Genomic DNA, 114,138 nt, shown 5'->3' with positions numbered 1-114,138 from the left:
CGACCAGGGCCTCGATGTCCCGGTCGGCCCGCACGTTCGCGACGAACTCGGTGGCCACCGCGCCGGGCTCGATCACGCTCACCGCGACACCGAGCTTGCCGACGACCGGGGCGAGACTCTCCATCCAGCCCTCGACCGCGAACTTGGCCGCGCAATAAGCCTCGTTGAACGGCTGGCCGACCACGCCTCCGACACTGGTGACCGTGATCAGGCGCCCTTTGGCCGCGCGCAGGTGCGGCAGCGCGGCCTTGGTGGTCTGGACGACTCCGAAGAAGTTGACCTCCATGACGTCGCGGACGTCGTCGACACGCTCCAGCTCGATGGTGCCGAGGTGCCCGGCCCCGGCGTTGTTGATCAGCGCGTCCAGCCGGCCGTGGTCGGCGATCACACCGTCGACGCAGGCCCTGACGGAGTTCGGATCCGTCACGTCGAGCTGTCGGACGTCGGCGTCGGGCAGCCGCTCGAGCAGCGCTCCGGCCTTGTCGGTGTTCCGCATGGTCGCGACGACCTCATAGCCCGCCTCCGCGGCGAGTACGGCGGTTTCCAGACCGATCCCGGTCGACGTGCCGGTGACAAGGGCGATCTTCATGACGAGCCTCCATCGTTGCGTGTACACGCACATACTAAAGTTGCGTGTATGTGCACGCAAATTGGTAGACTCGGCTTGTGACCGACATCAAGCTGAAGCAGGCCGAACTGCCTGTCGAGGACCAGGCGTACTACCGCCTCGTAGGGGTGAGCAGCGACCTCACCTCACGCGCGAGCGCCCGACTGGAGCGGGACTTCCACCTGCCGGCCTCCTGGTTCGAGGTACTGCTCTGGCTCTACCACCAGGCCGGGCCGCTGTCGGCCACCGATCTCGGTTCCTGCGCGTTGATCAGCCGCAGTCAGGTCTCCCGGGTGATCGACGCCCTCCAGGCCCGCGAACTGGTCACCCGCGCCCCTTCGGCCCTCGACGCCAGGTCCGTCGAGGTGACCATCACGCCCAAAGGTCGCGACCTCTTCGAGCGCGCGGACGCCGCCCGCCGCGAAATCCTGGCGCCCGTCCTGACGGACAGGCTGGACCCGGCCGAACTCGATGAACTGGCCCGGATCCTCCTCAAACTCAAGAACTGACGGCGGTCACGGCTAGAGAATGAGGGCGATCGCGGCGGCCATGCCGCCCAGGAACAGGGCGACGGCCGCTTCGGCCCAGCCGCCTTTGTCCCAAGGGAATAGGCTGTCCAAGGTCGGCTTTCCCGGACCGATGGGCGCGAGGGCGAGCGCGACGACGGCGATACACACGCTGTACTCCACGCCGCCTTGGGATTCCCGCAATCCATGTGCCCCGGTCACGGTCGCCATGGCATTGATCATCACGCCGATCACGGCGGCCGCCGCCAGGGGCGTGAACAGCCCCAGGAGCCAATCCGATGCCGCCCAGGAATTCGGAGCCGCCGCCTATGGCGGCGTAGACCTTTCCGGGACGGTAGCCCGGCGCGGCGAATCCCCGCTGGGCTCCCGGCGGTCAACGCGCACCGAGCCGATGCTCCATCAAAGCTCAATGCCCGCTTCGACCGATATGATGCATTTTGTGATCATGTCCGGACGGCTGCGGCGCCGTCGTTCCCTCGGCGGTGGCTGGTGGGAAGCTGCCCCGTTGTCCCCGGTGGTCCTTACCCTCCTCATCACTTGCCTGGCGTTCTCCACACCGAGGGAGATCGCCGTCAGCCGACTCCTGCCGGCCGCTCCCGCCCTTGCCGCGGCGATGTGGCCCGTGCTCCCCACGATCCTGCTGGGGACGTTCTGCCTGCTGGTCATGATCGGCCTCAGCTTCGTCTACACCGACCTGGGGACGCAGTACACGGCCGCGGCGATCGTCGCGGTCACTCTGGCGGCCGCGTACGCGAGCCATGTCCGACTCCAGCGGGAGGAGGCTCTCTTCCACATCCGCCTCGTGGCCGACGCGGCCCAGAAGGTGCTGCTGCGCCCCCTGCCACGCCGCATGGACGACGTCGAGATCGAGTCGCTGTATCTGGCGGCCCAACAACAGGCGAGGATCGGCGGTGACTTTTATGAAGCGGCCGCTACACGGTACGGGGTCCGGCTGCTCATCGGCGACGTACGCGGCAAGGGTCTGTCCGCGGTGGGGGCGGCCTCGGCGGTGACCAGCTGCTTCAGGGAGGCCGCGTACGACGAGCCCGACCTGAGAGGCGTCGTCCATCGTCTGGAGATCAGCATCAACCGCCACAGCGCCGCGTATCCGGCCCAAGACATGCCGGAGCGCTTTGCCACCGCTCTCATCGCCGAGATCCCGCACGGCGGCGGCCACGTCCGACTCCTCAACTGTGGGCACCCCCCGCCGCTGCTTGCGCACCACGGGAAGATCCGCGTCCTGGACCCCACCACTCCCTCGCCGCCTCTCCATCTCGCGGCGCTCATGGGAGACCACTACTTCGTCGACACCGTCGCCTTCACCCCGGGCGACCAGCTGCTGCTCTACACCGACGGCGTATCGGAGACCCGGGACCGCACCGGCGAGTTCTTCCCGCTGACGGACTGGATGCGGCGGCAGGGCGCGAAGCCGCCCCGCGAGCTGCTCGACCGGCTTCACCGGGATCTGCTCCACCACAGTGGCGGAAGGCTCGGCGACGACATCGCGGCCCTCGCGGTGAGGTGCCCGAATACCCAGGCCCCGGGCCCAGCGACTTGATCCGCCGGACAGGCCCTAGCCGACCCGATGCCGCGGACGGGGCCTGCCGGTCGCGCAGCTGCCCGCCAGGTGGAAGGCAAACGCCACCCTGGTGCGCGGACATCGGCGCCCATGAAGTGACAGCGCGCCGGCGCGCCCCTCCCCGGTCGGCGCCCCCAGCCAGGCTTCAGGTAGTTGCTGTCGACGCCCAGCCCGGGCATCTCTGCGCAATTCTCGGGCCGCGGCCCGGTCTTCCAGCTACGTGTCGTCGGGGTCGGCAACGTCGGTGAGTCGATCGCCTCGGCAACGAAGTCGGCCAACGCTCGTTGATCACGGCATGAACAACGTCATCTTGCGGCGGCAGTCCCGCATCCTGGCCACGGTCGCCGCCCTGACGCTGGGAGTCGCGGGCGCGGGCAGCGCACAGGCAAGCCCGCCGGCCCAGGGGTGCCCCACTGCCGAGATCTTCGCCACCGACAACACCGCGATCATCACGGATCCGGCGGACTCCCGGCTCAAGACCCGCCTGACGCGCTTCGATCACGAGGTGCGCGAGATCATGCGGGCCAACGACGCAAGGCCCGGCCCCTCGACCCTCCTGGACGGCGTCTTCTGGTCCGGCGACCTGAAGAAGGCCACCTACGAGCGTTCACGCGAGTTCGACGTCAACGAGGTCGGCCGCGACGGACTCCACCACATCGCCGACGTCATCACCAAGCAGTACCACCAGGATTCGGTGCTCACGTTCCGCTGTCTGCCGCGCACCTCGCCGGACACCGACGCGGTCGAGATCCAGGCCCCCGGCGTCAGCCGGACCCGGTTGCACGACGCCCTGCTCGCGGACGCGGAGGCCCGCGACCGGCTCGGCGGCGGCTCGGTCACCCTGGACGGGCGGCTTGTCCTCATCGCCCCGCTCGCCGACCTGCCGGTGGCCCAGAGGTTCACGGCCGAACTCGGCGTCGACTGGAACAGAGCCGAGGTGCGCTACGGGGACGAAGAGTTCGTGAGCTGACGCTGTGCCCCGGTCCCGTACCGGCCGAGTCGAAATCCCCGACGGGGGAAGTCCACACAGTCGATGAGACCTGTGTGAGAGCGCGTGAGATGACGAAAACCCGCCGGAAGGCCCTGGCGGGATCTCTGCACGCATCGGGTTATGGCCGCGTGCTGCGTCCGAAGTGGGCACCGTCGCACTCCGGCTCTCCGGTTTCGAGCACGTGGAGAGTTCATTGAGCCCTTCCTGCCGAGCGGCAGATTCGGCCCGTATCCCGAACGCCTGCGGGAGAAGTTCAAGGGGGTGATCTGGCGGTCTTCGCGCAGCGATCATCTGGATCCGAAGCCTTCAAGCCACCAGACGACCAAGGCCCAGCTCACTCCCTAACGGGCGGCCGGCGCACCGGGCGGAGCGGTGAAGTCCGCGAGACTGCGGAGATATGACAGACCGGGGCGACCGGAGAGCTACCTCTCGCCTACGACGGCGAACCCTGATCGAGCCAGCACGGCCCGCGATGCCGCGTTGTCGAGTGTGGTCGCGGCACGAAGGACGGTCAGTCCGTAGCTGTTGGCGGCGAGGCCGCACAGTTCCCGCACGGCCCAGGTGGCCAGCCCCCGGCCCGCGCCACGCTCCGCGATCCGATAGCCGAGTTCGGCGCCGCCATCCGCCACATCCACGAGGTTGACCCGCCCCAGCACCTCGCCTTCGGCGCCGACCAACACGTGGAAGTAACAGACATCAGCCTCCTGCTCCGCAAGCAGGGCACGGTGCCGCTCGTCGAACCGAGCGAAGTAGTCATCGCCTCGGTCAGGGATGGACGCGGCGAAATAGGCCCGGTTCTCCTGCTCGAAGGCAAGTAGCGCGGGGGCGTGGCCTGGACGGAGCAGCTGGATCTCGGGCACGAACAGGAATAAGGCAACCCGACCGCCGCCCGGTCCCTATTTTCTGACAGCGGCCTCACTCTGCCACTCCGCGGCGTGATCACGGCCGGCGACGCGCGCGAGGGCTTGTCCGGAGTCGTGATCAACGCGGTCTGTCCCGGACCCGAGGGCCACGTCGAGCTGGTAGAACGCTCCGGTCACCCGCGGGGGAGGCGGCACGTTCCGACATCGGCGGATTTCTCGTTTCCCATGTCCCCATGTCGCTCGAACGGGCGGCCCAGGCCCGGGGTCCCGTACCGAACGCGGACGCCGGTACGGGGCATGGGTCGGCGGCGTTCCGTGATTCCTTGTGTCAGCTGGCGCGCAGCGGAGCGAGGGCGTTGCTCCAGGCGACGACCTGGTCGAGGGTGGAGGTGACGGCGTCGCGGTGGCTGTCGGCGGGCTTGCAGACGCTGAAGTTCTCGAAGTCGGTGAAAAGGGAGAGCGCCACCTGGGAGCGGACGTCCGCCGTCTGCAGCTCACCGGCGATCAGGCGCAGGTGCTCCACGGCACGGGTGCCGCCGGTGGAGCCGTAGCTGACGAAGCCGACGGACTTGTTGGCCCACTCGGCGGCCAGGAAGTCGATGGCGTTCTTCAGCGCGCCGGGCACCGAGTGGTTGTACTCGGGGGTCACGATGACGAAGCCGTCGAACGAGGCGATCTTCGCGGCCCACTCCCGCGTGTGCGGCTGGCCGTACTGGCCCATCGCCGGCGGGTAGGCCTCATCCAGTAGCGGCAGCTTGTAGTCCAGCAGGTCGACGAGCTCGTACTGCGCGTCGGTGCGGCGCGTGGCCAGCTCGTGCACCCCCTTGGACCGGACCGAGGAAACGCTCGTGCGCGCCCTGGGACATGTCATGACGGCGCTGCCACGACTGGTGGACGCGGACATGGTCGGTGACTGAGTACTGCCCCACTCCGAGTACACCCCCCTCATGTTCCTGTCCGAGGCGCCCCACCGACGGATGCGGATGAACGAACTCGCCGCTGCCTGCAACCTCTCGCTCAGTGGAATGACCCGCGTCGTCAACCGCCTCGAAAAGCAGGGACTCGTCCAACGGGCCAAGTGTCAGGAAGACTTGCGTGGATGGAACGCCGTCCTCACCGACGACGGCCTCGCCCGCCTCCAGGAGGCCTGGCCCGCCCATCTGGCCAGCATCCGATGGCACGTTCTGGACAACCCGACCGGTCACAACCTCGGCTCGCTGGCCGCCGCACTCGAACGCGTGGCGATCACACCTTGACCCTATGAACGGACGCTCCTGGCCGTTCGGGCAGCGCAGCGATTGGTGCGACGTCGCCGAGCGGCGACCTCGGATCGCCGGACGTGTGGCGATCCCTGCGGTAGGCCGCGCAGGGGCCTTGACCACCTGACCACGCTCACCCGGCACTCAGGACCCGCGGCCGCCAGCCGCACCAGAAGTGGTGGCAGCAGTGGTCGGAGGCCGACGAGCGGGCCGTCACCGAGGCGCTGGAACACACCGACACCGCCGACCGGCCGGTGGACGAGCTCTCCGGCGGTCAGCGGCAGCGGGTGTGGATCGCCATGGCCCTGGCCCAGGACACGGACCTGCTGTTGCTCGACGAGCCGACTACGTACCTGGACATCGCACACCAGGTGGAGGTCCTGAACCTCGTCCGCCGGCTCAACCACGAGCGCGGCCGCACCGTCGTCGCCGTTCTCCACGACCTCAACCAGGCCGCCCGCTACGCCGACCACCTCGTCGCCATGAAGGCCGGTCGCATCGTCGCCCAGGGGCCGCCGGACGAGGTCGTCACCGCCGATCTGGTCCAGGACGTCTTCGGGCTCTCCTCCGTCGTCGTCCCCGACCCAGTCACCGGCGGCCCATTGGTAGTCCCCGCCCACGCCTGGCAGCCCTCACCCCCGCAGGAGGCGCAGACACACTGACCGCCCAGCCCACGGACACGGTGCGGCCACGGCGCCTGCCTTGATCGTCGCGCCGCCGGCTGCGATGCGGGGCCCGTAGAGGCTGACCACCGCGCCGCCGGTGGCGGGAGTACGCGGACATAGTGCACCAGGACATACACCCGGCGAAGGAGGAATCCAGCGCCAGGAACTCCTAGCAGAAACTCCTCCGACCACCTTCTGCTTGCTCACGACTCGGTCCGGCCGCATAGGCCAGCGGAGGTGCGATGGCCTGGACATCCGCTTCCTCTCCGACCCACAGCGCTATGAACAGCGCGGCGGTCGCCTCCAGGAGTCCCGCCCGTTCGAGACCGCCGCCGACTACGGGCTCGCAGCCCACGTCCCGCACCAACTCGCGTACGCGCGCGAGGGCCGCATGGTCGTCCCCGCAGACCGGAACGGCCAGTGGCCGCCCCTCGAAGACGGGTGGCCGCATGCGCCACACGTTCTCGTGGCAGAGATTGAACGCCTTGACCACATGGGCTCCCGGTGCCGCCGGGGCCAGCTGCTGCGCGGCCGAAGGGCCTCCTTCCGTCAGCAGCCGGAAGCCCGGCCCTACAGGATTGGAACAGTCGAGCAGCACCTTGCCGTCCAGGGCCGCCCGCAGCTCCTGTGCCACGCTCACCCCTGCGGCAAAGGGCAGCGCGGCCAGCACCACCTGACCGAACTCGGCCGCCGCACGCAGACTTGAAGGCTTCACGCTGCCCCCGATGCGCGTCGCGAGCCGCTCCGCCTCGACTGCGTTCCGTCCCCCGAGGGTCACCTCGTGCCCGGCCCGCGCCCAGTGGGTGGCGAGTGCGTCCGCCATGTTGCCCGTTCCCAGTACGCCGATTCTCATCACGCGTTCCCTCTCCCTGTTCGCTTCGACCGTTCGGGACGACGCTAGGTGGCCCGTGGGGCACCATTTGGTACGTGACGACTGACGCTTTCCTTGCCGACTGCCGCGCCCGCCTTGCCTTCGACCTTCTCTCCAACACCTGGAACGCCGTGGTGCTTTGGGCATTGCGCGACGGCCCCAAGCGCCCGGTCGAACTGCGGGAACGGATCGGAGGCATCAGCCCCAAGGTCCTCAACGAGACGCTGCGACGCCTGCAGTTCAACGGACTGGTGGATCGACACGCACATCCCGGAGTTCCACCACGGGTCGAGTACCAACTCACAGCCCTGGGGCGGACTTTGTTGGCACCCATCGACGCCGTCGGAGCATGGGCCTTCGAGCACGGTGATGAGGTCATGGCCGCCCAGGAAGCCGAACGTCGAGGGGCGCGGACACGTTCGAGGACTGCGATCATCTGACGGGAGTTCGCCCCGTTGACCAGGTGCGTTCAGCAGGCCGAGGGGGCGCCGACTGCCGTCACCGGACGGGTGGATTTTGCAGGTCAGGCCGTCCGGTGAGCGTCCATCCGTGCCGCACGGATCCAGGCTGCGCCCGCATGACCCACATGTACCCGACCAGACCAAGTGATCCGCGCACCATGGCGACAGCCCACGCTGGCAGGATGCTGCCCCAACTGTTCCATCCCAGGCCCCAGAAGAGGAGCAAACTCAGTGCGCTTGCCACCGCGACCGCGCTCCCGTACCTGACCAGTGTCGTGCGGCTTCTGCCCAGCCAGTCTCCCAAAAATCCAGCTGGGATCTGCACCAGCACATGGAAGCTTGCGCATGCCAGCGGCACAGTGAAGAGGAGGACGAACGGCGTATCCGCGGTGGGATCGCCTGGCGGGGTCGCGTAGGCGGCGTCGAGCATCCACAACGGCGGTACCAAGAACGTGAGCAGGAGTATGGCTCCGCTCAGATGCATGGCACCAAGGTGCCGCAGTGCGGAAGGTGAAGCGCTGACGATTCCCGCCCTGGCCGTCGGACCATCAGTTCCCTCGCCCATGTTTCCTCTCCCGCCGCTGTATACAGGCGCAAGTCATGATAATCAGGCGATTGCCCCGTCCTCGCACGGCCTGGCACGTCCTGCATGGGAGTCATCATGATCCGCCGGACACGCCCTGACCAGCGCGTGCGGTGTTCTTGGCGAACCGTTTGCGGGGCTGGAGCGCGAGCACCGGCCCGAGGTGATCGATGATGCGGTCCGCCGCCGATCTGGACACCCCGAACGGCGGTGCGAGCCGGCGCATCGTCAAGTTTGTTCGCCAGTACGCTGTGAACGGACGTTCGAACGCAATGTGAGGAGGATACGGACTGTGCTGCCTGCTTACGCGGTCGAGGTTGGAACCGAACCGCTGGTCCGCCCGGCGCGGAACTCGGTGGGAGGCTGGCCCTTCCTCGACCAGGCCCAGGACTGGCCCGAGTGCTTCTGTGGTGAGCGGATGGCTCTGTTCTTCCAGTTCGACATCCCCTGGGACCTGGAGCCTTTCGGCGGAGACCACCTCCTTGTCTTTCACTGTCGTGCGCACAACGACGCGTCCGACCCCCAGCTTGCTGATGGTCGGCTCGTGCCGAAGTACTGGGACGCTCCGCAGCCGCCCTATCCGGCGCCGTTCTGGCGTGTACTGATTCAGAGCCGCGCGGCGCTGCCGGACCCGGAAGCCGAACCGTCCTTGTGCGCGCTGCCGCTGGCTCTGCGACCTTTCGTGGATACCCCCGACGGGGAGGACATCGGGGCCCAGATTTTCAAGGTGGGCGGTACCCCGTCCTGGGCGCAGTATCCCGAGTACTACAGGTGCGCGTGCGGCGCGGACTTGGTGTATGTCTGCCAGGTTCCTGAGGGTATGGACTTCGCCGTCCACCCCGGCCGGCCAGAACAGCCCTACAGCGTCAGGGCCGACACCTACTTGCTGTTCCTGGGTAACGAGGTCTACCTGCTGGCGTGCCCGGCCCGTTGCGATCCGGCGGCCATCTGGCCGGTCAACCAGCACTGACGCGTCAGCATCACCACCCCTGCCCTGCCCTGGCGGTGCCCGGTAACCACCACCGCGAGCAGGCATCCACCGCTCCGGAGATCATTTACGGGACAGTCCTCAGGGGCGGAATTTCAACAGCCATCATGCCTCCCTAAGCCTTGATCCACCGGCCGGCGTCTTGTGGATAGCGGCTAGAAAAACGAGGAAGTGCCTTGTGACCTGCGATGATGGGAGTTCTTCAGGCTTCCAGCACGCACGATCGGCAAGGCACTTCCGAGATGAAAGTTTCCCATACATCGGCGGCGGTCTCCGCTGCGTTCGATGACCCGAATCTGATCGCGTATGCCGGGCTGGTCCCGGTGATGCGCCTGGCCGAGCGGGGCGGTCTTTCGCGTCTGGTGGCCGAGAACGTGAAGCTGACCGGCGCGAGCAACAGCGCGGGGGCGGCGGCGGACGCCAAGGTCACCAGCATCGTCGCGGGCATGGCCGCAGGTGCGGACAGCATCGACGACCTGAACGTTCTGCGCCATGGTGCGATGACGGCCGTGTTCGCGGGCATTCGTGCCCCGTCCACGCTGGGCACGTTCCTGCGCTCGTTCACCCACGGTCACGCTCTCCAACTGCACGCCGTTCACCGCCGGTTCCTTGGCGCGCTGGCCGCGCATACCCCGCTGCTGCCCGGCGCCGACGCGATGGCATTCATTGATGTCGACTCCACCCATAAACGGGTCTACGGCCGGGCCAAACAGGGTGCCGAGTACGGCCGGTTCAAGGGCATCCGCACCCTCCACCCCCTGCTCGCCACCATCTGCACGCCCGGCTCCCGCCCGGTGATCGCCGGAGTCCGCATGCGCCGCGGCAAGGCAGCCGACTCCCGCGGCGCCCCGAAGTTCGTCAGCGAAGCCCTGGCCACCGCCCGGGAGGCCGGCTGCACCGGCACCCGCATCCTGCGCGCCGATTCGCAGTTCTACAACGCCGGTGTGATCGCCGCCTGCCGCCGGGCCGGAGCCCACTTCTCGATCACCACCGGCATGAACCCCTCCATCAAACGGGCCGTCCTCGCCATTCCCACCGAAGCATGGCAGCAGATCACCTACCCGACCGCGGTGCCAGACCCCGAGACCGGCGAACTCATTTCGGACGCCGAAGTCGCCGAGATGCCCGCCTACACCGCCTTCGCGAGCCGCAAGAAGAGCGAGCAAGTCACCGCCCGGCTGATCGTCCGCCGGGTCCGTGACCTCGCCAAACCCGCCGTCGTAGGTGAGCAGGGCGAACTGTTCCCCGTCTGGCGTTACCACCCGTTCTTCACCGACAACCCCGCCCCCACCCTCCAGGCCGAGCGGGAACACCGCCACCACGCGGTGGTCGAACAGGTCATCGCCGACAGCAAAGCCTCCGCACTGACCCACCTGCCTTCCGGACACTTCCACGCCAACGCCGCCTGGCTCACCCTGTGGGCCATGACCTACAACCTGCTGCGGGCCACCGGCGCGCTCACCTCCGCCTTCCACGCCAAGGCCACCACCGCCACTCTCCGTGCCCACCTGGTCCAGATTCCGGCCCGGATCGCCCGCTCCGCACGGCGTATCACCCTGCACCTGCCACACAACTGGCCCTGGCAGCACGCCTGGACACATCTTTTCGACACCGCCCACGACCCACCCGGACCCGCCTGACGACCCTGCCCACCCCGCCCGCCAAGGCCCAACCGGAACCGAACAACGTGGAAATGCTGGGCAGACCAGCGGGTGCCACCTGCCCGCCCACAATCACCGCCCCGAAACCGGCTCAGGATCAGTCAGAAGATCATTTTCAGACCACGTCGGTGGATCAAGGCTAAGGGACTGGTCCGACCAGTGGTGAGTACGGTGTGTACGCGCGGGGAGCCGTAGACACCATCCGAGTCCGTGTGGATATGCCGGATCCACAGGGTGGGGCAGTTGTCCACTCCCCGTCGGTGCCGGAGCGGCATTGGGCATCCGTCTGGTCCTTGAACTCGGCCTCCGGTCGCTGCGTGGCGAGGTTGACGAAGTGTTTGATGTCCCTGATCGGCTGCAAGCCGAAGGAGGCAATGCGGGACGCGAACTCGTCGATGAAGCCGTCGCGCTCCTTGCCGGAGAAGGCCCGGTTCACATATCCGTACTGTTCGGCGGGCGCTCCGTCGAGGTCGAGGCCGCCGTAACACCCCCCTGGCCAGATGTGCTGTTCCAGTGCTGAGTCACTGGTCAAAGCCGCTCGAACCTGAATGGGGCCAGGGCTTCGCCCCGATCTTCGCCGAGCACCTCGGCTGCGACCAGGTCGCCGGCGTGCACGCTCAGCGTCGCACCGCTGTGTGAGACGGCGAAATGGAAGTTGGGCAGGTCGACCGCCCGGCCCAGGACGGGTAGGCCGTCGGCGGGGATGGGTCGTTCACCCACCCGAACGCTTTCCACGGTCGCGGCTCGGATCCCTGGATACAGTGCACGACCCGCCTCAAGCACTCTTACCACTGACGATCGCTCAACTCTGACCTCACCGGCGTCGGACACGTACGCGGCACTGTCGATCTCGGGGGTGTGCAGAAGGAGCCGTCCGGCGCCGTCCGGGCGTAGGTGGACGTGCGGGGCGTGGATGACGCGCGACACCGAGACCGCGACCGGCGAGGTGTAGATGAGTACACCGCGTGTGTTGCGCATCGGCAGAACCAGACCGGCGAGCTCGGCGATCCTGGCAGCCTGCGGCCCCGCACAGTTGACGACCGCATCTGTCGAGAGCCGCCGCCCCGATGCGAGCCGGACGGCGCGCACCAGACCGGCGGTCGACTCCAGGCGGGTCACGGGGTCGTCGCGTACCAGCTCGGCACCAGGGGAGACCGCGCTCGAGAGCAGGTGGCCGATGAGGCGGGTGGGTTCGATCCAGCCCTCACGTGGGAAGTAGGCGATCCCGTCGGCGGGCAGTCCGGCAGGGTCGATGTCCGGTTCGAGGCGCAGTGTCTCCGCCCGGCTGAGCCAACGTGCCTCGTATCCGTAGTTCAGGACGCCGTCGACCTTCTCGCGCAGTTCCTCGAGTTCGGGGTCATCGGCGGCCCACTCCAGGTTGCCACCCTCGTGGTACCAGTCGCTGTAAGGCACTTCGGTTGCCAGTTGCCGGTGGGCTTGCATGCCGGCGACGCTGAGATCGTGGTAGGGCCGAGGCTTCTTGCCGCAGGAGTTGGTCCACGAGAACGTCGCACCGGAGGTGCCGCCCGCCGGCGCACCGGCGTCCACGACGGTGACGCGAGCACCCCTCCGCGTCAGTGAGGCAGTCACCGCCGCGCCGTAGAGGCCGGCACCGATGACAACTACGTGCTCGACCACGCCGAGCCGCCTCCCTTTTCTCTCGCGGGGTTGGTGGCGCAGATACGACTGGTTACAAGCCGAGCATGCGCGGTCGCGTGTAGTCAACAGGTCCGGACCGGGTTGGCTGCGTGCGCGAGAACGGGTTCTGGCTCAGGCTTTGGATGCTGTTGGTGATCTTCACCCCACCGAGTGAAGATCACCAACAGCATCCGGAACTCCGGCCAGAGCCAAGGGGGTCGGTCTCACTACGCCTGGAGATCTACCTGTTGTGATCGCCAAGGCCTCTACGCCGGATATCCGATCTGGGCGATGTGAGCGTGAAGGTCGGCAAGGCGGCGCTCGCCATTCAGCAGCCCGACGACGGCTTGAGCCAGCGGCTTATGGTCCAGGACGTGCTGGATCGCCTTCAGATCTGGCGCCATCTCGTAGTACTCCTCGGCGAACTCCCGATACGCCTCGGCGGTCCCCGTCACGAGGACGTCGAACAGCCAGCTCGCGCCGTCCGCGTCTCCGTTGTTCTCATCTGGAAGGTCCACGACCCCGCTCTTCCAGCCGGCATCCGAGGCCTCGCGCCAGAAGCACACGGTTGCCCTCAGGGTCCCGTCATGCTCGCAGAAGGCCGGCTCGCTCAGGAGCGGGCGGAACACCTCGGGGACCGAGTCCACCAGACCAGGCCACAGACGGAGCGGGTCCTCAGCCCAAGGCGTCATCGGCGACTCGTGGTCGAAGCCGCGTGCGAACGCTCCAGCCGACGAGAACACCACCGAGTAGTCGTTGCCCGAGCCGTCGGCCATCGACGCCACACTCTCCGTCTCGGACCAGACGGGATCGAAGGAGTAGTAGCGCAGCGAGGGCTCTCTGCACATGATCACATCCAGCATGGCCATTGCTTGCGCTCGTTCTTGAACGACCGCGATCTCCGGCAGTTGGGCGGTCACCTCATAGACAGTCATGGGCGCATTCAAACGCCTGCTACTGACACTGACGGATGAGTGGCCCGTCACGGGGGTCGACCATCGCCACAGCGAAGACGAAGGGCGACACGCACTCCGTCACCGCTCGCGAAGCCGCCGATGCCACCAAGGTCCGGCAGGAGACAACGGATCCGGCAGTGTCCGGCGCAGAAACCGGGCATCCAACTCTTCGACGATCACACGCAGATCAGCACGCGCCCGAGGCGGTAGCCCGGTCAAAGCGGCTTGGAGCGTGTCACGCGCCGATACCACGTCGCAGCACGGGCAGTCCGCCCAGGAGACATAGAGCAGTCTTCCTGGTTGCTTCAGGAACTCGACAACTACGGCAAACGCATCGAAGACGGCCCCAGGCCACAAGGCCTCGGCCTCCAGTCGAGCCACGGCTGCCTGCGAGCTCCGCGCAAGGCCGGGAATCTGCTTGGCCCTTCGAACCCCGCCGCGGGGATGCCGGCCGGCGCGCACGGCGCTGGGTGACCTACGCGGCATCGTCCCTTTGGATCGTCATGTCGGCAGTCTGCCACGCGTCAGTACGACGGTGGGGCCAATATTTCCGGTCACAGCAAGCCGCTGTGACCGCGCGTCCGTGATGGCTATGCCGTCTGACGGAGCGTCGGCGCGTCGCAGTGCGCGGTCGTCTTCGCCAAATCCCGTTGCGATGCTGTCGTGCGTTGGGGAGAGTCTCTGAGCATGGAGTTCTTCTGTTATCACCGCGATCGGCCGGGCTCGGCCACGTTACGCGACGAACTGCTCGAAGAGCACTGGTCGTACATGGACCGGTACGCGAAGGAGATGATCGCCCGCGGTCCGACCTTCACCAGCGATGGCGAAACGCCCAGCGGTAGCGTGCACATCATCGACTTGCCGGATCCCTCTGCTGCCCGCGCGTTCGCCTTCGACGAGCCCAACTATCAGGCCGGCGCGTACCGGGACGTGTTGCTGCGCAGGTGGCGCAACATGCTGGGGCGCACGATGTGGGATTTCCCCGGTGGTCGGACCGGTGGCAACCGGTACCTGGTGCTGGGCCTCGGCGCGGGGCAGGCCGTCGACCTCATCGTGCCGCCCGACCGTGACGGGCTGATCGCATACGGGCCGCTGCTGTCCGACGACGGCGCCACCTGGCTGGGTACGGCGGTGCTGCTCCGGGCCTCGAACCCGGACACGGCACGCGCCGTCCTGACCCAGGAGGCGTATGCCGACATCGAGGTCCATGACTGGCAGTTCGGCGGGCGGCCGTCATGAACCAAGGATGAGCCACGCCGAGGGCACCTGGCGGTTGACCGCAGGAGCGTTCCGCCGGCCAGGTGTCCCCAGTGCGAGCATCCTGCCACCCGGGTTCACAGCCGGTATCGGCGTCACGATGGGCGTACCGTCATGACGCTCGCGGAGCGGCCCCGGATCATCAACAGCAGCGTCTGCCAGCGCCTGGAGGCCCATGCCCAGTTGGCACAGGCCCCACGTGACCCTGGGCATCGCGACCGAATCCGGCCAGTTGCCGAGCGTCGACGATGCCGGCTTGCCGACCCTCGATGCTGAGGCAACCGGGCCGGCCGACAAATGGTGGAGCCACGACGGATCCACCGTTCATCTCGAGCTCCACGAGTGGTCGGGCGACGAGGACATCTGGGTCGCGTGCTGGATGCGGGGCTTTGGCCCATCACCGATCCCGCGTTCGCTACCGTGTCGGTCCATGACGGTCCTGATCATCGGTGGCAGCGGATTCCTGGGCACCGAACTGGTCCGTCAGGCCACCCTGGCGGGGCATGAGACGGCCGCGACGTTCGCGTCCCGGCCCGGCAGGGACTCAGGTGTCGTCTGGCATCAGCTCGACGTCCGGGACCCCGCGCGTGTCGCCAGGGTGATTGCCGACGTGGCCCCCTCGGTCGTGGTCAACGCGTCGAGCGGCAATTCCGACTGGGCGGTCACCGCTGATGGCGCGGTCCGCGTGGCGCTGGCCGCCGTCGAGCAAGGCTGCCGCCTGGTCCATGTCTCCAGCGACGCGGTGTTCTCCGTCGTTATCTCGGGTTTGTGTGGCGTCGTTGCAGCTCAGAGCTTCGCTGCTGTGTGAGGGACGTTAGCCACGGTCCCGCTTCAAATAGGGTGACGGGGTGTCTCAGAGTCCTGATCAGCCGCTTCTGCCGTCTCGTCATCAAGTTGGCAGCCTTCGTGACTTCCTCCATGGAAGGACGTACTCGGCTGCCTCAGTCACCATCCGGCTCGACGGTGCACCGTCTCATGCTGCGGGCTCGCCTCTGGATGACGTGAGCAAGGTCTCCGATGCCCTGTATGAGGTTGTCGACGGTCTCGCTAGGCAGGTGCTGGACGCGGTTTTCTCCGGGCAGCCGAACGCTGAGGCGCGTGGCGCGTGGGTCGCGCTCTTGCTGATCGCCCAGAACTGGCGGGACTCACCTGATCTGCCGGCAGAGTTGAAGACCTTGGTTAATGAGGCCCTTCCACTCTGATGGGCGGCAACGCTGGATCGTCACCAGTCGAGCTCCGTCAGGTCATCGCTCCTGGTCTCCAGCTGCGCGGAGTCTGGCAGCGGCTTCAGCGGGTGTGTCGTAGTAGCCGGGGCGAGCCAGGAGGACCGAGCTGAAGTAGTAGCCCTGTTCTTCGTCGGGTTTGTCGTCCGCTTCGAAGGGGCGCCAAAAGCTGAGAAGAAGGTCTGGTGCGATGAAGGAGGCCGGGTCGTCCTCGGCCTCGGTGATCGTGGCGAGCCCTCGCAGCTGGGTGACCACCTCGGCAGCGGGCAGACCGAAGACATCGATGCCGCGGAACCGGACGATGTCTTGGCCGCTGGCGGGTCGGCCCAGCTCGATTGCTTCCAGCTTGCCGCGCGAGCAGTGAATGCTGACCATCAGGCCGCTTGGCCGGAAGACGAACCTGCCCAATTGGTCTGATTCCGAGATCGCTGAGGAATCGCGGAACGAGGCGAGCGCTTGGTCTGCCGCCTCGCGGGGCATGCCGATGACCAGGGCGCCGAGACCGGTGGGCGGCGTGAGTTCGAATTCCATGAGCGAATGATTCCAGAACCGATGATCGGCGGGATTCAGCGCTCTGGTGGCAACCGATTCTCGTTGCGGATCATGCGGCGGAGGCTTGTGCGGGCAGCTGCCAGGTCGTCCTCGAGCTCGGTGACTCGTTGCCGGAGCTGTGTGTTCTCTGTGGTCGCCTGCCGTTCCGCCGTGGAGAGTCGTAGGTTCTCCTCGGTGAGCTCGCTGATGCGGTTGACCAGGTCGTGGTTGCCTAGCTGTTCGACCTGTTGGCCCAGATGAATGCGGGCTTGTTGCCGTAGCTGTCCGTTCTCGGTTCGGAGCTGTTTGATCTCCTGTCGGGCGAGAAGCAGGTCGGTCTGCTCGCTGGCGGTGGAGACCTTCCGCCCGCTCCGCTGGTCCTGGTGGCCTTGGGCAGCCTGTCGGGCTCGTGCCTGATCGATGCGTTCGCGCAGGCCAGGAGCATAGACGAGCCAGCTGGAGACGCCGGCTTCGCGGGCGACCGCGGCGAAGGTGATCCGGCGGTTGTCGCGGAGCATGTCCTGGACGGCCTTGAGGACGCGTCCCCGTTTGTCGGCACTGTCCCGTTGACGTGCGGCCTTGAGGATGTCTGCGGGTGTCCTGGAGGGCTTCTCGGATGTCTCAGCAGGCATCCGGGGCGTCCTTGCGGATCACGGTCAGCGGCAGCAGCTTGTGGTCCCGGGTCGCGCGAACCTTCCGCAGGACCGCGCTGGCCTCCTCGATCTCCTCGCGCTCGTCCTGGGGGAGCTTGCTGAGCCGGTCACGCATGGTGTCGGCGACGGTCGTGAAGGCGGTGATCTGGTCGGCGAGGTTGCGGACGACGAAGTCGTCGGCGTCCATGGCCTTGGCAGTCTCGCGGTCGGCCCGCAGGTCGTTGACGTGCTCTTCGATCGCGGGCAGGTAGGACGGGTCGGGGCGATAGAAGCCGCAGCCGGCGCACTGAAAGCGAATCGCGCAGGCTTTGCCGCCCGCCTTGACGTTGCTGGGCTCGCGACAGTTGCCGAACGGGACGGCGACCGATTGCGCCTCGTAGTCGGCGGTGCTGGTGAACGGTGCCGGCCGTCCGGAACGGTCGATGGTGTGCTGCCGCATGGTCGTGATCGCTTCGCGTTTCCGCTTCAGGGACACCTGGTAGTACGACATCGTGGTGACGATCGACCGGTGGTCCATGAGCTCTTTGAGCACGTCAACGGGGACGCCGGCGTCGGCGTAACGCTGGGCATAGGCGTGCCGGAACGCGTAGAGGAAGATCAGCGAGCGGTCGAACGGCAGCCTGTTGCCGTGCTCGTCCAGTTCGTCGCTCAGCAGCACCGGGATGGCCGCGACCCAGTCCCGCATCGCGTTGGCCAGGTTGGACCCCATGTGCGCGATCCCGCTGCGGCCAGTGATCGACGGGAACAGGTACTTCCGGCTGCGGGAGGGAACCTCCAGCTGACGTCGACGGGACTGCCAGGTCCTGATCACCGCGGCGGTCTCGCGGGTGATCGGCAGCTTGCGGCCGTAGCGGCGCTTCTTGACGTTGTCCCAGATCAGGGTGTCTTCGACTCCGTGGGTCTCCACGCACTCGAGCCGCAGGCTGGCGATCTCGACGGGACGGCGGCCGGTATCACGTAGGACCAAGTAGGCCGTCTGCATCATCAGCTCGACGTCGGCCGGCTCCATCTCGCCGTAGCGGAAGCCGGCTCCCATCAGGGCAAGGTGGGCATCGAGCTGGGCGATGACGGGCTCAGGGACGGCCCGGCCGGCGGCGTCCTCGCTCGTCTCCTCGGGCGGCAGGACCAGTGTTTTGTCCCGGTCGAAGCTGCCGGGCATGCCGGTCAGCATGTCCGTCTTGCGGCCGAAGTCGACGATTTCCATGAAGTAGCCGAACGACTGCTGGCGATGGTTTCGGCTGGCGAGTTCGTCATCGGTGGTGCGTCGGATGCGGCTCATCGCGGTGAAGACCGCCTGCATGTCGGCGAACCGCAGCTTCGTGTAGTCCTGGCCCCCGCCGGGCCGTGCATGCAGTGCATCGGAAGCGACGACGCAAGCAGCGAACACCTGCTTGAACTTGCCACTGTCCAAGCTGACCGTGGTGGCCCATGTCTTGATCACCTCTCGGAGCCACGGCTGGCGGATGGCGGAAGCGTCGACCTGCCCCGGGCGGCTGCGGCGCCCGCCCAGCGCCGGGGACCGCAGATTCATCCAGCCCAGGTCCCACGTGTCGGCATCGGTGGGCGTCAGGCCGCGGAACGACAGAGAGGCTCGGCGCAGGCCTCGAACGGTCTCCCGGATCAAGGCCGCGAGGTTGTGGTGCTGGTAGATCCCCTCGATGAAGGCCGCGACGTCCACCGTCAGCAGGCTCGGGACGCCCTCCAGCCGGCGGGTCAGATGGCGGGTGGCCATCGGCTCGATGATGCCGCCGCGGGCATCCCGTTGCTGCAGTGCGTAGAGAAGCTCCCAGCGGACAGGGTCCTCCAGGTCCCGCAGGGTGAACTGGTGGGTGAGCAGACGTGTGGCCACTTGCCGGGCCCATTGCTCGGGGTCGCGGGTCGCGCCCGCCCTCTTGTCACGGTCCCACCGCTGGACGTGCGTGCCGCAGAGTCCCGCGACCACTCGCTGGTTGAAGCAGCCCCGGACGATGCAGGTCGGCCTTGCTTCCAGCGGCTCCGCAGTGGTGACAGCCAGCCATTCCTCGACTGTGGTTTCCGGATTCCGGCGCCGGCGCCAACGCGAGTAGTGGGTGCGGCAGATCTTGCCGCTGTAGGCCGGCCGTTCGCATCTGCCGGAGAGACCTTCCAGAGCGCATGGCTCGCGTTCGGACCCCCATTTCGTGCGGATCCGTCGGGGCCGCTGGTAGGTGGCGACGAACTCTTCCCGGCTCAGCGTGCTGATCCTGTGAGCATCCAGGCAGTGCCGGCAGAGCAGGTTGCGGGAGGGCATCACGGTCCAGCACGAGGTGGTGGCGCACTTCGAGGCCGAGGTGCGCGGGTTGTCCACGTCGCCGTCGAAGAACCATGCCTGCTGGGACCACTCGCCCGGCCGCCAGAGAGGATCGACCTGGTCCTGCAGCCAGCTCGTCCAGGCCGTCAGGTCGAGGGGAACGACGTCGGAGTGCGGCTCCGCTGTGATCGGGGCGGGACTGGTCACGAGCGCCTCCCTGCTGCCACCAGCTCGACTGCCGCCCGCTTGTCCGCGTCACTGGCGTGCAAGTAGGGAGTCAGCGAGGACCGGGAGACGTGCCCCATCAGGTCCTGGACCACGTCCTCGTCGACGCCGGCGCGGACCCAGGCCGTGGCCGCCCCGTGCCGCAGCATGTGCGGACGTGCGGTGAGCTGGGTCTTCTTCGCCAGCCGGTCGAAGAGCTCCTTCGCCGTGCCGTAGCGCATCGGTCGCCCGAGCGGGACGTGGAAGAGGTTCACGAAGACCATGTCGCAATCGGCCGCCTCGGGGACCTCGTCCCGTTCGAGCTGGTAGTCCGCATAGAGCCCGGCGAGGTCCTCGGTCACCGGGATAACCCGGGCGAAGCGGGACTTGGCCAGGGCTCCGTTGGCGTTGTTCGCCCGCCGCCGGACGTGAATGTGCGGGCCCTCGACCCGGCATCCGAGCATCCGTGAGTCGCTGAGCAGGTGCATGTCCTGACGGCGTAGTCCCAGTGCCTCGCTGATCCGCTCTCCAGTGCAGCCGAGCAGGGCGATCAGGAACCGGTCGCGGGCCCGCGTGGCGACCTGGAACAGCTGGTCAGCCTCCTCCGGAGGCAGATACTCCACGGCCTCTTCGGACGGCTCCGGCAGCTTGAGGATCTTCGTCCTCACGGTGCGGAACTGGCCGTCCTCGCCCGCATCCTTGCCCGGGGGAAGCCAGCTCAGGTACTTCGGTTCCGACAGCCGGCCCACAAGCTCCGCGTCCACCCACTCATTGCGCGAGCAGAACCGCAAGAACTCGCAGACCCCGGTCATCACCGCGTTCGCGGACTTCTCCATCCGGAAGCGCGGCGGGGACGACAACCGCGGGCTGCGTGGAGGTAGCGGCTCGTCCACCAGCCAACGCAGGAACCGGGCCAGGTCGAGCAGCGTGATCGACTTCCAATCGAGGCCACGTTCGGAGCACCAGGTCAGCAGCAGAGCGGAACGGATGCCGTACGCCTTCTCGGTGTTGAACGACCGACCCATGTCCCGCAACGAAGCCAGGAACAGGCAGGACTCATGGTGAAGCCGGTACGACTCATCGACCACGACCCACAGCGGGCCCCCGTCGACCGGGGACTCGGCGCATGCAGCACGGAACTTCATGACACCGATGACTGACCGTCAAGACGTGCCTCACAACCAACAGATATCTCACAGTCACACGGACTGATGAGCCCATGTGCCTCACACAACAAGGGCAAGATCAGGACCGCAGATAACTGGCGCACGCATCCGTTACGACGAGAGCTGCCTGCCCGATCCGGTCACCCCGTACGGCGCCGCAAAGGCCGCCGCCGAGACGGCCGTGCGCCTCTTGGTGCCGGGCGCCGCCGTCGCACGCACCTCGCTGATCATCGGGCACGGCCGATCCGGGCACGAGCTTATGGTGCGCGCCCTGGCTGTGGGTACGCGCAATGGGGTCTTGTTCACCGACGACATCCGCTGCCCGGTACATGTCGAAGATCTGGCCGCAGCCTTGTGGGAGGTCGTGCTGTCCGACGTGGCCGGGGTGTTCCACCTTGCCGGGCCGGACGCCCTGAGCCGTCACGACCTCGGTGTGCTCATCGCCCGGCGCGAAGGACTTGGCGGCGTGCGACTGCCCGCCGGGCGACGCGCCGACTCCTGCCTGCCCGGAGCCCTCGACGTACGCCTCGACAGCCGCGCAACGCAGCAGCGGTTGCGGACCAGACTCCGCGGCGCCCGAGAGTTCCTCGGCGGAGACGGCTGCGCCGACAGCGGGGCCGCGGCGGCCAACCATTGAGGATCTGATCCGGAAAGGGTGAGGGGTCGGGTCGCCTACGTCGTTGGCCAGTTGGGACTGCAGATGTCGTGGTCCCGCGTACTTCGGCGCCGGTCAACCGCCACCTCATCACGTGCGTGGTGGCGGTATAACGCGGGGCGTTCGCGGGTGGTGCCGGACGGATCTCGCCGAGGCCACACTGGGCGAGTTCAATTGGTCGTTGCAACACCGGGCTGTTGCAGCGAGCGTAGCTGCTCTTCGAAGACCTCGGTCGGCGTCCGCCAACCGAGGATCTTGCGGGGCCGGTTGTTGATCGCCATGGCGACGGCTTCGAGGTCCGTGGACGACCACCGGGAGAGATCGGTGCCCTTCGGGAAGTACTGACGCAGCAGCCCGTTCGTGTTCTCGTTCGTCGGTCGTTGCCAGGGCGAGTGCGGATCGGCGAAGAACACCTTCGTCCCGGTGTCGAGAGCGAACTGGGCATGGCCGGAGAGTTCCTTCCCACGGTCCCAGGTGAGGGTCTTGCGTAGCTGCTCGGGCAGCCGCGTCATTGATGTCGTGAGCGCCGCGTTCATCGCGATCGCGCCATAGCCCCCGAGTGAGGTGCCGTTCTTCACGGGCGGAATCTCGCCCCAGCCCTCGAGCCGAGGCAGGTGCACGAGGAGCGTGGAGCGGCTGCTGCGCTCGACGAGCGTGCCGATTGCGGATCGGCCCGTTCCGATGATCAGTCGGGTAGCGGGGACGCATTACTGCGTCCCCGCCCCCTCAGAACCGTGCAAGCAGCTATTCACCGCACACGGCTCAAGCAAGTCCCGGAGGCTCGCTGGCAGGCAAAAGTGCTGGTCTCGTCATCGCAGCGGCTCCATTCCGCCGTTGACAATGGGTGTGGAGGAGACGGAGTCGTTGACCGTCCGGCGTGCTCCAGTTCCGGAAGGCGATGTATTGCTTGGAGATCGCCTTCCGGATGACAACCCGCCACGCTTCCCATTCTCCTGGGCTTTGCGGCGGGTGGTCGGCGTGCAGCAGGAGCCCTCCGCAGATCGAGCAACGGCCGTGCTGTGCCTGTAGTAGACGCACGGTCATAGCATCGACTGGTAAAGGGGTTCCTTTGCGGCGACGCTGAGCCCAATAGGATTCCAGAGCAGGGTCGTCCGGGGACGCCTTCCCCTTGACTAACTGGTGCCGGACTATCTTCGTCCAGGAGAACTTGAGCAGGTAGGCGCCGCTGTCGCGGTCACCGAACACCCACCGGTCGTTCCTGGACTTGTTGAACCGGCCGAAGTACTTGTCGGATATCCAGTGCTTCGGCTTGTTCGGATGGCTGTGTTTGGCCCACTTGTAGGCGAGCTTCCACATGTGATTGTCCAGCGCCGTGAAGATCTCGCTGGACACCACCGTCCGGTAATAGGCTGACCAACCCCGCACGATCGGGTTGATCTTCTTGAGTACCGCACCGGCGTTGGCCCCTCGCAGGGCCACCATTTCGGTGCTGAGCCGTTCCCGGATCCGTCTCTGAGCCGCTCTGCTCGGCTTGATCAGCAGTTTGCCGTGATAGCGGCGGACGTTGAACCCCAGGAAGTCGAACCCGCTCTCCGCGTGGACGATTCGTGTCTTGTCCTCGTGGAAGGCGAGTCCCCTGGGCGTCAGCCATGCAGCCAGCCGTTCCTTGACCTGTTCGGCCTGTTCACGACTGGTGCACATCGCGACAAAATCATCTGCGTACCGCACCAGCACGGGGCTGCCGCTCTGTGCACTCCCGACATCTCTGCCGGTGGTGTAATAGCGGACCCCTGCGGCTTCCTCCATCCCGTGCAGGGCCACGTTGAAGAGCAACGGGCTGATCACCCCACCCTGCGGAGTTCCCTCCTCGGTCGGGGCGAACCGACCGCGATTCACAACCCCGGCCTTCAGCCACTGACGGACCAGTCCCCGGGCGGGGAAGGTGCCGAGAGCGGCCATGAGCCGATCATGGTCGATGCGGTCGAACGCCGCCGTCAGGTCTGCGTCGAGTACCCACGCACGCTGCGGGTTCTTCCCGTTGAGCGTGGAGTAGATGGCCCCGATCGCGTCGTGACAGCCGCGGCCGGGCCGAAAGCCGTACGACTTCGGCTCGAACCGCGCTTCCCACTCGGGCTCCAATGCTCCCAATGCCACAGTTTGCAGACACCGGTCAACAATCACGGGAATTCCGAGTCCGCGCTTCTTCATGGTCCCCGGTTTGGGGATAAACACCCGCTTGACGGGCTTGGGAATCCACGGTCGGGCGCGATGCTGGACCCATTTGACCAATGCGGCCTTGGACTGGGAAAGCAACACGACTTTTCCGTCGACTCCCGCCGTCGCGCGTCCAGCATTGATCTCCGTGACCCGTCGCACGCTCAGGAGCGTGTTCGAGCGGGACCGGAGCATCAGCTTCTGCAAATTGCGGACCTTCTTCAGGTCCCCTGCCTGCGATGCCGTGAAGATTCTCTGCCGCAGACGCCGTACGTCCTCCTCGACCCGCCGCCAGTCAATCGACGCCCAGTCCAAGTCTTCGCCCTCGGGTCCGTTCACCGGCACAGAAGCAGTCGGAAGGGCCGAGGCCGGTTCGTCCGCTATCTGCATTGTGTCCAACTTGCCCCTCGGTTCCGTCGTCGTCGTTCAGTGATTCTCCACAGGCTCACCCGGCCCACGTCAGCACCCTTTCGGGTCCGGGCAGTTCACCCGTATCCGGACGGTTGTGCGGGGCGACCGGCGGAGAGTCCGATCGTCCGCCCCGGGTTCCCGATTCCTTTCGGCTTCCGGCATTGGCTTCTTGGGCCGTCCTGTTCCCGCTGGGGAGTTGAGCCTTCCTTACGGTCGGCTGACCAAGCCAAAAAAAAAGGCCCGGACCCCAACGGGGTTTCCACGTTCCACACGAATGAGATACGACCGGGGTGGGTGCTCCCTTTACCCCGAGGCGACGGTGTCTACCTGGCCGGAGTGACCTCTACCGGCCAGCGCCTGCCGCTTCTCAACGGCTAGCCATACACCCCACTCACACATTCCATCGGCAGGGCTTGGGATCACGAGGCATCATCGGGAGTTCATGTACTTCACCCGTCCGGTCTTCCCCTTGCCGGTAACTCCCGGATGGAACGGAAGTCCTTGGGCTTTCCCCTGAGCTTCGCACCACGCCGTTACCGGCATCGCACGTCAAGGGTGGGGACGGGTCATACGGACACGGACCCGTGACTGCACCTACAGCTTCATCAACTGCCTCTCCAATCGGTCAGTCCACTCAAATTCGTGCAACTTCGTGTCGCACAATCGCCTTCCCAGTGTCCGGGGACCGCGCGGTCCCCAGCCTCGGCGGGGCGTTCGCTGAGGACGACGTCCGCGGTGACATGCCCCTGCGGCTTGTTCTGTGACCGTGCACGGGGAGTCCGCAGCGCCTGGCCGGTACGCAGACATGTGACCAGCTCCCGCTTGAGCGCGCCACGGCCCTCGATGAACAGCGCCTGGTAGATGGCTTCGTGGCTGATGCGCATGGACTCATCATCGGGGAAGTCGGCATGGAGACGGTGGGAGATCTGCTCCGGGCTCCATGCCGTCGCCCATCGTCTGTCCTGCCGATGCGGCTTGTTCAGCCCCTTCCACGCGGGCGTCTTGGGACCGGTGACGATCGTGCCGTCGGGACGACGGACACTGCCGGCGAGCCGATCCTGCACGTACTCACGCAACCTGTCGTTGCCTGCGAGCTTCGCAGTCTTCGGGCGCTTCGTGGCCTGCTGCGCCTTCCACTGCGCGACCAGAGCCCGGTAGACCGGCTTGCCGCGGCGGGTCGCCGCGTTGCGGCGCAGCTCGCGTGAGATCGTGCCCGCGTCGCGGCCGATCCTGCGGGCGATCTCGCGCACGCCGATCTCCTGGGCGCGCAGCAGCGCGATCTCCTCGCGCTCGGCGAACGACAGGTAGCGGCCGGTGGGCTCGTCCAGGCTGATGGGCGGCATGCCGCCAGCGTGACGGAACCACCGGGATCCGACCGGCCATGAAACGCCAACAGCCGCCGCGGCCTCTGCCGTCGTCACTCCCGACGCGATCCGCCGCCAGAAGTCCCGCTGCACCGCACTAGACGGCTCCGGCCGACCCGGTGAACGCATCGGCGGTCGCATCGCCCGATCGGCGGCCCACTGGCGTCGCGCATCCGCAGGCGCCTCCGGCACCTTCTGCTGCTTACCTCGTCCCATCGCGCACCTCCGGATTCTCAAGGTGTTGCGACGACCGGTTGAATCCGCCCTGCGACCCGCGGTCACTGTTTGCCGAGATTCCGCTCGGCTTCGGGTCAGGTCGGACGGGCGCAGGCGCTGACGCCTACGGACCGAGTTCGGTCCGGCGTTCCGCCCGACTGGCGTTCAGCGGACCGGTCATGTCGTGAGGCCACTGCATGGGCCGCCCAGCGGTCGCGCGGGGCGGTCGTGTCAACGCCGGGGCCGCCACAGGTAAAGGCAGGGGCAAGAATCGCCTCCGTGGCCCGCCACTCGCGGCGCGATGACCCTCTGGCAACGCACCGTTCACTCAGGGGCCGCCAGGGCGCGCCAGGGTGCGGTCGTTGTCAGCTCAACTGCTGGCCAGAGAGGGCACCATGACCACACACGCAGGGACTCGGACGGCTCGACGAAGTCTTCCGAGGGGGTCAGCCGTCGCCACGCGCTGGGCCTCCTCGGTACGGCCGGAGCCGGCGCGGCCGTCACCCCGTTGCTGGGAGCAGGTACGGCGGAGGCCGCTTCGCTCGCCGCCCCGGCCCTTCACCTCACCGCCGACTCGTCCGGTGCGCCCCCGGTCCAAGGACTGCACCTGACCTTCGGGGCGGACCCGCGCACCCAGATGACGGTGTCGTGGATCACCGACAGACCGGTGACCAGACCCGTCGTGCGCTACGGCACCCTGGAGCACGGCTTCGGCTCCAGTGCCGAGGCCCGGACCGTCACCTACGTGGACGGCACTTCCAGCCGTACCGTCTACGTCCACCACGCCGCGCTGAACCGGCTCGCCCCGGGCACCGACTACATCTACCTCGCCACCCATGAGGGGGCGACTCCGGACAGCGGTACGTTCCGCACGGCGCCGCGCGGACGGAAGCCGCTCACCTTCACCAGCTTCGGAGACCAGTCGGCTCCGCAGGTGACCTGGGCGGCCGACGGCAAGGTGGCACTCGACGCCAACTCCACCCCCGCGACGAAGGACATCGTCACCGGCATCGAGCAGGTCGCCCCGCTCTTCCACCTGCTCAACGGCGACCTGTGCTATGCCAACCTGGACGTCGACCGGGTGCGTACCTGGAACAACTTCTTCACCAACAACACCCGTTCCGCGCGCTTCCGCCCCTGGATGCCGGCAGCCGGCAACCACGAGATCGAGAAGGCCAACGGCCCGATCGGACTCGGCGCCTACCAGACCTACTTCGACCTCCCCTCCACCGAGACCGACGCCGAACTCGCGGGCCTGTGGTACGCCTTCACGGCCGGTTCCGTCCGGGTGATCGTGCTGCAGAACGACGACAACTGCCTGCAGGACGGCGGCGACGTCTACATCAGCGGCTACTCCGGCGGACGCCAACTCGCCTTCCTGGAAAAGGAGCTGAAGGCGGCACGGTCCTCCCGCGACATCGACTGGGTGGTCGTCGCCATGCACCAGGTCATGATCAGCTCCTCGGACGCGAACGGCGCCGACCTGGGACTGCGCCAGAAATACGGCCCGCTGTTCGACAGGTACGGCGTGGACCTGGTGCTGTGCGGCCACGAGCACAACTACGAGCGCTCGCTTGCCGTCCGCGGAGTCGTCACCGGCAGCGAAACGCTGACCCCCAACCCGGCCTCCCAGGCCACCGACTCCATCGACACCGGTCTGGGCACCGTGCACATGATCCTCGGCGGCGGGGGCGTCTCCGGAACCACGAACCAGAACTTCTTCACGGACGGCACCGCCAAGGTGATCACCGCCGTGTCGGCGACCCCCGGCTCCAACGGGAAGCGCACCTCCACGTACACCAAGGAGGAGGCGATCTGGACCGGTGTCCGGGACACCGAGCACCCCTATGGCTTCGCAGCCTTCACCGTCGACCCCGGCCGGCACGCCGGTGACACCACCCGCATGCACGTGACTTACTACAACGTGAACAAGCCGCACGGCGAACTGTCGGTCTTCGAGAAGTTCACACTCCACCGCCGACGCTCCGACGGCCACACCAGGTAACCCTGCCGCCGACAAGCCCATCGCACACGCCGGCATCGAACCTCGTACCCTGTGGGCGGCCGGGCAACGGCGGATTCGTCCTCGCCGGACCCGGCAGCCCTACCAGGCCTCCTGCGTCGCGAAGTACCGCTTCCAGGAGTGGAGTTTCTCGGAGGACGCCACCCGTAATCGCCCGCAGTGCTCGCCGATCTCCGTCACGGTCGGTGAGCCGGGACGGTCCGGGTAGCTCGCCCGGCGCCAGTACCGCCCTTGAGTGACGCGCCGTCCGTGGAGCCGGCGTCGGCGGACTGGCCGCTCAGGTGATGTGGCGCGGATCGCCGCCGGACTCGGCGATGTTCCGCCCATGACGACGCCCTTGCCGGCCAGGACCGAACCGTCGAAGCGCGGGTCCGAGCCGGTTCCCCCGGAGAACCCGCCGCCGCAGATCCACACGTACGCCGGGCGCCGCTCCCCGTCCTTGAAGACGGTGACACCGGACGCCGTGGCGGTCAGCCGACGATGTCGCTCGCCAGCTGCCACAGGCGCTCGGCGTTCTCCGGGTCCAGCGCGTAGGGGGCCACGCCCGGGACGCCCCATTGCGTGGGCCGGGTGTGGACGACAGGCGCCTCGTCGACGTCCTCGAAGTAGCGGCCGCCAACGCCTTCGACCAGCGGGGAAGCAGCGAGGAACACGGTGGTCGCGGCGCCCTGCTCGATCGTCTTGCGGTAGGGCTCGGGGGTCCGCAGACCTCCGGTGTGCCGCTGGAGGTTGGTGGCGATCGCACCGGGGTGCAGGGAGTTGGCCGTGATGCCGTCGGCGGACCAGAGGCGCTGCGCTTCGACGGCGAGGAGGATGGCGGCGGTCTTGGACTGGCCGTAGGCGGCGAGCGCGTCGTACGGGCGGAAGCGGAAGTCGATGTCGTCGAAGACGACGGGAGAGAAGAGATGGCCGCTGGAGGAGACCGAGACCAGGCGCGCGCCGTCGCCGTCGGCGAGGGCGCGGTGCAGCCCCAGGGCCAGGGCGAAGTGCCCCAGGTAGTTGGTGGCGAACTGCTGCTCGTGGCCGCCGATGCCCCGCTCGAGTTCCGGCAGCATCATGATGCCGGCGTTGTTGATCAGGATGTGCAGTGGACCCTGCCAGTCGGCGGCGAGCGCGCGCACCGACTCCAGGTCGGCCACGTCCAGGCGGACGACGTGGATCGCGTCGTTCCCGGTGGCCTTGCGCAGGTCGGCCGCGACCTGCTCGCCGGCTTCCGGACGGCGGACGGCGAGCGTGACCTCGGCGCCGCCTGCCGCCAGAACTCGGGCGGTCTCGACGCCGATGCCCGAGCCGGCCCCCGTGACGATCGCCCGTCTGCCGGACAGGTCGACGCCTTCGATCACCTCCGAGGCGGTGGCGTCGCGGCCGAAGGGGGTCGTGAAGAGGTGGGACATGTGATGCATTCCTCGTTCGAACTGCGCCGTCAGACTGCGCCGAGCACGGTGGCAGGAGCACGGTGGGACGAGCCCGGGATCAGGGCAACCGGCGCGTCCCGTGGCCGCGCCGCGAGGAGGTCGCCCTCCTCGCGGGGATCAGCTCTCTTTGAGCCCGGCAGGACGTCAGGCACAGGACCAGTGGCACCGGCCTACTTCATCATCACCACCAGGCCGGCCCCCTGGCACCGTATTACGAAAGGCTGCTGGTCCCGGCCCCTGATGAGGTGGTTGCCGCCTCGTGCGGTCAGCCCTCCGCGCGGGCGGGCAGCCGCCATCCCGGGCGAGGGAAGTGGCAGGTGTAGCCGTCGGGGTAACGCTCCAGGTAGTCCTGGTGCTCGGGCTCGGCCTCCCAGAAGGGGCCTACCGGCTCGACCTCGGTGACGACCTTGCCCGGCCACAGTCCGGAGGCGTCCACATCCGCGATGGTGTCCTCGGCGATCCGCTTCTGCTCGTCATCCACGTAGTAGATCGCCGAGCGGTAGCTGAGGCCGATGTCGTTGCCCTGGCGGTTCTTGGTGCTCGGATCGTGGATCTGGAAGAAGAGCTCCAAGATCGCGCGGAAGTCGGTCTTCTCAGGGTCGAAAAGGATCTCGATGGCCTCCGCGTGAGTGCCGTGGTTACGGTACGTCGCGTTCGGTATGTCACCCCCGGTGTATCCGACCCGGGTCGCCGTCACGCCCGGCTGCCGGCGGATCAGGTCCTGCATCCCCCAGAAGCATCCGCCCGCCAGTACGGCCCTCTGTGTCTGCGCTGCCATTTCGGCCCCTCCAATGTCTGTTGCCCTCGATCACTCGAGCTGCTCGGATCGCACACCGGTGGTATCCCGAGCCCTCTGACTTCATCAGCGCGTGAGGGTTCCAAACAATTCCGTGCCCGCCCAGCCGATCCCGCGACCGGCGGTCACGCGGCGCCACCGCGGGCAGGGCCGAATCTCCCGCCGGCCGCGTCAGGGTATCGCGGACACCCGACCTACGTGCGTCGACCCGTCCCGGTCTCCGTGACCACCGCCCCGGACATCGCCGACACGGGGTAGCCGCCCTGCGGACGCACCCGCGCCGACGGCGGTACGCGTGCTCACGCGTCACGCGTTCGGTGTCACAGAGGCGGAGGCTGTTCGGTCCTCGTAGGTGCACGTCGACCCCAAGCCGCCGCGCCGGATGATCGTCGACCTCCTGACTCCCAGAGGGAGTCAGCGCACACACTGCCAGGAGGAGCACCTACATGACCACCCCCGTCGTCGCGATCGCCTACCACTCCGGCTACGGCCACACCACCGTCCTCGCTGAGGCCGTACGGGACGGCGCGGTGCAGGCCGGGGCCGTCGTCCACCTGATCAAGGTCGACGAGATCACCGACGAACAGTGGGGGCTGCTCGACGCCTCGGACGCGATCGTCTTTGGTTCGCCGACCTATATGGGCACGGCTTCCGGTGCCTTCCACCAGTTCGCTGAGAGTACCTCCAAGCGCTGGTCCGTCCACTCGTGGAAGGACAAGCTCGCCGCCGGATTCAGCAACTCCGGTGCCAAGAGCGGCGACAAGCTCCACACGCTCCAGTACTTCACCGTCCTGGCGGCCCAGCACGGGATGACCTGGGTCAACCTCGGCCTGCACCCGGGCTGGAACAGCTCCACCGCCTCCGAGGACGACCTCAACCGCCTCGGCTTCTACCTGGGCTTGGGAGCCCAGACGCCCACCGACCAGGGCCCCGAGGCAGTCCACAAGGCCGACATGACCACCGCCGAGCACCTCGGCCGCCGCGTCGCCGAGCAGGCCCGCATCTACGCAGCCGGACGCGCGGCCGTCGGCGCTTGAGCCAAGGGCCGGCGATGAGTGCCGCGTCCTCGGGCAGACGGTGATCCGGGGCGTTGCTACGGCACTGCGAGATCCCGTTTTTAAGTTAATTAGCAATTAATATTGACAGTCCTGGGGGCCCTGGGCACAGTTTCCGCCGTGGTTCCCCCGCTCCGGTACGACCGGAGCGGGGGAGCCCTGTACCCCCAACTCTCTGGAGAATTCAGTGGCTTCGCATCGTGCAGGGATGGCGCGAACGCGGCGGACCGCGGTGGCGTTCGGCGCCGTGGTGCTGGTCGGGTCGGTGGTTCCGGTGGCACACGCCGCGGACGACCAGGGCGCGCCGCAGTACTACGACAGCGGCCTCGCCCCCACGCCGTACATGGGATGGAACACCTACTACGGGCTCGGCGCCCCGACGGAGGATCAGGTCAGGAAGGTCGCCGACTACCTCGTCAGCAGCGGGCTGCGCGACAGCGGCTACAACATCGTCTGGCTGGACGGCGGTTGGCAGGCGGATCAGCCGCGCGACCCGGAGACGGGTCGGCTCGTGGCCAACCCCACCCGCTTCCCCTCCGGGATCCCCGCGCTGGTGAAGTACCTTCATGAGCGCGGCCTCAAGGCCGGCATCTACACCGACGCGGGTGAGTACGACGGCGGCAAGTGGTGCGGCCTGGGCAGCCGCGGCCACTACGAGCAGGACGCCCGCCAGTTCGCCGGCTGGAAGGTCGACGCCATCAAGGTGGACTTCCTCTGCGGTATCGGCGCGGGGCTCGACCCGGGCCCCGCCTTCAAGGAGTTCAGCGACGCCGTCGCCAAGTCCGGGCGGAAGATGCTGCTCAACCTGTGTAACCCGCTCACCGACGACTGGGGCATGCCGCACACCCCCGAGCAGGATGCGCACAACACCTTCGTCTACGGCCCGACGGCCGCCGACTCCTGGCGCACCGGCACCGACCTCGCCTGGGGTACCCCGACCGCGGGGGAGTGGCCGAACATCCTGCGCAACATGGATGCCAACGCCTGGCACCCCGAGGCGCAGGGGCCCGGGCACTGGAACGACCCCGACTACCTCATCCCGATGCGCAAGCTCGCCGAGGGCGGCTACGAGCTGACGGAGGAGGAGTCCACCACACAGTTCGTGATGTGGGCCGAGATGGCCTCGCCGCTCGTGCTCGGCAGTGACCCGCGCACCCTGCCGCAGTCGATGATCGACACTCTGCGCAACCCGGAGATCGTCGCCGTCGACCAGGATCCGCTGGGCATCCAGGGCGCCCGCGTGGCGACCGACTCGGTCGGCGACGTCTACAGCAAGGTGCTGCAGGGGGCGGGCAAGCGGGCGGTCGTTCTGCTCAACCGTTCCGACCAGGCGCAGGACCGTACGGTGACCTTCGCGGACGCCGGCCTCGCGGGCAAGGTCGCGGTGCGTGACCTGCGGGCCCGTGCCTCGCGCGGGACCTTCACCGGCTCGTACACGGTGCGCGTCCCCGCGCACGGCACGGCCTTCCTCGAGCTGAGCGGGACCGACGAGGCCCCCGGCGCGCAGCTTCCCGGCCGCTCGTCGGCGAGCCCGGCCCTGGTGCGCGACGGCGACACGCTCACCGTCTTCACCCGTGGCACGGACGGCGCGCTGCGCGAGCAGACCGCGCGCGGCGGTGACTGGTCCACGTCCCGGACCACCGATCTGGGCGGTCCGACGCAGGGCCGCATCCTGGGCCAGCCCGCGGCGTACGCCTCGGCCGGCGGCCGGATCGACGTCTTCGTGCGCGGCACCGATGACACCGCCTACCGGCGCGTGTACGCGAACGGGCACTGGGGGCGCTGGCAGAGCCTCGGCGGGAAGCTGACGGACGCGCCGACCGCGGCCTTCGCGGGAGCGGACGACTGGACCCTGTTCGCGCGCGGCGCCGACGGCAGTGTGTGGTCGCGCGGCCCGGCCTCCGACTGGACCTCGCTCGGTGCCCCGCAGGGCCGGCCGTTCTACGGACGTCCGTCGGCCGTCGTCGACGACGGTGGGCGGCTGCACGTGGCCGTGCGCACCCCCGACGACTCGGTGTGGTCGCGGACCCGTGACACCTCCGGCACCTGGTCGGACTGGACGTCTCTCGGCGGCACGGTCAGCGGCAGCCCGACCCTGGTGGCCTCTGGCGGCGCCGTCCACCTGTACGCGAGGGCCGGGGACTACACGCTCTGGACGCGCAGCTGGACCGCAGACGGCGGCTGGAGCGGCTGGACCAAGGGCGCCGACTTCGTCAGCGGTGCCTTCGACGGTGCGCTCGGTGGCGTCGCCGGGCCGGACGGCGGCGTGCTGGCCGCCTTCCGCGGGGTGGACGGCCGCGTCCACCAGACCGGGCTCTGATCTCCGCGAGCTCGTTCCGCCTCCCCCTGATCCACCCCGCTCCACCTGGTTTCACCTGGTTTCACCTGCGTCAACCCGTACCACCCAGCACCAACAGGTGTGCCCCCGGGCCTTGTTCGACCCGGAGGCACACCCTCCGAATAATAAATTAGTAATTAATCTTGACGGCACCCGGATTTCTGCGACAGGCTGTGCCTGCCACAGGCAAAGCCGGGCCGTCAGGGGGCCTCAGTTCTGTCCCGTAGGCACTTAGGGAGTGCACAGATGACCGTTTTCAACGCCACCCGCCGCAGATTCCTCGTAGGAACAGGCGCAGTCGGCGCCGGCGCGCTGCTCAGCGGCTGCGTCACCTCGACCCCGTCCGCCTCCGGAGGAAAGTCCGGCGGCCCGGTGACCCTGCAGTCCAACCTCTCCTCCCCGCAGGCCAAGACCGCGATGCAGGCGGTCGTCGCCGCCTTCGACAAGCGCGGCGACACCAGGGCCCAGCTCAACACGGTCGCGTCGGAGACGTTCCGCACGCAGCTGCCGACCTACCTCACGTCGGCCAACCCGCCGGACGCCTACACCTGGTACCCCGGCTCCGTCGCCGAGTCGTACGCCAAGAAGGACCTGCTCCTCGGCCTCGACGACATCTGGGAGAAGCCCGAGCTCGCCGGCTACTCCGACGCACTGAAGAAGCTGTGCACCTCGGCCTCCAGCGGCAAGAAGGTCTTCGTGCCCACCAGCTACTACTGGTGGGGTGTGTTCTACCGGAAGTCGAACTTCGCCAAGTGGGGCGTCAAGGAGCCCAAGACCTGGGACGAGTTCCTCGACCTGTGCGACAAGCTCAAGAGCAAGGGCGTCGCCCCGATCGGCCTCGGCGCCGGCGGTGACACCCCCTGGGTCGCCTCCACCTGGTTCGACTACCTCAACATCCGCGTCAACGGTGCCGCGTACCACCGCGAACTCCTCGCGGGCAAGCACCGCTTCGACGACCCCGAGGTCCGCAAGGTCTTCGACAAGTGGGACGAGGCCCGCCCGTTCTTCGACCCCAACGGCACGGCCATCCCCTTCCAGGACGCCACCACCGCCCTCCTCCAGGGCCGTACCGGCATGATGCTCATCGGCACCTTCTTCGCCGACGCCGCCCCCAAGGACGCCCTGGACGATCTGGACTTCTTCCAGTTCCCCATCATCGACCAGAAGGTGCCGGTCGCCGAGGAGGCGCCCACCGACGGCTACTTCGCCAGCGCCCGCACCAAGCGTGTCGACGGGGCCAAGGAACTGCTGCGCTACCTGGCCTCCGCCGAGGCACAGGAGCTGTACCTCAAGAACTCGTCCGGCACCGCGCTGCCCACGCACCCGGACGCCAAGGACGCCGGCACCCCGCTGGTCCTCAAGGGCCGCAAACTCATCGAAAGCGCCACCGACGTGACGCAGTTCTTCAACCGGGACTCCAGCGACGCGCTCCAGCCGACCGCTGACACGGCGCTCGTGCACTACCTGGCGAAGCCCAAGCAGGTCGGCTCCATCCTCACCACGTGGCAGCGCAGCGCACAGAAGATCTGGAGCCAGTGACAATGGCGCTGATCGGTTCCGCACGACGGTCCAGGGCCACTCGGGTGCCCCCGGTGGTCCTGGCCTTCGTTCTCGTCCCGCTGCTCGCCGAGGCGTTCTGGGTCTTCTGGCCGGCACTCCAGGGCTTCTACCTTTCCCTGACCTCCTGGGACGGTCTGTCGGCCCCGAAGTTCGTCGGCCTCGGCAACTTCAGCGAGATGGCGCACGACGCGGTCTTCCGCACCGCCGCGATCAACACGGTGCTGTGGCTGCTGCTTTTCGGCGGGCTGTCCGCCGCCCTCGGGCTCGGTGCCGCGATGCTGCTCCAGCAGGAGCGGCGCGGCATCGGGTTCTACCGGGCGGCGCTCTTCCTGCCGGTTGTCTTCTCACTGGTCGCCACCGCGCTGGTGTGGCAGGCCATGTACCAGCCGGACGGCCTGATCAACAACGTGCTGGGGGCCATCGGTCTCGGCGGCTGGAAGCATGCCTGGCTCGCCGACCAGGACACCGCCTTCTACGCGGTCATCGTGCCCGCGCTGTGGCGCCAGGTCGGCTATGTGATGGTGCTGTACCTGGCCGGCCTCAAGGGCATCGACCCCGTGCTGTACGAGGCGGCGAAGGTCGACGGCGCCACCCGACTGCAGCAGTTCCGGCACATCACCCTGCCGCAGCTGCGCAGCGTCAACGCGGTCGTCCTGTCGGTGATCGTCATCGACTCCCTGCGCTCGTTCGACGTGGTGTGGGCGCTCACTCGCGGCGGCCCCTACCACTCCTCCGAACTGCTGAGCACCTACATGTACTCCACCGCGTTCCAGTCCCTGCGCCTGGGATACGGCTCCGCGCTCGCCGTCGTCATCTTCGTGCTGGCCTTCGGCGTCATCGCGAGCTACCTCGTGCGCGCCTTCCGGGAGGCCGACTGATGACCGCCACCGACGCGACCGCGCACATCAGCGGCGCCGAAGGCTCGTCGGGCCAGGCCGGCCCCGCCAAGGTCGCGGCGCCCCGCCGCCCCGTCCTGAGCGGCCGCAGCCTGCGCACCACCGGGTTCCACCTCACCGCGGGCCTGCTGTCCGCGGTGTGGCTGCTGCCGATCGTCCTCGTGCTGGTCACCAGCACCCGGACGTTCGACGACATCGCCGCGCACGGCGTCGGCAGCTGGCCGCACTCGTTCACCTTCGACAGCTTCCGCCAGGCGTGGGTGGACGGCGGCCAGCAGCGCGCCCTCATCAACAGCCTGCTCGTCACCATCCCCACGGTGCTGCTCTCGCTCGGCCTCGCCTCCATGGCGGCCTTCGGGCTCAGCCGCTACGACCTGCCCTTCCGGCGCGTCCTGCTGCTGGTCATGCTCGGCGGCAACCTGCTGCCCCCGCAGATCCTGCTGATCCCGGTGGCCAAGCTCAGCGAAATGCTCGGCATCTACGACCAGTTGTACGCCCTGATCGGCGTGCAGGTCGGCTTCGGCGTCGGGTTCTACGTCTTCGTCCTGCACGGCTTCATGCGGGCGATCCCCGGCGAGATCCAGCAGGCCGCCGTCATCGACGGCGCGAATCCGTGGCAGATCTACTGGCGGATCATCCTGCCGCTGGCCCGCCCGGCGCTGGCCGCGCTGACCGCCCTTTCGTTCACCTGGATATTCAACGACCTGCTGTGGGCCATCACGGTGCTGCGCACCGACACCCAGATGCCCATCACCGCCTCCCTCATCGGGCTGCAGGGCCAGTACGTGTCCATGTGGAACGTGATCGCGGCCGGCTCGGTGATCGCAGCCGCCCCGACGGTGGCCGTCTTCCTCCGCTTCCAGCGCTACTTCGTGGCCGGACTGAACCTCGGAGCCGTCAAGTGACCCCGCACGACCGGTGGCTGCTGCGCACCGACACCACCACCTACGCCGTCACCCTCGGCGGCGACGGCCGCTGGGCCGAACTCGCCGCCTGGGGTCCCCACGGCGTCGAGGACGGGCCGTCGCCCATGGACTGGTCGCGGCGCACCCACTTCATCATCCCCGCCGACGCCGCCCCGGCCGAGTACATCCCTTACGGGCTGCGGCCGTTCACCGGCGCCGACCTGATCGCCTCCCACCCCGGCGGCGAGCGCGGCAGCTGGTGGCGGTTCACCGGCGCCACACAGGACGGAGACCGGGCGCTGCGCCTGGAGTTCGCCGACGACGTCCTCGGGCTGCGCACCACGCTCCGCTACGAGACGGTGCCCGGCACGGACGTCGTCCTGCGCTGGACGGAGCTGAGCTGCACCGGCGAGACCGAGGTGCGCCTGGAGCGCTTCGACTCCGCCGCCGTCAACGTGCCCGTGCAGGGCGGCTCGAGGCTGACGTACCTGGCCGGCCAGTGGTCGCAGGAGTTCCAGCTGAAGCACCTGGAGCTGGAACGCGGCCGCTTCGAGATGGAGAGCACCCAGGGCTCGGCCGGGCACGCCTACCACCCCTGGCTCGCGGTCCAGGACGCCGCCGCCCCCGCCGAGGGCGCCACCCCCACGTACGGCATCGCCCTGGAGTGGTCAGGCAACTGGCGGATCACCGCCGACGCCGAGCCCGGCGGCGCCGTACGAGTGCGGGCCGGCCGCGTGCCCCACGAGGGCGCCGTCCGCCTCGCCCCCGGCGCCACCCTCGTCACGCCCCGACTGGCCTGCGCCTTCAGCCCGGACGGGCTCGACGGGCTGGCCCGCGTGTGGCACCGCTACGAGCGGCACCTCACCGGCGAGCGCATCGACCGGCCGCGCAAGGTCCTCTACAACTCGTGGGAGGCGACCGGCTTCGACGTCGACGCCGCCGGGCAGCTGGAGCTCGCCAAGACGGCCGCGGAACTGGGCGCCGAACTCTTCGTCGTCGACGACGGCTGGTTCACCGGACGCTCCGACGACACCGGCGGTCTCGGCGACTGGGACCCGGATCCGGCCGAATTCCCCGGCGGGTTCGACCGGTTCGTCGAGGACGTCCGCGCCCTCGGCATGGACTTCGGCCTGTGGGTGGAGCCCGAGGGCATCAGTCCCCGCTCCAGGCTCTATGCCGAGCACCCCGAGTGGGTGTACCGGATCGAGGGCCGGCCCGTGACGCTCGTACGCAACCAGCTTCTGCTCGACCTCGGCCGCGAGGACGTCCAGGAGTTCGTCATCGGCACCCTCGACCGGCTGCTCGGCGACCACGCCATCAGCTACCTCAAGTGGGACATGAACCGGCCGCCCACCGAGCGCGGCCGCCCCGGCCACCCGGCAGGTCCCGACCCCGAGCTCCAGGACCTCGACGCCGCCCACGCCGCCGGCTACCTACGCGTCCTGGACCACCTGCGCACCGCCCACCCGCACGTCACCGTCGAGGGCTGCGCCGGCGGCGGCGCCCGCGTCGAGCACGCCACCCTCGCCCGCACCGACGTGGTGTGGCCCAGCGACAACACCGCACCCATGGACCGGCTGCGCATCCAGCACGGCTACCTCCACGCGCACGCCCCGCACACCATGAGCTCCTGGGTCACCGACGCCCCCGGCGTCTTCGACCCGCGCCCCCGCTCCCTCGCCTTCCGGTTCGTCAACTCCATCGCCGGAGTCCTGGGCATCGGCGCCGACATACGCCACTGGACGCCGCAGCAGCGCGCCGAGGCCACCGAGTGGATCGCCCGCTACAAGGAGATCCGCGCCATCGTCCACCACGGCGAGGTGAGCCTGCTCGGCAGCCCCGCCGACCCGACCTGCGGCATCCAGTACGAGGAACCCGGCGGAGCCCACCTGGTGGTGACGGCCTGGAACACCGGCCCGCTGGACGGCGCGCCCCTGGTGCCCGGCCGGGCCGCCCGGCTCCGGCTGCGCGGCCTGCGGCCGGACGCCGTCTACACCGACACCGCGGCCGGCACCCGCTACAGCGGCGCGTACCTGCTCCACTCGGGGCTGCCGTTCGCGTGGACCGCCGCACACGACGCGGAGCTGACCGTCCTGGCCCGGCAGTGACGACAGCGAAAGAATCTGTACCCCATCTCCCTCTCGAACAGGAGACGATTCACCTCATGAACCCAGCCGGCCGCTTCACCAACCGCGTCGCCGTCGTCACCGGCGCCGCGTCGGGCATCGGCGCGGCCTCCGCGGCACGCCTCGCCGCGGAGGGCGCGGCCGTCGTCCTGGTCGACATCGCCGCCGACCGCGGCGAGGAAATCGCCGAGCGGCTGCGCAAGGACGGGGCCCGGGCCCTCTTCGTCGCCGCCGACGTCGCGAGCGAGGACGACTGGCAGCGGGTGATCACCGCCGCCCACAGCTTCGGGCCCGTGGGCGTCCTGGTCAGCAACGCGTACACGGTGACGGTCGCGCCGGCCCACGAGACCAGCCTGGCCTCCTGGGAACGGCAGCTGTCGGTCAACCTCACCGGCGCCTTCCTGGGCGTCAAGGCGACACTGCCCGACCTGCGCGAGCACCAGGGGACCGTGGTGCTCGTCTCCTCCGTCCACGCCCATCGAGGGATCCCCGGCCACCCGGCGTACGCGGCGAGCAAGGGCGCGCTGCTGTCGCTGTGCGGACAACTCGCCGTCGAGTACGGCCCCGAGGTCCGCGTCAACGCCTTGCTGCCGGGACCGATCCTCACCGCCGCCTGGGACCGCGTCTCGTCGGCCGACCGCGAGCTCAGCGTCGCCGAGACCGCGGCCCGCCGCTTCGGCACTCCCGAGGAGGTCGCCGCCGCCGTCGCCTTCCTCGCCTCCGAAGAAGCCTCCTACATCACCGGATCGAGCCTGCTCGTGGACGGCGGCTGGAGCGTCACCAAGGCGTCCGCCTGACGCGACCGACCGCTCCACCCACCGACCGACCAGCAAGAAAGGCAAACACATGACGCCATACGCGCGCCGCGGAGTGCACGGCCAGACCGTGGAGACCCTCGCCCGCCGGGTGCTCAGCGGCGAGATCCCCGAGGGAGCGACGCTCGACATGGCGGCCCTGCAGAGCGAACTGGACGTCAGCCTGACGGCCCTGCGTGAATCGCTCAAGGTGCTCGCGGCCAAGGGCATGGTCGACGCCCGGCAGAAACGCGGCACATTCGTCCGGCCCCGCTCCGACTGGAACCTGCTCGACGCCGACGTACTGCGCTGGCAGTTCTCCGAGAGCACCGGCACCGGCACCGACCTCGCGCTGCTCCGCAACCTCGGCGAGGTCCGCGGCATCATCGAACCCGCCGCCGTACGGCTGGCCGCGGTCCGCCGCACCGACGCCGACCTCGAGGCCTTGGAGAAGGCACTGACCGCGATGGGTCAGGAGGGCGGCGCGAGCGACGCCGTCGAGTCCGACCTCGCCTTCCACCGGGCGCTGCTCGCGGCCACCCACAACGAACTGCTGGAACGCATGGAGATGGTCATCGAGTCGGGCCTGGCCCAGCGCGACCAGCTCGTGCACAGCGCCCCCCACAGCGAGGACCCGGTCCCCAGCCACCGAGCCGTCCTCGACGCCGTGCGCGACCAGGACCCGGACGCCGCGGAACACGCCATGCGCGCCCTGCTCGACCAGGCGACCCGCGACCTCGACAAGCTCAGCGGAACGTCCGCCCCCGAGGGCGCGAACACCTCCGCCGATGAGAAGGACGGCCAGTCACAGTGAAGATCGCGCGCGTCGAGACTTTCCTCGTCCCGCCCCGTTGGCTCTTCTGCCGCATCGAGACCGACGACGGCGTCGTCGGCTGGGGCGAGCCGGTGGTGGAGGGCCGGGCCGAGGTGGTCCGGTCAGCCGTGGAGGTGCTGGCGGAGTACCTGGTGGGCCAGGACCCGCTGCGCATCCAGGACCACTGGCAGGTGCTGAGCAAGGGTGGCTTCTACCGGGGCGGCCCGGTCCTCTCCAGCGCTGTCGCCGGTATCGACCAGGCCCTGTGGGACATCGCCGGCCGCGCCCTCGGTGTGCCGGTGCACACCCTGCTCGGCGGCCCGGTGCGCGACACCGTCCGGGTATACGCCTGGGTCGGCGGCGATGAACCCGAGGGCCTCAAGGAGGCGGTCACCGCCCAGATGGAGGCCGGCTTCACCGCCGTCAAGATGAACGCCGCCGGGCGCACCCCGCCGATCGGCAGTCCCGCCGAGACGGCCGCCGTCGTCGAGCGCGTGGCCGCCGCGCGCGAGGCCCTGGGCCCGCACCATGACGTCGCCGTGGACTTCCACGGCCGTTTCAGCGCCGCCAACGCGCGGCGCGTGCTCCACGAGATAGCCCCGCTGCACCCGCTGTTCGTCGAGGAACCCGTTCTGCCCGAGCAGGCACATCTGCTGCCCGGACTGGTCGCCGCCTCGTCCGTGCCGCTGGCCACCGGCGAACGGCTCTACGGGCGGGCCGACTTCCTCCCGGCGCTGACCGCGGGCATCGCCGTGGCCCAGCCGGACCTGTCGCACGCCGGCGGGATATCGGAGGTCACCCGGATCGCCTCGCTCGCCGAGACCTTCGGGGCCCACCTCGCGCCGCACTGCCCGCTCGGTCCCATCGCGCTGGCCGCCAGCCTCCAGGTCGCCTTCGCCACGCCCAACTTCCTGATCCAGGAGCAGAGCCGCGGCATCCACTACAACAAGGACGCCGACCTGCTGTCCTACCTGGTCGACACCGAGCCCTTCCGCTTCGTCGACGGTCAGGCGCACCGCACCACTCTGCCCGGACTCGGCGTCGCCGTCGACGAGGACGCGGTCCGCGCCGCCGACCGGTCAGGCCACGCCTGGCGCAACCCCGTCTGGCGGCACGCCGACGGCTCCTTCGCCGAATGGTGAGCGTCACGCGCCTGCCCGTCCGCGTCGCCACCGACCCGGACCACGGCGGACGCTGGACCTCGCTGACCGCGGGCGGCCGCGAGTGGCTGTGGCACCGCGACGAGCCCCGCCGCCGCACGGTCCGGCCCGGTGACCCCTTCGCCGACGCCGGCGGACTGGAGGAGTGCGTGCCCACCGTGCGCGGGCTGCCCGACCACGGGGACACCTGGTCGCGGGCCTGGCACAGGGAGGGCGAGGAGGACGTCGCGGAGTGCCCCGACTTCCGCCTGACCCGGCGCATCGGCGAGCGAGGGGACGTGGTCGTCGCCGACTACACGCTCTCCGCCGTGCCCGGGTACCACTTCGTATGGGCCGCCCACGCCCTGCTGGACCTCTCCCCGGCCGCCCGGATCGGCATCTCCGGACCGGCGGTGACCCGGCTCTACCCGGACGAGGGCGACCGCTGGGTCACCGGCACCTGGCCCAGCGTCGACGGCGTACCGCTGGACCTGCTCGGCCCGGACGACGGGAGCGCTGTCGGAGCGGTCGTCCTCACCTCCCAGGTGTCCGTGCACGACGGCGCCGACACACTGCACCTGTCCGTCGAGACCGACGGACAGCCGGTCGCGGTCGCCCTCTGGCGCAACCTCGGCGGCTTCCCCCAGGGAGCGCCGTACCGCTCGATCGGCGTCGAGCCGATGCTCGGCCGCGTCTTCGACCGCGCCGCGGGGGACGACGGCGACACCGCGGTCGTGCCACCGACCGGCGAGGTCGCCTGGCGGCTCACCGTCACCGCGACCCGCCGCGTCTGAACCCCCGTCACCAGGCCGCACCTGAACCTCCATCACCAGAAGGGATGTCGGATGAACCTGCTCGCCGCGCTGCGTGCCCACCGACTGCTCGCCATCGTCCGCGGCAGCGACCCGGACGCCGCGCTGACCACTGTGCTCACCCTCGTCGAGGAGGGCGTCACCCTCATCGAGGTCTCCCTCTCCGGGCGCGACGCGCTCGACGTCATCGCGCGGGCCCATGCCGCGCTCGGCCCCGACGCGACGCTCGGCGCCGGAACCGTGCTCAGCTCCGACGACGCCAGGGCCGCCCAGAAGGCCGGCGCGGCCTTCCTTGTCACCCCGGCGGTCAGCGACGGCATCGCCACCGGGCGGGAACTCGGACTCCCCGTGCTCGCCGGAGTGATGACCCCCACCGACATCCTCCAGGCACGGCGGCTCGGCGCCGACGCTCTCAAGCTCTTCCCGGCGGGCAGCGCCGGGGGCCCCAGGTATCTGCGGGACCTGCGCGGCCCCTTCCCGGACCTGCCCTTCGTACCTGTCGGGGGAGTGGACGCGGCGGCGGCCGACGTCTACCTGCGCGAGGGAGCCGCAGCCGTCGGCGTCGGATCGCCCCTGATCGGCGACGCCGCCGAGGGCGGCGACCTCACCGCCCTGCGCGAACGTGCCCGCGCCTTCCTGGAAGTCGTCCGCCCGCAGGCCCGCCCATGACCGCCCCCGCGGTCCTCGGGAGCGACCGCCTCGAACTGGGCGAGGGCATCCGCTGGACGGACGGCCGCGCCGTGCTGACCGACATCCTCACCGGCCGACTGCTCGCCGCGCCCGACGGGCCCGACACACCGCTCGCCCCGATCATCCAGCTGCCCTGCCCACTGGGCGTCGTGGCACCGGTGGAAGGGCGCCCCGGCCACTGGATCGCGGCGGCGGGCGCCGGCATCTGCCGTATCGACCCCGCGGGCCGCGTCGACTGGATCGCGCGCCCCGAGGAGGGCGCACCCGTGTCGATGCGGATGAACGACGGCGTCGCCGACCCGCACGGCCGCTTCTGGGCGGGCAGCATGGCGTACGAGGCCACCGAAGACGCGGGCTCCCTCTACCGCCTGGACCACGACGGCCGCGTCACCCGCGTCCTGCGGGACGTCACGATTCCCAACGGCCCGGCCTTCAGTGCCGACGGCACCATCATGTACCTCGCCGACAGCGCCCGGGGCATCATCCGCCGCTACCCGGTCGACCCCGTGAGCGGCGACCCGGGCACCCCCGAAACCTTCGTCACCCTCGGCTCCGGCAGCCCCGACGGCATGACCACCGACATCGAGGGCTGCCTGTGGACCGCCGTCTGGGGCACCGGGCAGGTCCACCGCTACCGCCCCGACGGCAGCCTCGACCGGATCGTCGATCTGCCCGCCGGGCAGCCCGCGGGACTCTGCCTCGGCGGTCCCGACGGCCGCACGCTCCTCGTCACCAGCGCGCGGATCGGCCTGGCCGCCCCGGGACCCCTCGACGGCGCCGTCTTCGCGGTACGGGTGGACGTCCCCGGCGCCCCCGCCGCCCCGTACCGCCCTGCGGTCCCCTCCGTTCCGGCCCCCACGGACCGCGCCGACACACCCTAGGAAGCCCACCATGAGCACCCACCGGCCACTGCGCCCCGGCCCCGTGGTCTGCGTCGGCGAGACCATGGCCGCCCTCGCACCCGACCCCCTCGGCCCGCTGGACGGCGCCGACCTGCTGCGCGTCGACATCGCGGGCGCCGAGTCGAACGTCGCCCTGTACCTCGCCGACCACGGCATCCCCGCCCGCTGGGTCTCCGCGGTCGGCGACGACCCCTTCGGCCGCCGCGTCCGCGCCCGGATCGCCGCGGGCGGCGTCGACATCAGCGGCGTCCGCACCGACCCCGAGCGGCCCACCGGACTGCTGCTCAAGGACCCAGGCGCGCACGGCACCCGCGTCCACTACCACCGCACCGGATCCGCCGCCTCGGCCCTCGCCCCCGACGTGCTCGACGACCCCGCGGTGGCGGGCGCCGCGCTCGTCCACCTCAGCGGCATCACCCCCGCCCTGTCGCCCGGCTGCCGCGCCCTTGTCGCACACGCGCTGCGCCCCGACCGCCCGTGGCCCGTCAGCTTCGACGTCAACCACCGCCCCGCCCTGTGGGCAGGCCGCTCCGCCGCCGATGTGCTGCGCCAGTTCGCGGACCGGGCCGACATCGTCCTCGTCGGCCTCGACGAGGCCCAGGCGCTGTGGGGGGACGGGATCACCGACGCCGAACGGGTCCGCGACCTCCTGTCCGGCCCGCGCGTCCTCGTCGTGAAGGACGGTGACCGCGCTGCCACCGCCTTCGTGGGGGACGCCGCCCACAGCGTGCCCGCCCTGACCGTGCGCGTCGCCGAACCGGTCGGCGCCGGCGACGCCTTCGCCGCCGGATTCCTCAGCGGCCTGCTGCGGCAACTGCCCGTGGACCGCGCCCTGCGACTGGGCCATCTGACCGCGGCCTCGGCCCTGAGGGTCGCCGCCGACCACGGCCCGCTGCCGGACCCCGCCCTCGTCACGGCACTCCTGGACGCCGACGAGGAGACCTGGCGGGCCGCCGTGATCGACTGATTCCTCCGGATCGGGTGTACACGACACATGCCGAGAGCCTCTGCCGCGACGGCTCGCGACGCGCGGGGCAAGGCGCTCTGGGAACTCGCCCAGCCCGCGCCAGGTCAGCTGCCCCGGCCAAGTGGTGGGCGGCCTGCGCGACGAGCACGACCAGGTCGTAGAACAATTCGAGCGGGCCGACCACCCGCTCGCGCGGCTGCTCGCCATGGGCGCGCGGCGGCCGCCACAGCTGACGCCGCAGCCGGGCCCACTGTTCGTGTCGCGAGGTCATGCCGGCAGCGTAGGGCTCCTGCGGACGAGAGACTCGGATACGGCCCACAGCCGGTCCGCGTTCTCCCGGTCCAGGGCGTACGGCGCGACGCCGGCGACGGCACCGGCTCGTTCGGTGACCGGTTCGGCCTGTGCGCAGTCCTCGAAGTAACGGCCGGTGATGCCGTCCACCGTCGGTGAGGCCGCCAACAGCACGGAGGTCGCGGCGCCCTGCTGCACGGTCTTCTGCGGTGGCAGCGCGAGTTCGCCCGAGGCGATGAAGTCGGCCACCTGCTGCATGTCCATGTGCCGGGCCAGGGACGTGTCGGCGATGTTGCCCGGCATCAGCGCGTTGGCGGTGATGCCGTCGTCGGCCCATCGCTCGGCGGCGCCGACGGCGAACAGGACGTTGGCGGTCTTCGACTGACCGTAGGAGGTCCAGGGGTCGTAGGGGCGGAAGCGGTAGTCCAGGTCGTCGAAGACGACCGGTGAGAAGAGGTGACCGATCGAGGCGACCGAGACGATCCGTGCGCCGTCCGCCGCCGCGAGTGCCGGGTGGAAAGGCCGGTGGCGAGGGCGAAGTGACCGAGGTGGTTGACGCCGAACTGCGTTTCCCGGCCGTCAGGTGTGCGGGTGAGTTCCGGCGGGGCCATCACTCCGGCGTTGTTGACCAGGATGTGCAACGGGCCCGTCCAGTCGGCGACGAACGTCTCGACCGTCGACCGGTCGGCCAGGTCGAGCCGTCCCACGGTCAACTTTCCTGACTTGGGCGGCAGTTCTTCCTCCAGGCGCGCGGCCACACGGTCTCCCGCGTCGGTGTTCCGTACGGCCAGGGTGACATCGGCGCCCGCTGCGGCGAGCGCCCGCGCCGTCTCCACCCCGATTCCGGAACTGGCTCCGGTCACCACGGCCCGGCGGCCGTGCAGGTCGACGCCGTCAATGATCTCGGCGGCGGTGGTGCTCGCCCCGAACGTGTGGGGTATCTGAGATACGGACATGAGGTGACTCTCCTGATGTGAGCGACTTGGGACATGCGAGGGCCGCAACGTGTTCGGCGCACTTGCCGATAGCGTTGCGGCGCCTCGGCGATGGGGGTTGGTCGCAGGGGCGGCCGGGCCGCACCTGGGACGGCAGGTCCGGTGGGGTTACCGGGAAGACGGCGGGCCGCCGACGGGAGCCCAGGCGTGAGCGTCGCCCACCGATGTGACACGGCCGAACACGTCGTCGGTGAAGTGCCCGGCGGCGATCACGGTGTCCGGCCGCTGGAGTACGTCGTCGCGCACCGCTCGGGCCTGGTCCGGAGCGGCGTCGGAGGAGAACACCAGATCGGGGTCGCCGACCTGAGCCGGGGAGTGAAGGATGTCTTCCACGATGCACACCGATTCGGTGCTGCCGCCCGACGGGTCCCGCACGACGATCGCCAGGTGTCCGGGGGTATGACCGCGTGTGGCCTCGACGGTCACCCCGGGAGCGATGCTGTCACCGCTCCTGACGAACTCGACGACGCCGTCGAGCGGCTTGAGCACCGCCTCGGCGTCCGGTCCGCCCATGGCCGCCGCCCTCGTCGACCAGTACTGCCACTCGTCTTCCGACATGAGGTGGCGCGCCCGGGCGAAGGTGAGGCCCGTGGGGGAGTTCGTCGCGGGCGTGTTCGGGAGCGGCGCGACATCGCTCGTCCAGCCGACATGGTCGAGGTGCAGGTGGGTGTACACCACCGTGTCGATGTCGTCGGCGGACAGTCCTTCCTCGGCGAGGTTCCGCAGAAGCGAACCGCCCTTGAGCTGAGCGACGCCGGGCACGTCCACGTCGATCTTCCCTACGGCCAGATCCACGAGGATCCGCCGGCCCCCGGCGCGAATCAAGAAGGATCCGAACGAGAGGATGAGCTGCCCGTCTTCGAGGAAGCCGGGTCGCGTCGTCCAGTCCACGCCGGGGAACAGGACGTCTGGGTTGTGCGCGCCGAAACCGTCGGGGAGAGAGGTGATCGTCGTGTCGCCGATGGTGATCTGGGACCGTGCGGCAGGCTGGGGCATGGGGGAGCCTTCGGGATGTGGAGGGCTTGGGACTGTGGGGGTACGGGGTTCGGCCCCGCGATGGGATCTTGTGAGGCGCCGGTCGGCTGTCAGCCGTTGAGCGTTCCCATCAACTCGGGTGCGTAGCGGTCGCCGGTGACCACGCCGTGCGGTGCGACCGCCTCGATCGCGGCGATGTCGTCGCCGGTCAGGGTCACCTCGGTCGCGGCGACGTTCTCCTCGAGGTAACGACGGCGCTTGGTGCCGGGGATGGCGACGGCGCCTTGGTGCAGGACCCAGGCGAGCGCCAGCTGGGAGGGTGTGACGTTCTTGGCGGACGCGATGCGGCGGACCTCGCGGGCGACGTCCAGGTTGCGGTCGAAGCTCTCGCCCTGGAACCGGGGGTCGGTACGGCGCCGGTCGTCCTCGGCGAAGTCGTCGGGGCTGGTGATCGCGCCGGACAGGAAGCCGCGCCCCAGCGGGGAGTAGGCGACCAGGCCGATGCCCAGCTCCCGCAGCGTGTCGCGCACCCCGTCCTGTTCGATACCGCGCTCGAAGAGCGAGTACTCGGTCTGGACTGCGGTGAGCGGGTGGACGGCGTGTGCGCGCCGGATGGTCTGTGCGGATGCCTGGCACAGGCCGATGTGGCGGATCTTGCCCTCGGCGACCAGTTCGGCCATCGCGCCGACGGTTTCCTCGATGGGCACCTTGGGGTCGATGCGGTGCAGGTAGTACAGGTCGACGTGGTCGGTGCCGAGGTGCCGCAGCGAGCGTTCGAGGGCCCGGCGGACATACTCGGGCCGGCCGTTGAGATCGACCATCTGGCCGTCGTCGCTGATCTCGATGCCGGTCTTCGTGGCGACCACGGCGGCCTCCCGGCGCCCTGCCAGTGCCTTGCCGAGAAGCCGCTCATTGACGAACGGGCCGTAGCTCTCGGCGGTGTCCAGCAGGGTGACGCCGAGTTCCAGCGCGCGGTCGATGGTGGCCAGCGACTCGGTCTCATCGGTGGCGCCGTAGAAGGCGCTCATACCCATGCAGCCGAGGCCTTGGGCTCCGACGGTCAGACCCTGGCCGCCCAGTGCACGGTGTTCCATGAAGGTCCCTTCAATAACTAACTGGATAGATACATTACCGTAGGCCCCCGGGTCGCCCGTGTCAATAACTAGATAGTTACTTGCTAGGGTGGCACATATGCCACGGGACTCCAGCGCCACCAAGGCCCGACTGCTCGACGCCGCCTTCACTGAATTCGCCACCTACGGCATCGCCGGCGCCCGAGTGGACCGGATCGCGGAGGCCGCGGGGGCGAACAAGCGGCTGATCTACGCCTACTTCGGCAACAAGGAGCAGCTGTTCGACGAGGTTCTGCGGCGGGCGATGACGGCGGGTGCCGAGTCGGTGCCGTTCGACGTCGAGGACCTGCCCGGATACGCGGGCGCGATCTTCGACCACCTCGTCGCCCGGCCGGACCTGATGCGCCTACGCCTGTGGAGACTGCTGGAGCGCCCCTCCACCACCGGACTCGAACCGGACGCCTTCCGGAGCAAAGCCGCCGAAGTGGCCGAAGCGCAGCGACGTGGGGAGGTCGCACAGGGCATGGAGCCCGCCGATCTCCTCACCATGGTGCTCGCCGCGGCGCAGGCGTGGTTCTGGGCCGCGGAAGGCCTCAAACCCGAGGACATCAGCCAGTCCTGGTCGCCGGAGCGGCTGGCCCTGCACCGCTCGGCAGTCATCGAGGCCGCCCGCCGGATGAGTGAGCCGAAGACCGCCGACGAGTAGCTGCTCCGTGGGTACGTGCACACGGTGTACGGCGGGTCTGTCTCCCTCGGGAAGACGGGGTGGGCGCGCGGCCGATGGGAATTGGTGTCGATGAACCCACCCGTCGGCGGTATTCGCGCAGGCTCGCCCTGCTGCGGGCCCATCGCGTCCCGGAGAAGCGGATGGGTCATGGACCACCCTGTAGGGTTGACGTATGCCTGCGGAGCATCCAGAGGCCGCGAAACAACTGTCCGTGGTCGCGGAGAATGTAGGGTCACACCTCCCGAAGGTCAGCCGTGACATAGCGGAGTATGGCATTGCCGAGATCCCGGAGTTCCGGGGCGACGAACCGTCATCAAAATCCTGCAGGCGAGCATCGCGGAAAATGTCGCCACGTTGCTGCACGTTTTCGAGAACGACATGCCTCTGGACAGGATCGAGGGGCCCGCAGCTGCTCTTGAGTACGCCAGGAGGCTGGCGCAGAGGGGCATACCCCTCAGCGCGATGGTCAGGGCCTACAGGATCGGCCACTGGCGTTTTCTGCAGTGGTGCTTGGACGAACTCAACCGACAGGACGCCGACGAGGATCTCGCGACCGCGACCAACCGGCGCATGCTGCAGGTGAGTTTCGGTTACATCGACCGGGTGACCGAGCATGTCATCGTGGTCTACCAACAGGAGCGCGATCATTGGCTGCTCAGCCAGACCGCCACGCGCGCCACGCGCGCCGCGCGCGTACGAGACATCCTCACGGAGAAGGACGTCGACCTCAACTGGGCTGAACCAGCCCTTGGTTACCGGCTTCTGCAGCATCACCTCGGGCTGGTGGCCTGGTTGCCCACGCTGACCGGTGGAGGCGAGGGACTTGCCCGACTCCACCGGATCACCAATGAGATCGCCCAGGAGTTGGGCTGCTCCGCCAGGCCGCTGTTCGTCCCCCGAGACGCGATTTTGTCCTGGGCCTGGCTGCCGCTCGGCTCGCACAGCGACGTTTCATGGAAACAACTGTCGAATATGGTCGAGCACAGCGACCCTTCCGTGCACGTGTGCGCTGGATGCGTGGGCTACGGTGTCGAGGGATTCCGCTCCACGCACCGACAGGCCGTGCGCACGCAGGAACTTGCGGCTGTGGCCAATCCAGCCCCGCAGTTCACAGACTTCTCCCATGTCGGGCCCGCCTTGATGGCCACGAACGTCGGCGACATGCGCGCTTGGGTGTGGGGCGTCCTGGGGCCGCTGGCCGTCGACGACGAGAACAGCGCCCGGCTTCGGGAGACCGTGCAGATATTCCTGGGCGCCGGCTGCAGTTACACCGCCACCGTCAGTGCTCAAATCCTCCACAAGAACACCGTGCAGTACCGCATTCGGAAAGCAGAGGAAATTCTGGGCTACTCCGTCCAGCAAGGGCACACAGACCTGGAAGTCGCACTGCTCGCCGTCGAGTACCTCGGCTCGACGCTCCTTCGCGTCAGCCCGGCATGAAATGCCGGGGCGACGATCCGGTCCCGCTCGACGAAGGCGTCCTGGTCGATGGACGCCCGCCGTTCGGTGACGACGCGCTCGACGGCTGCCACGGCCAGGGGGCGTTGCGCTCACGAAAATGGCGTCGATTTCCTCAGTTCGTACGCCGGGCGTGCCCGTGCCCGTGGTCATGATGATGCTGAGCTGCGGCTTCAGGCGACGGCTTCGGCCCTGCGAAGGTCCTCGATTCCGGCGGTGTCGAAGCCGAGGTCGCGGCGTACGGACTCGGTGTGTTCGCCCAGGTCGGGGGCGGGGCCCGGACGGACCTTCTGTTCCTGGTCCAGCCGGACGGGACTGTCGATGGTCAGGTGCGGCTCGTCGCTGCCGTCGTCGATCGGTACGAAGACCCGGTTGGCGAGGAGTTGGGGGTCGTGGGCGCACTCGTCGAGCGTCTGGACGACTCCGTAGGTGAGGCCCGCGGCGTCGAGCACCTCGCGCCACTCGGCCAGGGAGCGAGTCGCGAATGTCTTGTCCAGCAGGGCGACGATCTCGGCGGCGTGGGCGCGGCGGCTCGGGGTGTCGGCGTAGCGCGGGTTCTCCGCTGCCTCGGGACGGCCGATGGCCTTGAGGAACAGGGGGACTTGTTTGTCCTCGTTGACGAAGACGAGGACGATCCAGCGGTCGTCTGCCGTGCGGTACGTGTTTCCGAGCGCGTTGGGCGGGTCGGAGCGGTCGATGGGGCGGGGGGGCTTCGCCCCCACCAGTACGGCCTGCAGCCACATGCTCGCCGCCCAGGCGCCGTCGGCGAGGAGCGAGGCCGTGACCCGGGCGCCCCGGCCGGTCCTCTCCCGCCGGCACAGCGCGGTCATGATCCCGGCGAACAGGGTGATCGCCGTGGAGTGGTCGCCCGATCCGAACGCGTTCATGGCCGGCGGCACGTCCCTCTGACGTGTGAGGTCCATCAGGCCGCTGCGCGCCCAGTACGCCGTCACGTCGAAGTCGGGCAGATGCGCGTCCGGACCTTCCTCGCCGAAGCCGGTGACATCGGCGTAGATCAGCCGGGGATTGAGGGGGACCAGAGCGTCGTATTCCAGACCCAGCTTCTCGCGCGTATGCGGCGGGAAGTTGGTCACCAGCACATCGGCCCGCCGCACCAGACTCTCGAGTACGGGCCGGGCGCCGGGCGACTTGAGGTTGAGCGCGATGCTGCGCTTGTTGCGGTTGTCCAGCTGCCAGGGGTAATTGACCCCTTCGACATGGGGGTTGGGAGGGATGCGGCTGAGCGAACGGTATGCGTCGCCCACCTGCGGGGGTTCGACCTTGATGACGTCGGCGCCGAAGTCACCGAGGACGGCGGCCGCGGCGGGCCCGGCGATGAAGCTCGCGAGGTCGACGACGTGCAGTCCCTCCAGTAGGGGCGTGTTGCTCATGGCTACTCCTTGTCCTCAGGGGGCACGCCGGGGTCAGTGGCTCGGCGCCACAGATACGAAGGCGCTGTAGCCGGTGATGTCGCGGCCGACGATCAGTGCCTGGACGGTGTCGGTGCCCTCGTACGTGTCGATCGCCTCGATGTCGCACAGGTGCCGGGCGACGTGGTGGTCGAGCAGGATGCCGTTGCCGCCGAGCATGTCGCGGGCGTCGGAGAGGATGGCCCGGGCGCGTTCGGTGTGGTGCATCTTGGCCAGCGCGACCCGGGGCATCGAGTACTGGGTAACCCGTCGGCTCCGCGGGCACATCCCGGCGCGAGCGCGTGAACGAATGAGCACCGGCGCATCGGGCTCGACATGACCGCCTTGCCTTCCTGGCCCGGGGGAGGCGGGTGCCTGCCGACCGGCTACGGGAGGGGGGTGGAGGCCATTTTGAAGCACAGATATTTGCTTTACGGCGGATGAGTGCTACGGTCGAGCTAAAGCACATTTCCTTGCCTTAAATGGCCGATGTGGCGCCGCGTGAGATGCCGCCGATCGGCTCCCGGGATCCTCCTGTGTCCGCCCCGCGTCAGGAGTCGAATATGAGGTCCAATATGAGCTCGACACGATCCTTGCTGTTGCCGTACCAGATGCGAGACGTCTCTCTGGCGAACCGTGTGGTCATGGCCCCGTTGACGCGCAGTCGTGCACGCAATCGCGATCTCCTGCCCACTGAGCTTCACGCCGAGTACTACGCTCAGCGGGCATCGGCTGGTCTGATCATCTCCGAGGGTGTGTGGATCAGTCGCGACGCGGTCGGATGGCATGACGTTCCGGGGCTGTTCACGGACGAGCAGGTCGCCCACTGGAAGCGGGTGACAGACGCGGTCCACCTCGCAGGCGGTGTCATCTTCGCTCAGCTGTGGCACACCGGGTCCGCGTCTCACCCCGACTTCTTCGGCGGCCGCCCGCCTCTCGCGCCTTCGGCCGTCAATCCGGGGCAACTGGCCCCGACACCGACTGGCCGCAAGCCCACCGTGGAGCCCCGGGCGATGTCGGCGCACGACCTCCGGCAGACGGTCGCCGACTTCGCGACGGCGGCTCGCAACGCCATGGCGGCAGGATTCGACGGTGTGCAGCTGCAGGCAGGCTTCAACTACCTGATCAGCCAGTTCCTGAATCCCCGTACCAATCTGCGCACGGACCGCTACGGCGGCTCGATCGAGAACCGCGCACGTTTCCTCTTCGAGATCATCGAAGCCGTCGGCGAGTTCGTCGACCTGCGGCGTGTCGGTGTGAAGGCCGGACCTGCCTGGTCCGAGACGGGAGAGTTCGTCTCCGGGCTCGAGGCGGTGGCTGACAGCGAGTACGTGCTCGGACGGCTCAACGACTATGAACTGTCACATCTCCTGCTCATGGGGATGATGGTCGACCCCACCGGAGGACCGTTGGAGGAGCTGGCCGGCGATGGCATGTTCCGGCACTTCCGGAAGGTCTATGCGGGCACCATCATCGCGAACGTCGGGTTCGACCAGGATCGAGGGAACGCGATTCTGACCGACGACCTGGCGGATCTGGTCGCCTACGGGCAGCCGTTCATCGCCAACCCGGATCTGCCGGCTCGGATCGCCTCCCATGCGGCGCTCACCGAACCGAAGAAGGGCCTCTTCTACGGTCCGGATGCCGCCGGCTACACCGATTACCCACTGCTGGAGGGGTGAAGGGCCGTCGCCCCCCGGTCCGAACGACGCTGACCGGACCTGCTGCCACGTGCGGCCGGACGTTGCCACGAACACGATCGTAGTCGGCACTTCCCGGACACCGTGCCGACGTCGGCCTCCTCCATGAGGGCACCGGAGCCTCCGGCACCACTTGCTGGAACGACTCACACAACTCATCCGGCCACGGACGCGGTCTCCTGGTCGTCCTCGGCCTCGTCGAACGCCATGCTGGGCGGCGGTTGGCGGAACATCCGGGTGAGGTAGGCGAGGTAGATGACGCCCAGGCTCAGCCAGATGAGACCCAGGGTGAGGGCCGCGCCGTCCAGGTTGTACAGCAGGTAGAGATCCACGGCCGCGCCGATCGTGGGCGCGACGGCGTACGTCAGCGGATTTGGACTCTCGCCTTCCCGGCGCATGCGGATGTAGGTGGCGATCACGGCGACGTTGACGAAGGTGAAGGCGACGAAGGCGCCGAAGTTGATGAAGGAGGTCGATGTTGCCACGTCGAGGCTCAGCGCGATGAGTCCAATCGCACCGGTCAGCAGGATGTTGAGGGCGGGAGTGCGGTAGCGGGGGTGGACGCGGGCGAAGAAGGTGCGGGGCAGGGCGCCGTCACGGCCCATGGCGAGCAGCAGCCGGGATGCGCTGGCCTGGGCGGCGATGCCGGAGGCGAACTGGGCCACGACGAGTCCGGCGAGGAAGATCGACGAGAAGAGGTCACCGCCGATGCTTCTGGCGATTTCGAAGGCGGCCGATCCCTCGTTGTCGAATGTGGCGCCAGGGTGGGCGAGCTGGGTGGCGTAGGCGACCGTGACGAAGATGGCGCCACCGATCAAGGCGATCAGGAGAATCGCGCGCGGCATCGTGCGCTTCGGGTCGATGGTTTCTTCCGTGAGGGTGGTGACGGCGTCGAAGCCGAGGAAGGAGTAGGCGGCGATGGCGGCACCGGCCGAGACGCCGGTAAGCGTGGTCGCACTGTTCACGAAGGGACCGGTACTCGCCAGGGTGCCGGCGCCGCCGACGTTGAAGACATGACGTAGGGCCAGCGCCACGAAGATGACTATGACCAGGACCTGGAAGATCATCAGCAGGTCGTTGACGCGTTCGGCCGTCTTGATGCCGCGCACGTTCAGCGCTGTGGTGAGGGCGATGAATCCGACGATCCAGACCCAGAGCGGGACGCCGGGGAACTGTGCCTGGAGGTATGCGCCGCCGATGAGCCAGATGACCATGGGCAGGAAGAAGTAGTCGAGCAGGGTCACCCAGCCGACGAGGAAGCCGAGGCGTGAGTCGAGGGCCTTGCGCACGTAGGTGTACGAGGAGCCGGCGACCGGATAGGTGGCGGCCATGCGCCCGTAGCTCTGCGCGGTGAACAGCATGGCGACGAGGGCGAGCAGATAGGAAGTCGGCACGGTGCCGCCGGTGGCGGCGGCGACCACGCCGAAGGTGCCGAGGACGATCATCGGGGTCATGTAGGCGAGGCCGAACAGGACGACGGCTCTGAGCCTGAGGGTACGGGCGAGTGTGGGTACGGCATCGTTGCCGTTGGACATGGAGTGCTCCGGGTGCTCGAAAGGCAGGGCGGGGTGCCGCAGGATGCTCAGGCCGTCGGGTGGCCATGCGGACGCCAGGTCCGCGGGTTGATGCGTCCGTCGTAGAGCGGTAGGTCGATGGGCGCGTCGTGGTTGCTGAAGTGATCCCAGATGCGGGTCACGCCTGCGGTGCCGTGTTTCCGGACACGTGTCACGTCGTCCAGGTCGATGACGTCGGTGAGGATGGTGCCGCCGTCCCCCGTGGCTTCGGCGCGGACGCGGCCTTCGGGGTCGACGACAAGGCTGTGGCCACGGCCCAGGGGGCCGGCGGTGTTGACGCTGACCACGTACACCTGGTTGACGATGGCGTTGGCGCGGGCCAGGACGACTTCCTGGGCCCGGTCGGCGGTGGTGGTCATCACGGGGTTGACGATGACCTCGGCGCCCATCCAGGCGAGGTGGCGGGCGACTTCCGGGAACCAGGCGTCGAAGCAGATGGAGAGGCCGATCCGCCCGGTGCCGGGGATGTCGAATACGACGAACCGGTCGCCCGGGTCGTAGGGTTCGCTGGGCCTCCAGGGAAAGATCTTGCGGTACGAGGCCGTCAGGCGGCCCTCGGGTGAGAAGACGACGGCCGTGTTGTACAGCTGGCCCTCGGGGCCTCGTTCGCACACCGTGCCGGGAAGCAGCCACATGCCCAGGTCGCCGGCCAGCTCTCCCAGCGCCTTGACCCGGGGCCCGTCCAGCGGCTCGGCGATCTCCCGCAACTGCTCGTGCGCCTGAGCGCCCAGGGCGTCGACGCCGCAGAGGTGCAGCTCGGGGAAGACCGCCATGCGGGTATCCGGAAAGCGGGACCGGATGCTCTCCACCTCGGCAGCGAAGTCCCTGAGCTGCGGGTTCGCAGGGACGGAGGGGAGCTGTGCGAGAGCAAGCGGAAGAGGTCGGGACATGCGCGAGAAATTAGTTCAGAATGAGCAGTTAAGCAAGGGGTTCCCAGAGTGGCCGTTTCCATGAACCATGCGCCGCCTCTCCGGACCCGCCCGTTAGGGTGATGCTCATGGCCAGTACCGACAGCCCCACGCCCCTCCCGTTCGCCACCCTGAACGGTGTGAGCAGGCTGTCCGCGCTGGAGGCCGTGCGCGCCAGGATCGCCTTGGCCGTGGACCTCGGACTACTTGCACCCGGAGAGCGTCTTCCCGGCACCGCCCAGATCGCCAGCGGTCTCGGCGTCGGTGAGATCACCGTCCGCCGTGCGCTGGTCTCCCTGTGCACCGACGGCGTTCTCGAACGCAGGCGGGGTCGCAACGGCGGCACGCACGTCGCCGAGAACCCGACGCACGGCACGGTTGCCGGCGCGGAGGCGTACCGCTCCGACAGCGCTGCCGTCCATCGCCTGATCGACCACCGACTCGCCCTTGAATGCGGCATCGCACACCTCGCCTCGGCCCACGCCTCACAGGACGACCTGTCCGAACTGCAGGACCTGGTGGATGAGATGGATCAAATGCCGAGCTGGGCGGAATTCCACGGCTGCGACGAACGCTTCCATCTACGGCTGGCGCAGGCGACAGGCATCCCGTCGATCACAACGCCCTACGGTGCTCTTCTGCGCGAGCTCTACCGCTACTACTTGCCCTATCCGATGGAAGCTCTCCGAGAATCCAACACGGAGCACCGCCGGCTCATCGACGCCCTGCGCCGCAAGGACGCGGCCGAGGCCGGCGAAGTGGCCCGACAGCACGTCGAGGTGCTCCACAGCACCATGTTCGTCGGCCTGATGAACACGGATTGAAAGGTCGTGACGGCCTTGGTGTCCTCTTTTCGGCCGCCACTGTCGGGGGCAGGTGAAGCTGACCGACCTGGGGCAGGTGCGGCGTAGATCGCGCCGACCGGGCCGGTCTGCCTCGGAGGCGGCCCGCCGGGGCAGAGGCCGAACAGGAACGACCGTGGCAGGCGTTCAGATGCTGTGCGGTGACGGCCGCGGGGGTGCCGGGGCGTCGCGCGGTGCCTTCTCTCTCGTGTTTTGGTGATCGGGGAAGTTGGCAGGCGGGCGTCGCCTCAGCGTTCCAGGATCAGGGCCATGCCCTGCCCGACACCGATGCACAGTGCGGCCAGGCCCGTGCCCGAGCCGGCGTCCGCGAGCTGGTGGGCGACCGCTCCGATGATGCGGGCACCGGAGGCGCCGAGGGGATGTCCGATGGCGACGGCCCCGCCCTTCGGGTTCAGGATGCCGGAGTCGAGTTCGGGCAGGGCGGCGAGGCAGCCCAGCGCCTGCGCGGCGTATGCCTCGTTGAGCTCGACGGTGTGCAGGTCGCCGAAGGTGCGTCCCGCCTTCGTCAGGGCCTTGCGGATGGCGTCGACCGGGCCGAGGCCGAAGTACTGCGGCTCGATACCCGTCACGGCGCTGGCGCGGATCCTGGCCAGCGGTTCACGGCCCGTCTCGGCCAGCCCGGCCTCGTCGACCAGCAGCAGGGCTGCCGCACCGTCGTTGAGAGGCGAGGCGTTGCCGGCCGTGACCGTGCCGCCCTCACGGAAGACCGGCTTGAGGCGGGCCAGCGCTTCGAGGGAGGTGTCGTCCCGGATCCCCTCGTCGCGGGGCAGGTCCACACTCTCGACGGGGACCACCTCGGCGTCGTACGCACCGTCCTTCCACGCCCGAGCGGCTTTCTCATGACTGGCGAGCGCGAAGGCGTCCTGGGCCTCACGGGTGATTCCGTACTTGTCGGCGATCAGCTCGGCGCTCTCGCCGAGCGGGATGGTCCACGCATCGGGCATCCGCGGGTTGACCATCCGCCAGCCGAGGGTGGTGGAGTACAGCTGCTGGTTACCGACCGGGAAAGCCCGCTCCGGTTTGGGCAGGACCCACGGTGCGCGGCTCATGGACTCCACTCCGCCTGCCACGGCCACGGAGGCGTCGCCGAGCGCCACCGCGCGGGCGGCCTGGATGACCGCCTCCATCCCCGAGCCGCACAGCCGGTTGACGGTGGTTCCGGGGACCGTCACGGGAAGACCGGCCAGCAGCACGGCCATACGGGCGACATCTCTGTTCTCCTCCCCGGCGCCGTTGGCGTTTCCGAAGAAGACGTCATCGATGAGGGAGGGGTCCAGGGCGGGGCTGCGGTGGAGCAGTTCGCGCAGTACTCCGGCGGCGAGGTCGTCGGGGCGCACGGAGGACAGGGCACCGCCGTAGCGGCCGATCGGTGTGCGGACGGCGTCGACGACGTAGACGTCCCGCAGGCGTTCGTTCATCGGGACTCCTTGTAGTGGGGAGGGAGTTCGGAGGGGGGAAGGTGAGCCCGCCGGTCCGGGCGCTGTCCGGGAGACCCGGCCGGCGGGGTTCATGGGGCCGGCCACAGACCGGCCGACGGGATGCCGACGCGGAGTCAGCCGACGGGGTCGGGCAGGCGCACGGGCGCGGCGGTACGGCTGACGATCTCGTCCGTGCTGACGCCGGGAGCGGTCTCCACGAGGACGAGACCGTCCTCGGTGACGTCCAGCACGCCGAGGTCGGTGATGACGCGGTCGACGCACGCCACGCCCGTGAGGGGCAGGGTGCAGGTGTCGACGAGCTTCGGGCTGCCGTCCTTGGCGCAGTGGTCCATCACGACGACGACCCGGCGGGCGCCGTGGATGAGGTCCATCGCGCCGCCCATGCCCTTCACCATCTTGCCCGGGATCATCCAGTTGGCGAGGTCTCCGGTGGCGGAGACCTGCATGGCCCCCAGAATGGCGGTGTCGATGTGACCGCCCCGGATCATTCCGAAGGACAGCGCGGAGTCGAAGAAACTCGCACCCGGCAGTACGGTGACCGTCTCCTTGCCCGCGTTGATCAGGTCGGGGTCCACGTCCGCCTCGGCCGGATACGGTCCGACGCCGAGGATGCCGTTCTCCGACTGGAGCACCACGTGCACTCCTTCGGCCACGTGCTCGGGCACCAGTGTGGGCAGTCCGATGCCGAGGTTGACGTAGTCGCCGTCCTGGATCTCCGCCGCCGCGCGTGCGGCCATCTCGTCCCTGGTCCATGGCATCAGTGCCGCACCGTCCCTCGTGCCGACGGCGCGGAAACAGTGCGCCGTTCGATGTGTTTGTCCGCGGCCTGATCCGGCGTCAGTTCGACTACACGCTGGACGAATACGCCGGGGAGATGGATCTCGTCCGGGTCGAGCTCGCCGGGCTCGGCCAACTGCTCGACCTCGGCGATCGTGACGCGGCCGGCCATCGCGGCGAGCGGGTTGAAGTTACGGGCTGAGCGGTGGAAGACGAGATTGCCGTGGCAATCGCCCCTGGCGGCCCGCACAAGTGCGAAGTCGGTGGTGATGCCATGCTCGAGCACATGACGCCGGCCGTCGAACTCGCGTACCTCTTTGGGCGGTGAGGCGACGGCCACGGTGCCGTCGGGCCCGTAGCGCCAGGGCAGGCCGTCATCGGCGACCTGGGTACCGACACCGGCGGGGGTGTAGAAGGCGGGGATGCCGCAACCGCCGGCGCGCAGGCGTTCGGCGAGCGTGCCCTGCGGTGTCAGTTCGACCAGCAGTTCACCGGAGAGGTACTGGCGGGCGAACTCCTTGTTGTCGCCGACGTATGAGCCGGTGACGCGGGCGATGCGGCCCGCGGCCAGAAGGACGCCCAGTCCGCTGCCGTCCACGCCGCAGTTGTTGGAGACCACGCTCAGCCCGGTCACGCCGGTCGCGAACAGCGCGTGGATCAGTACGTAGGGGACGCCGCTGAGGCCGAAGCCGCCCACGGCCAGGGAGGCTCCGTCCGTGACATCGGCCAGCGCCTCCTCGGCCGTGGCAACCACCTTGTCCATGTGTACTGCGCTCCGTTCCGGTCCGGCAGACTCGCCCGAGCGGTGTCTGCCCCTGTTCGGGTTTCTGTGTGTGAGTGTGGGTGTGTGCCGCGTCGTGGTCGTCAGCGGTGCAGTATGGTCCTCAGGGCTTCGAGCAGTTCGCGGTGTGCCGCGGAGTCGGCGTCCGGCGCCGAAGAGGCGCGCCAGGCGATGTGTCCGTCCGGTCGGACGAGCAGGCACCCGTCCTCGGCCACCTCCGATTTCCGGCGCCACTCGCCGTAGGCGTCACGGCTGTCCTCGGCGCCGATGCGGACGCACTTCAGGGGAATCCCGAGGGACTGCGCGCAGTCGGCCGCGGCGGATTCCCACACGCCACCGGACAGTCCGGTGACCAGTGTGAAGGTGCCCTTGCCGACGACGTCCAGCGTGGACAGTCGGTGGCCACTGCCGTCGACGAGCCAGGCGTGCGGAAGTTTCGCGCCAGGGCGGGTCGTCGGCCGGTGGAAAAGCTCCGGGTCCCGAGTCCATTCCTCGGCGGCGTCGGTGTCCTGGACGACCGCGGAGGAGTCGTAGCGCTGGTTCATCTCGACGCCATGGGCGTTGAACTCGTAGTTCTTCAGCTGGATGGCCTCTTCCAGCGCCTGTCGGCGCTTGGAGCCGTCGGCCGTCTCGCTGCGGCACGCGGCGAGACCGTCGACGATGTCGGCCTCCTCGCTGTACGCGTCGAGCCCCAGCGCCTGGAAGATCGGGCCGAACTGGTCACGGCTGAGGTTGGCGCGATCGACGATCTGCCGCCCGACCGGTGCCCGCTCCGCGGTGTACGTGTCGAGGAGCTCCGGACCGGCCTGACCGCGGATGACCATGGCGAGTTTCCAGGCGAGGTTGTACGAGTCCTGGATCGAGGTGTTGGAACCGAGGCCGTTGGACGGCGGGTGCCTGTGCACCGCGTCCCCGGCGCAGAAGACCCGCCCGGCCGAGTACCTCGTGGCATAGCTGTGGTTGACCGTCCACAGCGAGCTCGACGTGATCTCGACGGGAATGTCACGGTCGCCGATGAGGTCGTGCACGATGTCCCGGGCGGTCGCCTCGTCCATGAGAGGCGGGGGCTGGTCGATGTCGTATCCCCACACCAGCAGCCATTCGTTCCACGGCCGCACCATGCGTACCAGCCCCATGCCGATGCCGCCCATGTGGGCGCCGGGACGCATCACCCAGTACAGAACGCTCGGGCGGTGGGCCACGTGCCGGGAGAGGTCGGCCTTGAAGACGATGTTCATGCTGCCGGCCTTGCCGCTCTGCCCGGCGATCGGCAGTCCGATCTGCTCCGCCACGCTGCTGCGGCCGCCGTCCGCACCGATCAGGTAGCGGGCCCGCACGGTGAACTCGTCTCCGCGCACCCGGTCCCGGAGCCGGGCGGTGACGCCGTCGGCGTCCTGTTCCAGGCTGAGGAACTCGGTGTCGAAGCGGACCTTGGCTCCCCGCGACGCGGCGTTCTTCAGCAGGATCGGCTCCAGATAGGTCTGGGGAAGGTCGATCATCTGCGCGGGGCTGGCGGTACCGTACTCGGTCGCCGCGTGCGGGCCGGCGCCCCAGCTGCGGATCCGGCCGATCTCCTCGCCGGCCAGGGCGGTGCACAGAACGGTGTCGCCCATGAGTTCAGCGGGACTTCCGGCCGCGGCGGCTTCACCGTCCACGCCGAGGTCGCGCAGCACCTCCATGGTGCGCTGGTTGGTGATGTGCGCACGGGGGGTGTCGGCCAGCCAGCCGTACTTGGTCACGAGCAGAGTGCGAATGCCGTACGTAGCCAGGAGCAGGGCCGCGGATCCACCGGCGGGGCCACTGCCGACCACGATGACGTCGGTGTCGTAGGTGTGGGTCGATTCCATGAGACTGCTCCAGGTCAGTGCGCGGGGCCGGCGGCCAGGCGGGCGATGCTGAAGGTGAACTGCAGGCTGCGCCACTCCCCGTCGACGGCGCGGCCGTCCGGGGTCGGCCCGACCTGGGGAGTGAAATCCACGACCAGGGCGTCCTTGACGCCGAACACACTGTCGGAGTCCAAGTAATGGCCGCCCTTCACGAACAGCTGGGTGACCAGGCGCTGGTGGCCGACGGCGGAGATCATGAAATGCACGTGGGGTGCACGGTAGGGATGGCGGTTGACGGCTTGGAGCATCTGTCCGACCGGGCCGTCGTCCGGGATCGGGTACTCGGCCGGCAGGATCGTCCAGAAGCGCAGGCGTCCCTGCTCGTCGGTGCGCAGCCGACCCCGCAGCACCGGTCCTTCGAGCTCGGGCAGCTGGATGTCGTAGAACCCGTCCTTGTTGGCCTGCCAGACGTCCACGACGGCATCCGGCACCGGCCGTCCGTCCGTGTCGGTGATGCGGATGTCGGCCCACAGCGGAGTGCCGGCCACGCCCTGTGAGATGTCGGCGCCCTGCGCGGTCTCCGGCGGTCCGTCCGTGTAGAAGGGTCCGAGGACCGCTGACGGTGTGGTCTGCGGGGTGCGTGAATGGGTGAGCAGGTCGACGACGCTGGAGACACCGAGCGTGTCGGACAGCAGTACGAACTCCTGGCGGGTGCTGGTGCAGATCTGCCCGGTACGGGTCAGGAAGTCGATGGCGTGCTGCCACTCGGAATCGGTGACGTCATTGCTCGTCACGAAGTGGTGCAGGTGGCGTACGAGGTCGCTGAGCAGCTGCCTGACCCGCGGATCGGGTGCGTTCGCGAAGCTCGCCACCACCTGGGCGGTCAGGCGCTCCACATCCGAAGCATCCGAAGCCGCTTCGTGCCCCGCGGGGGCCGGTGTCCCAGGGGTCCGCGTCGCGGGAGCCGACGCCGCGGGAACCGTCGGCCGGCGGCCCTCCCAGGCGTCGCGCAACAGGTTCTCGATTCCCGGGGACGTCAGTTCCCGAGGGTTGGGATACGGCGTGGCGACGGCCAGCCGAGCGGCCTGCGGCAGATCCGCCTCCGCCATGCCCAGTTCGCGCAGCGAGGTGGGGCCGCCCGCCGAGGTGATGAGGTCGAACATCCCGCTCGGGGCGTCAGGCACGCCCAGTGCGCCGGCGATGCGGCTCATGACATCCCCAGCGGCAGGGGCGTTGTAGGCCATCGCGTGCGGCAGGATCACGGTGTGCGTCTCGGCGTGCGCCAGGTCGAACGTGCCTCCCAGCGTGTGGCACAGCTTGTGATGCAGGCCCATACCGACGGAGCCGAGGCAGGTACCGGCCAGCCATGCGGCATGCAGGAGGTCCGCGCGCGCCGCGGTGTCGGACGGCTCGGCCACGAGAGCCGGCAGGGCGCGTGCGGTCAGCGCGATCGCGTCGAGCGCCATGGCGTCGATGACGGGGTTGGCCTGTGGCGCGTACAGGGCTTCCACGGCGTGGGCCATGGCGTTGACCGCGCTGGTGACCGACATGCCGACCGGCAGGTCGCGGGTGAACTCTACGTCGTAGACAACGGTTTCGGGCAGAATCGCGGGCGAGCTCACCGTGGTCTTGCGACCGTTCTGAGTCTCCCCGAGGACCGGGGTGACTTCGGAACCGGCGTAGGTGGTGGGGAGGATCAGCTGCGGCAGATCAGTACGGAACGCGAGTGCCTTGGCCAGCCCCGTGGTGGAACCGCCGCCGACCGCCACCAGGCAGTCGGCGGAGTGTTCCCGAAGGACGTCGAGGGCCCGTTCGGTCACGTCCACCGGAGTGTGCATGGCGGCACCTTCGAACTCCGCCACGACGACGTCACCGAGGACATCACGCACTTGGGCGGCGGCCTTGGCCACCGGTGGACTGGACAGGAGGAGGACTCGGGAACAGCCGAGCCGCTCGACTTCGTCGCGGACCTGGCTGACTGTTCCGGTGCCGAAGATGATCCGTGAGGGGTGAGAGGTGTACACGAAATTCCTCATGGGGGTCCGCCTTCGCGTGTGCCGTGGGTCCCTGAATTTCTGACACTGAGTGTGGGGACGGAGGTCGCCCGGTCTCCTGCACGTTTCGCGCGTGTTTCTGCAGGATCGGCGCGGCGCTGCGGCTCTTGGGGAGGCACGGCACGGGCGTTTGCGCCAGGTGGGAGCGCTGCGGTGCTCGACGGGCGCGGGCGGATGCGCTGTCTGCGCGTACCGGAGGAAAGGAGCGGGGGCGGACCGCTGAATGCGACGTCAGCCCGCGCGCCGGACCGCGGCGGGGGGCGTGCCGAGCTTGGCGCGCATCACGCGCGTCAGGTGTTCCTGGTGGGAGAAACCGCAGCGGACGGCCACATCCGGGATGGGCAGGACCGTGGTGCGCAGCATCCGTCGTGCGTGGTCCAGCCGCAGTTGCAGCAGGAACTGGTGCGGAGACTTCCCGGTGCTGGTTTTGAATTGCCGACTGAACTGGCTCGTGCTCAGACCGGTGGCCGCGGCCAGATCGGAGACGGGCAGCGGGTCGGAGATGCGTTGCTCCATCAGCTCCCGTGCGCACACGAGCTGCTGCGTGGTCAGCCCGGACATCGCGCCGGCCGGGACCGCGGGCCGGCTGGCCGTGTGCGTGCGGGCGAGCTGGGCGGCGAGCATACCGACGAGGTGATCGACGTAGGTGCGGGCGGAGGGCTCCCACTGCCGCACGACGCCGTCCAGAGCCAGGAGGACCTGCTCGATCAGGGGATCGGAGCTGCCCAGTTCCTCGGCGAGCTCCACCGCTTCACGGCCATCGTGCGCTTGCTGGAGGGCTGAGTCGCTGAGATAGAGGTGGAGGGTGTCGAGTCCCCCCTGGAGTTCGACATCCAGCGGGCGACCTGCCGGGTGGACAAAGAGCCCCCCTGCCGGAATCCGCTGTCCTCGTATCGAGCGGCCGAACCGGCGTCGGACGGTCACCGGGCCACTCAGGTGAAGGATCAGCAGGTGAGTGGGGGCACCATCGAACGTCGAGTGGTACGGCGTCTCCCGCTGGGCGGACAGATACGCGTACTCCCAGCCCAGACCCGAGCTGGTCCGGTCCGGGGCCACCCAGGCCTGGCGCAGGATGCCACCGGTGTCGAGGAGCCCCAGCTCGGACACCGTTCCGTCCCCGAGCTCGGCGGCGGTGCCCATGCGACCCTCCTATGCCGTGCGCAATCACGTACGTATTGTTGAGTGCTAAATTATTGCCGAGTATTCCCGCCGGGACCACCCCCTTCCCTGACCGGTCACGATGGCCTCCCAGTCAGGGGCTGTGCGGCGGAAACGGTGGACAGCCGACGCTGCCGCCTCGCCGGGGAGCAGTCGCTGCCGCGGCGCGGCGGTCGGGTTCCCGCGACGGGATACCGGCGAACGGCCGGGTCCGGCATCCACCGGCCCACCGTGGGTGGCCCGGCGAAGACCCGGCCGTGCCCACGGGGCGACCGACCTGCTCGACGTCTTCAGCGACGCGCGCGGTGGTCCCGTCCTGTCAGGCCCCCGGGGCGAGGTGCCCCTCAGATGAGGTGTCGCTGCGTCGACCTCGCGCCCATCCCGTGCGGTCGGGCCCATGGATGCGAGATCGATGCGTTGCCCTGTCGACCGGCTCCGCCTCAGGCGGCCTCGCCGTGCGGTGCGCGGCGGCAAGCCCCTGATCGCGGACCTGTTCCCCTGGGACGTCGTGGCCCCGTCACCGGCCCGGCGTGAATCCGCTGTGTGTGATCCCGGTGGAGCCTGGCCGGCTCGGTCGTCGACGGAGCTTTCGGCTCAGCGGCTCTGTTGCGGGCTGCTCTGATTCAGACCGGCTGCCTCGGCGGCTTTCGCCGTCACGTCGGCGGCGGCGCGCGTGGCCTTTCCGGTCACCCGCCAGGCGAGCATGCGCAGTGCGACGGGCGGAGCGGGCGGGAAGACGCCGAGCTGGCCGAGCATGGTGATGTCGTCGCGTACCGCTTCGTGTCCGACCACTTTGCCGTCGCGGAGGTCGAGTACGTGGATCTGTTCGAAGTCGATGTCACGCCCGGTGGGGGGTATGGCCTGGTCGAGTGCGCCGTCACGGAAGCGGACGAAGGCACCTGTGTGGCGGCCCTGCATGCGAAGCCGCACCCAGACCTGCTCGTCGTTTCGGGCGATGCCGAGGACGGGGAAGCTGAGGTCGCTGAAAGCGGAGCGCATCCATGCGCCCGAGGCAAGAACTCCCGCCGGGCCGGGGAGGCTACAGGCCGTGGGCGACACGGCAGCCTCGCGGTTGTGGAAGTCGTCGTGCACCACCTCGGCGGCCAATGCCGGATCGCCTGTCTCGAGGACTCGGAAGAGTCCGTGGGCCAGGTCCGTGGCATCCATGCCCATTGAGTTGTTCCCTTTCGACGGGTGTGTGAACTGAGGGGTGACGCCGACCGGTCCGATGCGGGCAGGCGGCGCGGTTGCGGCCGGGGCCAAGTGCGAGGCCGACCGACGATATTGAGGTTATAGCACGCCTAATGAATTCATGGCCTTAGGATGGTGGCATGCCGTCCAAGCGCCGCTATGTCTCCCCGTTGCGCGAACAAGCCGCCGCGCGGACGCGGACACTGATCCTCGATCGAGCCACGGAGCTGTTCGCCGAGCACGGCTACGGTCGGGTGACCGTCGCCGACATCGCTTCAGCGGCCGGCGTCGCCTCGAAGACCGTCTTCGTGAGTGTCGGGAGCAAGAGCGACATCCTGAACCAGATCGTCGACCAGGGCGTGATCGCCTCCGGTTACGAGCAGGCCATGGAGTACCTGCTCACTCTGCGGACACCGGAGTCGGTCCTGAAGGCCCTGGCCCACGGCACGCGGACGGGCAACGAGGGGCAGTTCGCGGTGCACGAGGCGATCCACAAGGCACTCCCCGTCCACGAGAACGGCGAGGCCCTGTGGGAGCGCGCAACGGCGGCGTACCGTGACGCGCTCCAGGCCGCCGCCCGCCACCTGTACGACCTGACTCCGCCGCCCTCCCTGTCGATGAAGGAGACGGCCGACCTTCTCTGGTACTGGTTCGGCCCCACCGGCTGGCGCACGCTCGTGGTGGAGAACGGCTGGTCATGGGACCGCGCCGAGGAAGTCCTCTACAACACTTCAGTCGCCACACTTCGCTGACGCCGATCACCTGAAGCCGCCTGTACGGCGACGCCTGTCCGGGCGCTGCTCGGTAGTTCCCTCGGCAGGTTCCCTCCGTAGCGTTCGTCGCTCTCGACTTCGCGAGCACGAATGAGCTCGGTGACCTCCTCCACTCGGTGCGGCAGCAGTGCCACCCGGCCGTCCAGACCGAAGGCGGGGACGGTGATCAGACTCCGGTACTGCTCGTTCCACGTCCCGCGCATCGCTGTCGTGGCCGTACATGGTGGTGACGGCGGCCGAGCTGCCACGCCCGCGTTCCTTCCCGGCGGTGCGCACGAACTCCCGAGCCTACGAACGAGGTGCACGCCTGCTGACGAGGTGTACGCCGTCCGGTCGGGTCGACCGGGCGGCGTTCGCGCCATACGGTGGGGCTCGTCGGGGTGCGATCAGCAGCGGACGTGGGAAAGGTCCCGGCCGTGAGCCGGGACAGTCCGCAGGTCCGGAATGGAGGTCGAGATGGCACGAGTTCTCTACACGGCGGAGGCAACCGTGACCGGGGGCCGCGTGAGCGGCCACGGGCGCACACAGGACGGAGTCCTGGACGTCCAACTTCGTGTGCCGAAGGAGATGGGTGGCGACGGGGGTGGCACGAACCCCGAACAGCTCTTCGCGGTGGGTTATGCGGCCTGCTTCGAGGGCGCGCTCGGCGTGGTGGGCCGTCGCGAAAGGGTCGAGACGGGCGACGCTTCGATCGACAGCCGTGTCAGCCTCCTGCCCACCGAGGATCGTGGCTTCGCACTTGCCGTGGAGCTCCATGTGACCCTGCCGCAGATCCCGGATCCCGAGCAGGCAGCAAAGATCGTCGCGGCCGCACACCAGGTGTGTCCCTACTCGAACGCAACCCGGGGAAACATCGAGGTCACCTTGACGGCCAACGGCCACGAGGTCGGTTCGGGCGCCGGCGACTGAGCCGACGCCGCCGAGCTCCAGTTGGACAAGGACAGGCCGTTCAGGAGAACTTCGGCCACGTTCTCGGCGTAGCGCCGCACGCGGGTCACCACTTCGAGCAGCGTGACCTCGGGGGCGCGAGCGAACCACAGTCGGTCGGGCGGCCCACCGCCTTTGGCGGAGCGCGCGACTGCCGCGACCGACCGACCGGGTCTCCGGATCGACCGTGACCGCCTTCGTCGCCGAGAGGTCTACGACCAGGGCACCGCCGGGCATCGCGTACCCGTCCGAGCCGTGCCCGCCGCGGCGGACGGCCACCGGGATGCCGTGGGCGGAGGCGTGGCACAGGGCGGTCGCGACATCGCCCTCGTCGGCGCACCGTGCGATCAGCCCAGGACCTTCGCCGGCGGCACGGCCCTGGTACAGGGCTCGTGCCCTCTCGTAACCGTCTCATCGCCGGGGCGCAGCACCTCGCCGCGGAAATCGGCCGGGAAGACGGCGGGGGCGTGGGGGTCTGTCGACGCGCTCATGGAGGGTCTCCTCAGGGATAGGGCCAGTAAGGCGACCGCCCGCTGCGCGCCGGCGCCCCGGTCAGGGGTCGGCCTGGGCACCATCTACCCGCGCTTCCCGAACAAGAGCGCCCTGGTCGAACGCATCGCGATCGACGTCATGTCGGGGACCTCCGCCGTCATCGACTACGCGCGACGCGACGACGCCGGACACTGTCCGTCGGCCCGGGTCACCCGCCGCACCAAGTCCACCCAGGTGGCCTGGAGGCGTGCGACGGGGACCTCGCACTCCTTGTGCAGGTAGTCCGCCGTCTCGAAGTCCACGAAGGCGAGCAGGGCATGGGCGAGCATGTCGTGGTCCCCGTCAACTCCCGCGACCCGCAGGAGAGCCGAGACGTGATGGTGGAAGGCGCGCCCGGTGTCGGAGGCGTGGCGGCGTTCGTGGAGCACCTGGCGGCCCAGTGCGGCGCCCAGGTCCGCATCGGTGGCGATGCGCTCGATCAGCACACGGCCGAACGCCGCCAGCCGGTCCCTCGCCGGTGCTCCTGGCCCCAGCGGAGGGGGACCCGAGGTGAACGCCTCGTAGAACTCGGCTTCGGCTTCGCCGAGGAGGGCCAGCAGGAGTCCGTCGCGGTCGCCGAACCGGCGAAAGAGCGTGCCCTTCCCGACGCCGGCAGCCTCCGCGACCTCGTGCATCGTCACGTGCTCGGCCCCTCGCTCGGCCACCAGCCGGGCGGCGGCCTCCAGCAGCCGGGCACGGTTGCGGGCGGCATCGGCCCGCTCGCTGGTGACGTCGAGGTCATTCCGTGCGTCCGTCACGGTTTGCCTGTCACTCGTGCGTACACGTGCCCGCCCTCGATCCGAACCGAGTACACGGGGACGGGATGTGTTGCCGGCGGGTCGAGGGGGTGGCCGGTGCGCAGGTCGAAGCGGAAAGCGTGCAGCCAGCACTCGACCGTGCAGCCGTCCACCTCTCCTTCCGAGAGGGAGACGGCACTGTGCGAGCACACGTCGTGGATCGCGAAGACCTGCTGCTCGGTCAGGACGAGGGAAACGGGAACGCCCTCCACCCCGAAGCGCCGCGGAACGCCTTCCTCCAGTACGTCGAACGCGCAGATGTACGTGTAGCCGCTGTCGGGCATCGCTGTCCTTCGAGTATTCGAGAGAGCGTGCATCGGGAGAGTGACTGCGCCCGACCCGGAGCGGCACGTGTGAACTTGACTGATCGCTGAGGCTATTGACGCGTGCCGGGCCCGGAAACCGACCTGAGTCCGAGGTGACCTCGGTAGATGGAACTAGGGCCTGTCCGGCGGATCATGCCGCAGACGCGCGGAGTGATCAGTACATGGTGTGGTCGTTCGCCCCCAGCGCCTCGCCAGGGCCGAAGCCGGGAGGTCGGACCGTGCCGGAAGAGACCGACACGGTGGGGGTTGTCGCTGATAGGGGTAATGGCAGGGCCGCTCAGAGACCGCGTGACGCGCCTACGCTCACGTTTCGTAACAGATCAAACACATATATAGGATGAAAGAACATGGCCGAAGAACAGACCGTCGCACAGAAGCTGCTCGGCGACTTCGCCCCCGAACAAGAAGCCGTTGCCCAGGTGCAGATCAAGGGCGAGCGCTACACGGCCCAGCAGCAGAAGACCGTCAACCGGTAGGACATCGGCCGCCATTGGCCGCGCGAGGGGCGCCCCGCGGTGGGCGCCTTGTCGCGAAGGGGTCAGAGCAGTTCGAGCAGCTTCTCGGTGAACTCGGTGGTCGTGGCACTGTCCCGAGGTCGGGGGGAACATCGAGGGGAACTCGCGCTCCGGGTCGAGCACGAACTTCGCGGGCGGCGCGTCGATGTGTACTCGCCCTCGACGTTCTCGCGTACAAGGAGGTGTGCGAGAAGCCGATGCCGTCGCCGGGTACGAGTGCGATGTGGTGGTGGCTACGAAACGCTGCTCCCCGGCGGCATGAGGGATCACTTTCTTGTCGGTGATCGGCCCCGACGTGACGAACAGACCCAGCTCGGCGGCACCGGTGCGCACCAGGCCGACGACATCGCGGGAGGTGAAGGCGGCCCGGATGGTCACGGACACCCCGGGACAGCGGCCGCTGAACGCACGGATCATCGGCCGCCACGCCGACGCGGGCGGTCTCCAGGCTGCGTAGCTTGATCGCATCCCGTGGCCTACGCACGGTCCGTGGCGTTGGCCCACCGTTCGAACCGGGATGTAGACGCTGGCATCATTGTTGTCGTTGACATCATTGTTTCCAGTGACTACATTCAGGGTCGCGGATCCTGCGGAAACCCGAGGGCTGTTTCGCAGAGGTGGCAGATCGACAGCGACCCCCCGCCTCATCGCAGCCTCGACCCACCCCAGCTATCACTACGGGAGACCTCTCATGCCTCTGCCTCGCCTCGGGCGGCTGCTTCGCCCCGCCGCCTTCGGCGGCATCCCCACCGGTGCACGACTGGAGCGCATGCAGGCATCTCCTCAGTACGCCGACGGCAGCTTCCGCAATCCGACGGTCACCCAGACCATGGCTTCCGGCTCCATGCTCGGCTTCGCCCGGACGAACGTTCACCGGGCCGATCGTGTCCGTCGCACGCCGGCCGCTGCCATCCCCCTGCACCGGCCGACCCTCGCGGGACCCGCTGCGGCGCCGGAATCCGATCTGCGCCTCACCTGGATGGGACACTCCACCGTTCTCACCGAGATCGACGGCGCACGGCTGCTGTTCGACCCGGTATGGGGTGAGCGGTGTTCACCGGTGGGCTTCGCGGGACCCCGACGGCTCCACCCGGTCCCGCTGCCCCTTGAGGACCTCGGCCCCGTGGACGTGGTGGTGATCTCCCACGACCACTACGACCACCTGGACATGCCCACCATCCGAGCCCTCGCCCACACGGGTGCCCAGTTCGCGGCCCCGCTGGGCGTCGGGGCACACCTGGAGCGCTGGGGAGTCGCACCCGGGCGGATCACGGAACTCGACTGGCACGAGTCGACACAGGTCGCGGGCTTGACGTTGACTGCCACGCCCGCCCGTCACTTCTGCGGGCGAGCACTGCACCGCCGCACGCTCTGGTCATCGTGGGTGGCGGCCGGTCCGAGGCACCGGGTCTTCCACAGTGGTGACACGGGATACTTTTCCGGCTTCGCCGAAATCGGGGCGGCGCTCGGTCCGTTCGACGCGGTGATGATGCAGATCGGCGCCTACAGCGAATTCTGGCCGGACATCCACATGACACCGGAGGAGGGTGTCCGCGCCCACCTCGACCTGTCGGGAGGCGACCCGCACGGTGTGCTGCTGCCGATCCACTGGGGCACCTTCAACCTGGCCCCGCATCCGTGGGAAGAGCCTGCCGAGCGTACGTACGCCGCCGCTGCCGAAGAGGGGGTGCGGGTAGCCGTGCCCGTGCCGGGTCAACCCTTCGAACCCGGCGGCCAGTTGCCTCAGGACCCGTGGTGGCGAACGGTGGCCGTGCCCGCGTCCGACGCCGCCTCGACCGTCTCCAAGGTTCCCCACCAGGCGGGTACTCGTCCCACTCCGGCCCGGCAGCAGCCGTAACTTCGAGACACAGGGCCACGAGCGGTCAATCGAGCACGGCGGCCTGGAAGCCGCTCCGCCTGGGCACCCCAGAACAGGCCCTAGAGGTCCCGGTCCGTGAACATCTGGAGATGGAGCGGGAGCGTCAGCTGCCTGTCGAGGAACCACGTGGCGATTCCGCTGTTCATCCTCTTGAGTTCTTCCGGGTCGAGGGCGGCAAGCTGATAGGTTTCGGCGAACCATTCGACCCTGGCCACGGCCGAGTACGGCGTGAACGTGCGGAACCCGTACCTGTAGGCCAGGAAGGAGAAGTACTCCAGGTATCGGGTGGATCCCCCGTACTCCACGGCGCTTCGCAGCACGCGGACCGTCTCGTCGAAGAGAGTTCCGCAACTCCTGATGAATCGGGCGCAGGCCGCCCGGAATGCGCCGCGGAACTCCCCGTTCTGGACCTTCAGGTCCCTGAGCACGGCGTCCGCTTTCCCGGCCCTGATGCGTAGTTGCCTGGTCTGTTCCAGGAAAGCGTCCACGGAACCCTGGAGGGAGGTCATAATGCGCTGCCACTCCTGCCACACATTTGGTCCCCATGGCCGCCCGGGTGACGATTCCGGTCCGAATGTGTCGAGAAACTGAGAATAGTCCCACATGTACTGGACTTCGTCCGCAAGGTCTTGCATACGCTTCAGCGCGGAGCTCGCACCTCCCGAATCCCACAGGTCACGAAGGGAAGCGACCAATTCCCTTACCTCGGGCGGGTCTTCGTTCTCGAGCTCAAGTGCTGCCGCATCGTCCGCCACACCATCGTAGATCCTGGTGAAACCTTCGACCCCGGTCAGGAACACTCGCCTTTTTTGACGCACCAGACCTGATTCCATCCTCACATGGCCGAGCTCATGCATGACGGTGACCTGGGCGTATCCGTTGTAGAACTCGCGTGGGCGAAACGCCGCGTCGAAGAAGTGTATGTGTCTGACATCGGCTCCCGGGGTTCCGTCCGTGCCGTCCATGGCCACCACCCAGTGGTAGTGACTCGACGCCTCGGTGTCGCCGAGCGTCGCGGCGGCGTAGCCGTCGCGATACATGCAGCAGCCCTGGAGGACCCACGCGTCCCACGCCGGGGTGTACCGCAGTCCCTGCAGCACCTCTGCCGCCTCGGCCGCCGTCCACACCCCCGCGCCGGAGATCAGCGTCACTCCGTAGTCCGTCACCAAGGTGTTCTCGATGTCGGAGAGGCTGGGAACCTCGGGGAAGGAACTCGTGAGGACGGCGTCCTCCCTGCCCAGGGCCACATCGACCGCCGCCGTGCTGTCCTTCGGCAGTGTGCCCGTGAGCGTCTGCGCGTTCCGGAGCGCGCGGGGAGCCAGTACGCTCACCGGGCGTCCTGGAGGTTCGCTCCGAATGACCGCAGGTGCGCGCAGCGGGAGCGGAGCCTCAGGGCACACGGAGGCCGTCCGTCCCGTCAGCTCCATCCGTGGAGATGGCGTCGGCCGATCCGGCACCCGCCGTGCCGTTCACCGCCGCGTGGTCGATCTGGTTGACGATCTGCGGCCGCACGAACATGCGTTGATACAGGTCCATACGCTGTGCGTCGTTGTCCGTCACGATCTGCAGGGCCAGCCGCAGACGTTCCGCCTCCAGTTCCTGGAGCTGATTGGCGGCGCTCTTGGCCCGTACCGCCTGCTCCTGAAGCCCCGCCGAGTACGCGTCGAGGCCGTTGCCCTCGCCCAGGAAGGTTTCCACGACCACGCCGTCGGTGCGCAGCACATGCTCCTCGGCGCCGACGATCACACCGGGTACCTGCAGGGTCCGCCCGTCCGGCGATATATGGGCGGAGGAGAAGTCCGGGTTGACGCGCGCGTAGGCGGTCGCGGTGTCGTCGGCGGCGTCCTGGACGACCTGCACGAAGTCGGGCCGCGGCTCGCCCCGGTAGTCCTTGACCGCCTGGAGCTGCGCGATGAGTCCGGCCCGCACAGCGTCGACGCGCTCGGGCCGGATACAGTCCGCCAGCAGCCGGTCGAGTTCGCCGAGGGGCACCTCGTCCCGCGATTCGGCGTGGCCGTTGAAGAACGCGACGCGCACATCGACGAGATGCAGGAGCGAGACGTACTCCTGGTTCATCTGCCGGAAGACGAAATTGAGCGTCCGGCTGACGTTGATGTTCTCCAGGGTGCGTTCGACCGCCTGTTCCTCGCCCTCCTCCAGTTTGGTGTCCATACTGGTGTCGACCTGGATGTCCCGGCGCGAAGTGGCACGTGCGGCGTTCTGACTGACCGCGTTGGTGAGGTTCTTCGCGAATTCCTCCCGGGCGCTGTTGTTGCCGCCGGAGACGCCGCCGCTGACCTTGGCTTTGGCGCTTCCCCAGCCCCAGGTGGCCTGTCCCTCGGCCTCCGCCGCCCGGTACTCGAAGCTCTTGCTGGCGTTCTCCTGGCTGGACTGCTCCAGGTTCACGCTGTTGGTGAACTCCTGCTCGGTCTCGTTGTTCGTGGCGTCCAGGATCGACGACGACTGCTGGATGCTGGTGCTGGACCGCTTGTACGTGTTCACCCGGATGCTCGTGCGCTCGCCCGGCAGGAGCGAGAAGGTCTTGATGACACGGCCGGCCCCGTAGCGGGCGGGGAAGGCGGACAGTCGGTAGTACTCGACGAGGATCAGCCCGGGCCGGCAGTGCTCGGGAACGGCCAGGAAGCGGTAGGCGTACTGCCCGTTGACGGCGCGCTGCACCGCCAGCCGGGCGCCGGTCAGCAGTTGCTTGACCACGGTGCCCTCGTCCAACGGGGCCAGCGCCGCCATCACCCCGGCCAGCCCAGCGGCATCCTCGGCGCCACCCACGTTGGGGAAGACCGCCGGGTCGAAGTAGCCGGTGGACTTCGCGGTCTGCCAGGCGGCGGCGATGCGCTGCGGGGTCAGCGCCATCGGCGGCACCCGGGTCGCGGGCGTCTCGAATCCGGTGTCCGGGTCCTCGTAGCCGTGCAGATACAGCAGTGGAGTGCTGGGACCGGGAGCGGTCGCGGGAACGGGCCGGTCGCGTTCCTGGCGCATGAGGCCGGTGTCCGCGACCGGGCGCCGGGCCAGGGTGAAGTAGATGGAGCGCCGATTGAGGGCCACCACGAGGGCGTCCTCGAAATCGAGCGTCAGGACCAGGTCTTTGACACTGACGCTGTTGCGGTAGTTGAAACGGAACGTCAGCGACGAGCCGGGAAACCTGTCGAGTGGCAGGGGTACGCCCGTCGCGTCGCCGCCCCAGGGAAGTTTCGGGTTCTCCACGACAAGGTTCTGAACGTGATCACCGACCTCGTTGTACACCACGCAGGAAAGCTCTATTTCCTCGTTCTCCACATGGAGGGAGAACGACGTCGTGGTGACCGGAATCCCTATGTTCGGGGACACGTGATAGCTGATTCCGAGAAATGTGAGCCAGTCCGCCTGATCCACATCCAGTGGAATCACGTACTGTCCACGATGGATCGTCGGCTCGGGTAACTCCTCGCCCACTGCGGCGACCGCCTGCGACAATACGTCGATCTTTGCGTCACCGTCGGCCATGCGTCCCCCAGTTGCATTCGACTGACCGGTCACACTTCTACAACGGTGCCGCCATGACAAGGCTGCTGTGTCATGGCAATCCAAAATAAAACTGAGTATGACCGTCCGTTTTCATTCCCGTGGAGCGGTAGGGAAATAATCGCGGGCCGGCGGGCAGTCGGGGCTTCGAGCCGGTCGCGCGTTTCGTGATCGTCACGCGTGACCTTGCGGTTCGCCCGGTTCCTGGAGCCGGGCACGGACCTGCTCGGCGTCGGCGTGGGCGAGTTCGGTGAAGAGGGTGAGGGCGCTCTGCCAGGCGGTGCGGGCAGCCTCCTGGTCGCCCGTCGCACGGTGCGTGTCACCGATACGAACGAGGGTTCCGGCCTCCTCGGCCGGCACGCCCAGGTCCCGGTAGATGGTGAGAGCGTTGCGGTAACTGGTGAGGGCCTGCGGGTGGTCGCCGAGATGGTGGTGGGCGTAGGCGATGCTGTCCCAGGTGGCGGCCTGGCTGACGTGGTCGCCGAGATCCCGCTGAATGGCGAGGGCCTCGAGGCAGTGACTGAGGGCCTGCTGGTGATCCCCGAGCGTCGCGTGGTCCCAGCCGACCGCGTTGAGGGCGGTCGCCTGCGCGGCTTGCCGGCCAGTGGCACGGAACAGATCCAGGGCCAGCTGGTCGTGGAGCAGGGCGCTGGGGAGGTCACCCCGCTGCTCGGCCTCCCAGCCGAGGCTCAGGTGGACATAGGCCCGCCCGACGTCGTCTCCCAGTTCGGTGAAGAGTCCCAGGGCACGGTCGAGGTGGGCACCGGCGTCGCCCCGCAGGCCCAGTCGGCCCTCCACCCGGGCCAGTCCGCGAAGGCCGTGGGCCTCCATGACGGGGTCGGACAGCCGTACCGCGGCGTCGAGCGCGGTGCGTTGGGCGGCCGCCCAGTCGTGCCAGCGCCCCTGCCGGTCGAAGAACCGCTCCATGGATGAGACGAGCAGGCAGACAAGACGGTGCGAACCGGAGTTCGTGGCCGCGTCGATGACGGCGAGCAGCACCGCGTACTCGGCCGTGAGCCAGGCCAGAGCCGACTCGTCGTCGGTGAGCGGCTCGGGGAGGGCCCCTTCGGGGGGAGGCGGGAGCGGCATCGTGTCCACGTACGGTGCGATCAAAAGACCGGCGGCGTGCGCCGTGTGCAGGTAGTGCTCGTACAGCCGGTGCACGGCCGCCCGGCGCTCGGCCTCGCCGTGCTCGGTGTGCGCCAGTTCGGCGGCGTGGGCGCGGAGCAGGTCGTGGAAGGCGTACCGGCCAGGGACATGCTCGTTGATGAGGTGCACACGGGAGAGCTCGGACAGCAGCAGCCGCGCCTCCCGTACCGCGAGCCCGGCGAGTGCGGCCGCGGCCGGTGCGGTGAAATCCGGTCCGGGGTGCAGTCCGAGCAGTCGGAAGAGGCGGGCCGCGGCGGGGGAGAGGGCGCGGGAGGACCAGGAGAACACCGCGCCGACATCGGCGGACTCGTCGGCCCTGATGAAGGCGTCGAGACTGCCCTGGGCTTCGCGCAGCTCGGCGGCGATGACCGACAGCGAGACGTGCGGGTGGGCGGCCGCGCGGGCGGCGACGCAGGCCAAGGCCAGCGGCAGCCCGGCACACAGTGCGATGATCTCCGCCGCCGCCTCCTGCTCGGCGGCGACCCGCTCGGCTCCCAGGCGGCGGATGAGGAGTTCCCGTGCCTCCTCGGTGTCGAGCGGACGCAGGGTGAGGGAGTGGGCTCCGTGGGCCGCCACCAGACCGGAGAGCTGGTTTCGGCTGGTGACGATCGTGAGGCAGCCGGGCGTGCCGGGCAGCAGCGGCCGTACGTGATCGGAATCCCGCGCGTTGTCCAGCAGGACGAGGAACCGGCGTCCGGCCAGCAGGCTGCGGTAGAGCGCGGCCTGCGCGTCCAGACCGTGCGGGACGCGTTCCGGCGGCACGCCCAGTGTGTCCAGAAAACCGCGCACCGCTTCGTCGGGACGCATGACCGCCCCTGACGGGTCGAAGCCTCGCAGGTTGACGTAGAGCTGCCCGTCGGGGTACCGGTCGGTGACCCGATGGGCCCAGTGCACGGCGAGCGTGGTCTTGCCGATTCCGGCCATTCCGCCGATGGCGCTGATCACCACTGTTCCGTTGGACCGTGCGTCGCTGGACAGCGGTGCGAGGATCTGGTCCAGTTCGGCCCGCCGACCGGTGAACGTCGTCAAGTCGTGCGGCAGTTGCGCGGGCACGGGCTGGGAGGCCGGCGCATTCGGACCGACGAGGTCCGAGACCGCCGGACCTTCGGCCGAGTGCGCCTCGAAGGCTCCGGCCCCGGTCGCCGTGGCTGGCGCATCGCGCAGCACCGTCTGGTGGGCGTCGCGCAGTTCCGGCCCCGGATCGATGCCCAACTCGTCGGCGAGCCGGTCCGACAGGGCCTGGTACGTGCTGAGCGCCTCGGGCCGCTGACCGGTGGCCGAAAGAGCGAGAATCAGCCGGGCCATCAGCGGTTCGTCCAACGGGCTGTCGGCAGCGGCCTCCCGGAGCCGGGGGAGGAGCACATCCGGCACGTGCGCTCTCAGCGCGACATCGGCAGCCTCTTTCACGGTCGCGAGGCGCTCATCGTCCAGTGAGCCGAACGCCGCGTGTGCGCGCGCCTCCGCGGGGATCCCGCGGGCGGCCTGTCCCTGCCACAGCGACAGCGCCTCGGTGAGGAGTTCCACGGCCCTTGCCGGCGCCGCGTCCGAGACGGCCCGCCGGGCCTCGACCCGCAGCGCACGGAAGCGCAGCAGGTCCAGAGAGTCACTGTCGGTCACCAATCGGTATCCGCCCGCGGCTCGGAGGAGCCAGTGGCCTGTTGCCCGGGTGGGAAGGCCGGGCTCCAACAGGCGGCGCAGGGCACCGACATGCCGGTAGACGACGTTGACCGCACTGTTCGGCGGGCGCCCGCCCCACAGGACGTCGACGATCTCGCCCACGGATACGAGTTGACCCGCCCGTACCAACAGCAGTGCCAGCAGCGCCTTTTCCTGCGGACGCCCGAGGTGCACCTCTGTCCCCGCCCGCCAGACCCGAACCGGCCCGAGCACCGCGAACCGCACCGGCTCCGGCGCCACCTCGTTCCCCTTCTTGATCTTCCACCCCCTGCGTTCACCCTACGTCACGCGTGGCGCGGCCCGGAGTCCGCGCCGTCGCTCCTCCGACGGGTCACCCGGCACCGGCGCGAACACCGGTTCCCCGACCAAGAGGTTCTCCGCAGGCCAAGGGTCGGCGGCGCCCTGAGTGTCATGCGAGTCGTCGAGCAGGGTGCGCCGCGTGGTCCCGGCGGCTGGATCGATCACGGCTCGCGCCAGACCGCTGCTGCCTTCCTTGCCGGACGGCCCGTGCGGCGTCGACCTCTTCGCTGACCGGGGCGAAGGCGCCTCCAGTCAAGTGCCGGGGTCTGTCGCCCGCAAACGGAGTGCCGCACGGGTACCGGGGACTTCCGCATCGGATGCGGCGGGGTGGGGGCGGTCGCAGCATGAGAAGCAGAGGTCATTGCCTCAGCACCCGGCCGAGGGTTCCCTCGCGCCCTCTGGTTCCCGACATGGGGGCGCCATCCGCGGAGGTGTCCGATGGCTCAGCCCGATGAGAATCCAGGACGCGGAGCGACGGGGACGGGCAAGTTTCCGCCGTCCGGCACACGGGCGGCCGGTGCGGGACGGGGAACTGATGGGGATCAGCCGCCGTACGGAGCCCGGCCCGGAACACATCCGCAGGCCGATGCGTCCAGCGGCGAAGCCCTGCGCGCCAACAGCGTCTTCCTCGGATTCGCCCCCTGGATCATCTTCGACGTGGTGGCGAGCCCCAGTACGTGGAAGTACGCCGCACTGGCGGCGCTCATCGCGGCCCTGGTACTCAATGTGCCCGACCTGCGGCGCGGCAGCGTCAAGATTCTGGAGGCGGCGAGTCTGGTGTTCTTCGCCGTCACCTTCGTGCTCGGGCTCGTGGTGGACCGCCCGGACCTGATGTGGTTGGAAACCTACGCGCAGACGCTGTCCAACGGCGTGATCGCCGCCGTGGCGCTCGGCTCCCTCGCCTTCACGCCGTTCACCGAGCAGTACGCACGGGAGTCGGTGCCCCGCCGGTACTGGGACTCGGCGATGTGGGGCGGAGTGTTCCTGGTCACGGCCCTGTTGGGGCTACTCGCCCTGCACGCGAAGTCGGGCTCCGACTGGCTCAACTGGGTCATCCCGATCGCGCTGCTGGTCGCAACGATCCGCTTCACAAAGTGGTACCCGGCGCATGCCAGGGCGCAGGCGCAGGCGTGGGGACGGCCAAGAGGACGGCACGAAGACCGCTGAGCCGACGGAGCCGACCGGCCGACGCCGGGTTTCTCGGGGCTGACGCCGGTACGGACCGTGCCCCGTCGGTTACTCGACGCCCGTGTCCAGTTCCTCCGGTAACAGGGGATAGGTAAAGCAATCGTATGGTCTAGTCCAAAGGGTTATCTGGTCTAGGCCAATCTATTGGCATGACCGCAACAACTGCACGAAGCTGGGGCGACTCCCCCTATCCCCTGGAGGCACGCAGTGAGACGTCTTCGCGCATGTCTGGGCGCGGCGGCCGCCGTTGGACTCGCCGCAGCGGGCACCACCGCGCTGGTCGCGGGCAGCGCTTCCGGCGCGACCTCCGCACTCAGCAACCGCTGGTACGCCGCGACTCCCTACCTGATGCCGCTCGACAACGACCCGCCGGACCCGGCCGCCATCATGGACGCCACCGGCCTCAAGGCGTTCCAGCTCGCCTTCGTCCTCGCCCCCAACGGCGGCGGCTGCAGCCCCACATGGGGCGGAACGGCCGCGGTCTCCTCGGACACCGCCGTCCAGTCGGTCGTCAACACCATCCGCGCCAAGGGCGGCGACGTCTCCGTCTCCATCGGCGGCTACGGCGGTACCAAGCTCGGCCAGGTCTGCTCCGACGCGGCCGCCACGGCGGCGGCGTACCAGCAGGTCATCACCAAGTACGGCCTGCACGCCATCGACTTCGACCTCGAAGAGCCGGAGTACGAGAACACGGCAGCCATCAAGAACGAGATCGGCGCCGCGAAGATCCTCCAGCAGAACAACCCCGGACTCTACGTCTCCGTCACCACCGCCGGCACGGCTGACGGCACCGGCTGGTTCGGCAAGCAGATGTTGCTGGAGGCGAAGTCACAGGGTTTCACCCCGAACAACTTCTCCATCATGCCGTTCGACGGCGGCTTCAACGGCGCGGCCTCGCAGACCAGCGCGCTGACCAACTTCAACCAGATCCTGCAGTCCACGTTCGGGTGGGACCAAGCGACCGCCTACGCCCACGAGGGCTTCTCCGGGATGAACGGGCGCAGCGACACGGGGGAGTACTTCACGCAGACCGACTTCCAGACCGTGCTGGACTACGCCACCAGCCACAACATGGACCGCTTCACGTTCTGGTCCCTCAACCGTGACCGCCAGTGCACCCCGGCCGACAACGGCGGCCGCACATCGGGCACCTGCTCCAGTGTGGCGCAGAACTCCTGGGACTTCGCCAAGTATTCGGTGAAGTTCGCCGGGGTCACACCGCCCTCCTCGACCCCCACCCCCACCCCGACGCCCACGCCCACGCCCCCGGGTACCGGGTGCAAGCCGGCCTGGAGCTCGACCGCGGTCTACACCACCGGCAACGAGGTGTCGTACAACCAGCACAACTGGAAGGCCAAGTGGTGGACTCAGAACGAGACCCCCGTCGCCTCCGACTGGGGCGTCTGGCAGGACGAGGGCGCCTGCTGACGACCTGACCGCTCGACGAATCGCCGGACCGGGTGGGCGGGGCCCCTGAGGTGCCCCGCCCACCGGACGCCGCACGCCGACCGCGCGGCACGGGTGCCGCACCCGTGCCGCGCGGTCGGCGCCGGGACGGATCAGGTCGGCGGCCCGGAGGCCAGGCGGGCGCCCAAGCAGTCGCAGGCGCGCTGCTCGAACACCGCGCGGCACATCGCCTCGCATCCGCAGCTGCGCCTTCGGGGCCGCCACCACGTGCGCCTGCCCCTCGCAGGGTCGAAAATGAGCAGAGCCGGTCGCCGAGGACACGCGGCGTCTGCCGAGAGGAACGTCGCCATGAGCGCACAGCCGCCATCGCCGTCAGGGGCCGTTCGCGGTGCACGTACCGGCGCGGGTGGCGAGCACGTATGACGCCCGGGCCGGCCGGTGCCGTGGTCCTACGGCGGTCGATCCAGGTCACCTGTTCGGCGAGCGTCGGCTTCTACGCATTCCTCTACGGCCTTCAGCAACCTGCGGCGGCGCTGTACGCACTGTTCACACCGATCGCGCTCGGCCTGCTGTCCACCATTCCGGGGACCGGTCGGCAGCAGGCATGGATCACGTTGCGGACCCTGCCGTTCGGAGTGGTTCTCGTCGCACTGGGCACGGCACTCGCGGGGAGCACGGCGGCCGCCGTGGGCGGCATGCTGATCGTCGGATTCCTCTTGACCTTCAGCGTGGTGGCCGGACCTCGTACGGCGGGTCCAGCACCCGGCCTTCAACTCCTCTACATCCTGGCCTGCTTTCCGCCCTACGCTCCTCAGACACTGGGTGCCCGGCTGACGGGCGTGGCCGTGGGCGTCGCACTTCTCGCGCTGTGCCAGGTGTTCGTCCTGTCCGGTCCGCCTGCCACGAGCTTCCGGATCCTGCTCGCCGACACACTGGAGGCGGCCGCCGCGGCAGCGGCCGATCCGACCCGAGTCTCTGCCGCGAGGCTGCGCGAGCTCAGCGAAGGGATGCGGCTGTCGCAGGTTCCCCCAGTTGAGCGTCCGACCGGCCCGGGGCGCCGGGACCGGGCTCTGGCACAGGCGGGAGCCGCGGCCCGCCGGATCGTGGACCAACTGGTGTCGCAGAGCGCGGCATCCATGACCCGCGGCGCACCACCGCGCACGGATCGTCCGTCCGCCGCGCTCCGTGAACGGGTCGCGCGGACGTGCAAGGACATGGGTGCGGCCCTGCGCGCCGGTGAGCCTCCACCGGCGGCCGACGCGCTCGAAAAGGCGATCCGCCGTTTCCAGGCGGAACGGACGCCCCGTGCGGCCGATCCAGAGGACCCGGGAGCGGACACCGGCGTCCTGCGGCGACAGGCCGCGGTACTGACACTGGCCGAGTCGACGTGGATCGCGGTGACCGCCCTCGGTGTCGCCGTCGTCGGGCGCAGATCGGCACCGCTCCCGCCCCGCGAACTCTTCTGGTACGCCGACCTGCCCACGACGCAGCTGTGGGCGCGCCGCATCGCAGGCAACGCGACGCATCGCTCGGTGTGGTTCCAGAACGCGGTACGGGTCGCATGTGGCCTCGCCCTCGCCCGTCTTGTCGCGGGCACCCTCGACCTCGCGCACGGATTCTGGGTCCTCCTCGCGGTCCTCACGCTGGGGCGCACCACGGTCGGCGCCACTTGGCGGGCCGTGCGGCAGGCGATGGTCGGCAATCTGGTGGGGGCTGTCGCGGCAGGTGCGCTGCTCATCGCCCTCGGCCGGCACCTGGACGCCTACGCCGTCCTGCTGGTGCCGGGCATGCTCATCGCCTTCGCACTGGGGCCGCGACTCGGAATCGCCTACGCCCAGGGACTGTTCACCTTGGTGGTCTCCCTCGCCTTCGCCCAGATCACCCCGACCACCTGGCGACTGTCGGAAGCCCGCATCGTCGATGTGGTCACCGGCAGTGTCATCGGCCTGCTGTGTGGTCTGCTGGCCTGGCCCGCCGGGGCACGCAGGGAAGTCCGCCGCACCATGGCGAGCCTGCTGCGTTCGTGCGGGACGCTGGTACCCGCCACGGTCGAAGCTCTCCTGGCCTCAACGGCGGCGGTCCCGTCTCCGCCCGCGACGTTGCCGACCCTGCATCACCTGCGCCTGGCGGAGGCCGCCTACGCGCAGTTCCGCAGCGAGCCACCCGCCGCCTGGGAGGGCATGCAGGCCGACTGGCACGGGGTGCTCATCGTGGCGTACCACACGGTGCTCGGTGCCCAGCGGCTCCCTTGCTTCGAAGCACCTCTGCCCGATGTGCCGCCGGACGCGGGAGCATGGGCCCGCAGGACGGCTGCCGAGCTGGCGGCGGACGCCGACCGAATCGCCGCGCACTTCACCACCGTCGAACGCCACGCGCCCGGCCGGCGTCCCCCTGGTCCACCGCTGCCGGAGCACCACCCGGCCCTGCCCACAGTCATCGATCTCGAAGTGTGGTTGACAGACATCGACCGCCAGCTCACTCGCATCGAAGACTCCGTCCGGCTCAAGACCTGAGCCGGACGGAGTCTTCGGATGACGATCAGCCGAGAAATCCGGTCGACAGACGGGCCCGCGACGCACTGTGATGGCTCCGACTGCCCGACGCGTCGAGCGGGCCGACCGCTGGAGCTGTTCTTGGCAACCGAGGGAACCGCGGACACCCGTCCGGCTATCGATGTGGAACTGGCAAGGCGCCTGGTCGATGCGCAGTTCCCGCAGTGGGCCGAGCTGCCTCTCAGGCTGCTCGACCCGGCCGGTTCGGACCATGTGATCTACCGGCTGGGCGAGGAACTGTCTGTCCGGCTGCCCCGCCATGCCGGGGCCATCGGGCAGGCCAAGAAGGAGTCCGAGTGGCTGCCCCGGCTCGCCCCGCACCTGCCGCTGGCCGTCCCTGTACCGGTGGGGGTGGGTGAGCCTGACTTCGGCTATCCGTGGCCGTGGGGGGTGTCCCGGTGGCTGGACGGCGAGGTGGCGACCGCCGAGGCATTGGGCGGATCGTCCAGCGCTGCCGTCGAGCTGGCGGAGTTCCTCACCGCCCTGCAGCAGTGGGCACCCGCGGACTTCCCGGTCGGAGACGTCCGCGGGGACCTCACCGCCCGGCCACTGGCCGACCGGGACCGCGCGACCCGGGCCGCTATCGCAGAGGTCGACGGAGTGTTCGATACCGCGGCCATGACCGAGCTGTGGGACGCGGCCCTCAGCGCCCCCGGATGGGATCGCGCTCCGGTCTGGTTCCACGGCGACTTCCACACCGGCAACCTCCTGACCGTCGACGGCCGCCTCAGCGCGGTCATCGACTTCGGCGAGCTCGGCATCGGTGACCCGGCGTGCGACTTGACCATCGCGTTCACCCTGATGTCGGCCGGGAGCCGGACTGCCTTCCGGGCCGCGCTCGGCGTGGACGACGCCACGTGGACCCGTGGCCGAGGCTGGGCCTTGGCCACGGCTCTGAACGCCTACACCTCCTACGCCGCAGTCAACCCCCGGGTCGCCGCGCAGACCACCCGGCAGATCACCGAGGCGCTGATCGGCTGACCCGCACGCCTCCAGCTCCCGCAGCAGCCTCGGTTGTGACCCACCCCTGATCCACCTCTGATCCGGCTCTGGTTGCCGAAATCGGCGCACTGGCGTGGTGGCGGGCAAAACAGGGATCCTGGCCCGGTGCCCACTGGGGGCGGAGACCTCAGATGCGGTCGGCGGCGATGAGAAGGTACTGGAAACTGCCGTTCTCGTACGCGCTCAGGAACGTTTCCTCGATGCCCGTGACCAGGTGGTCGGCCTGCTTGCGCAGTTCCCAGTAGGGGAGGGTGGCGGCGGTCAGGTCTTGAACGTGGACGGGGACGAGGCGGTTGCGGGCCATGGCGCGGAAGTACTCCGACCGTGGGTGGATGTCGCAGATGTAGTGGGCGTTGATGAGAGACACCTCCCGGGAGGCCCGCCCGTAGGCGTCGTTGTAGCAGCCGGTGATCGTCACGTAGCGACCGCCGCGACGCAGCAACCGTGCGTGCTCGGCGAACAACAAATCCAGCTCCACATACATGGTGGACTCGTTGTTCCAGGAAGCCGCATACGCGCCGGAGGGCAAGCCGGTGTCGAGCATGTTCCGGTGGTGGTAGCGGACCTTGTCGTCGATGCCCCGTTTGCGGGCCTGGTCATTGGCGAAGTCGGCCTGTTTCCTCGAGATCGTGACGCCGTCGGCGTGGCATCCGTACCGCAGATGGGCCACCACGCTTCCGCCGCCGCGCCCGCAGCCGGCGTCGAAGACGCGGTCGGTGGGGGAGAGGGGGCCGAGGTGGGAGGCGAGGAGATCGGCCTGTGCCTGTTCCAGACGGTGCAGTTCGGCGGTGATCCGGTCACGCCGTTTGGCAGCGTGGTCTCCGTCTCCGTGTCCGCCGCTCCCGCCCCCGCGCCCGTCCTCGTCCTCGTCCTCGTCGAGTACGGACCAGTCGACGTCCCCGATGCCGTAGTGGTGATGGTAGAGGTCGTCGATCTTTCCGAGCTCGAGGTTGACCGGGTTCTCTTCGGCGTTCCAGTAGTCCGCGACGCGGGTCTGGTACGTCGACTGGCAGGTGGCCTGGGTCGGCACCGGTGCTGCCGCGGTACCGGCTTCGGTGACGGTCAAAGGTGACTCCTTGTGGCGCGGTGGGCGACGGGCCAGGGGTGGGGCATTACCAGTAGTTCGGCAGGTGGTAGCGGTGGGTGTTGGTGGCGTGCCACTCGTGGTTGCCGGACACCCAGGCGGCCAGGCCCCTGGCGTAGCGCTCGATGAGAGGCGAGGTGACGGACAGGTCCGCCGCCTCCTCCTCGAACGCCTCCATGACCTTGTTGTGGATCTTGACGGCCTTCAGGTAGGCGGCCTTCAGTCCGCACCGTTCGTTCGCGGCGATGACCTGAGGCAGATTGAGATGGCTGGGATCGTTGGCCAGTTCCTTGGTGAAGGAGTACAGGTCGTTCACGATCGTGGTGGCGTTGCCGGCGAGCGCGGTGATCCGCTGGATCTCCGGCCGGGCGTAGAGGGCCTCGGGCAGTTCGTAGCCGTCCACGGCGTCGACGATCGACAGGCAGGGGCGGAAGTTGTTGAACTGCCGCATCATCAGGTACTCCCAGACCGGCGGTACGTACCCGATCTCTGCCCAGGCGGCCTCACCGAGATAGCCCAGATGCAGCCGGGCGAGATCGTGCACCAGCCGGTCGGTCTGGCTGGGTGAGGCGAAGACGGCGTAGTCCTTGAGGGCCCCGTGGTAGGAGCGCAGCGGCCCGTCGGCCTGCACGCCGCGCCGCCACTGCGCTTCCAGTTCGGGAGTGGAGTGGAAGGGGTCGAGCGCGGACTGGGCCGTGATCAGCCTGCCGCCGAGTCCCCGCGATGAGCCGCCTCTGTCCTCGTCCTCCTCGCAGTAGCAGTTGTCGACGAGGTTCTCGGCCAGCAGCAGCTTGCCCGCCACTGTGAGGCGTTCGAGGTCGGCAGCGCCCGGATGCTGGAGTACGACGGCCCGGCCGAACTGGAACCCCGCGAAGTCCCCCGTCCACGCTTCGGGGAACGCATCGAGCCGGCGGACCCACGCTTCCAGCCTGCGGTCGACCTCCGCTGCCTTTGCCGGGTCTGCCGGGGCGGCGGGCCGGTGCCGCAGACCGGGGACCGCCCCGCTTCGCCGGGCTCGCGCGACGGGGACGAGGCTGGGCGGCCCGGGCAGTCGCAGCAACGAACCGGAAGCCGATGACGCGCTCATTCCGCGGTCCGCCCGACCTGGACGTTCTCCAGGATCCCCGCGGCGTCGGGTACGAGAATGGCCATCGCGTAGTAGGCGGTGACCAGATAGCTCATGATCGCGGTGCTGTCGATGCCCATGAACCGAACGTTCAGACCGGGCTCGTACTCCTCCGGAATACCGGTCTGGTGCAGGCCGACGACCCCTTGGTCCTTCTCTCCCGTGCGCAACGCGATGATGCTGCTGGTGTGTTGGGGACTGATCGGGATCTTGCTGCAGGGAAAGAGCGGAACGCCGCGCCACGCCGGTACTTCGTGGCCGTCGAGATTCACGGTGCCGGGTACCAGTCCGCGCCAGTTGCACTGCCGGAAGAAGGCGGCTATCGCCTTCGGGTGGGCGAGGAACAGCCGGGTCTTGCGGCGCATCGACAGCAGTTCGTCGAGGTCGTCGGGCGTGGGGGGACCGGAGAAGGTGCTGACTCGCTGGCCGTAGTCGACGTTGTGCAGCAAACCGAACTCGCGGTTGTTGACCAGCTCCCACTCCTGGCGCTCGCGGATCTCCTCGATGGTCAGACGGAGTTGCTGCTCGGTCTGGTTCATCGGATGGTTGTAGAGGTCGGCGACCCTGGTGTGGACGCGCAGGACCGTCTGGGTGAGGGACAACTCGTATTCACGCGGGGCGAGGTCGTAGTCGACGAAGCCGCCGGCGAGGACCGGTTCGCCCACGTGCCCGGCTTGTACGGGCACGTCGGCCTCGCCCTTGCGGTTCATGGGCTTGCTCTGCTGCTCCGCGAAGGCGTTCAGCTGGGCCGCGAGCGACGGGGTGCGCTCCACGAACTGCATGAGGGTGTCCCAGTTGAGTGCCAGCACCACGCCGGGAGTCTCGGCCCGTACCGAGCTGAACCACAGCGGGTCGGGCTGACCGATGCCTCGTCGCCCATCCCGTCGCCGTCCGTGATGACCCCGGTGACTTCCTGCTCGCCGTACTTGCCGGTGATGTAGCGGGTGAACCGGCCGTGGACGACGAGATACGCCTCGCTGACGGGCTGCCCGGCGTCGAAGAGGACCTGGCCGGTACGCACCTCACGCACCCTGAACCGTGAGGAGATCTCCTGCAGGGCCGCGGTGTCGGAGAAGCCGCGCAGGGCGGGCAGTTCGGTCAGCGTCTCGGGAATGACCTTGATGTCGTCGGCGCCGTTCTGCTCGAACTGCACCCGGCCCCGGCCGACGCGGAGTTGGAGCCGCCGGTTGACCCGGTAGGTGCCGCCCTTGACGTCCACCCAGGGCAGCATCTTGAGCAGCCATCGCGAGGTGATGGCCTGCATCTGGGGTTCGGACTTGGTGGTGGTGGCGAGCTGACGAGCCGCGTGGGTACTGAGACTGGTGAACCGTTGTCCGTCGGCGGGGGGCCCGGCGGCGCTTTCCGGGACTGTCACATGTCCTCCCATTACGTGAGCGGGCGTGGGTGGATACGCACGAACATCAGCGAAAGCGGCGGGGCGTCGACGCCGTTCGCCTCGGGCAAGGGGGCCTACCACCTGGCCGTGGACGAGGTCTGACCTGTCCCGTCGCGGAGGAGAGCCGACGGCAACGGTTGAGCGGGCTCCAGATCCGTTGTGGCGTCCCGCAGCAGGTGGGGAAAGCAGGGACCGCCTCGGCGACGCGCCGGAAGTCGTGGGGAGTGGGTTCACGGAGGCGGTGGAGGTCGAAGACGGATACCGGGGAGGTGGACGCCAGGACAGCAACCGCGTGACGGTCCGGGCAGTTGGGCAGTGCGCGCCCCATGTCAAGCGAAACAGTCAGAGATGGCCCTCGGAACCGCGTGAATGGGGCGCATTCGTGTCCTGGAGGTGGGCATCCATCGCGCGAGGCGAGCCTGCCCTGACGGTGTGCTCTCACGCCTGCCGTCAGGTCTCGCGCCACCGGCGCACGTCACCCTGTCCATCACGACCTTCCGAACAGACGGCCCCCGCTTGAGTGATCGAAATGGCAACGGGCTAACATTTGAGCACCGCCTAGCTCGAAAGATGTAAACCTGTGACTGTCAATGACGACTCGTTCACCAACTGGAACAACCGCGAGGAGATCGCGGAGTCGATGATCCCGATCATCGGGAAGCTGCACCGGGAGCGGGATGTCACGGTCCTGCTGCACAGCCGTTCCTTGGTGAACAAGTCCGTGGTGAGCATTCTCAAGACCCACCGGTTCGCCCGGCAGATCGCCGGCGAGGAACTCTCGGTCATCCAGACGTTGCCGTTCCTGCAGGCTCTCACCACGCTCGATCTCGGCCCCTCGCAGATCGACATCGGCATGCTCGCCGCGACCTACAAGTCCGACGACCGTGGCCTGTCGGTGGAGGAGTTCACCGCCGAGGCCGTGGCCGGCGCCACGGGCGTCAACAAGATCGAGCGCCAGGAGCCGCGCGACGTCGTCCTCTACGGATTCGGCCGCATCGGCCGCCTCGTCGCCCGCCTGCTCATCGAGAAGGCCGGCTCCGGCAACGGCCTGCGGCTGCGCGCCGTCGTCGTCCGCAAGGGTGCCGGCCAGGACATCGTCAAGCGCGCCTCGCTGCTGCGGCGCGACTCCATCCACGGCCAGTTCCGGGGCACGATCACCGTCGACGAGGCGAACAGCAAGATCATCGCCAACGGCAACGAGATCAAGGTCATCTACTCCGACGACCCGCTGTCGGTGGACTACACGGCGTACGGCATCAAGGACGCCATCCTCATCGACAACACCGGCAAGTGGCGTGACCGCGAGGGCCTGTCCCAGCACCTTCGCCCCGGGATCGCCAAGGTCGTCCTGACCGCACCGGGCAAGGGCGACGTCCCCAACATCGTCCACGGCGTCAACCACGACACGATCAAGCCGGACGAGCAGATCATGTCCTGCGCCTCCTGCACCACCAACGCGATCGTCCCGCCGCTGAAGGCGATGGCGGACGAGTACGGCGTTCTGCGCGGCCATGTGGAGACCGTCCACTCATTCACCAACGACCAGAACCTGCTGGACAATTACCACAACTCCGACCGCCGCGGTCGTTCGGCGCCGCTCAACATGGTCATCACCGAGACCGGTGCCGCCTCCGCCGTCGCCAAGGCGCTGCCCGACCTCAAGGCGAAGATCACCGGCAGCTCGATCCGCGTCCCGGTACCGGACGTCTCGATCGCGATCCTCAACCTGCAACTCGCGCGCGAGACCACACGAGAGGAAGTCCTCGACCACCTCCGCGACGTTTCGCTGACCTCGCCGCTCAAGCGCCAGATCGACTTCATCAGCGCCCCCGACGCGGTGTCGAGCGACTTCATCGGTTCGCGCCATGCCTCGATCGTCGACGCAGGCGCGACCAAGGTCGAAGGCGACAACGCGATCCTCTACCTGTGGTACGACAACGAGTTCGGCTACTCCTGCCAGGTCGTCCGCGTCGTCCAGCACGTCTCCGGGGTGGAGTACCCGACCTACCCCGCCCCGGCGGTCTGATCGCGGCGCACTGCCCGATCCGGCGCCCCGGTTGGATGAGCGGCAGCCGCTCCTGATCGGTATCCAGCCGCCCTCCACCGCAACCGTGCCCCGGCGGTCAGCCGACCGTCGGGGCAGCCCGGACCGCGCTCGCGGCGACTGCTCGTGTCACAGGTCGCCTGTGCCCGTCCGCCTGTCCGCCTATTTGTCGGCCATTGGCTTCCGGACGGCGGCGGTCTCGTCAGCAGGCCGGACAGCTCGCCGGCGGCCCGGCGCGGTCGGGCCTGCTCCGTCGGCGGACTCAGCCCTTCGGCGACAGTCGTCGGGCGGCGGTGCCCCTCACGTCGCGACCGGGACCGGAGTGGTCGCGCTGTCTCCGTGCGTGGTCGGAAGTGCCAGGAGAGCGTTCAGTCCGGTGGGGGAGCTCGAGGCCATCTTGTCGATCATTTCCTGCGGGTCGAACCGACCCTTCATGATCTCGGCGAAGTTGGCCTTGGCGTCGTCCTCGCGGTTGAACACCTCCTCGATCCTCGTCGGAGGCACGGTCTTCAGAGACTGTCTCCTGCGCCACCACTCATAAGTTTCGGGACATCGGTAGAAGCGGTGTCGCGGGTCGTCGGTCCGGGTTCCAGCACTGCGGCAGGAAGCCCACCTCGCCACAGGTCCGGCACCACTGCTTCGCGAGGCGACCGCCCCGTTCCCGGTAGCGCCGAGAACAGGCGATCGTAAGATTCGAGCCATGAGCGCCCATCGCGTCGCGGTCCTGGCACTGCCCCACGTGCTGCCTCTCGACCTGGGTATCCCGACGCAGATCTTCAACCCCAGGCCCAACACCCCGTACGAACTGACCGTGTGCGGAGCGACGCGCGGCAGCGTCACCACCAGTACTGGTTTCACCGTGGGTGCCACGGCCGGACTGGCGGCGCTCGCCCGGGCGGACACGATCATCGTGCCCGGCTACTGGCGATATCGGCGGCCACCGGCGCCCGAGGTCACGGCGGCGCTGAAACTTGCCTTCAGCCGAGGCGCCCGCATCGCGTCCATCTGCACCGGAGCCTTCGCACTCGCCGCAGCCGGGCTTCTCAACGGCCGGACCGTCACCACCCACTGGGCCAGCGCGGACGAACTCGAGGAGCTCTACCCCCACCTGCGCGTCGACCGCAACGTCCTCTACATCGACGACGACGCCCTGCTGACCTCCGCCGGCGTGACCGCGGGCATCGACCTGTGTCTCCACATCGTCCGCAAGGACCTCGGTGCTGCCGTCGCCAACGACATCGCCCGCGAACTGGTCGCCGCACCCCACCGCGACGGCGGCCAGGCCCAGTACATCACCCAGTCCCTGCCCGAACCCACCGCCCACACCCTCGCCGACACCCGCGACTGGGCCCTGCGTCACCTCGAAGAAGCCCTCACCCTCGCCGCGCTCGCGGACCGCGCCCGCGTCTCCACCCGCACCCTGGTGCGCATGTGGCGCCAGGAAACCGGTGTCACTCCCCACCAGTGGCTGCTCACCGCCCGCGTCAACCACGCCCGCGAGCTCCTCGAAGTCACCGACCTCGGCATCGAACAGATCGCCGCCCAAAGCGGTCTGGGAACCAGCACCAACCTCCGCGCCCGTTTCCGCGATGCCCTCGGCATCACACCCACCGCCTACCGGCGGACCTTCCAGCGGACCACCACGGCCTGACCCCAGCCACCGGCCCGGCGCGAACGCCAGGAGCGTGTGCGTACGCACCGAGGGGTCTATCATGATTTAGGTGTTTTTAGGCCCTTTGGCCTAGTGGTTTTTGGTTGGTCCGACTGGCTTATACCCGTCCGGCGGTAAGGCGGCCGTCGAAGAGCTGGTCGAACTCGTTCAATGCTGCCTTCCACTTGTTGTTCCAGCGTTTGCGTCCCCGGCCGGAGGGGTCGAGGGCGAGGGTGGCCAGGTAGATCCTCTTGAGTGCTGCCTGTTCGTTGGGGAAGTGTCCGCAGGCGGTGGCCGCGCGGCGGTAGCGGGCGTTGAGGGACTCGATGCTGTTGGTCGTGTAGACGACCTCGCGGATGGAGTCGGGGAAGGCCAGGAAGGGTACGAACTCGCTCCAGGCGCGCTGCCAGACGGTGGCGATCGAGCCGTATTTGTGGCCCCACTTGGCGTCGAACTCGTCGAGCCGCTCGCGGGCCTGGGCCTCGTTGACGGCGGTGTAGACGGGCTTGAGGTCGGCGGCGACCTCGGGCCAGTCCCGCCGGGAGGCGTAGCGCAGGCTCTGCCGGATCAGGTGAACGACGCAGCGCTGCACAACGGTTTGGGGCCACACGTTCGCGACCGCGTCCGGCAGAGCGGACAGCCCGTCACAGACGAGCATGAGGACGTCTCTGACCCCGCGATTACGCAGGTCGGTGAGGACTTGCTGCCAGAACTTGGCGCCCTCGCCACCGTCGCCGGCCCACAGGCCGAGGATATCGCGGTAGCCGTCGGCGGTGACCGCGATGGCCACGTAGATCGGCCTGTTGGCGACCTGCCCGTCCCTGATCTTGACGTGGATGGCGTCGACGAAGACGACCGGGTAGACCGCGTCGAGCGGGCGGGTGCGCCACTCGTTCATCGAGTCCAGGGCCTTGTCGGTGATCGTGGAGATCGTCTCCTTGGACGTCTTCATCCCGTACACCTCCTCAAGGTGCGCGACGATCTCCCCGGAGGTCATGCCGCGGGCGGTCAGCGAGAGCACCATCTCGTCCAGAGCACCGGTGCGACGGGCACCCTTGGGCAGGATGCGGGGCCGGAAAGTGCCCAGCCGGTCACGGGGGATCTGCAGCGTGATCGGCCCGACCTCACTCATCACCTTCTTCGTGCGATACCCGTTACGGCCGTTGCCGCCCGAACGCGAGCCCCGCCCGCCGCCGCGCTCGGCCTCGGCGGCCAGATGCTCATCCAGCTCGGCCTCCAGGGCGGCCTGCATCAGGTGCTGCGTGATCGCGGGCAGCAGACCGTCCTCACCGACCAGCCTCAGCCCACCACCGCGGACCCTGTCCTGGGCCAGCAGCGTCAGCGCGTCCAGCAGGTCCAGGCCCAGCCCGTCCACGGACTCCTGCGTTCTCCTCATGCCCGCACCGTCCGCGGCCGCCCCGTCAGTGGCAAGCGACACGCCGCCCACCGTCTCGAGAGAGTGAGTCTTCTGGATCGTCATCAGGTGTCCCTTCCGGTGAAGTTCCCACCTAATTCATGACACTCCCGCACCGAGCTGGGACAGGCCGGAGGCGGCGGCCGGGTCTTCACCGACAACACCGCCGCCTTCATCCACGAACTGGAGCCGGAGTCGTTCTCCACCGCCGGGGGGCGGCAGCAACAGCGTGCGGGCGTGTTGCCCGCCATACCGATGGAGTTCCAGGAGCTGGAGGCGCGAGCGCAAGCGGTGCTGTCGTCGTCGCTGCTGTGGTATGTCGCCGGCGGAGCAGGAGACGAGTTCACCCAGCGAGCCAACGTTTCAGCGTTCCTGCGGTGGGGGCTGGTGCCGCGGATGATGGTCGGTGCGATCCAACGCGACGTGTCGGTGAACCTGTTCGGGATGAGTCTGCCTTCGCCGCTGTTCATGGCACCGGTCGGGGTGATCGGGCTGTGCGCACAGGACGGCCACGGCGACCTGGCCACGGCCCGTGCGGCCGCCCGTACGGGTGTGCCGATGGTGGACTCCACCCTTAGCGTTGATCCGCTGGAGGAAGTCGCCGCCGAGTTCAGGGAAACCCCGGGATTCTTCTCGCTGTACACCCCTACCGACCGGGAGCTGGCCGAGAGTCTGGTGCGCCGGGCCGAAATGGCGGGCTTCAAGGGCATCGTGGTGACGTTGGACACCTGGATCACGGGATGGCGCCCCCGCGACCTGGGAGCCGGCAACTTCCCGCAGTTGCGCGGCCACTGCCTTGCCAACTACACGTCCGACCCGGTCTTCCGAGCCCGGCTGGCCAAAACCCCCGAGGAGGATACGCGGGCCGCGGTGTCGGAGTGGGCACGGATCTTCGGTAATCCGCTGACCTGGGACGCCTGCGTTCCACAGTTGAGCGGGGTTCTCGGGGGTGTGGCAGGGCATCGGTGCAGGTCAGGCGGTTGCACCTAGCGCGAAAGGCCGAAAACGCCTAGTGGCACGATGTTGTCACCCCCATGCCTGTGACATGGAATGATGTGCGTATCGTCTAGCGGCATGTATGTGAAGACGACGTCCCGGCGGAACAAGGACGGGCAGACGGTCCGGTATCTGCAGCTGGCCCACAACGAGTGGGACCCGGCCGTGGGGCGTTCGCGTACGAAGGTGCTGCACTCCTTCGGCCGGGAGGACGAGCTCGACCGCGAGGCGGTGCGCCGACTGGTCGGCGCGCTCTCGAAGCTGCTGGACCCCGCGTCCGCGCTGGCCGCGACCGGCTCGGGAGACCTGTCACTGATCAGTTCCAGGCCGTGCGGCGGGGTGCACGCGCTGGACGGACTCTGGCACCGGCTCGGCCTCGACGGTGTCGTGCACCGCCAACTGGCCGGGCGGCGGCTGGATCCGCGCGTCGAACGGGTGCTGTTCGCGCTGGTCGCCAACCGGGCCCTGGCCGCCTCCAGCAAGCTCGCCGCGACCGAGTGGATCGCCGACGACGTCCACATAGACGGCCTGGAGGCGATCAGTGACGAAGCCTGCTACCGAGCCATGGATTACCTGCTGACCATCGAGCCGGCCCTGGCCAAGGAGACGTACTTCCAGGTCACCGACCTGCTCAACCTGGAGGTGGACCTGCTGTTCTTCGACACCAGCTCCACGTACTTCGAGACCGAGGACGCCGACGAACCTGTCGCCCGCGACGAACACGGCGAGCGCCTGGCCGCCGACGCGCCGGCCGAAGACGCGGTGCGACACGACGGGTTCCGCACCCACGGCAAGTCCAAGGACTCCCGCGACGATCTGCCCCAGGTCGTCATCGGCATGGCCGTCACCCGCGACGGGATCCCGGTGCGGGTGTGGTCCTGGCCCGGCAACACCGGTGACCAGGCCCTGATCCGGCAGGTCCGCGACGACCTGCGCGAGTGGACGCTGTCGAAGATCGTGTGGGTCGCCGACCGCGGCTTCACCTCCGCCGCCAACCGCCGGGCGCTGATGCGCGGAGGCGGCGGCTACATCATCGGCGAGAAACTCCGCACCGGATCACCCGAAGTACGCGCCGCCCTCTCGCGGCAGGGCCGCTATGCGTCCGTGCGCGACAACCTCCAGGTCAAGGAGGTCAACATCGGAACCGACGACCGGTTCGTGATCTGCTTCAACCCCGACCAGGCCACCCGCGACGCCGCGATCCGTCAGCGGATGGTCACCCAGCTCACCGAGGCGATCGAGGCCACGGACAAGCTGCCCAGGCCCGAACGCGACAAGCTGGCTGGGGTGTTGTCCACCAAGCCCGGTCTGAAACGGTTCTTGCGCACCACCCCGAGCGGGCTGCTGCGGGTGGACAAGAAGAAGATCGCCGCCGAGGCCAACCTCGACGGGAAGTACCTCCTGCGCTCCTCGGATCCGAAGCTGTCGGCCGAGGACATCGCCCTGGGTTACAAACAGCTCCTGGAAGTCGAGCGCGGCTGGCGCGACATGAAGCAAATTCTCGATCTCCGCCCCGTTTACCACCGCCGCGAGGACCGCATCCGCGCCCACGTCCTGCTCTGCTGGCTCGCCCTGCTGCTGATCCGCGTCGCCGAGACCTCCACCGGCCAGACCTGGAACCGCCTGCGCGCCGAACTCCAGCGCCTGCACGCGGTCACCTACACCGGCCCGGCCGGCACCTTCCGCCAGTCCACCGACCTCACCAAGCCCCAGCGCGACATCTTCACCGCCCTGAACGTCACCCCGCCCAAGAAGATCATCGATCTGACCGCAGGCCGCTGACCAGGCACTATCCCCCCGCCTAGTGACACGCCATCTCGGCGTGCTCACAGGCGTTTCCGCAGGTCAACCCACGTTTTCGTTCCCTAGTCGACACCGCTAACTGTGGAACTCAGGGGACGATCTCAGGTGGTTGCGGTCGATCACCGAGCTTCCACTCGTCCTCAAAGGCATCTGCCACCCCGAAGACGTGCGCCGCGCCAGGGACGGCGGCGTGGACGGGATCTACTGCTCCAATCACGGCGGCCGGCAGGCGAACGGGGGACTGCCCGACTTGGAGGCGCTGCCGGGAGTGGTCGCCTTGGCGAAAAGCGCCTATGACCAGTGCGAACGAGGATCATCGAGGCCCTCGTTCCCGCACCAGCTGGAGGCGCTTCTCAGGTGAACGCGAGGCTGGTAGCGCTATCGGGTGGCCGTCGCCGAAGTCTTGAGGCGGGATAGCCGACCGCCGACAGTGCCGATACGATAACGCCGTGGATCAGGACGAACGGCTGCTTCAGGCCTCGTCGTTCGGCGCGGCGGCAGTCGCATACGCCGAGCACCGTCCGGACTACGCGGAGGCCGCGGTGCGCTGGGCGCTCGAGCCTGCGCCCGGCCCGCGCGTGCTCGACCTCGGCGCCGGAGCCGGCAAGCTGACCGCCACGTTGGTCGCGCTGGGTGCCGAAGTCATCGCGGTCGAGCCCGACCCGGCGATGCTGACCGAGCTACGCTGCTCGCTGCCGGCTGTCCGTGCCTTGCCGGGTAGCGCCGAGGCTATACCGCTGCCGGACGCGTCCGTCGATGCCGTGCTGGCAGGCAACGCGATGCATTGGTTCGACATGGCCGCCGCGGGCCCCGAGATCGCCAGGGTCCTCGCACCCAGCGGCATTCTGGCCGGGCTGTGGAACGTCATGGAAGACCGGGTCGAGTGGGTTGCCGGGCTCGCACGGGTCAGCGGGAGCGCGGCCATCGGCCCGCGTGACACGCCCACCAGCTGGCGTGCAGAGACGGCCGACGCACACCTTCCAAAGACTGGCGTGGCCGCCCGGTTCGGTTCGCCGGAGCAAGCCGAGTTCCCGCACGGGCAGCGCCGCACCGCCGACTCTCTCGTCGCGACCATCGCGACGCGCGCGGGGGTGCTGGTCATGCCGGAACAGGAACAAGAAGCCACGTTGGGCCGGATCCGCGCTTTCGTCGCGAGTAGACCGGAGACCGCCCGCGGCGAGTTCATTCTCCCGATGCTGACCGGCGTGCTGCGCGTTCGGCGGCTGTGAAGCATCTCGTCTCGCGGTGGGTTGGTCACGAACCCTCAGCGGGGCGGAGCGGTGAGCCGGCCAGCGGCGAGGCGTCCTCGTATCGGACCTCATAGACGCGCTCGGCGAACTTCCAGCCGTCGCCGGTGCGCCGATAACGGTCATGATAGATGGCGTAGTTCAGCCCTCCGCGGCCGTCGCGGCCACGCCCGACCTCTGACACATACGCGCGGCCGCACGCGATGTCGTCGTCAAGTTGGATCACGCCCGGGTGCGTGTTCTGCACAAGAAAGTCCACAACATCCGGCACCCGCCTGCCCCAGGCACGGATCGCCTCGAGCAGTACGACGACACGGCCCTCCGGAATGTGACACGGCGCAGCTCGGAGCGCACCGCACTGAGGATCCGCCAGCGCGAACGCGAACGCGAACGAGAACGAGAACGAATGAGAATCCGACAGCTTCGATGGGACGGGGCACACGCCGTCTCACGAAGACGGCGGACAGGCCATGTGGGCCGTCAAGTGAAGCGGGTGTCCAGCAGGATGTCGGCTCAGGGAAAAGCTCTTCCGACCAGTGAGAACGAGGATTGTCGAGGCCCTCGTTCGCGCACCAGCCGGAGGCACTACTCAGGTGAGCACGCGTATCGGTTCCTGCCCGCGCCTGTGGGCGTCAGGTGACGGCCGAGCCATGGTCCCGCAAGCCGGCGGGGTGGTCGTGGACATCGACGGAGTGCTGGTCCTGGCGCACCCCCAGGAAGAGCTCATGGATTCGGCTGGACAACACCGTCAATGCCGCCCGCGAGTGCCCTGGGCGTCAAGCTGTGATGCGAGGAGGGTCCGTCTGTGCTTCGTGACGAGAGCCGGGTGGTCGCCATACGCGGAAGGCCTCGGTGGGATCACTTCAGGCACGGTCACTTGAGGATCTCCAGCAGGCGGTCAGCCAGGACCGCGGCCGAGTGTGGGTTCTGCCCGGTGATGAGGTTGCGGTCCTCCACCATGTACGGCTCCCAGATTGGGCCGCGGCTGAAGTCGATGCCGACCTTCTCCTTCAGTTCGGTCTCCAGCAGCCAGGGTGCCTTGGGGGCGATTCCGACGGCCTCCTCTTCCTCATCGGTGAAGCAAGTGACCCGGTAACCCTTGAAGGGCGACTCGCCGTGGATCCTGGTGGCCAGGATCGCGGAAGGAGCGTGGCACACGATCGCAAGTGGCTTGCCCGAGGCGAGCTGCGCCGTCAGCAGTCGGCCCGCGTCGGCGTCGAACGCCAAGTCCGCCATCGGACCGTGGCCGCCGGGCAGGTATACCGCGTCGTAGTCCTCCAGGCGGACGTCCGACAGCTGGAGGGGCCGCCGCATCACCTCCGCGGACCGGATGATGGCCTCCAACTCGAGGGCGCCCTCTTCGCCGCCCGCCATGGAGGGGCGCAGGCTCATCATGTCGACGTTCGGGATCACACCGCCGGGTGTCGCGACCACGACATCGTGGCCGGCCTCCGTGATCTTCTTGTACGGCATCGCGAACTCTTCGGCCCAGTAGCCCGTCGCATGCCTGGTGCCGTCCTTGAGTACCCAGTACGTCGCCCCGCTCACGATGAAGAGCACTTTGGCCATCACGCTCCGCCTCCTCGCCTGCGCCTGACTCGTTTAGGGCATTCGGCCGATTACCAGCCTAAGCACACACATGACCAGGCGCATACGAACAGCCTCTCCACCACCCCATCCGCAACGTCTTGCTGATCGTTTCAGAATGAGCTGCGTTGAGACCGTGGGTCGCTCGGGAGTGACGTCGTGGCGCCGGTCCTGGGACTGGACCGAGGCCGACGCCCAAGACCTGTCCGGCGGATCATGCCGGAGACGCGGGGCTTGGCGCGCCTCCCGCAGAGGGGTACCCCCAGCGGCGTTGTCGTCGGTTGCCGACTTCCTCACTCTCGGCTTCGCTCGAGTTACTCATGAGAGACCGCTGCTTCCCTCCGACTTGATCCGCCGGACAGTCCTCCGAGCCGTCCCGTCGATGGATGTGGCAGCGACGACTGCACGAAAACCCATGTCCATCGGACAGCGTTCACCCGCGGTCGGTCCTCAGAACCAGACCAACGAGCAGGCAAGCCGAAGGCGCATGACCAACAACTTCTGCCAGGACCTCTACGCTGCCGATCGCTCCGTCCAGGCCTGTTCCAATGACTGGGTGAACATCTCGGCCGACTGAACGCCGCTGACCCCGTAGCGCCGATTCAGGACGAAGAACGGAACTCCAGTCGCGCCCAGGTCGGCGGCCAATCGCTCGTCGGCCCGCACCTCTTCGGCGTACGCATCCGGATCGTCGAGCACCGCTCGTGCTCCGGCCTCGCCCAGTCCCACCTCGACGGCCAGGCTCACCAAAGTCTCCCTGTCATAGACCGAACGCTCGTCCGCGAAGTTCACCCGGAAGGCGAGATCCATCAACTCGACCTGAAGACCAGAGGTCTTGGCGAAGTGCAGGAGACGGTGAATGTCAAAGGTGTTCCCGAAGACGCGCCCCCCGATGCGGTACCCGAGGCCTACGGACGCTGCCAGGGCCGCGGCTTGCTCTTCTCTGGCGATCTGTTGCTCGCGGGTGCGCCCGTACTGTGCCGCAACCGCGTCGATGATCGGTACGGTGCCGGTTTCGGCCTGCGGATTGAGCTCGAACGACCGGTGCACCACCTCCACCTGATCACGGTGCGCAAAGGCTGCGAGCCCTTGACCGAATCGCGCGTTGGCGGAATAGCACCATGGGCATGCGATATCAGTCCAGATCTCGACGCGCATATGTGTCTCTCCCTGTTTGTGAGGGCCGCATGCGTACGGAACTCGCTGTACGGCGGCGGGGCCGCCCGACCTGACCAGCCCGGTGTGGCGTCCTTGCATGTGATCGGCCTAGTAGACGACCGGTCACCCGACGATAGGCGACCGGACGTCTAGCTGCAAGTGCGGGCATGGTGATGTGGGCCCAGTCCGCTGTATCGACGGCCTCAATGCCGCGACGGCAACGGCGTCGACCTCGGGGCCCACCGTGTGATGCGCCGACATGACGCCGACACCTCAGCGCTGGGTCACCTGCCCGGCAGTAAGGCGCCTCACGGATCAGCTCGAGAAGGTCCGGATGCGCACGGGCCGAGCCTTTTGCGAGGCGTTCCCGTCCGGGCATCAGAGGTCAGGCGGGTGCTCGTCGCCGGCGATAGTGCGGCTCACTCGGCATCTGACGGGTCGTGACTTCGTCGGCTCGCAGCTGGAAGTCGCCGACTATCACGTCGTATCGCGCAGAGGCGAAGGCTATGAAGGGGCGGCGTGACGCGATGACGCCATCGAGGAACACCGATGTGCGAGGCAGGGTCGAAGCTACTCGGGCCGGTGCCGAGTGGCAGCGAGTCAGGTGGCGCGCAGGAGGTCGGCGGCTCGTTCGGCGATTGCGTAGACGGTGGCGTTGGTGTTGTTGGAAGGGATGGAGGGGATGACGGAGGCGTCGGCGATGCGCAGGCCGTGGAGTCCGTGTACGCGCAGTTCGGAGTCGACGACGGACACTTCGTCTTCCCCCATCTTGCAGGTGCCGACGGGGTGGCAGTAGGAGCCGAAGTGCCTTCGGGTGTAGTTGCTGATCGACTGTTCGTCCATGGCGTCGAGGCCGGGGCTGACTTCCTCGATTCCCCATTCGGCGAGCGCGGACGACGAGGCGATCCTGCGCGCTGTCGTGATGCCGGACAGCACTGCTCGGACGTCCTGCTCCTCTGAGAAGTAGTTGGGGTCGATCACGGGCGGTGCGTAGGGATCGACCGAGGTGATTTTCAGGGTGCCGCGGCTGGCCGGGCGCATGGGCGAGACACCGATCGTGAAGCCGTTCTCGACGGGGGCGACGGGGTTGGGGACGGGGATGTCGACGAAGATGATCTGCACGTCCGGCCCGTTCATCGCCGGCGTGCTGCGCACGAGGCCCAGGATCTCGCCGTGGTTGTTGCGAGCCGTGGGCACCTTGCGCCGCGCGCGGTAGACGAGGTTGGCCCGTGGGTGGTCGTGCAGGTTCCTTCCCACGCCGGGCAGGGCGTGGAAGACGTCGACCTCCGCTTGTCGGAGGTCGTCCTCCGGGCCGATACCGGAGCGCTGCAGTAGTTCCGCGGAGCCGATGGCCCCTGCCGTGAGCACTACCTCTGCGCCTGCCGTGGCGGTGAAGGTCCGGCCACGGACGCCGTACTCGACGCCGGTGCAGCGCGTGCCGTCGAAGATCAGCCGGTGAGCGACCGCCTCTGTGACGAAGTCCAGGTTGGGTCGGTTCAGTGCCGGAGCGAGATAGGCGTCGGCGGCGCTCTGGCGGCGTCCGGCGACGATGTTGAGGTCCACGGGGGCGAAGCCTTCTTCGAGGCCGCCGCTGATGTCCGCCGCCCGGCGGTGTCCGGTTTCGACCGCGCCGGCGAGGCAGGCGAGCAGGATGTCATTGGGATCGGTGGCCGGGCCGACGATCAGGGGTCCGTTCGTCCCGCGGCTGCGGCCCCCGCTCGTGGCGGTCTCGCTGCGCTGGAAGTAGGGCAGCAGGTCGTCGAACGTCCAGCCTTCGGCGCCGTGGTCGCTCCAGCTGTCGTAGCTGGTGTGGTGACCGCGGGCGAAGACCATCGCGTTGATGGCGGAAGAGCCGCCGAGGCCTTTGCCTCGGGGGAGTGCGACCGGCGCGCCAGAGGCGCGCTGGGCCACGGTGACATCACCCCAACCGGCCTCCGAGGACGCCAGCGAAGGCCAGGCCGGCGGATACGCCACGGCCTCCGGCAACACAGAGGTCCCGGCCTCCAGCAGCAACACACGAACATCCAGATCCTGCGACAGCCGCGCCGCAAGCACGCAGCCGGCCGTACCCCCGCCGACGAGTACGAAGTCGTAGACAGATTGTGAAGACATGCTGATCCATCCCTGGTCTGAATCGATGGTTCCACAGCGAGCGTATCACCGGTTCAAAACGCTGATTCGATTACTTTGGTACCGTTGATTCATGACTGTTGACGTGGCGGACGGGCAGATGCCGGGGAGGCTTCGCCGGACGATCGTTCTTGCTGCTGCAGACCTGCTCGAAAAAGAGGGACTGGAAGGCATGTCCACGCGCGCGGTGGCGGCGCATGCCGGTGTCTTCCCGCCGACGATCTTCCGACTCTTCGGGGACAAGGACGGGCTACTGGAGGCGGTGGGTGAGCACGGTTTCGAGACCTACCTCCAGACAAAGAACCAACTGCCGCAGAGCGATGATCCGGTCGCGGACCTACGCCTCGCCTGGGACCTGCACATCGAGTTCGGATTGAAGCATTCGACCTACTACATGCTGGTCTTCGGGCAAGCGCGCTCCGGCCACCTGTCGCGCGCCGGTCGTAAGGCCGTCGCGGAGCTGCAGCGCATGATCACCCGCGTTGCCGCGGTCGGCCGCCTGCGCATGAGCGTCGAGCAAGCCGCTGCCGTCATGCACGCCGCGGGCGTGGGTGTGGTTTCCACAATGATCAGTGCCCCGCCGGAGGCCCATGGCCTCAAGACGGCCGACGTGACGCGTGACGTCGTCTTCGACGCCATCACCACGCTGCCCGCGGCCGAGCCCGTAAGCGCCACAACAGGCGCCGGTACGGCGGGCCAGGCCATGGCGCTGCGCGCGGCACTGGATCAGGAGAAGGCGCTTCCCCTCAGCCCCGGGGAGAAGTTGCTGCTCCTGGAATGGCTCAACCGCCTGGCCGACGAGCGGACAAGTACCGGTTGACGGCAGTTGGAGCATGTGCGCCAGTGCCTCGAAGCCGGAAGCCACCGAAGAGGCGAGGAGCGGTCGGCTGAGGCCGACTCCTTGCGCGTGCCGAGCGGGAGGCCCATCGGGCCTACGAGGATGAACGGACTCTTGGAGCTGACGCAGAAGGCGTTTGATCGGCGGGCACGGCTCCGGTGGCTGTCTACGGGCCCAGTTACCCGGACCTGTCCGAGTACCCGGCCGGTTTCGGCGCCTCCACCCAGGCGCCGCCCAGCATGTACACCGTGCCCGCCGGTCAGTCCTACGTCGCCACCAGTCAGCCGGCGGCGACTGACGACTACTCCCCATCCAGCGGAGCGGTACTCATCGGTGCCAAGAAGATGTACACGATCCAGTACAACCACCGGCTGGTGTTGGTGTACGCCGCCGACGTGTCAGCCACCAAGGTAGCGCCCTACCGGGAGCACAGCGCGCGCTGACCGCCTTGGCCGCGGGTGCCGGGAGCAGCGGATTCCGGCACCCGCGGAACCTTCCCGTCGGCTCGGCCGTCAAGGCGTCCACCAGGGACACATGGGGGAGGCCGCTGCCGGCGGGCGTCCATGCTCGCCGCCCTGCGTGCCCATTGACTTGTGGGCTGCGTGCCTATTGGCATGTGGGCGCGGTGTACTGCTCCTTGTCGCAACCGATGTGTCGAGCGGGCGTCACTTCGCCCACAGGTCCCACGGATCGCTCGGCGTGCCCGGCGGCGAAGTGGCTCGTCGAGCCGCCTGGTCTGCGGCTATGGTGCCGAGTGCCGGGCGAGTGGCCAGTAGGATGAAGCTGGTCTCCGGGGCCGCAACAACCCGCGCGCCCACCGAGAAGCGGGAGTTGCGCGACGAGACATCACCTGTAGGGTCGCGGACCGGCTGCAGATGCCGTCAGATCCGTGGGTGTCGAGACGACTGAACCTCGAGCACTCTCAGCACCGTCATGCAGGTATCCCCAGCAACTAGTAAGCATGAAGACGCGCCACACCTGGAGGGTCGTCCGTTGTTCAGCATCACCGTCCGCGATCACATCATGATCGCCCACAGCTTCCGCGGCGAGGTGTTCGGGCCTGCCCAGCGCCTGCACGGAGCCACGTTCCTCGTGGACGCCACCTTCCGCCGCGAGCAGTTGGACGACGACAACATCGTCGTCGACATCGGGCTGGCCACACAGGAACTGGGCGCGGTAGTAAGCGAACTGAACTACCGCAACCTCGACGACGACCCGGACTTCGCGGGGATAAACACCTCCACCGAGTTCCTGGCCAAGGTCATCGCCGACCGGCTCGTCGAGCGGATCCACAAGGGTGCCCTGGGCGAGGGTGCCAAGGGGATCGCGGGCCTCACCGTCAGCCTCCACGAGTCGCACATCGCCTGGGCGAGTTACGAGCGCGCGCTCTGACCAATCGCGGTTACGGGCCGGGTGCGGCGCTCATCGTCGCCCCGGCCGGGTCCGTCACGGAGGTCGTCTCCGGCCCGGTCACCTCCTGGACGTTGGCTGCGCCGGGGTACCGCGGCCGCCGGCATCATGACCAGAGAAGGGTATGGAGTCTTCCGGTGGAGGGGCAGTTGGGCGCACGGCTAGAGTTCCCCGTACCTGAAGCGGATCGCTCGGGTGCGTCCACCAGCGTTCTGGCGGCCCGGAAACTGTCGGGCGCCCTCTCCTCACGCGGATGGTAACAGCTGTTACCATCATGGGATGGCGAAGACACAGCTGGGCGCACGCGTAGACCAGGACGTCAAGCAACTGGCCGAGGCTCGCGCCAAGGACCGCGGTCTGAGCCTCGGCGATTACATCGCCGCCCTCGTACGTGAGGACACCGACGGGCTGCGGCAGCGAGGACTGGATGCGGCGGAGCGCTTCCTCAGCGAACACCAGGCCGTCTTCGACGAGGCCGAGGACGCCGACCGTCACGTCTCCGGAGCGCAAGCCGCGTAATGGACCTGCATATCGACGTTCCCTGGATCCTGCAGGTCGCCGAGCTCGCCGGCGCGAGGGATCCCGCTCCCGACGACTACGGTGTGCCCGTCGCCGCAGTCGCCTGCCACCGGGCCGAACTGCTCGAGCAACCCGTCTACGAGGGCCCCTACGCCCGTGCCGCCGCCCTGGTGCACATCCTCGGCCGATGCCGCTGGCTGGAGCGATCCAACATGGCCGTCGCAGCAGCGACGGGCGTCATGTATCTGGAGGCCTCCGGAGTCCAGGTCAAGCCCACTCGTGAAGATGCCATCGCTCTGCGCGACCTGCTCCGAGACCCCGGGTGCACCGCTGTAAAGATCGCCGCTCTGCTGCGCACCTGGTCGCACGCCACCTGATTGAGACCGGCAGGGACGGGACGCAGTTGTCGAAGACGACACCTAAGGCGGTGCCTGGTCGAGCGGACCTTACCCCCACCTGGTGGCACGGTTTTCGATGTCGCTGCATCCGCGGGGAGCGCCGGTCCGACATCCGACGGTGGTCAGGACTCCGGGTGTGCGGCGCTGGGACCGACGGGCGGGCCTGGGCAGGCGCTGGTCTCTAGCCGGGTTCGCGGCCCAGGATACGGCGGGCCGCCTCGGCCTCTGCTGCCGGCGGGGACAGCTCGTCGAGGGTGTCGAGCTCGTCGTCCGCTTCGAGCTCACGTTCCCAGGCCGCCGCGAGCCGCTCCTGTTCTTCACGTGGCTTGGCGCCGACGGCCTCCCGGTGATCCGGGTCCAAGGCCGCCAGGAATCGTCCGACCGGGTCCGTCGGCATACCGTGCTCCTTGTCGCCGGGAAGGGTGCCGTCCGGGCCCAGCATGGCCAGCCGGTAGCGCGCCAGTCGGCCGACACGGCCTGGGGGCACCCGGATGGCCCCGTTGCTCGCTCCAGCCCCCTCCGCGCTGATCTGCGCTACCGCATAGTGGAGTGCTCGATGTGGAGTGCCCGATCGAGAAGACCGGATCGATGGGGATCGCGGGTGAGGGCGATGACCGCGGAGACGGTACTGATCGGATCACTGGTATCGCCAGGCCGGTGCCCCCATCCGCCGTCCGGTGCTGCCGCCCAGCCGCAGAATCTCCTCGACGATGAGTTTGTCGAACACCACACCCGGCGCCCTTCCGGGAGGAGCGCAAGCCCTGCTCCTGTACGTCGTTTCGCCGCCCATCGGGTGATGTCGACGCTGTCGAACACTCGCCACCGAGATCGGCCGGGGGCTTCTGTCCACAGTGCGCGGCCGAGGACGCGATGGACCGCCGGCGTTCGGATGTGCAGCGAGGGGAGCGCCCACAGACGGTTGATCCCGCATTTGACCGTGTGGCGACAGCCCCCGCGTCGCGGCGGGGGTCGTGCGCTTCGTCGGCCCGCACCTGGGGCCGGTCTACAACGCGAAGATGCGCAGGATGAAGTAAGCGGCGATGACCACGGACCCAAAGATGATCAAGCTCAGCCAGAAGTACGGATGCTCCCATATGCCGCCGTCTGGCCGCTCCTGATGAGCCTCTGCTATAGAGCCCTCGGCGGGAGGCGTTTCGGTCGGCCGATGTAGTGGCTCAGTCATGTCTGCATTGTCCATCGCTGGTGTCGAAGCCGCACCCGGGCGGCCTACCCCCAGTCTGGTCACGCAGGGATGAGCCTGGCGGGCACGCGTTCACCGGGACTGACCAGGCTGGTAGACCCCGACGCTCCATGCGTTGCCCTCCGGGTCAGGACGCGGGCTCCGCGGCTGCCCCAGAAGTAGTTTTCCGTTGCAAAGGCTGGTCTGGTGGTCCTTCGCCGCGGAGCTCGCCTACGAGTGCGAAGCGTGCCCCGTGCCTGGATGCAGAAGTCGTCCACGGAGTCGACGCCCGCGGTGGCGTCGAGCGACTGGTGGGCCGCGGCGGCGCCTTGCCCCGGCTCGCCCCGTGGAACAGGGCCGCGGCCAGGCCGATGCGGTCTGTCACCCTCATCTCGTGGAATCCGGGCTGGCGCATCCGCAGGGCGTCGGTGCAGTTCACGCGGCCGACTGGTGGCCACTGTCCGGTTCGACGAGGTTGCTAAGGCATCATGCCCGGTGGCCTAGGGGGAAGCGGTCGAGCACGGCCTGTACCTCGTCGGCGCTGACGTTGGCGTCGAAGGGTTCGGCTCCCGATTCCAGCCGTACGCGTTCGGTAGGCAGGCCGGCGACCGCGGGGTCGAAACCGAAGGCGTTCACGAGGGTCGTGACCGGCGATGAGGACCACCTTGCGGCCAGTTGCCCCGGCCGGGCGGGTTTGGCCCTCGATGTCGTGGTCCCCATGTGGTGGAACGTCTTCATCACGCGGGATCCCGGCATAAACGCCTGGACGATCTCGCTGGTGGAGATGCGCGGATCAGTACAGGCGTCACGCATGCCGTCGACTTCCCGGCCGTCGCCCCACCGTCACCACCTTGACAGGTTACGTGTGGTTGGTGCAGCCTTGTCGCTACCAAGTAGCGGTGAGCCGGTTCGCTACGACCGAAAGGACACCACCGTGGGAACTGAAGGTGCGATCGACGCGGCAGCAGCGGCACGGCACGAGCGGTTCGGTACGCTGCCGGAGCGTATCCGTTATGAGGAAATGGTTGAGGAGAGGGAGGCTGCGCCGAATGGCCTGGCACCTGACTCTTACAACCCCGAAGGTTCGTGGAATCATTTCTCGTGCCTTGCATTGGACCTGGGTCTCTGAATCATGACCGGGGGTGTCACTAGAACTTCGGGGGAGGAGCCTACATATATGAGGGACGGAAACAGTGCTCCTTACAGGACGAGTAAGGACCACGAAGTCCTCTTGTCCATGCTTCGCAATGTGAACTGCGATGATCAGCGCAAACCCGTTAGGGATTTTGAAGAATCTGCTTCAAAGGCGCATCAGTTGGCGGCGATCACGTTTCTCGGCACGTTCTTCCAGTGAGTCCTGCCGCTCCCAACGGTCAGACGCGCTCCGTATGTCTGGAACGATGTCCCCTTCGCTGACCGCCTACGCTGTCCACTATCCAGAGCGTTGACCACGGAAAGATGCCGCGTCAGAGCGCCAACCTCCCCATGGTTGGTTTCGGACATCGCGCAGACCGCTGACATCAAGCAGCTTGAGCGACGGCGGCTGTCGTACACGTGGGAACCTCCGTCCGAACATTTGACAGTCACAGGAGATGATGCGGACTCTGTCGTCATGCTGATCACTGCGTGTGGCCCGGGGCCGGGGAACCGCACGGAGCAGTCGGCGGCAGCGGAGCCATGATCGTCTGACGCGCGGCGGCGGTACCCTGCCCCGCATGCGGCAGACGGGGTACCGGCTTACGCTGATGGCTGGTGCACAATCCCTCAGTCGCCTACCCGACCGGTTGCTGGGCGGAGAATCCTCCAGCCCTCTACGCGGCTGGAGGATTACAACGCCGTCCATTTCGCTCTACGTCAATTAGTCACAGTGTTGCCGAAGCCTGTCCATACACACGCCTCTCGGTCATGCCGTATTGAGCAGCCGCCACCTCCTGGAGCGTTGAATCATGAGCTCTCAGAACGTTAAGGTCGCCATCGTTACGGGTGCCTCGCAGGGTATCGGTGCGAGCATCGCCGAGGCATTTCGTAAAATTGGTTACGGCGTCATCGCGAACTCCCGCAGCATTGCACCTTCCAGCGACGAGGGCATCCTGGCGGTCCCAGGAGATATCGCCGAGGCGGCCACCGCCGAGCGAATTATCGCTGCGGGCATGGAGAGATTCGGCCGCGTCGACACCCTGATCAATAATGCCGGAATTTTCATAGCGAAGCCTTTCACGGAGTACACCCAGGAAGATTATGCAGCGGTGACCCGTGTGAACCTCGACGGCTTCTTTTACATAACGCAACTAGCCATCGAACAAATGCTGTCCCAGGGCGGTGGACACATTGTCAGCATCACCAGCAGCCTGGTCGACAACGCCGACTCACGAGTCCCTTCCGTGCTGGCTTCGCTGACTAAGGGCGGTCTGCAATCCGCTACGAAATCCCTCGCCATCGAGTACGCCACACGCGGGATTCGTGCCAACGCCGTATCGCCGGGCACCATCAACACGCCGATGCACTCGGAGGTGCCCCAGGAGGACCTCGCTGCCCTGCACCCGATCGGTCGGTTGGGAGAACAGATCGACATCGCGGATGCGGTGATCTACCTGGAGAATGCCCCATTCGTGACCGGCGAGATTCTGCACGTGGACGGTGGCGTGAGCGCCGGCCGATAGAGCCGTTCCAGGGGTGTCGGCCCCACTCACCGTGATAAGGAAAGCGCAGGCGTCGGCTCAAGGTGATCCAGTATCGCCCCGACCTCGTCGACGGCTGCAACGCTGCCACCGGCTTGAGCTTTGACGGCTGACCGAAGCGGGGGACCGGTCCCAGATCACGTGGCCCAGTCCGCACATTCCCCGATCGCCAGGTCGTCGCAGAGAAGGTCTCCCAGAATCCGTTGCGCACGAGAGTGGTCTCGTCGATGCCGGAGACGAGGTCGCGCAGCTCTTCCGCCACGTACTCGCACTTCTCCTCGTCGCCGTCCGCGCAGAAGGGGAGTGAGATCCCGGTCGCGACGCATCGGTTGAAGGAGTCGAGGTTTCCGTTCACGTGACTGGCCGTCGCTGACTCGATCTTGGGAATCCGCACCACGTGACCACTGGCCACGTCAATGGCGAAGCGTCCGCGCAGACCACTCGTGGCGATGGCGACCAGCCCCTGCTCACCGACCCCCTCGAAGTACACCGGCTCGCTCAGCGGTCGGTACTCGTATCCGATCAACCCGCCTGGAATGCCAGCCTCGCCGAGATGGACAGCGATGGACTGCCCGGCCACACTCATAGGCGCACGAGACGGGCGCCTGCTGTCGGGCGGCCGGTCCCGACATCACCCAATCAAGTTCAGTAGCGGGGAGCTATGCGCTCCAACACCTCGACGGCCGCGGCGATGTCGCAGCCCTCCAGGCGGGAGAAAACGTGGCGCCGCACACTGGCGAGGTTCGTAGGCCACGCCTGCTTCAGTTGCGTCCATCCGGAACTGGTGAGGACGGCGAGCCACGCTCTTCCGTCGTCAGGAGACTTCTCGCGCAGTACAAGTGATTGCGATTGCAGGCGGTTCACAACTCTGGTCATGCCGCTCAGGGACAGCCCACACATGTTTGCCAGGTCACTCATGCGCATCTGGTTGTGCGGAGCCTCGGACAGATGCACGGCCCCGGCGTAGTTGATCTTTGATGGGTTTTGGGTCGTTTGCCCAGGGGGAGGGGTGCGAGTTGCCAGACGAGCGCGGCCTCTGATGATCTTTCAGGTTCCTACGCCAGAAGATCGTCTCAGGAGCCGCGCTCGTGTCCGCATCCTCCCTGATCAGCCCTGTCCTTGGCCAGCTCACCGATCTCGCGCTGTGGGAGGCCGAGCTCGCCGCCGACCCTGTGGCAGTGGAATCCGCGCTGGTCAGCAGGTTGCGGCAGGTCCCTGACCGGCGTGCGGAGCGTGGGCGGCGGCATCCCCTGGTGGTGATCCTGGTGCTGGCCGCGTGCGCGACGCTGGTGGTCGGTGGTGACTCCATGACCGCGATCTGGCAGTGGTCCGCCCGCGCCCCGCAGGTCAAACTGGCCCGCCTCGGCGCCCGGTACGACCCGCTGGCCGGCCAGTACCTTGTGCCCAGCGAGCGCACCTTCCGCCGCGTGCTCGCCGACCTGGATGCCGACGTGCTGGACGCGGCGACCTGCGCATACGTCACCGACGTCGCGACCGGAAAGGCACCGACGCCCGAGGTCCCGGACACCCCGGGGCCCATCGAGCGCGAACAGCGCCGCGCCGCCCAGCGGGCCGTGGAACACCCGGCGCCGGCCGGGCTGCTGCCCGCTGCGGCTCTCGACGGCAAGGCCCTGACCGGCGCCCGCACCGAATCGGGGCGGGTCTTCCTGGTCGGGGCGGTCGACCACGCCAGCGGCGCGGTCCTCGGCCAGAGGCAGGTTCCGGACAAGCGCGGCGAGGGCGAGGCGGCCCGCATGCTGCTGGCCCAACTCGCCTTGTCCGGCCGGGTGTTCACCCTGGACGCCCTGCACACCACGAAGAAGACCGCCCACCTGATCACGGACCGGCTCGACGCCCACTACGTCCTGATCCTGAAGGGGAACCAGCCGCTGGCCCGCGCCGCCGCCCAGGCGCTGCTGGCCGGTACCGACGCCGAGTGGACCGAGACCACCGAGGCCGAGGACGACCGTGGGCACGGGCGCACCGAGCGTCGCACGATCCGCACCGCCCAAGCCGACGACGCCCTCTTCCCCGGCGCGGGACAGGTCTTCCGCCTGCGCCGTGACACCGGCGGCCTCGACGGAACCTGGACCGGGAAGGAGATCGTCTTCGGCGTCACCAGCCTGCCCGCCCACCTCGCAGGCCCCGCTCACCTCAACCACTACGAGAGGGTCCACTGGTCCATAGAAAACAAGATCCACTGGGTGCGGGACGTCACCTTCCATGAGGACAACTCCCAGGTCAGGACCGGCACCGCACCCCGAGCACTGGCCAGCTTCCGCAACCTGGGCATCAGCACGCTCCGCCTGGCCGGACGAGCCAACATCGCCCACGCCCGCCGCGATCTCCTCAACCACAACGACGCCTTCGCCGTCTACGGCATCTGATCAACTACCACGAAGCCGGACACAACCGAACAACGCCGGGGCCGTGCGGACAGATGTACCAAGACCATGTACTCCGTACTGCTAATCGGCTGTTCCTCGAGCATGTCCGCGTCGACGGTTCGGGGCAAGAATGACATCACTCTGCCGAGGGCCCGCAAGAAGGCCTCCTCGTCGCGATTGAGGGGCTTGATCGTCTTCGCGTCTGCCATGGTCACAGTGTAATTGCCCGTGCGTAGTCGGAAGCGACGCGCACATGTCGCTTCGATCCCTGGATGCCGATCATGGGCAAGAGTAGAGCGGCGGCTTTCAAGGGTGAGGGGGTGAAGTCTCACCTATCCCCATAAACGACTGGTTGCCATGTGTCACGGGAGGCGAACGCAATACGTATGCGTAGCTGTGAGAAATGTGTTCGTGATTCAACTAGACCGTCTTGCGAAAGTGGATCATGGTCGTGGATGCTCACTCATTGTGGGACGTGGCGATCCGGCGAGCAGCTAAAGATCTTCAACGGCTGAGGTTACGGAGGTTGGAGGTCGAGTCCGGTCTTGGCGATGAGGCCGTCGATGAGGCGGGGACGGTACCGCATCCGTTTCAGCCGCGTCTTCACCAGCGCGGTGAGCGGGTCGAGACTGTGTTCGGTGAGGTTGGCCAGCGACCTCTTCAGAAGCGACCACACGCCCTCCACCAGGTTGAACTCGGGTGCGTACGGCGGCAGCTGGTAGACGGTCAGTCATAATCGGGCGTCGATGAGCTCCCGCATGGTGCGGCTGACATGCGTGTTCAAGTTGATGCCCCTATGTGCTGTCAACCGGTGCCAGGTGCCGGTTGTGGCAGTGAGACGCCTCGAATGTATTGATAGATCTCTCGTGTCACGTAGCGCTTGAGACACCGGATGATCTCGCGTTTGGTCTTGCCCTCAGCGCTGCGTCGTTCGAGGTAGTGCTGGGTTCGTTCCTCGCGTCAGAGGCGAGTGAGCACGATGCGGTAGAGCGCCGCGTTCGCTTGCCGGTTGCCGCCGCGGTTGAGGCGGCGGTGCCGGCTCTTGCCGGATGAATGCTCGACCCTCTCTGTCAAAGTAGATCGAGTCAGGCATACTGGATGATTCATTGAGTCGAGGGCGGAGAAGGAGTAGTGCCCGGGTGGCCAGCACGAATGACCACGGGACCCCTGATCCGCAGGTAGAAGCCCGTTCGGCCGGTCCGCGCCGGTATACCGCGGAGTACAAGGCGAGGATCCTCGCGGAGTACGAGACGTTGGACAAGAAGGGCAAGGGTGCTCTGCTGCGGCGGGAGGGCCTGTATTCGTCGCTGATCACGACGTGGCGGCAACAGCGGGACAAGGGTGCCCTGGACGCGCTCGCCGCGTCGGCCGGACGGCCGAAGGCGGACCCCAGGGACAAGGAGATCGAGAAGCTCAAGGCGGAGAAAGCCCGCCTGGAAGCCGACCTCGCGAAGGCCCGCACCGTCATCGAGGTCCAGGAAAACTCTCCGCGCTGCTCGACCAGTTCGCCACGGACAGCGCCCCGACCCGGAACGGCGAGAAGAACCAGTGACCGAAGCCCAGCTCGCGGCCGTGGCGTTCAACACCGCCCGCAATCAGGCCCTTGAAGAGCTCAGCGGGCTGGTCGGACGCGTCCAGGCATGCGCCGCTCTCGGCGTGAGCCGTGCCACCTACTACCGCCAACACCGCCGAAGCCCCGCCCCGGCCAAGCCGCGGCCAGAACGGCGCCGACACGCCCGCGCTCTCACACCCGAGGAGGAGATACGGGTCCTCGACGTGCTCCATTCCCTGGAGTTCGCCGACATGGCGCCCGCCGAGATCTACGCGGTGCTCCTGGACCGGGGTGTCTACCTGTGCTCGGAGTCGACGATGTACCGGCTCCTGCGACGGCATGGCGAGGTCCGTGAACGCCGCCGCCAGGCCGTCCACCCGCCCCGGACCGTTCCCGAGCTGGTCGCCGAGGGCCCGAACCGGGTATGGAGCTGGGACATCACGAAGCTGAAGGGGCCGGTCAAGGGCGTCTACTACTGCCTCTACACGATCATCGACATCTTCAGCCGCTACACGGTCGGCTGGATGATCGCCGCCCACGAGAACAAGGACCTCGCCGAGCGGTTCCTGTCCGAGTCGATCGCCAAGTACGGTATCGAACCAGGGCAGTTGACGATCCACTCGGACCGCGGGTCCCCGATGGTCGCGCAGAACGTCGCCCAGATGATGGCCCATCTCGGCGTCACCAAGTCGCATTCGCGGCCGAAGACGTCGAACGACAACCCGTACAGCGAGAGCCAGTACAAGACCCTGAAATACCGGCACGACTTTCCCGAGCGTTTCGGATCCCTCGAG

The 114,138-nt window shown here is 68.3% G+C and carries 100 protein-coding genes and 13 pseudogenes (2 of these 113 running past the window's edge); 57 read left to right on the top strand and 56 right to left on the bottom strand.

What is annotated here, in order from left to right:
- Window positions 1-589 carry the 5' portion of an SDR family oxidoreductase gene (locus OG819_RS36405; RefSeq protein WP_266633621.1) on the bottom strand. The gene continues 239 nt to the left of window position 1, outside the view, so 589 of the gene's 828 nt are visible here — the first part of the coding sequence; its start codon is at window positions 587-589; the stop codon falls past the left edge of the window.
- 77 nt (window positions 590-666) lie between these two features.
- On the opposite strand from OG819_RS36405, the gene OG819_RS36400 reads away from it, so the two are divergent.
- Window positions 667-1,116, top strand: coding sequence for a MarR family transcriptional regulator (locus OG819_RS36400; RefSeq protein ID WP_266653379.1), 450 nt, complete (start codon window positions 667-669; stop codon window positions 1,114-1,116).
- Window positions 1,117-1,128: 12 nt separating this feature from the next.
- Here OG819_RS36400 and OG819_RS36395 read toward each other — a convergent pair.
- Window positions 1,129-1,492 (bottom strand): annotated as a pseudogene (locus tag OG819_RS36395) (DoxX family membrane protein); the annotation flags it as partial.
- A gap of 87 nt (window positions 1,493-1,579) precedes the next feature.
- Here OG819_RS36395 and OG819_RS36390 point away from each other — a divergent pair.
- Both OG819_RS36390 and OG819_RS36385 read left to right on the top strand, forming a co-directional pair.
- Complete coding sequence (locus OG819_RS36390) at window positions 1,580-2,692, top strand: PP2C family protein-serine/threonine phosphatase (RefSeq protein WP_266655436.1); 1,113 nt, start codon at window positions 1,580-1,582, stop codon at window positions 2,690-2,692.
- A 316-nt stretch (window positions 2,693-3,008) separates the two neighbouring features.
- Entirely contained in the window at window positions 3,009-3,683 is a 675-nt protein-coding gene (locus OG819_RS36385; RefSeq protein WP_266653377.1) for a hypothetical protein, read from the top strand.
- A 443-nt stretch (window positions 3,684-4,126) separates the two neighbouring features.
- On the opposite strand, the gene OG819_RS36380 is transcribed toward OG819_RS36385, so the two are convergent.
- Window positions 4,127-4,564 carry a GNAT family N-acetyltransferase gene (locus tag OG819_RS36380; protein ID WP_266635110.1) on the bottom strand — a complete coding sequence of 146 codons (438 nt, stop codon included), beginning with the start codon at window positions 4,562-4,564 and terminating at the stop codon, window positions 4,127-4,129.
- Window positions 4,565-4,895: 331 nt separating this feature from the next.
- Entirely contained in the window at window positions 4,896-5,438 is a 543-nt protein-coding gene (locus OG819_RS36375; protein ID WP_266635112.1) for an NADPH-dependent FMN reductase, read from the bottom strand.
- 49 nt (window positions 5,439-5,487) lie between these two features.
- Here OG819_RS36375 and OG819_RS36370 point away from each other — a divergent pair, with 49 nt between their 5' ends.
- The gene (locus OG819_RS36370) at window positions 5,488-5,823 is read left to right on the top strand and encodes a MarR family winged helix-turn-helix transcriptional regulator (RefSeq protein WP_266635114.1); all 336 of its coding nucleotides are present in this window, start codon (window positions 5,488-5,490) and stop codon (window positions 5,821-5,823) included.
- Window positions 5,824-5,978: 155 nt separating this feature from the next.
- Window positions 5,979-6,488, top strand: a pseudogene (locus tag OG819_RS36365) (ABC transporter ATP-binding protein); the annotation flags it as partial.
- A gap of 172 nt (window positions 6,489-6,660) precedes the next feature.
- On the opposite strand, the gene OG819_RS36360 reads toward OG819_RS36365, so the two are convergent.
- The gene (locus OG819_RS36360; RefSeq protein ID WP_266653375.1) at window positions 6,661-7,344 is read right to left on the bottom strand and encodes an NAD(P)-binding domain-containing protein; all 684 of its coding nucleotides are present in this window, start codon (window positions 7,342-7,344) and stop codon (window positions 6,661-6,663) included.
- A 74-nt stretch (window positions 7,345-7,418) separates the two neighbouring features.
- On the opposite strand from OG819_RS36360, the gene OG819_RS36355 reads away from it, so the two are divergent.
- Window positions 7,419-7,802 (top strand): helix-turn-helix domain-containing protein, encoded by a 384-nt coding sequence (locus tag OG819_RS36355; protein ID WP_266653374.1) that lies wholly within the window; start codon window positions 7,419-7,421, stop codon window positions 7,800-7,802.
- Between the two features lie 58 nt (window positions 7,803-7,860).
- Here OG819_RS36355 and OG819_RS36350 read toward each other — a convergent pair whose 3' ends face one another.
- Together OG819_RS36350 and OG819_RS36345 are read right to left on the bottom strand one after the other, a co-directional pair.
- Entirely contained in the window at window positions 7,861-8,307 is a 447-nt protein-coding gene (locus tag OG819_RS36350) for a hypothetical protein (protein WP_266653372.1), read from the bottom strand.
- Between the two features lie 211 nt (window positions 8,308-8,518).
- Window positions 8,519-8,656, bottom strand: a pseudogene (locus tag OG819_RS36345) (transposase family protein); the annotation flags it as partial.
- Window positions 8,657-8,824: 168 nt separating this feature from the next.
- Between OG819_RS36345 and OG819_RS36340 the strand changes: the two are divergent.
- The 3 genes from OG819_RS36340 (at window position 8,825) to OG819_RS36330 (ending at window position 11,575) form a co-directional block, all read left to right on the top strand.
- Window positions 8,825-9,376, top strand: coding sequence for a hypothetical protein (locus tag OG819_RS36340; RefSeq protein WP_266655611.1), 552 nt, complete (start codon window positions 8,825-8,827; stop codon window positions 9,374-9,376).
- 260 nt (window positions 9,377-9,636) lie between these two features.
- Window positions 9,637-11,034 carry an IS1380 family transposase gene (locus OG819_RS36335; protein WP_266624488.1) on the top strand — a complete coding sequence of 466 codons (1,398 nt, stop codon included), beginning with the start codon at window positions 9,637-9,639 and terminating at the stop codon, window positions 11,032-11,034.
- 295 nt (window positions 11,035-11,329) lie between these two features.
- Window positions 11,330-11,575: a hypothetical protein gene (locus OG819_RS36330; RefSeq protein WP_266653370.1), complete on the top strand. Its 246-nt coding sequence runs from the start codon at window positions 11,330-11,332 to the stop codon at window positions 11,573-11,575.
- Between the two features lie 8 nt (window positions 11,576-11,583).
- Here OG819_RS36330 and OG819_RS36325 read toward each other — a convergent pair whose 3' ends face one another.
- Together OG819_RS36325 and OG819_RS36320 are read right to left on the bottom strand one after the other, a co-directional pair.
- A complete protein-coding gene (locus tag OG819_RS36325; RefSeq protein ID WP_266653368.1) occupies window positions 11,584-12,693 on the bottom strand; it encodes an FAD-dependent oxidoreductase in 1,110 nt (369 codons plus the stop codon).
- A 266-nt stretch (window positions 12,694-12,959) separates the two neighbouring features.
- Entirely contained in the window at window positions 12,960-13,628 is a 669-nt protein-coding gene (locus tag OG819_RS36320) for a hypothetical protein (RefSeq protein ID WP_266633625.1), read from the bottom strand.
- A 708-nt stretch (window positions 13,629-14,336) separates the two neighbouring features.
- Here OG819_RS36320 and OG819_RS36315 point away from each other — a divergent pair.
- From OG819_RS36315 to OG819_RS36305, 3 genes and pseudogenes are all read left to right on the top strand, one after another.
- Window positions 14,337-14,888, top strand: a complete 552-nt coding sequence (locus tag OG819_RS36315) for a YciI family protein (RefSeq protein ID WP_266633626.1) — start codon at window positions 14,337-14,339, stop codon at window positions 14,886-14,888.
- A gap of 448 nt (window positions 14,889-15,336) precedes the next feature.
- Window positions 15,337-15,657, top strand: a pseudogene (locus tag OG819_RS36310) (sugar nucleotide-binding protein); the annotation flags it as partial.
- 250 nt (window positions 15,658-15,907) lie between these two features.
- Complete coding sequence (locus OG819_RS36305) at window positions 15,908-16,108, top strand: hypothetical protein (RefSeq protein WP_266653366.1); 201 nt, start codon at window positions 15,908-15,910, stop codon at window positions 16,106-16,108.
- Between the two features lie 42 nt (window positions 16,109-16,150).
- Here the strand turns inward: OG819_RS36305 and OG819_RS36300 are convergent, their stop codons facing one another.
- Genes OG819_RS36300 through OG819_RS36285 form a run of 4 tightly spaced genes read right to left on the bottom strand, consistent with a single transcriptional unit; the run spans window position 16,151 to window position 20,931 of the window.
- Complete coding sequence (locus tag OG819_RS36300; protein WP_266653364.1) at window positions 16,151-16,660, bottom strand: hypothetical protein; 510 nt, start codon at window positions 16,658-16,660, stop codon at window positions 16,151-16,153.
- A 35-nt stretch (window positions 16,661-16,695) separates the two neighbouring features.
- Window positions 16,696-17,292, bottom strand: coding sequence for a DUF6262 family protein (locus tag OG819_RS36295; RefSeq protein ID WP_266653362.1), 597 nt, complete (start codon window positions 17,290-17,292; stop codon window positions 16,696-16,698).
- A complete protein-coding gene (locus tag OG819_RS36290; protein WP_266653360.1) occupies window positions 17,282-19,789 on the bottom strand; it encodes a tyrosine-type recombinase/integrase in 2,508 nt (835 codons plus the stop codon). Before OG819_RS36290 ends, OG819_RS36295 begins: the two co-directional genes overlap by 11 nt.
- Entirely contained in the window at window positions 19,786-20,931 is a 1,146-nt protein-coding gene (locus OG819_RS36285) for a tyrosine-type recombinase/integrase (RefSeq protein WP_266653358.1), read from the bottom strand. The genes OG819_RS36290 and OG819_RS36285 overlap by 4 nt, the downstream gene beginning before the upstream one ends.
- Window positions 20,932-21,046: 115 nt before the next feature.
- Between OG819_RS36285 and OG819_RS36280 the strand changes: the two are divergent.
- Window positions 21,047-21,589: pseudogene (locus OG819_RS36280) on the top strand (sugar nucleotide-binding protein); the annotation flags it as partial.
- Window positions 21,590-21,777: 188 nt separating this feature from the next.
- Here OG819_RS36280 and OG819_RS36275 read toward each other — a convergent pair.
- From OG819_RS36275 to OG819_RS36265, 3 genes and pseudogenes are all read right to left on the bottom strand, one after another.
- Window positions 21,778-22,296 (bottom strand): annotated as a pseudogene (locus tag OG819_RS36275) (IS30 family transposase); the annotation flags it as partial.
- 73 nt (window positions 22,297-22,369) lie between these two features.
- A complete protein-coding gene (gene ltrA, locus OG819_RS36270) occupies window positions 22,370-24,172 on the bottom strand; it encodes a group II intron reverse transcriptase/maturase (protein ID WP_266647716.1) in 1,803 nt (600 codons plus the stop codon).
- Between the two features lie 683 nt (window positions 24,173-24,855).
- Window positions 24,856-25,536: pseudogene (locus OG819_RS36265) on the bottom strand (transposase); the annotation flags it as partial.
- A gap of 700 nt (window positions 25,537-26,236) precedes the next feature.
- Here OG819_RS36265 and OG819_RS36260 point away from each other — a divergent pair.
- Entirely contained in the window at window positions 26,237-27,778 is a 1,542-nt protein-coding gene (locus OG819_RS36260; RefSeq protein ID WP_266655434.1) for a metallophosphoesterase family protein, read from the top strand.
- 99 nt (window positions 27,779-27,877) lie between these two features.
- Here the strand turns inward: OG819_RS36260 and OG819_RS36255 are convergent, their stop codons facing one another.
- The 3 genes from OG819_RS36255 to msrA all read right to left on the bottom strand — a co-directional run bounded on the left by OG819_RS36255 (window position 27,878) and on the right by msrA (window position 29,989).
- Window positions 27,878-28,297 (bottom strand): hypothetical protein, encoded by a 420-nt coding sequence (locus tag OG819_RS36255; RefSeq protein WP_266653356.1) that lies wholly within the window; start codon window positions 28,295-28,297, stop codon window positions 27,878-27,880.
- Entirely contained in the window at window positions 28,267-29,190 is a 924-nt protein-coding gene (locus OG819_RS36250; RefSeq protein ID WP_266653354.1) for an SDR family NAD(P)-dependent oxidoreductase, read from the bottom strand. Before OG819_RS36250 ends, OG819_RS36255 begins: the two co-directional genes overlap by 31 nt.
- 286 nt (window positions 29,191-29,476) lie before the next feature.
- Window positions 29,477-29,989, bottom strand: coding sequence for a peptide-methionine (S)-S-oxide reductase MsrA (gene msrA, locus OG819_RS36245; RefSeq protein ID WP_266653352.1), 513 nt, complete (start codon window positions 29,987-29,989; stop codon window positions 29,477-29,479).
- 464 nt (window positions 29,990-30,453) lie between these two features.
- Between msrA and OG819_RS36240 the strand changes: the two genes are divergently transcribed.
- The 13 genes from OG819_RS36240 to OG819_RS36180 all read left to right on the top strand — a co-directional run bounded on the left by OG819_RS36240 (window position 30,454) and on the right by OG819_RS36180 (window position 45,005).
- Window positions 30,454-31,044, top strand: coding sequence for a flavodoxin family protein (locus OG819_RS36240; RefSeq protein WP_266633635.1), 591 nt, complete (start codon window positions 30,454-30,456; stop codon window positions 31,042-31,044).
- A gap of 226 nt (window positions 31,045-31,270) precedes the next feature.
- Window positions 31,271-33,382: a glycoside hydrolase family 27 protein gene (locus OG819_RS36235; RefSeq protein ID WP_266653350.1), complete on the top strand. Its 2,112-nt coding sequence runs from the start codon at window positions 31,271-31,273 to the stop codon at window positions 33,380-33,382.
- Between the two features lie 264 nt (window positions 33,383-33,646).
- Window positions 33,647-34,939, top strand: a complete 1,293-nt coding sequence (locus tag OG819_RS36230) for an ABC transporter substrate-binding protein (protein ID WP_266653348.1) — start codon at window positions 33,647-33,649, stop codon at window positions 34,937-34,939.
- Between the two features lie 44 nt (window positions 34,940-34,983).
- Window positions 34,984-35,838, top strand: coding sequence for a carbohydrate ABC transporter permease (locus tag OG819_RS36225; protein WP_266633641.1), 855 nt, complete (start codon window positions 34,984-34,986; stop codon window positions 35,836-35,838).
- Entirely contained in the window at window positions 35,838-36,761 is a 924-nt protein-coding gene (locus OG819_RS36220; RefSeq protein ID WP_266633643.1) for a carbohydrate ABC transporter permease, read from the top strand. The genes OG819_RS36225 and OG819_RS36220 overlap by 1 nt, the downstream gene beginning before the upstream one ends.
- Window positions 36,758-38,869, top strand: coding sequence for an alpha-galactosidase (locus tag OG819_RS36215; protein WP_266653346.1), 2,112 nt, complete (start codon window positions 36,758-36,760; stop codon window positions 38,867-38,869). Before OG819_RS36220 ends, OG819_RS36215 begins: the two co-directional genes overlap by 4 nt.
- A 56-nt stretch (window positions 38,870-38,925) precedes the next feature.
- The gene (locus OG819_RS36210; RefSeq protein ID WP_266653344.1) at window positions 38,926-39,684 is read left to right on the top strand and encodes an SDR family oxidoreductase; all 759 of its coding nucleotides are present in this window, start codon (window positions 38,926-38,928) and stop codon (window positions 39,682-39,684) included.
- A gap of 49 nt (window positions 39,685-39,733) precedes the next feature.
- Window positions 39,734-40,495: a FadR/GntR family transcriptional regulator gene (locus tag OG819_RS36205; RefSeq protein ID WP_266633650.1), complete on the top strand. Its 762-nt coding sequence runs from the start codon at window positions 39,734-39,736 to the stop codon at window positions 40,493-40,495.
- Window positions 40,492-41,637, top strand: coding sequence for a galactonate dehydratase (gene dgoD, locus OG819_RS36200; RefSeq protein ID WP_266633652.1), 1,146 nt, complete (start codon window positions 40,492-40,494; stop codon window positions 41,635-41,637). The genes OG819_RS36205 and dgoD overlap by 4 nt, the downstream gene beginning before the upstream one ends.
- Window positions 41,631-42,428, top strand: coding sequence for a hypothetical protein (locus OG819_RS36195; RefSeq protein WP_266653342.1), 798 nt, complete (start codon window positions 41,631-41,633; stop codon window positions 42,426-42,428). Before dgoD ends, OG819_RS36195 begins: the two co-directional genes overlap by 7 nt.
- Window positions 42,429-42,479: 51 nt before the next feature.
- On the top strand, window positions 42,480-43,115 hold the full coding sequence (locus OG819_RS36190; protein ID WP_266653340.1) for a bifunctional 4-hydroxy-2-oxoglutarate aldolase/2-dehydro-3-deoxy-phosphogluconate aldolase: 636 nt from the start codon (window positions 42,480-42,482) through the stop codon (window positions 43,113-43,115).
- Window positions 43,112-44,017, top strand: coding sequence for an SMP-30/gluconolactonase/LRE family protein (locus OG819_RS36185; RefSeq protein ID WP_266633658.1), 906 nt, complete (start codon window positions 43,112-43,114; stop codon window positions 44,015-44,017). Before OG819_RS36190 ends, OG819_RS36185 begins: the two co-directional genes overlap by 4 nt.
- Window positions 44,018-44,027: 10 nt before the next feature.
- Complete coding sequence (locus OG819_RS36180) at window positions 44,028-45,005, top strand: sugar kinase (protein ID WP_266633660.1); 978 nt, start codon at window positions 44,028-44,030, stop codon at window positions 45,003-45,005.
- A 267-nt stretch (window positions 45,006-45,272) separates the two neighbouring features.
- On the opposite strand, the pseudogene OG819_RS36175 reads toward OG819_RS36180, so the two are convergent.
- From OG819_RS36175 to OG819_RS36165, 3 genes and pseudogenes are all read right to left on the bottom strand, one after another.
- Window positions 45,273-46,252, bottom strand: a pseudogene (locus OG819_RS36175) (SDR family NAD(P)-dependent oxidoreductase).
- Window positions 46,253-46,399: 147 nt separating this feature from the next.
- Window positions 46,400-47,287, bottom strand: coding sequence for an MBL fold metallo-hydrolase (locus OG819_RS36170; RefSeq protein ID WP_266653338.1), 888 nt, complete (start codon window positions 47,285-47,287; stop codon window positions 46,400-46,402).
- 89 nt (window positions 47,288-47,376) lie between these two features.
- A complete protein-coding gene (locus tag OG819_RS36165; RefSeq protein ID WP_266653336.1) occupies window positions 47,377-48,360 on the bottom strand; it encodes an aldo/keto reductase in 984 nt (327 codons plus the stop codon).
- A gap of 97 nt (window positions 48,361-48,457) precedes the next feature.
- Between OG819_RS36165 and OG819_RS36160 the strand changes: the two genes are divergently transcribed.
- A complete protein-coding gene (locus tag OG819_RS36160; RefSeq protein ID WP_266633668.1) occupies window positions 48,458-49,045 on the top strand; it encodes a TetR/AcrR family transcriptional regulator in 588 nt (195 codons plus the stop codon).
- A gap of 531 nt (window positions 49,046-49,576) precedes the next feature.
- Window positions 49,577-50,506 (top strand): helix-turn-helix domain-containing protein, encoded by a 930-nt coding sequence (locus tag OG819_RS36155; RefSeq protein WP_266653334.1) that lies wholly within the window; start codon window positions 49,577-49,579, stop codon window positions 50,504-50,506.
- 191 nt (window positions 50,507-50,697) lie between these two features.
- Here OG819_RS36155 and OG819_RS36150 read toward each other — a convergent pair whose 3' ends face one another.
- A complete protein-coding gene (locus OG819_RS36150) occupies window positions 50,698-51,915 on the bottom strand; it encodes a CoA transferase (protein ID WP_266653332.1) in 1,218 nt (405 codons plus the stop codon).
- A 33-nt stretch (window positions 51,916-51,948) separates the two neighbouring features.
- Entirely contained in the window at window positions 51,949-52,221 is a 273-nt protein-coding gene (locus tag OG819_RS36145) for an acyl-CoA dehydrogenase family protein (RefSeq protein WP_266635118.1), read from the bottom strand.
- 275 nt (window positions 52,222-52,496) lie between these two features.
- Between OG819_RS36145 and OG819_RS36140 the strand changes: the two genes are divergently transcribed.
- Window positions 52,497-53,615 (top strand): alkene reductase, encoded by a 1,119-nt coding sequence (locus tag OG819_RS36140; RefSeq protein WP_323139395.1) that lies wholly within the window; start codon window positions 52,497-52,499, stop codon window positions 53,613-53,615.
- Window positions 53,616-53,651: 36 nt separating this feature from the next.
- On the opposite strand, the pseudogene OG819_RS36135 reads toward OG819_RS36140, so the two are convergent.
- The 3 genes and pseudogenes from OG819_RS36135 to OG819_RS36125 form a co-directional block, all read right to left on the bottom strand.
- Window positions 53,652-53,787 (bottom strand): annotated as a pseudogene (locus OG819_RS36135) (IS5/IS1182 family transposase); the annotation flags it as partial.
- 1 nt (window position 53,788) lies between these two features.
- Window positions 53,789-55,168 (bottom strand): APC family permease, encoded by a 1,380-nt coding sequence (locus tag OG819_RS36130; RefSeq protein WP_266653328.1) that lies wholly within the window; start codon window positions 55,166-55,168, stop codon window positions 53,789-53,791.
- 47 nt (window positions 55,169-55,215) lie between these two features.
- On the bottom strand, window positions 55,216-56,097 hold the full coding sequence (locus OG819_RS36125) for a carbon-nitrogen hydrolase family protein (protein ID WP_266633678.1): 882 nt from the start codon (window positions 56,095-56,097) through the stop codon (window positions 55,216-55,218).
- Between the two features lie 107 nt (window positions 56,098-56,204).
- Here OG819_RS36125 and OG819_RS36120 point away from each other — a divergent pair, with 107 nt between their 5' ends.
- Window positions 56,205-56,939, top strand: coding sequence for an FCD domain-containing protein (locus tag OG819_RS36120; protein WP_266653326.1), 735 nt, complete (start codon window positions 56,205-56,207; stop codon window positions 56,937-56,939).
- A 266-nt stretch (window positions 56,940-57,205) separates the two neighbouring features.
- Here OG819_RS36120 and OG819_RS36115 read toward each other — a convergent pair whose 3' ends face one another.
- From OG819_RS36115 to OG819_RS36085, 7 genes are all read right to left on the bottom strand, one after another.
- Window positions 57,206-58,396, bottom strand: coding sequence for a thiolase family protein (locus OG819_RS36115; protein WP_266653324.1), 1,191 nt, complete (start codon window positions 58,394-58,396; stop codon window positions 57,206-57,208).
- A gap of 134 nt (window positions 58,397-58,530) precedes the next feature.
- Window positions 58,531-59,175, bottom strand: coding sequence for a CoA transferase subunit B (locus tag OG819_RS36110; RefSeq protein ID WP_266633684.1), 645 nt, complete (start codon window positions 59,173-59,175; stop codon window positions 58,531-58,533).
- On the bottom strand, window positions 59,175-59,957 hold the full coding sequence (locus tag OG819_RS36105) for a CoA transferase subunit A (RefSeq protein WP_266653322.1): 783 nt from the start codon (window positions 59,955-59,957) through the stop codon (window positions 59,175-59,177). Before OG819_RS36105 ends, OG819_RS36110 begins: the two co-directional genes overlap by 1 nt.
- A 101-nt stretch (window positions 59,958-60,058) precedes the next feature.
- Window positions 60,059-61,822: an FAD-dependent monooxygenase gene (locus OG819_RS36100; protein ID WP_266653319.1), complete on the bottom strand. Its 1,764-nt coding sequence runs from the start codon at window positions 61,820-61,822 to the stop codon at window positions 60,059-60,061.
- A gap of 14 nt (window positions 61,823-61,836) precedes the next feature.
- Complete coding sequence (locus OG819_RS36095; RefSeq protein ID WP_266653317.1) at window positions 61,837-63,837, bottom strand: maleylacetate reductase and hydroxyquinol 1,2-dioxygenase domain-containing protein; 2,001 nt, start codon at window positions 63,835-63,837, stop codon at window positions 61,837-61,839.
- A 249-nt stretch (window positions 63,838-64,086) separates the two neighbouring features.
- Window positions 64,087-64,995, bottom strand: coding sequence for a helix-turn-helix domain-containing protein (locus tag OG819_RS36090; RefSeq protein ID WP_266653315.1), 909 nt, complete (start codon window positions 64,993-64,995; stop codon window positions 64,087-64,089).
- Window positions 64,996-65,607: 612 nt separating this feature from the next.
- Entirely contained in the window at window positions 65,608-66,180 is a 573-nt protein-coding gene (locus OG819_RS36085) for an ester cyclase (protein WP_266633694.1), read from the bottom strand.
- 164 nt (window positions 66,181-66,344) lie between these two features.
- Between OG819_RS36085 and OG819_RS36080 the strand changes: the two genes are divergently transcribed.
- Entirely contained in the window at window positions 66,345-66,956 is a 612-nt protein-coding gene (locus OG819_RS36080; RefSeq protein WP_266633696.1) for a TetR/AcrR family transcriptional regulator, read from the top strand.
- 477 nt (window positions 66,957-67,433) lie between these two features.
- Window positions 67,434-67,886 (top strand): organic hydroperoxide resistance protein, encoded by a 453-nt coding sequence (locus OG819_RS36075; RefSeq protein ID WP_323137065.1) that lies wholly within the window; start codon window positions 67,434-67,436, stop codon window positions 67,884-67,886.
- A gap of 240 nt (window positions 67,887-68,126) precedes the next feature.
- Here the strand turns inward: OG819_RS36075 and OG819_RS36070 are convergent.
- The 4 genes and pseudogenes from OG819_RS36070 to OG819_RS36055 all read right to left on the bottom strand — a co-directional run.
- Window positions 68,127-68,213, bottom strand: a pseudogene (locus OG819_RS36070) (hypothetical protein); the annotation flags it as partial.
- Between the two features lie 38 nt (window positions 68,214-68,251).
- A complete protein-coding gene (locus OG819_RS36065) occupies window positions 68,252-68,395 on the bottom strand; it encodes a hypothetical protein (protein ID WP_266633698.1) in 144 nt (47 codons plus the stop codon).
- A 165-nt stretch (window positions 68,396-68,560) separates the two neighbouring features.
- Window positions 68,561-69,193: a TetR/AcrR family transcriptional regulator gene (locus OG819_RS36060; RefSeq protein ID WP_266653314.1), complete on the bottom strand. Its 633-nt coding sequence runs from the start codon at window positions 69,191-69,193 to the stop codon at window positions 68,561-68,563.
- Window positions 69,190-69,516, bottom strand: a complete 327-nt coding sequence (locus OG819_RS36055) for a non-heme iron oxygenase ferredoxin subunit (protein WP_266653313.1) — start codon at window positions 69,514-69,516, stop codon at window positions 69,190-69,192. Before OG819_RS36055 ends, OG819_RS36060 begins: the two co-directional genes overlap by 4 nt.
- Window positions 69,517-69,905: 389 nt before the next feature.
- Between OG819_RS36055 and OG819_RS36050 the strand changes: the two genes are divergently transcribed.
- From OG819_RS36050 to OG819_RS36040, 3 genes are all read left to right on the top strand, one after another.
- Complete coding sequence (locus OG819_RS36050; protein WP_266633704.1) at window positions 69,906-70,034, top strand: hypothetical protein; 129 nt, start codon at window positions 69,906-69,908, stop codon at window positions 70,032-70,034.
- A gap of 334 nt (window positions 70,035-70,368) precedes the next feature.
- Entirely contained in the window at window positions 70,369-70,530 is a 162-nt protein-coding gene (locus tag OG819_RS36045) for a hypothetical protein (protein ID WP_266633706.1), read from the top strand.
- Between the two features lie 234 nt (window positions 70,531-70,764).
- On the top strand, window positions 70,765-71,931 hold the full coding sequence (locus tag OG819_RS36040) for an MBL fold metallo-hydrolase (protein ID WP_266633708.1): 1,167 nt from the start codon (window positions 70,765-70,767) through the stop codon (window positions 71,929-71,931).
- A gap of 80 nt (window positions 71,932-72,011) precedes the next feature.
- On the opposite strand, the gene OG819_RS36035 is transcribed toward OG819_RS36040, so the two are convergent.
- The 3 genes from OG819_RS36035 to OG819_RS36025 all read right to left on the bottom strand — a co-directional run bounded on the left by OG819_RS36035 (window position 72,012) and on the right by OG819_RS36025 (window position 78,537).
- A complete protein-coding gene (locus tag OG819_RS36035; protein WP_266633710.1) occupies window positions 72,012-73,283 on the bottom strand; it encodes a hypothetical protein in 1,272 nt (423 codons plus the stop codon).
- 58 nt (window positions 73,284-73,341) lie between these two features.
- Window positions 73,342-75,297 carry a hypothetical protein gene (locus OG819_RS36030; RefSeq protein ID WP_266653312.1) on the bottom strand — a complete coding sequence of 652 codons (1,956 nt, stop codon included), beginning with the start codon at window positions 75,295-75,297 and terminating at the stop codon, window positions 73,342-73,344.
- Window positions 75,298-75,645: 348 nt separating this feature from the next.
- Complete coding sequence (locus OG819_RS36025) at window positions 75,646-78,537, bottom strand: BTAD domain-containing putative transcriptional regulator (protein ID WP_266653311.1); 2,892 nt, start codon at window positions 78,535-78,537, stop codon at window positions 75,646-75,648.
- 498 nt (window positions 78,538-79,035) lie between these two features.
- On the opposite strand from OG819_RS36025, the gene OG819_RS36020 reads away from it, so the two are divergent.
- From OG819_RS36020 to OG819_RS36005, 4 genes are all read left to right on the top strand, one after another.
- Entirely contained in the window at window positions 79,036-79,764 is a 729-nt protein-coding gene (locus OG819_RS36020) for a hypothetical protein (protein ID WP_266653310.1), read from the top strand.
- Between the two features lie 228 nt (window positions 79,765-79,992).
- Window positions 79,993-81,213 carry a carbohydrate-binding protein gene (locus tag OG819_RS36015; protein WP_266653309.1) on the top strand — a complete coding sequence of 407 codons (1,221 nt, stop codon included), beginning with the start codon at window positions 79,993-79,995 and terminating at the stop codon, window positions 81,211-81,213.
- A gap of 398 nt (window positions 81,214-81,611) precedes the next feature.
- Window positions 81,612-83,705, top strand: a complete 2,094-nt coding sequence (locus OG819_RS36010) for an FUSC family protein (protein WP_266653308.1) — start codon at window positions 81,612-81,614, stop codon at window positions 83,703-83,705.
- Between the two features lie 120 nt (window positions 83,706-83,825).
- A complete protein-coding gene (locus tag OG819_RS36005) occupies window positions 83,826-84,725 on the top strand; it encodes an aminoglycoside phosphotransferase family protein (protein WP_266633718.1) in 900 nt (299 codons plus the stop codon).
- Between the two features lie 148 nt (window positions 84,726-84,873).
- Here the strand turns inward: OG819_RS36005 and OG819_RS36000 are convergent, their stop codons facing one another.
- The 3 genes and pseudogenes from OG819_RS36000 to OG819_RS35990 all read right to left on the bottom strand — a co-directional run bounded on the left by OG819_RS36000 (window position 84,874) and on the right by OG819_RS35990 (window position 88,343).
- The gene (locus OG819_RS36000) at window positions 84,874-85,812 is read right to left on the bottom strand and encodes a methyltransferase domain-containing protein (protein WP_266653307.1); all 939 of its coding nucleotides are present in this window, start codon (window positions 85,810-85,812) and stop codon (window positions 84,874-84,876) included.
- Between the two features lie 46 nt (window positions 85,813-85,858).
- Entirely contained in the window at window positions 85,859-86,917 is a 1,059-nt protein-coding gene (locus tag OG819_RS35995; protein ID WP_266653305.1) for a family 2 encapsulin nanocompartment cargo protein terpene cyclase, read from the bottom strand.
- Window positions 86,914-88,343 (bottom strand): annotated as a pseudogene (locus tag OG819_RS35990) (family 2B encapsulin nanocompartment shell protein). The gene OG819_RS35995 and the pseudogene OG819_RS35990 overlap by 4 nt, the downstream one beginning before the upstream one ends.
- Here OG819_RS35990 and OG819_RS35985 point away from each other — a divergent pair.
- Window positions 88,332-88,454: a hypothetical protein gene (locus tag OG819_RS35985; RefSeq protein ID WP_266590753.1), complete on the top strand. Its 123-nt coding sequence runs from the start codon at window positions 88,332-88,334 to the stop codon at window positions 88,452-88,454. The pseudogene OG819_RS35990 and the gene OG819_RS35985 sit on opposite strands and share 12 nt — an antisense overlap.
- Before the next feature lie 478 nt (window positions 88,455-88,932).
- Window positions 88,933-90,378: a glyceraldehyde-3-phosphate dehydrogenase gene (locus tag OG819_RS35980; protein WP_266633729.1), complete on the top strand. Its 1,446-nt coding sequence runs from the start codon at window positions 88,933-88,935 to the stop codon at window positions 90,376-90,378.
- A 318-nt stretch (window positions 90,379-90,696) separates the two neighbouring features.
- Here the strand turns inward: OG819_RS35980 and OG819_RS35975 are convergent, their stop codons facing one another.
- On the bottom strand, window positions 90,697-90,900 hold the full coding sequence (locus OG819_RS35975; protein ID WP_266633731.1) for a hypothetical protein: 204 nt from the start codon (window positions 90,898-90,900) through the stop codon (window positions 90,697-90,699).
- A 196-nt stretch (window positions 90,901-91,096) separates the two neighbouring features.
- On the opposite strand from OG819_RS35975, the gene OG819_RS35970 reads away from it, so the two are divergent.
- Entirely contained in the window at window positions 91,097-92,047 is a 951-nt protein-coding gene (locus tag OG819_RS35970; protein WP_266633733.1) for a GlxA family transcriptional regulator, read from the top strand.
- A 118-nt stretch (window positions 92,048-92,165) separates the two neighbouring features.
- Here OG819_RS35970 and OG819_RS35965 read toward each other — a convergent pair whose 3' ends face one another.
- Window positions 92,166-93,527, bottom strand: coding sequence for an IS256 family transposase (locus OG819_RS35965; protein WP_266647762.1), 1,362 nt, complete (start codon window positions 93,525-93,527; stop codon window positions 92,166-92,168).
- A 117-nt stretch (window positions 93,528-93,644) separates the two neighbouring features.
- Here OG819_RS35965 and OG819_RS35960 point away from each other — a divergent pair.
- The 4 genes and pseudogenes from OG819_RS35960 to OG819_RS35945 all read left to right on the top strand — a co-directional run.
- A pseudogene (locus tag OG819_RS35960) lies at window positions 93,645-94,376 on the top strand (alpha-hydroxy-acid oxidizing protein); the annotation flags it as partial.
- A gap of 159 nt (window positions 94,377-94,535) precedes the next feature.
- Window positions 94,536-96,239, top strand: coding sequence for an IS1634 family transposase (locus OG819_RS35955; RefSeq protein ID WP_266647505.1), 1,704 nt, complete (start codon window positions 94,536-94,538; stop codon window positions 96,237-96,239).
- Window positions 96,240-96,332: 93 nt separating this feature from the next.
- A pseudogene (locus tag OG819_RS35950) lies at window positions 96,333-96,534 on the top strand (alpha-hydroxy-acid oxidizing protein); the annotation flags it as partial.
- 175 nt (window positions 96,535-96,709) lie between these two features.
- Window positions 96,710-97,489, top strand: a complete 780-nt coding sequence (locus OG819_RS35945) for a class I SAM-dependent methyltransferase (RefSeq protein WP_266653303.1) — start codon at window positions 96,710-96,712, stop codon at window positions 97,487-97,489.
- A 25-nt stretch (window positions 97,490-97,514) separates the two neighbouring features.
- On the opposite strand, the gene OG819_RS35940 is transcribed toward OG819_RS35945, so the two are convergent.
- The 4 genes from OG819_RS35940 to OG819_RS35925 form a co-directional block, all read right to left on the bottom strand.
- A complete protein-coding gene (locus OG819_RS35940) occupies window positions 97,515-97,949 on the bottom strand; it encodes a nuclear transport factor 2 family protein (RefSeq protein ID WP_266653301.1) in 435 nt (144 codons plus the stop codon).
- 431 nt (window positions 97,950-98,380) lie between these two features.
- Entirely contained in the window at window positions 98,381-99,076 is a 696-nt protein-coding gene (locus OG819_RS35935; RefSeq protein WP_266633750.1) for a type 1 glutamine amidotransferase domain-containing protein, read from the bottom strand.
- A gap of 531 nt (window positions 99,077-99,607) precedes the next feature.
- Window positions 99,608-100,252: a DsbA family oxidoreductase gene (locus OG819_RS35930; RefSeq protein ID WP_266633752.1), complete on the bottom strand. Its 645-nt coding sequence runs from the start codon at window positions 100,250-100,252 to the stop codon at window positions 99,608-99,610.
- Window positions 100,253-100,852: 600 nt separating this feature from the next.
- On the bottom strand, window positions 100,853-102,364 hold the full coding sequence (locus OG819_RS35925) for a GMC family oxidoreductase N-terminal domain-containing protein (RefSeq protein WP_266653299.1): 1,512 nt from the start codon (window positions 102,362-102,364) through the stop codon (window positions 100,853-100,855).
- A gap of 91 nt (window positions 102,365-102,455) precedes the next feature.
- Here OG819_RS35925 and OG819_RS35920 point away from each other — a divergent pair, with 91 nt between their 5' ends.
- The 5 genes from OG819_RS35920 to OG819_RS35900 all read left to right on the top strand — a co-directional run bounded on the left by OG819_RS35920 (window position 102,456) and on the right by OG819_RS35900 (window position 105,526).
- A complete protein-coding gene (locus tag OG819_RS35920; RefSeq protein WP_266653297.1) occupies window positions 102,456-103,202 on the top strand; it encodes a TetR/AcrR family transcriptional regulator in 747 nt (248 codons plus the stop codon).
- Window positions 103,203-103,378: 176 nt separating this feature from the next.
- Complete coding sequence (locus OG819_RS35915; RefSeq protein WP_266633758.1) at window positions 103,379-103,663, top strand: hypothetical protein; 285 nt, start codon at window positions 103,379-103,381, stop codon at window positions 103,661-103,663.
- 550 nt (window positions 103,664-104,213) lie between these two features.
- Window positions 104,214-104,612, top strand: a complete 399-nt coding sequence (locus tag OG819_RS35910; protein ID WP_266633760.1) for a 6-carboxytetrahydropterin synthase — start codon at window positions 104,214-104,216, stop codon at window positions 104,610-104,612.
- Window positions 104,613-104,909: 297 nt separating this feature from the next.
- Window positions 104,910-105,149, top strand: coding sequence for a hypothetical protein (locus tag OG819_RS35905; protein WP_266633761.1), 240 nt, complete (start codon window positions 104,910-104,912; stop codon window positions 105,147-105,149).
- On the top strand, window positions 105,149-105,526 hold the full coding sequence (locus OG819_RS35900; protein ID WP_266635127.1) for a fic family toxin-antitoxin system, toxin component: 378 nt from the start codon (window positions 105,149-105,151) through the stop codon (window positions 105,524-105,526). Before OG819_RS35905 ends, OG819_RS35900 begins: the two co-directional genes overlap by 1 nt.
- A 202-nt stretch (window positions 105,527-105,728) precedes the next feature.
- On the opposite strand, the gene OG819_RS35895 is transcribed toward OG819_RS35900, so the two are convergent.
- The 3 genes from OG819_RS35895 to OG819_RS35885 form a co-directional block, all read right to left on the bottom strand.
- Window positions 105,729-105,944, bottom strand: a complete 216-nt coding sequence (locus OG819_RS35895; RefSeq protein ID WP_323139434.1) for a hypothetical protein — start codon at window positions 105,942-105,944, stop codon at window positions 105,729-105,731.
- A 606-nt stretch (window positions 105,945-106,550) separates the two neighbouring features.
- Entirely contained in the window at window positions 106,551-106,730 is a 180-nt protein-coding gene (locus OG819_RS35890; RefSeq protein WP_266635134.1) for a hypothetical protein, read from the bottom strand.
- Between the two features lie 483 nt (window positions 106,731-107,213).
- Complete coding sequence (locus OG819_RS35885) at window positions 107,214-107,540, bottom strand: hypothetical protein (RefSeq protein ID WP_266653293.1); 327 nt, start codon at window positions 107,538-107,540, stop codon at window positions 107,214-107,216.
- A gap of 121 nt (window positions 107,541-107,661) precedes the next feature.
- Between OG819_RS35885 and OG819_RS35880 the strand changes: the two genes are divergently transcribed.
- Together OG819_RS35880 and OG819_RS35875 are read left to right on the top strand one after the other, a co-directional pair.
- On the top strand, window positions 107,662-107,856 hold the full coding sequence (locus tag OG819_RS35880; RefSeq protein WP_266653291.1) for a hypothetical protein: 195 nt from the start codon (window positions 107,662-107,664) through the stop codon (window positions 107,854-107,856).
- A gap of 817 nt (window positions 107,857-108,673) precedes the next feature.
- The gene (locus tag OG819_RS35875) at window positions 108,674-109,387 is read left to right on the top strand and encodes an SDR family NAD(P)-dependent oxidoreductase (RefSeq protein ID WP_266633766.1); all 714 of its coding nucleotides are present in this window, start codon (window positions 108,674-108,676) and stop codon (window positions 109,385-109,387) included.
- 663 nt (window positions 109,388-110,050) lie between these two features.
- On the opposite strand, the gene OG819_RS35870 is transcribed toward OG819_RS35875, so the two are convergent.
- A complete protein-coding gene (locus OG819_RS35870) occupies window positions 110,051-110,359 on the bottom strand; it encodes a MarR family transcriptional regulator (protein ID WP_266653289.1) in 309 nt (102 codons plus the stop codon).
- 134 nt (window positions 110,360-110,493) lie between these two features.
- Between OG819_RS35870 and OG819_RS35865 the strand changes: the two genes are divergently transcribed.
- Window positions 110,494-111,792, top strand: coding sequence for an ISAs1 family transposase (locus OG819_RS35865; RefSeq protein WP_266650140.1), 1,299 nt, complete (start codon window positions 110,494-110,496; stop codon window positions 111,790-111,792).
- Between the two features lie 517 nt (window positions 111,793-112,309).
- Here the strand turns inward: OG819_RS35865 and OG819_RS35860 are convergent.
- Window positions 112,310-112,468, bottom strand: a complete 159-nt coding sequence (locus OG819_RS35860; RefSeq protein ID WP_266633769.1) for a hypothetical protein — start codon at window positions 112,466-112,468, stop codon at window positions 112,310-112,312.
- Between the two features lie 284 nt (window positions 112,469-112,752).
- Complete coding sequence (locus tag OG819_RS58720; RefSeq protein WP_323139394.1) at window positions 112,753-112,899, bottom strand: transposase; 147 nt, start codon at window positions 112,897-112,899, stop codon at window positions 112,753-112,755.
- A 32-nt stretch (window positions 112,900-112,931) separates the two neighbouring features.
- Here OG819_RS58720 and OG819_RS35850 point away from each other — a divergent pair, with 32 nt between their 5' ends.
- Together OG819_RS35850 and OG819_RS35845 are read left to right on the top strand one after the other, a co-directional pair.
- Window positions 112,932-113,399, top strand: coding sequence for a transposase (locus OG819_RS35850; RefSeq protein WP_266625405.1), 468 nt, complete (start codon window positions 112,932-112,934; stop codon window positions 113,397-113,399).
- Window positions 113,341-114,138: the 5' portion of an IS3 family transposase gene (locus tag OG819_RS35845; protein ID WP_266623315.1), read on the top strand. The gene runs 264 nt beyond the window's last position; 798 of the gene's 1,062 nt are visible here — the first part of the coding sequence; the start codon lies at window positions 113,341-113,343; its stop codon lies off the right edge, out of view. The genes OG819_RS35850 and OG819_RS35845 overlap by 59 nt, the downstream gene beginning before the upstream one ends.

The sequence above is a fragment of the Streptomyces sp. NBC_01549 genome (assembly GCF_026339955.1).
Classification (GTDB): domain Bacteria; phylum Actinomycetota; class Actinomycetes; order Streptomycetales; family Streptomycetaceae; genus Streptomyces.
This window is presented reverse-complemented; position numbering and strand designations above follow the sequence as displayed.

What these genes read in the sequence shown, in the direction of transcription:
- OG819_RS36170 (WP_266653338.1), bottom strand. Translation starts at nt 47,287, where the DNA reads ATGCCCCAGCCTGCCGCACGGTCCCAGATCACCATCGGCGACACGACG.
- OG819_RS36080 (WP_266633696.1), top strand. Translation starts at nt 66,345, where the DNA reads ATGCCGTCCAAGCGCCGCTATGTCTCCCCGTTGCGCGAACAAGCCGCC.
- OG819_RS35935 (WP_266633750.1), bottom strand. Translation starts at nt 99,076, where the DNA reads ATGGCCAAAGTGCTCTTCATCGTGAGCGGGGCGACGTACTGGGTACTC.
- OG819_RS58720 (WP_323139394.1), bottom strand. Translation starts at nt 112,899, where the DNA reads ATGAATCATCCAGTATGCCTGACTCGATCTACTTTGACAGAGAGGGTC.
- OG819_RS35875 (WP_266633766.1), top strand. Translation starts at nt 108,674, where the DNA reads ATGAGCTCTCAGAACGTTAAGGTCGCCATCGTTACGGGTGCCTCGCAG.
- OG819_RS36075 (WP_323137065.1), top strand. Translation starts at nt 67,434, where the DNA reads ATGGCACGAGTTCTCTACACGGCGGAGGCAACCGTGACCGGGGGCCGC.
- OG819_RS36115 (WP_266653324.1), bottom strand. Translation starts at nt 58,396, where the DNA reads ATGAACGAACGCCTGCGGGACGTCTACGTCGTCGACGCCGTCCGCACA.
- OG819_RS36145 (WP_266635118.1), bottom strand. Translation starts at nt 52,221, where the DNA reads ATGTGCCCGCGGAGCCGACGGGTTACCCAGTACTCGATGCCCCGGGTC.
- OG819_RS36220 (WP_266633643.1), top strand. Translation starts at nt 35,838, where the DNA reads ATGACCGCCACCGACGCGACCGCGCACATCAGCGGCGCCGAAGGCTCG.
- OG819_RS36375 (WP_266635112.1), bottom strand. Translation starts at nt 5,438, where the DNA reads ATGACATGTCCCAGGGCGCGCACGAGCGTTTCCTCGGTCCGGTCCAAG.
- OG819_RS36165 (WP_266653336.1), bottom strand. Translation starts at nt 48,360, where the DNA reads ATGGAACACCGTGCACTGGGCGGCCAGGGTCTGACCGTCGGAGCCCAA.
- OG819_RS36085 (WP_266633694.1), bottom strand. Translation starts at nt 66,180, where the DNA reads ATGGATGCCACGGACCTGGCCCACGGACTCTTCCGAGTCCTCGAGACA.
- OG819_RS36205 (WP_266633650.1), top strand. Translation starts at nt 39,734, where the DNA reads ATGACGCCATACGCGCGCCGCGGAGTGCACGGCCAGACCGTGGAGACC.
- OG819_RS35970 (WP_266633733.1), top strand. Translation starts at nt 91,097, where the DNA reads ATGAGCGCCCATCGCGTCGCGGTCCTGGCACTGCCCCACGTGCTGCCT.
- OG819_RS36150 (WP_266653332.1), bottom strand. Translation starts at nt 51,915, where the DNA reads ATGAGCAACACGCCCCTACTGGAGGGACTGCACGTCGTCGACCTCGCG.
- OG819_RS35890 (WP_266635134.1), bottom strand. Translation starts at nt 106,730, where the DNA reads ATGACTGAGCCACTACATCGGCCGACCGAAACGCCTCCCGCCGAGGGC.
- OG819_RS36125 (WP_266633678.1), bottom strand. Translation starts at nt 56,097, where the DNA reads ATGTCCCGACCTCTTCCGCTTGCTCTCGCACAGCTCCCCTCCGTCCCT.
- OG819_RS36315 (WP_266633626.1), top strand. Translation starts at nt 14,337, where the DNA reads ATGGAGTTCTTCTGTTATCACCGCGATCGGCCGGGCTCGGCCACGTTA.
- OG819_RS35925 (WP_266653299.1), bottom strand. Translation starts at nt 102,364, where the DNA reads ATGTCTTCACAATCTGTCTACGACTTCGTACTCGTCGGCGGGGGTACG.
- OG819_RS36195 (WP_266653342.1), top strand. Translation starts at nt 41,631, where the DNA reads ATGGTGAGCGTCACGCGCCTGCCCGTCCGCGTCGCCACCGACCCGGAC.
- OG819_RS36055 (WP_266653313.1), bottom strand. Translation starts at nt 69,516, where the DNA reads ATGCCCGACAGCGGCTACACGTACATCTGCGCGTTCGACGTACTGGAG.
- OG819_RS36240 (WP_266633635.1), top strand. Translation starts at nt 30,454, where the DNA reads ATGACCACCCCCGTCGTCGCGATCGCCTACCACTCCGGCTACGGCCAC.
- OG819_RS35965 (WP_266647762.1), bottom strand. Translation starts at nt 93,527, where the DNA reads ATGACGATCCAGAAGACTCACTCTCTCGAGACGGTGGGCGGCGTGTCG.
- OG819_RS36285 (WP_266653358.1), bottom strand. Translation starts at nt 20,931, where the DNA reads ATGAAGTTCCGTGCTGCATGCGCCGAGTCCCCGGTCGACGGGGGCCCG.
- OG819_RS36100 (WP_266653319.1), bottom strand. Translation starts at nt 61,822, where the DNA reads ATGGAATCGACCCACACCTACGACACCGACGTCATCGTGGTCGGCAGT.
- OG819_RS36040 (WP_266633708.1), top strand. Translation starts at nt 70,765, where the DNA reads ATGCCTCTGCCTCGCCTCGGGCGGCTGCTTCGCCCCGCCGCCTTCGGC.
- OG819_RS36160 (WP_266633668.1), top strand. Translation starts at nt 48,458, where the DNA reads ATGCCACGGGACTCCAGCGCCACCAAGGCCCGACTGCTCGACGCCGCC.
- OG819_RS36110 (WP_266633684.1), bottom strand. Translation starts at nt 59,175, where the DNA reads ATGCCATGGACCAGGGACGAGATGGCCGCACGCGCGGCGGCGGAGATC.
- OG819_RS35930 (WP_266633752.1), bottom strand. Translation starts at nt 100,252, where the DNA reads ATGCGCGTCGAGATCTGGACTGATATCGCATGCCCATGGTGCTATTCC.
- OG819_RS36235 (WP_266653350.1), top strand. Translation starts at nt 31,271, where the DNA reads ATGGCGCGAACGCGGCGGACCGCGGTGGCGTTCGGCGCCGTGGTGCTG.
- OG819_RS36300 (WP_266653364.1), bottom strand. Translation starts at nt 16,660, where the DNA reads ATGGAATTCGAACTCACGCCGCCCACCGGTCTCGGCGCCCTGGTCATC.
- OG819_RS35985 (WP_266590753.1), top strand. Translation starts at nt 88,332, where the DNA reads ATGTCCTCCCATTACGTGAGCGGGCGTGGGTGGATACGCACGAACATC.
- OG819_RS36090 (WP_266653315.1), bottom strand. Translation starts at nt 64,995, where the DNA reads ATGGGCACCGCCGCCGAGCTCGGGGACGGAACGGTGTCCGAGCTGGGG.
- OG819_RS36020 (WP_266653310.1), top strand. Translation starts at nt 79,036, where the DNA reads ATGGCTCAGCCCGATGAGAATCCAGGACGCGGAGCGACGGGGACGGGC.
- ltrA (WP_266647716.1), bottom strand. Translation starts at nt 24,172, where the DNA reads ATGCAGATAGCGGACGAACCGGCCTCGGCCCTTCCGACTGCTTCTGTG.
- OG819_RS35905 (WP_266633761.1), top strand. Translation starts at nt 104,910, where the DNA reads ATGGCGAAGACACAGCTGGGCGCACGCGTAGACCAGGACGTCAAGCAA.
- OG819_RS36120 (WP_266653326.1), top strand. Translation starts at nt 56,205, where the DNA reads ATGGCCAGTACCGACAGCCCCACGCCCCTCCCGTTCGCCACCCTGAAC.
- OG819_RS36295 (WP_266653362.1), bottom strand. Translation starts at nt 17,292, where the DNA reads ATGCCTGCTGAGACATCCGAGAAGCCCTCCAGGACACCCGCAGACATC.
- OG819_RS36140 (WP_323139395.1), top strand. Translation starts at nt 52,497, where the DNA reads ATGAGGTCCAATATGAGCTCGACACGATCCTTGCTGTTGCCGTACCAG.
- OG819_RS36050 (WP_266633704.1), top strand. Translation starts at nt 69,906, where the DNA reads ATGGCCGAAGAACAGACCGTCGCACAGAAGCTGCTCGGCGACTTCGCC.
- OG819_RS35955 (WP_266647505.1), top strand. Translation starts at nt 94,536, where the DNA reads ATGTATGTGAAGACGACGTCCCGGCGGAACAAGGACGGGCAGACGGTC.
- OG819_RS36130 (WP_266653328.1), bottom strand. Translation starts at nt 55,168, where the DNA reads ATGTCCAACGGCAACGATGCCGTACCCACACTCGCCCGTACCCTCAGG.
- OG819_RS36320 (WP_266633625.1), bottom strand. Translation starts at nt 13,628, where the DNA reads ATGACTGTCTATGAGGTGACCGCCCAACTGCCGGAGATCGCGGTCGTT.
- OG819_RS35885 (WP_266653293.1), bottom strand. Translation starts at nt 107,540, where the DNA reads ATGCGTGACGCCTGTACTGATCCGCGCATCTCCACCAGCGAGATCGTC.
- OG819_RS36010 (WP_266653308.1), top strand. Translation starts at nt 81,612, where the DNA reads ATGACGCCCGGGCCGGCCGGTGCCGTGGTCCTACGGCGGTCGATCCAG.
- msrA (WP_266653352.1), bottom strand. Translation starts at nt 29,989, where the DNA reads ATGGCAGCGCAGACACAGAGGGCCGTACTGGCGGGCGGATGCTTCTGG.
- OG819_RS36095 (WP_266653317.1), bottom strand. Translation starts at nt 63,837, where the DNA reads ATGAGGAATTTCGTGTACACCTCTCACCCCTCACGGATCATCTTCGGC.
- OG819_RS36385 (WP_266653377.1), top strand. Translation starts at nt 3,009, where the DNA reads ATGAACAACGTCATCTTGCGGCGGCAGTCCCGCATCCTGGCCACGGTC.
- OG819_RS35920 (WP_266653297.1), top strand. Translation starts at nt 102,456, where the DNA reads ATGACTGTTGACGTGGCGGACGGGCAGATGCCGGGGAGGCTTCGCCGG.
- OG819_RS36190 (WP_266653340.1), top strand. Translation starts at nt 42,480, where the DNA reads ATGAACCTGCTCGCCGCGCTGCGTGCCCACCGACTGCTCGCCATCGTC.
- OG819_RS36180 (WP_266633660.1), top strand. Translation starts at nt 44,028, where the DNA reads ATGAGCACCCACCGGCCACTGCGCCCCGGCCCCGTGGTCTGCGTCGGC.
- OG819_RS36230 (WP_266653348.1), top strand. Translation starts at nt 33,647, where the DNA reads ATGACCGTTTTCAACGCCACCCGCCGCAGATTCCTCGTAGGAACAGGC.
- OG819_RS35995 (WP_266653305.1), bottom strand. Translation starts at nt 86,917, where the DNA reads ATGAGCGCGTCATCGGCTTCCGGTTCGTTGCTGCGACTGCCCGGGCCG.
- OG819_RS36210 (WP_266653344.1), top strand. Translation starts at nt 38,926, where the DNA reads ATGAACCCAGCCGGCCGCTTCACCAACCGCGTCGCCGTCGTCACCGGC.
- OG819_RS36250 (WP_266653354.1), bottom strand. Translation starts at nt 29,190, where the DNA reads ATGTCCCACCTCTTCACGACCCCCTTCGGCCGCGACGCCACCGCCTCG.
- OG819_RS36105 (WP_266653322.1), bottom strand. Translation starts at nt 59,957, where the DNA reads ATGGACAAGGTGGTTGCCACGGCCGAGGAGGCGCTGGCCGATGTCACG.
- OG819_RS36185 (WP_266633658.1), top strand. Translation starts at nt 43,112, where the DNA reads ATGACCGCCCCCGCGGTCCTCGGGAGCGACCGCCTCGAACTGGGCGAG.
- OG819_RS36340 (WP_266655611.1), top strand. Translation starts at nt 8,825, where the DNA reads ATGGCTCTGTTCTTCCAGTTCGACATCCCCTGGGACCTGGAGCCTTTC.
- OG819_RS36065 (WP_266633698.1), bottom strand. Translation starts at nt 68,395, where the DNA reads ATGAGCGCGTCGACAGACCCCCACGCCCCCGCCGTCTTCCCGGCCGAT.
- OG819_RS35900 (WP_266635127.1), top strand. Translation starts at nt 105,149, where the DNA reads ATGGACCTGCATATCGACGTTCCCTGGATCCTGCAGGTCGCCGAGCTC.
- OG819_RS36390 (WP_266655436.1), top strand. Translation starts at nt 1,580, where the DNA reads ATGTCCGGACGGCTGCGGCGCCGTCGTTCCCTCGGCGGTGGCTGGTGG.
- OG819_RS36360 (WP_266653375.1), bottom strand. Translation starts at nt 7,344, where the DNA reads ATGAGAATCGGCGTACTGGGAACGGGCAACATGGCGGACGCACTCGCC.
- OG819_RS36335 (WP_266624488.1), top strand. Translation starts at nt 9,637, where the DNA reads ATGAAAGTTTCCCATACATCGGCGGCGGTCTCCGCTGCGTTCGATGAC.
- OG819_RS35895 (WP_323139434.1), bottom strand. Translation starts at nt 105,944, where the DNA reads ATGCCGACGGACCCGGTCGGACGATTCCTGGCGGCCTTGGACCCGGAT.
- OG819_RS36350 (WP_266653372.1), bottom strand. Translation starts at nt 8,307, where the DNA reads ATGCATCTGAGCGGAGCCATACTCCTGCTCACGTTCTTGGTACCGCCG.